General features: G+C 67.0%; 141 protein-coding genes and 3 tRNA genes (2 of these 144 cut by a window edge). 61 read left to right on the top strand and 83 right to left on the bottom strand.

All coding sequences use genetic code 11. The annotated features are described in order from the left end of the window. The 4 genes from hemA to HJG44_RS22270 form a co-directional block, all read left to right on the top strand. Positions 1-805 carry the 3' portion of a 5-aminolevulinate synthase gene (gene hemA / locus HJG44_RS22285; protein ID WP_171220747.1) on the top strand. It extends 425 nt beyond the left edge of the window, so 805 of the gene's 1,230 nt are visible here — the last part of the coding sequence; its start codon lies beyond the left edge, outside the window; its stop codon occupies positions 803-805. Between the two features lie 69 nt (positions 806-874). Next, positions 875-1,930 (top strand): hypothetical protein, encoded by a 1,056-nt coding sequence (locus tag HJG44_RS22280; RefSeq protein ID WP_171220598.1) that lies wholly within the window; start codon positions 875-877, stop codon positions 1,928-1,930. A 96-nt stretch (positions 1,931-2,026) separates the two neighbouring features. Beyond that, a tRNA-Thr gene (locus HJG44_RS22275) sits at positions 2,027-2,101 on the top strand. 160 nt (positions 2,102-2,261) lie between these two features. Further along, positions 2,262-2,876 (top strand): hypothetical protein, encoded by a 615-nt coding sequence (locus tag HJG44_RS22270; RefSeq protein WP_171220597.1) that lies wholly within the window; start codon positions 2,262-2,264, stop codon positions 2,874-2,876. A gap of 266 nt (positions 2,877-3,142) precedes the next feature. On the opposite strand, the gene HJG44_RS22265 is transcribed toward HJG44_RS22270, so the two are convergent. Further along, the gene (locus tag HJG44_RS22265; RefSeq protein ID WP_171220596.1) at positions 3,143-3,298 is read right to left on the bottom strand and encodes a hypothetical protein; all 156 of its coding nucleotides are present in this window, start codon (positions 3,296-3,298) and stop codon (positions 3,143-3,145) included. A gap of 124 nt (positions 3,299-3,422) precedes the next feature. On the opposite strand from HJG44_RS22265, the gene HJG44_RS22260 reads away from it, so the two are divergent. From HJG44_RS22260 to HJG44_RS22245, 4 genes are all read left to right on the top strand, one after another. Beyond that, on the top strand, positions 3,423-3,620 hold the full coding sequence (locus HJG44_RS22260; RefSeq protein ID WP_171220595.1) for a hypothetical protein: 198 nt from the start codon (positions 3,423-3,425) through the stop codon (positions 3,618-3,620). An 8-nt stretch (positions 3,621-3,628) separates the two neighbouring features. Continuing rightward, the gene (locus HJG44_RS22255; RefSeq protein ID WP_210261284.1) at positions 3,629-3,904 is read left to right on the top strand and encodes a hypothetical protein; all 276 of its coding nucleotides are present in this window, start codon (positions 3,629-3,631) and stop codon (positions 3,902-3,904) included. A gap of 295 nt (positions 3,905-4,199) precedes the next feature. Then, positions 4,200-5,399 carry an ATP-binding protein gene (locus HJG44_RS22250; protein ID WP_171220593.1) on the top strand — a complete coding sequence of 400 codons (1,200 nt, stop codon included), beginning with the start codon at positions 4,200-4,202 and terminating at the stop codon, positions 5,397-5,399. An 11-nt stretch (positions 5,400-5,410) separates the two neighbouring features. Next, positions 5,411-5,641, top strand: coding sequence for a hypothetical protein (locus tag HJG44_RS22245; RefSeq protein ID WP_171220592.1), 231 nt, complete (start codon positions 5,411-5,413; stop codon positions 5,639-5,641). Positions 5,642-5,706: 65 nt separating this feature from the next. Here the strand turns inward: HJG44_RS22245 and HJG44_RS22240 are convergent, their stop codons facing one another. Further along, positions 5,707-5,925 carry a hypothetical protein gene (locus tag HJG44_RS22240; RefSeq protein ID WP_171220591.1) on the bottom strand — a complete coding sequence of 73 codons (219 nt, stop codon included), beginning with the start codon at positions 5,923-5,925 and terminating at the stop codon, positions 5,707-5,709. A gap of 70 nt (positions 5,926-5,995) precedes the next feature. On the opposite strand from HJG44_RS22240, the gene HJG44_RS22235 reads away from it, so the two are divergent. Continuing rightward, positions 5,996-6,436 (top strand): hypothetical protein, encoded by a 441-nt coding sequence (locus HJG44_RS22235; protein WP_171220590.1) that lies wholly within the window; start codon positions 5,996-5,998, stop codon positions 6,434-6,436. Here HJG44_RS22235 and HJG44_RS22230 read toward each other — a convergent pair. Next, positions 6,433-7,095 carry an SOS response-associated peptidase gene (locus tag HJG44_RS22230; protein WP_171220589.1) on the bottom strand — a complete coding sequence of 221 codons (663 nt, stop codon included), beginning with the start codon at positions 7,093-7,095 and terminating at the stop codon, positions 6,433-6,435. The genes HJG44_RS22235 and HJG44_RS22230 overlap by 4 nt on opposite strands. Before the next feature lie 158 nt (positions 7,096-7,253). On the opposite strand from HJG44_RS22230, the gene HJG44_RS22225 reads away from it, so the two are divergent. The 6 genes from HJG44_RS22225 to HJG44_RS22200 all read left to right on the top strand — a co-directional run bounded on the left by HJG44_RS22225 (position 7,254) and on the right by HJG44_RS22200 (position 9,587). After that, positions 7,254-7,577: a hypothetical protein gene (locus tag HJG44_RS22225; RefSeq protein WP_171220588.1), complete on the top strand. Its 324-nt coding sequence runs from the start codon at positions 7,254-7,256 to the stop codon at positions 7,575-7,577. 5 nt (positions 7,578-7,582) lie between these two features. Beyond that, on the top strand, positions 7,583-7,936 hold the full coding sequence (locus HJG44_RS22220; protein ID WP_171220587.1) for a hypothetical protein: 354 nt from the start codon (positions 7,583-7,585) through the stop codon (positions 7,934-7,936). Beyond that, positions 7,933-8,598, top strand: a complete 666-nt coding sequence (locus HJG44_RS22215) for a hypothetical protein (protein WP_171220586.1) — start codon at positions 7,933-7,935, stop codon at positions 8,596-8,598. The genes HJG44_RS22220 and HJG44_RS22215 overlap by 4 nt, the downstream gene beginning before the upstream one ends. Continuing rightward, complete coding sequence (locus HJG44_RS22210; protein WP_171220585.1) at positions 8,598-9,041, top strand: hypothetical protein; 444 nt, start codon at positions 8,598-8,600, stop codon at positions 9,039-9,041. The genes HJG44_RS22215 and HJG44_RS22210 overlap by 1 nt, the downstream gene beginning before the upstream one ends. After that, positions 9,041-9,268, top strand: a complete 228-nt coding sequence (locus HJG44_RS22205) for a hypothetical protein (RefSeq protein WP_171220584.1) — start codon at positions 9,041-9,043, stop codon at positions 9,266-9,268. The genes HJG44_RS22210 and HJG44_RS22205 overlap by 1 nt, the downstream gene beginning before the upstream one ends. 103 nt (positions 9,269-9,371) lie before the next feature. After that, positions 9,372-9,587, top strand: a complete 216-nt coding sequence (locus HJG44_RS22200; protein ID WP_171220583.1) for a hypothetical protein — start codon at positions 9,372-9,374, stop codon at positions 9,585-9,587. A gap of 1 nt (position 9,588) precedes the next feature. On the opposite strand, the gene HJG44_RS22195 is transcribed toward HJG44_RS22200, so the two are convergent. From HJG44_RS22195 to HJG44_RS22110, 17 genes are all read right to left on the bottom strand, one after another. Continuing rightward, positions 9,589-11,055, bottom strand: a complete 1,467-nt coding sequence (locus HJG44_RS22195) for a hypothetical protein (RefSeq protein WP_171220582.1) — start codon at positions 11,053-11,055, stop codon at positions 9,589-9,591. Between the two features lies 1 nt (position 11,056). Continuing rightward, positions 11,057-11,419 carry a hypothetical protein gene (locus HJG44_RS22190; RefSeq protein ID WP_171220581.1) on the bottom strand — a complete coding sequence of 121 codons (363 nt, stop codon included), beginning with the start codon at positions 11,417-11,419 and terminating at the stop codon, positions 11,057-11,059. 45 nt (positions 11,420-11,464) lie between these two features. Further along, the gene (locus HJG44_RS22185; protein ID WP_171220580.1) at positions 11,465-11,767 is read right to left on the bottom strand and encodes a hypothetical protein; all 303 of its coding nucleotides are present in this window, start codon (positions 11,765-11,767) and stop codon (positions 11,465-11,467) included. Between the two features lie 3 nt (positions 11,768-11,770). Further along, a complete protein-coding gene (locus HJG44_RS22180) occupies positions 11,771-12,199 on the bottom strand; it encodes a hypothetical protein (protein ID WP_246736426.1) in 429 nt (142 codons plus the stop codon). A gap of 59 nt (positions 12,200-12,258) precedes the next feature. After that, a complete protein-coding gene (locus HJG44_RS22175; protein WP_171220579.1) occupies positions 12,259-12,627 on the bottom strand; it encodes a hypothetical protein in 369 nt (122 codons plus the stop codon). A gap of 12 nt (positions 12,628-12,639) precedes the next feature. Beyond that, the gene (locus HJG44_RS22170; RefSeq protein ID WP_171220578.1) at positions 12,640-12,990 is read right to left on the bottom strand and encodes a hypothetical protein; all 351 of its coding nucleotides are present in this window, start codon (positions 12,988-12,990) and stop codon (positions 12,640-12,642) included. 175 nt (positions 12,991-13,165) lie between these two features. After that, positions 13,166-13,510: a DUF3307 domain-containing protein gene (locus tag HJG44_RS22165; protein ID WP_171220577.1), complete on the bottom strand. Its 345-nt coding sequence runs from the start codon at positions 13,508-13,510 to the stop codon at positions 13,166-13,168. Further along, entirely contained in the window at positions 13,510-14,208 is a 699-nt protein-coding gene (locus tag HJG44_RS22160) for a peptidoglycan recognition protein family protein (RefSeq protein WP_246736425.1), read from the bottom strand. The genes HJG44_RS22165 and HJG44_RS22160 overlap by 1 nt, the downstream gene beginning before the upstream one ends. Positions 14,209-14,407: 199 nt before the next feature. Then, positions 14,408-15,184 (bottom strand): class I SAM-dependent methyltransferase, encoded by a 777-nt coding sequence (locus HJG44_RS22150; RefSeq protein ID WP_171220576.1) that lies wholly within the window; start codon positions 15,182-15,184, stop codon positions 14,408-14,410. A 79-nt stretch (positions 15,185-15,263) separates the two neighbouring features. Beyond that, on the bottom strand, positions 15,264-15,560 hold the full coding sequence (locus HJG44_RS22145; protein WP_171220575.1) for a hypothetical protein: 297 nt from the start codon (positions 15,558-15,560) through the stop codon (positions 15,264-15,266). Between the two features lie 13 nt (positions 15,561-15,573). Further along, on the bottom strand, positions 15,574-17,682 hold the full coding sequence (locus tag HJG44_RS22140) for a hypothetical protein (RefSeq protein ID WP_171220574.1): 2,109 nt from the start codon (positions 17,680-17,682) through the stop codon (positions 15,574-15,576). Between the two features lie 9 nt (positions 17,683-17,691). Then, complete coding sequence (locus HJG44_RS22135; RefSeq protein ID WP_171220573.1) at positions 17,692-18,387, bottom strand: hypothetical protein; 696 nt, start codon at positions 18,385-18,387, stop codon at positions 17,692-17,694. Further along, a complete protein-coding gene (locus HJG44_RS22130) occupies positions 18,387-20,498 on the bottom strand; it encodes a phage tail protein (protein ID WP_171220572.1) in 2,112 nt (703 codons plus the stop codon). Before HJG44_RS22130 ends, HJG44_RS22135 begins: the two co-directional genes overlap by 1 nt. Beyond that, positions 20,498-20,911 carry a DUF6950 family protein gene (locus tag HJG44_RS22125; protein ID WP_171220571.1) on the bottom strand — a complete coding sequence of 138 codons (414 nt, stop codon included), beginning with the start codon at positions 20,909-20,911 and terminating at the stop codon, positions 20,498-20,500. The genes HJG44_RS22130 and HJG44_RS22125 overlap by 1 nt, the downstream gene beginning before the upstream one ends. Continuing rightward, complete coding sequence (locus HJG44_RS22120) at positions 20,893-21,483, bottom strand: hypothetical protein (protein ID WP_171220570.1); 591 nt, start codon at positions 21,481-21,483, stop codon at positions 20,893-20,895. Before HJG44_RS22120 ends, HJG44_RS22125 begins: the two co-directional genes overlap by 19 nt. A 3-nt stretch (positions 21,484-21,486) precedes the next feature. Beyond that, positions 21,487-21,756 carry a hypothetical protein gene (locus HJG44_RS22115; protein WP_171220569.1) on the bottom strand — a complete coding sequence of 90 codons (270 nt, stop codon included), beginning with the start codon at positions 21,754-21,756 and terminating at the stop codon, positions 21,487-21,489. A gap of 10 nt (positions 21,757-21,766) precedes the next feature. After that, a complete protein-coding gene (locus HJG44_RS22110; protein WP_171220568.1) occupies positions 21,767-24,949 on the bottom strand; it encodes a phage tail length tape measure family protein in 3,183 nt (1,060 codons plus the stop codon). A gap of 12 nt (positions 24,950-24,961) precedes the next feature. On the opposite strand from HJG44_RS22110, the gene HJG44_RS22105 reads away from it, so the two are divergent. Both HJG44_RS22105 and HJG44_RS22100 read left to right on the top strand, forming a co-directional pair. Next, on the top strand, positions 24,962-25,192 hold the full coding sequence (locus HJG44_RS22105) for a hypothetical protein (RefSeq protein ID WP_171220567.1): 231 nt from the start codon (positions 24,962-24,964) through the stop codon (positions 25,190-25,192). A 186-nt stretch (positions 25,193-25,378) separates the two neighbouring features. Beyond that, positions 25,379-25,636 (top strand): HIRAN domain-containing protein, encoded by a 258-nt coding sequence (locus HJG44_RS22100; RefSeq protein ID WP_210261283.1) that lies wholly within the window; start codon positions 25,379-25,381, stop codon positions 25,634-25,636. Between the two features lie 36 nt (positions 25,637-25,672). Here HJG44_RS22100 and HJG44_RS22095 read toward each other — a convergent pair whose 3' ends face one another. From HJG44_RS22095 to HJG44_RS22045, 12 genes are all read right to left on the bottom strand, one after another. Further along, positions 25,673-25,876 carry a hypothetical protein gene (locus tag HJG44_RS22095; protein WP_171220565.1) on the bottom strand — a complete coding sequence of 68 codons (204 nt, stop codon included), beginning with the start codon at positions 25,874-25,876 and terminating at the stop codon, positions 25,673-25,675. Then, positions 25,873-26,070: a hypothetical protein gene (locus tag HJG44_RS22090; RefSeq protein WP_171220564.1), complete on the bottom strand. Its 198-nt coding sequence runs from the start codon at positions 26,068-26,070 to the stop codon at positions 25,873-25,875. Before HJG44_RS22090 ends, HJG44_RS22095 begins: the two co-directional genes overlap by 4 nt. A 247-nt stretch (positions 26,071-26,317) precedes the next feature. Then, complete coding sequence (locus HJG44_RS24500) at positions 26,318-26,521, bottom strand: DUF6883 domain-containing protein (RefSeq protein ID WP_430395089.1); 204 nt, start codon at positions 26,519-26,521, stop codon at positions 26,318-26,320. Positions 26,522-26,545: 24 nt separating this feature from the next. After that, a complete protein-coding gene (locus tag HJG44_RS22085) occupies positions 26,546-26,806 on the bottom strand; it encodes a hypothetical protein (protein ID WP_346767240.1) in 261 nt (86 codons plus the stop codon). A 183-nt stretch (positions 26,807-26,989) separates the two neighbouring features. Continuing rightward, a complete protein-coding gene (locus tag HJG44_RS22080; RefSeq protein WP_171220563.1) occupies positions 26,990-27,139 on the bottom strand; it encodes a hypothetical protein in 150 nt (49 codons plus the stop codon). Further along, on the bottom strand, positions 27,139-27,546 hold the full coding sequence (locus HJG44_RS22075; protein WP_171220562.1) for a gene transfer agent family protein: 408 nt from the start codon (positions 27,544-27,546) through the stop codon (positions 27,139-27,141). Before HJG44_RS22075 ends, HJG44_RS22080 begins: the two co-directional genes overlap by 1 nt. 1 nt (position 27,547) lies before the next feature. Continuing rightward, entirely contained in the window at positions 27,548-27,997 is a 450-nt protein-coding gene (locus HJG44_RS22070; protein ID WP_171220561.1) for a phage tail tube protein, read from the bottom strand. Between the two features lie 31 nt (positions 27,998-28,028). Next, a complete protein-coding gene (locus HJG44_RS22065; RefSeq protein WP_171220560.1) occupies positions 28,029-28,430 on the bottom strand; it encodes a DUF3168 domain-containing protein in 402 nt (133 codons plus the stop codon). Continuing rightward, positions 28,427-28,885: an HK97-gp10 family putative phage morphogenesis protein gene (locus HJG44_RS22060; RefSeq protein WP_171220559.1), complete on the bottom strand. Its 459-nt coding sequence runs from the start codon at positions 28,883-28,885 to the stop codon at positions 28,427-28,429. Before HJG44_RS22060 ends, HJG44_RS22065 begins: the two co-directional genes overlap by 4 nt. Before the next feature lie 3 nt (positions 28,886-28,888). Then, positions 28,889-29,116, bottom strand: coding sequence for a hypothetical protein (locus HJG44_RS22055; RefSeq protein ID WP_171220558.1), 228 nt, complete (start codon positions 29,114-29,116; stop codon positions 28,889-28,891). Positions 29,117-29,119: 3 nt separating this feature from the next. Next, on the bottom strand, positions 29,120-29,395 hold the full coding sequence (locus HJG44_RS22050) for a hypothetical protein (protein WP_171220557.1): 276 nt from the start codon (positions 29,393-29,395) through the stop codon (positions 29,120-29,122). A gap of 177 nt (positions 29,396-29,572) precedes the next feature. Then, on the bottom strand, positions 29,573-29,917 hold the full coding sequence (locus HJG44_RS22045) for a phage head closure protein (RefSeq protein WP_171220556.1): 345 nt from the start codon (positions 29,915-29,917) through the stop codon (positions 29,573-29,575). Between the two features lie 112 nt (positions 29,918-30,029). On the opposite strand from HJG44_RS22045, the gene HJG44_RS22040 reads away from it, so the two are divergent. Both HJG44_RS22040 and HJG44_RS22035 read left to right on the top strand, forming a co-directional pair. Beyond that, a complete protein-coding gene (locus HJG44_RS22040) occupies positions 30,030-30,218 on the top strand; it encodes a type II toxin-antitoxin system HicA family toxin (protein WP_171220555.1) in 189 nt (62 codons plus the stop codon). Next, positions 30,218-30,643, top strand: a complete 426-nt coding sequence (locus HJG44_RS22035; RefSeq protein ID WP_171220554.1) for a type II toxin-antitoxin system HicB family antitoxin — start codon at positions 30,218-30,220, stop codon at positions 30,641-30,643. Before HJG44_RS22040 ends, HJG44_RS22035 begins: the two co-directional genes overlap by 1 nt. A gap of 44 nt (positions 30,644-30,687) precedes the next feature. Here the strand turns inward: HJG44_RS22035 and HJG44_RS22030 are convergent, their stop codons facing one another. The 30 genes from HJG44_RS22030 to HJG44_RS24495 form a co-directional block, all read right to left on the bottom strand. After that, the gene (locus HJG44_RS22030; RefSeq protein WP_210261282.1) at positions 30,688-31,305 is read right to left on the bottom strand and encodes a hypothetical protein; all 618 of its coding nucleotides are present in this window, start codon (positions 31,303-31,305) and stop codon (positions 30,688-30,690) included. Beyond that, positions 31,302-31,589 (bottom strand): head-tail connector protein, encoded by a 288-nt coding sequence (locus tag HJG44_RS22025; RefSeq protein ID WP_171220553.1) that lies wholly within the window; start codon positions 31,587-31,589, stop codon positions 31,302-31,304. The genes HJG44_RS22030 and HJG44_RS22025 overlap by 4 nt, the downstream gene beginning before the upstream one ends. Next, on the bottom strand, positions 31,583-32,737 hold the full coding sequence (locus HJG44_RS22020) for a collagen-like domain-containing protein (RefSeq protein WP_246736424.1): 1,155 nt from the start codon (positions 32,735-32,737) through the stop codon (positions 31,583-31,585). Before HJG44_RS22020 ends, HJG44_RS22025 begins: the two co-directional genes overlap by 7 nt. Positions 32,738-32,769: 32 nt before the next feature. Further along, entirely contained in the window at positions 32,770-34,134 is a 1,365-nt protein-coding gene (locus HJG44_RS22015; protein ID WP_171220551.1) for a phage portal protein, read from the bottom strand. A gap of 3 nt (positions 34,135-34,137) precedes the next feature. Continuing rightward, positions 34,138-34,326 carry a hypothetical protein gene (locus HJG44_RS22010; protein ID WP_171220550.1) on the bottom strand — a complete coding sequence of 63 codons (189 nt, stop codon included), beginning with the start codon at positions 34,324-34,326 and terminating at the stop codon, positions 34,138-34,140. A gap of 3 nt (positions 34,327-34,329) precedes the next feature. Next, on the bottom strand, positions 34,330-34,710 hold the full coding sequence (locus HJG44_RS22005) for a hypothetical protein (RefSeq protein ID WP_174873205.1): 381 nt from the start codon (positions 34,708-34,710) through the stop codon (positions 34,330-34,332). Between the two features lie 57 nt (positions 34,711-34,767). Further along, the gene (locus tag HJG44_RS22000; protein ID WP_171220549.1) at positions 34,768-36,732 is read right to left on the bottom strand and encodes a phage major capsid protein; all 1,965 of its coding nucleotides are present in this window, start codon (positions 36,730-36,732) and stop codon (positions 34,768-34,770) included. A 23-nt stretch (positions 36,733-36,755) separates the two neighbouring features. After that, on the bottom strand, positions 36,756-38,549 hold the full coding sequence (locus tag HJG44_RS21995; RefSeq protein ID WP_210261281.1) for a terminase large subunit: 1,794 nt from the start codon (positions 38,547-38,549) through the stop codon (positions 36,756-36,758). Between the two features lie 43 nt (positions 38,550-38,592). Then, a complete protein-coding gene (locus HJG44_RS21990; protein WP_171220547.1) occupies positions 38,593-38,985 on the bottom strand; it encodes a hypothetical protein in 393 nt (130 codons plus the stop codon). A 109-nt stretch (positions 38,986-39,094) separates the two neighbouring features. Beyond that, a complete protein-coding gene (locus HJG44_RS23900; protein WP_430395093.1) occupies positions 39,095-39,289 on the bottom strand; it encodes an HNH endonuclease signature motif containing protein in 195 nt (64 codons plus the stop codon). Between the two features lie 135 nt (positions 39,290-39,424). After that, complete coding sequence (locus HJG44_RS24110) at positions 39,425-39,550, bottom strand: hypothetical protein (RefSeq protein WP_281411564.1); 126 nt, start codon at positions 39,548-39,550, stop codon at positions 39,425-39,427. 58 nt (positions 39,551-39,608) lie between these two features. Further along, positions 39,609-39,737 (bottom strand): hypothetical protein, encoded by a 129-nt coding sequence (locus tag HJG44_RS24105; protein WP_281411563.1) that lies wholly within the window; start codon positions 39,735-39,737, stop codon positions 39,609-39,611. A gap of 729 nt (positions 39,738-40,466) precedes the next feature. Continuing rightward, positions 40,467-40,541: transfer RNA gene (locus HJG44_RS21980), tRNA-Thr, on the bottom strand. A 201-nt stretch (positions 40,542-40,742) separates the two neighbouring features. Continuing rightward, entirely contained in the window at positions 40,743-41,477 is a 735-nt protein-coding gene (gene nusG, locus HJG44_RS21975; protein WP_171220545.1) for a transcription termination/antitermination protein NusG, read from the bottom strand. A 16-nt stretch (positions 41,478-41,493) separates the two neighbouring features. Beyond that, positions 41,494-43,047: an AAA family ATPase gene (locus HJG44_RS21970; protein WP_171220544.1), complete on the bottom strand. Its 1,554-nt coding sequence runs from the start codon at positions 43,045-43,047 to the stop codon at positions 41,494-41,496. 208 nt (positions 43,048-43,255) lie between these two features. After that, positions 43,256-44,059, bottom strand: a complete 804-nt coding sequence (locus tag HJG44_RS21965) for a hypothetical protein (RefSeq protein ID WP_171220543.1) — start codon at positions 44,057-44,059, stop codon at positions 43,256-43,258. A 223-nt stretch (positions 44,060-44,282) separates the two neighbouring features. Continuing rightward, positions 44,283-44,786, bottom strand: a complete 504-nt coding sequence (locus HJG44_RS21960) for a RuvC family protein (protein ID WP_171220542.1) — start codon at positions 44,784-44,786, stop codon at positions 44,283-44,285. Continuing rightward, positions 44,783-45,028 carry a hypothetical protein gene (locus tag HJG44_RS21955; protein WP_171220541.1) on the bottom strand — a complete coding sequence of 82 codons (246 nt, stop codon included), beginning with the start codon at positions 45,026-45,028 and terminating at the stop codon, positions 44,783-44,785. Before HJG44_RS21955 ends, HJG44_RS21960 begins: the two co-directional genes overlap by 4 nt. After that, positions 45,025-45,336 (bottom strand): TSCPD domain-containing protein, encoded by a 312-nt coding sequence (locus HJG44_RS21950; RefSeq protein WP_171220540.1) that lies wholly within the window; start codon positions 45,334-45,336, stop codon positions 45,025-45,027. The genes HJG44_RS21955 and HJG44_RS21950 overlap by 4 nt, the downstream gene beginning before the upstream one ends. Further along, positions 45,333-46,301, bottom strand: a complete 969-nt coding sequence (locus HJG44_RS21945) for a DNA-methyltransferase (protein WP_171220539.1) — start codon at positions 46,299-46,301, stop codon at positions 45,333-45,335. Before HJG44_RS21945 ends, HJG44_RS21950 begins: the two co-directional genes overlap by 4 nt. Continuing rightward, positions 46,286-47,686 (bottom strand): DEAD/DEAH box helicase, encoded by a 1,401-nt coding sequence (locus HJG44_RS21940; protein WP_171220538.1) that lies wholly within the window; start codon positions 47,684-47,686, stop codon positions 46,286-46,288. The genes HJG44_RS21945 and HJG44_RS21940 overlap by 16 nt, the downstream gene beginning before the upstream one ends. Next, positions 47,683-48,219 (bottom strand): GcrA family cell cycle regulator, encoded by a 537-nt coding sequence (locus HJG44_RS21935; RefSeq protein WP_171220537.1) that lies wholly within the window; start codon positions 48,217-48,219, stop codon positions 47,683-47,685. The genes HJG44_RS21940 and HJG44_RS21935 overlap by 4 nt, the downstream gene beginning before the upstream one ends. Then, positions 48,216-48,728: a helix-turn-helix domain-containing protein gene (locus HJG44_RS21930; RefSeq protein ID WP_171220536.1), complete on the bottom strand. Its 513-nt coding sequence runs from the start codon at positions 48,726-48,728 to the stop codon at positions 48,216-48,218. The genes HJG44_RS21935 and HJG44_RS21930 overlap by 4 nt, the downstream gene beginning before the upstream one ends. A 44-nt stretch (positions 48,729-48,772) precedes the next feature. Next, positions 48,773-49,177: a helix-turn-helix domain-containing protein gene (locus HJG44_RS21925; RefSeq protein WP_171220535.1), complete on the bottom strand. Its 405-nt coding sequence runs from the start codon at positions 49,175-49,177 to the stop codon at positions 48,773-48,775. Between the two features lie 81 nt (positions 49,178-49,258). Continuing rightward, a complete protein-coding gene (gene dnaN / locus HJG44_RS21920) occupies positions 49,259-50,428 on the bottom strand; it encodes a DNA polymerase III subunit beta (RefSeq protein ID WP_171220534.1) in 1,170 nt (389 codons plus the stop codon). Beyond that, entirely contained in the window at positions 50,425-51,090 is a 666-nt protein-coding gene (locus HJG44_RS21915; RefSeq protein ID WP_171220533.1) for a GIY-YIG nuclease family protein, read from the bottom strand. The genes dnaN and HJG44_RS21915 overlap by 4 nt, the downstream gene beginning before the upstream one ends. Beyond that, positions 51,087-51,506 (bottom strand): hypothetical protein, encoded by a 420-nt coding sequence (locus tag HJG44_RS21910; RefSeq protein ID WP_210261279.1) that lies wholly within the window; start codon positions 51,504-51,506, stop codon positions 51,087-51,089. Before HJG44_RS21910 ends, HJG44_RS21915 begins: the two co-directional genes overlap by 4 nt. Before the next feature lie 345 nt (positions 51,507-51,851). Further along, a complete protein-coding gene (locus HJG44_RS21905) occupies positions 51,852-52,025 on the bottom strand; it encodes a hypothetical protein (RefSeq protein ID WP_171220531.1) in 174 nt (57 codons plus the stop codon). Continuing rightward, the gene (locus tag HJG44_RS21900; protein ID WP_171220530.1) at positions 52,022-52,834 is read right to left on the bottom strand and encodes a hypothetical protein; all 813 of its coding nucleotides are present in this window, start codon (positions 52,832-52,834) and stop codon (positions 52,022-52,024) included. Before HJG44_RS21900 ends, HJG44_RS21905 begins: the two co-directional genes overlap by 4 nt. Further along, positions 52,831-53,052, bottom strand: coding sequence for a helix-turn-helix domain-containing protein (locus HJG44_RS24495; protein ID WP_430395088.1), 222 nt, complete (start codon positions 53,050-53,052; stop codon positions 52,831-52,833). The genes HJG44_RS21900 and HJG44_RS24495 overlap by 4 nt, the downstream gene beginning before the upstream one ends. Positions 53,053-53,123: 71 nt before the next feature. On the opposite strand from HJG44_RS24495, the gene HJG44_RS21890 reads away from it, so the two are divergent. From HJG44_RS21890 to HJG44_RS21875, 4 genes are read left to right on the top strand one after another with little or no spacing between them, the layout of a single operon-like run. Beyond that, positions 53,124-53,852, top strand: coding sequence for a LexA family transcriptional regulator (locus HJG44_RS21890; RefSeq protein ID WP_171220528.1), 729 nt, complete (start codon positions 53,124-53,126; stop codon positions 53,850-53,852). Continuing rightward, on the top strand, positions 53,849-54,013 hold the full coding sequence (locus HJG44_RS21885; protein ID WP_171220527.1) for a hypothetical protein: 165 nt from the start codon (positions 53,849-53,851) through the stop codon (positions 54,011-54,013). The genes HJG44_RS21890 and HJG44_RS21885 overlap by 4 nt, the downstream gene beginning before the upstream one ends. Further along, entirely contained in the window at positions 54,006-54,467 is a 462-nt protein-coding gene (locus HJG44_RS21880) for a hypothetical protein (protein ID WP_171220526.1), read from the top strand. Before HJG44_RS21885 ends, HJG44_RS21880 begins: the two co-directional genes overlap by 8 nt. Before the next feature lie 3 nt (positions 54,468-54,470). Further along, positions 54,471-55,499 (top strand): serine/threonine-protein kinase, encoded by a 1,029-nt coding sequence (locus tag HJG44_RS21875; RefSeq protein ID WP_171220525.1) that lies wholly within the window; start codon positions 54,471-54,473, stop codon positions 55,497-55,499. Positions 55,500-55,869: 370 nt separating this feature from the next. On the opposite strand, the gene HJG44_RS21870 is transcribed toward HJG44_RS21875, so the two are convergent. Continuing rightward, positions 55,870-56,121, bottom strand: a complete 252-nt coding sequence (locus tag HJG44_RS21870) for a hypothetical protein (protein ID WP_171220524.1) — start codon at positions 56,119-56,121, stop codon at positions 55,870-55,872. A 437-nt stretch (positions 56,122-56,558) separates the two neighbouring features. Between HJG44_RS21870 and HJG44_RS23895 the strand changes: the two genes are divergently transcribed. From HJG44_RS23895 to HJG44_RS21755, 23 genes are all read left to right on the top strand, one after another. Further along, the gene (locus HJG44_RS23895; RefSeq protein WP_246736422.1) at positions 56,559-57,356 is read left to right on the top strand and encodes a bactofilin family protein; all 798 of its coding nucleotides are present in this window, start codon (positions 56,559-56,561) and stop codon (positions 57,354-57,356) included. Beyond that, on the top strand, positions 57,356-57,673 hold the full coding sequence (locus tag HJG44_RS21860) for a hypothetical protein (RefSeq protein ID WP_171220523.1): 318 nt from the start codon (positions 57,356-57,358) through the stop codon (positions 57,671-57,673). Before HJG44_RS23895 ends, HJG44_RS21860 begins: the two co-directional genes overlap by 1 nt. Further along, positions 57,670-58,029, top strand: a complete 360-nt coding sequence (locus tag HJG44_RS21855; RefSeq protein WP_171220522.1) for a hypothetical protein — start codon at positions 57,670-57,672, stop codon at positions 58,027-58,029. The genes HJG44_RS21860 and HJG44_RS21855 overlap by 4 nt, the downstream gene beginning before the upstream one ends. A gap of 129 nt (positions 58,030-58,158) precedes the next feature. Beyond that, positions 58,159-58,602, top strand: coding sequence for a hypothetical protein (locus HJG44_RS21850; protein WP_171220521.1), 444 nt, complete (start codon positions 58,159-58,161; stop codon positions 58,600-58,602). After that, positions 58,599-58,742 (top strand): hypothetical protein, encoded by a 144-nt coding sequence (locus HJG44_RS21845; RefSeq protein ID WP_171220520.1) that lies wholly within the window; start codon positions 58,599-58,601, stop codon positions 58,740-58,742. Before HJG44_RS21850 ends, HJG44_RS21845 begins: the two co-directional genes overlap by 4 nt. Then, the gene (locus HJG44_RS21840; RefSeq protein ID WP_171220519.1) at positions 58,714-59,616 is read left to right on the top strand and encodes an AAA family ATPase; all 903 of its coding nucleotides are present in this window, start codon (positions 58,714-58,716) and stop codon (positions 59,614-59,616) included. The genes HJG44_RS21845 and HJG44_RS21840 overlap by 29 nt, the downstream gene beginning before the upstream one ends. 2 nt (positions 59,617-59,618) lie before the next feature. Next, a complete protein-coding gene (locus HJG44_RS21835; protein WP_171220518.1) occupies positions 59,619-60,221 on the top strand; it encodes a hypothetical protein in 603 nt (200 codons plus the stop codon). After that, on the top strand, positions 60,218-60,691 hold the full coding sequence (locus HJG44_RS21830) for a hypothetical protein (protein ID WP_171220517.1): 474 nt from the start codon (positions 60,218-60,220) through the stop codon (positions 60,689-60,691). The genes HJG44_RS21835 and HJG44_RS21830 overlap by 4 nt, the downstream gene beginning before the upstream one ends. Next, positions 60,688-61,107 (top strand): HNH endonuclease, encoded by a 420-nt coding sequence (locus HJG44_RS21825; protein WP_171220516.1) that lies wholly within the window; start codon positions 60,688-60,690, stop codon positions 61,105-61,107. Before HJG44_RS21830 ends, HJG44_RS21825 begins: the two co-directional genes overlap by 4 nt. Further along, positions 61,100-61,414: a hypothetical protein gene (locus tag HJG44_RS21820; protein WP_171220515.1), complete on the top strand. Its 315-nt coding sequence runs from the start codon at positions 61,100-61,102 to the stop codon at positions 61,412-61,414. The genes HJG44_RS21825 and HJG44_RS21820 overlap by 8 nt, the downstream gene beginning before the upstream one ends. Next, positions 61,414-61,995, top strand: coding sequence for a hypothetical protein (locus HJG44_RS21815; protein WP_171220514.1), 582 nt, complete (start codon positions 61,414-61,416; stop codon positions 61,993-61,995). The genes HJG44_RS21820 and HJG44_RS21815 overlap by 1 nt, the downstream gene beginning before the upstream one ends. Before the next feature lie 188 nt (positions 61,996-62,183). Further along, positions 62,184-62,729, top strand: a complete 546-nt coding sequence (locus HJG44_RS21810) for a hypothetical protein (protein WP_171220513.1) — start codon at positions 62,184-62,186, stop codon at positions 62,727-62,729. Between the two features lie 290 nt (positions 62,730-63,019). Further along, the gene (locus HJG44_RS21805; protein ID WP_171220512.1) at positions 63,020-63,250 is read left to right on the top strand and encodes a hypothetical protein; all 231 of its coding nucleotides are present in this window, start codon (positions 63,020-63,022) and stop codon (positions 63,248-63,250) included. Then, positions 63,243-63,629, top strand: a complete 387-nt coding sequence (locus HJG44_RS21800; protein WP_246736421.1) for a DUF4326 domain-containing protein — start codon at positions 63,243-63,245, stop codon at positions 63,627-63,629. The genes HJG44_RS21805 and HJG44_RS21800 overlap by 8 nt, the downstream gene beginning before the upstream one ends. A 518-nt stretch (positions 63,630-64,147) precedes the next feature. Further along, entirely contained in the window at positions 64,148-65,095 is a 948-nt protein-coding gene (locus HJG44_RS21795) for a tyrosine-type recombinase/integrase (RefSeq protein ID WP_171220511.1), read from the top strand. Positions 65,096-65,101: 6 nt separating this feature from the next. Continuing rightward, positions 65,102-65,173, top strand: a tRNA-Thr gene (locus tag HJG44_RS21790). A 447-nt stretch (positions 65,174-65,620) separates the two neighbouring features. Next, on the top strand, positions 65,621-66,586 hold the full coding sequence (locus HJG44_RS21785; RefSeq protein WP_171220510.1) for a Bug family tripartite tricarboxylate transporter substrate binding protein: 966 nt from the start codon (positions 65,621-65,623) through the stop codon (positions 66,584-66,586). Between the two features lie 33 nt (positions 66,587-66,619). Continuing rightward, a complete protein-coding gene (locus HJG44_RS21780) occupies positions 66,620-67,069 on the top strand; it encodes a tripartite tricarboxylate transporter TctB family protein (protein WP_171220509.1) in 450 nt (149 codons plus the stop codon). Positions 67,070-67,077: 8 nt separating this feature from the next. Next, a complete protein-coding gene (locus tag HJG44_RS21775; protein WP_171220508.1) occupies positions 67,078-68,574 on the top strand; it encodes a tripartite tricarboxylate transporter permease in 1,497 nt (498 codons plus the stop codon). 379 nt (positions 68,575-68,953) lie between these two features. Then, a complete protein-coding gene (locus HJG44_RS21770) occupies positions 68,954-69,862 on the top strand; it encodes an ABC transporter substrate-binding protein (protein WP_171220741.1) in 909 nt (302 codons plus the stop codon). A gap of 104 nt (positions 69,863-69,966) precedes the next feature. Continuing rightward, positions 69,967-70,743 (top strand): ABC transporter permease, encoded by a 777-nt coding sequence (locus HJG44_RS21765; RefSeq protein WP_210261278.1) that lies wholly within the window; start codon positions 69,967-69,969, stop codon positions 70,741-70,743. 175 nt (positions 70,744-70,918) lie between these two features. Continuing rightward, complete coding sequence (locus tag HJG44_RS21760) at positions 70,919-71,716, top strand: ABC transporter ATP-binding protein (protein ID WP_346767239.1); 798 nt, start codon at positions 70,919-70,921, stop codon at positions 71,714-71,716. A 68-nt stretch (positions 71,717-71,784) separates the two neighbouring features. Beyond that, positions 71,785-72,084, top strand: a complete 300-nt coding sequence (locus HJG44_RS21755; protein ID WP_171220507.1) for a hypothetical protein — start codon at positions 71,785-71,787, stop codon at positions 72,082-72,084. Positions 72,085-72,226: 142 nt separating this feature from the next. Here the strand turns inward: HJG44_RS21755 and HJG44_RS21750 are convergent, their stop codons facing one another. Next, entirely contained in the window at positions 72,227-72,778 is a 552-nt protein-coding gene (locus HJG44_RS21750; RefSeq protein ID WP_171220506.1) for a DUF4142 domain-containing protein, read from the bottom strand. Positions 72,779-72,913: 135 nt separating this feature from the next. Here HJG44_RS21750 and uvrB point away from each other — a divergent pair, with 135 nt between their 5' ends. Beyond that, positions 72,914-75,787, top strand: coding sequence for an excinuclease ABC subunit UvrB (gene uvrB, locus HJG44_RS21745; RefSeq protein ID WP_171220505.1), 2,874 nt, complete (start codon positions 72,914-72,916; stop codon positions 75,785-75,787). Between the two features lie 15 nt (positions 75,788-75,802). On the opposite strand, the gene HJG44_RS21740 is transcribed toward uvrB, so the two are convergent. The 9 genes from HJG44_RS21740 to HJG44_RS21700 form a co-directional block, all read right to left on the bottom strand. Next, positions 75,803-76,435: a pyridoxamine 5'-phosphate oxidase family protein gene (locus tag HJG44_RS21740; protein WP_171220504.1), complete on the bottom strand. Its 633-nt coding sequence runs from the start codon at positions 76,433-76,435 to the stop codon at positions 75,803-75,805. 26 nt (positions 76,436-76,461) lie between these two features. Continuing rightward, positions 76,462-78,024: an ABC transporter substrate-binding protein gene (locus tag HJG44_RS21735; RefSeq protein WP_171220503.1), complete on the bottom strand. Its 1,563-nt coding sequence runs from the start codon at positions 78,022-78,024 to the stop codon at positions 76,462-76,464. 97 nt (positions 78,025-78,121) lie between these two features. Next, positions 78,122-79,396, bottom strand: a complete 1,275-nt coding sequence (locus HJG44_RS21730) for a serine hydrolase domain-containing protein (protein ID WP_246736420.1) — start codon at positions 79,394-79,396, stop codon at positions 78,122-78,124. Between the two features lie 58 nt (positions 79,397-79,454). Continuing rightward, positions 79,455-80,279: a phosphodiesterase gene (locus tag HJG44_RS21725; RefSeq protein WP_171220502.1), complete on the bottom strand. Its 825-nt coding sequence runs from the start codon at positions 80,277-80,279 to the stop codon at positions 79,455-79,457. A gap of 155 nt (positions 80,280-80,434) precedes the next feature. After that, entirely contained in the window at positions 80,435-81,769 is a 1,335-nt protein-coding gene (locus tag HJG44_RS21720; protein ID WP_171220501.1) for an ABC transporter substrate-binding protein, read from the bottom strand. A 14-nt stretch (positions 81,770-81,783) separates the two neighbouring features. Then, positions 81,784-82,614 (bottom strand): carbohydrate ABC transporter permease, encoded by an 831-nt coding sequence (locus HJG44_RS21715; protein ID WP_171220500.1) that lies wholly within the window; start codon positions 82,612-82,614, stop codon positions 81,784-81,786. Beyond that, positions 82,611-83,591, bottom strand: coding sequence for a carbohydrate ABC transporter permease (locus HJG44_RS21710; protein ID WP_246736440.1), 981 nt, complete (start codon positions 83,589-83,591; stop codon positions 82,611-82,613). Before HJG44_RS21710 ends, HJG44_RS21715 begins: the two co-directional genes overlap by 4 nt. Before the next feature lie 275 nt (positions 83,592-83,866). Continuing rightward, positions 83,867-84,082, bottom strand: coding sequence for a hypothetical protein (locus tag HJG44_RS21705; RefSeq protein ID WP_171220498.1), 216 nt, complete (start codon positions 84,080-84,082; stop codon positions 83,867-83,869). A gap of 94 nt (positions 84,083-84,176) precedes the next feature. Next, complete coding sequence (locus HJG44_RS21700; protein WP_171220497.1) at positions 84,177-85,955, bottom strand: thiamine pyrophosphate-requiring protein; 1,779 nt, start codon at positions 85,953-85,955, stop codon at positions 84,177-84,179. A 142-nt stretch (positions 85,956-86,097) separates the two neighbouring features. Between HJG44_RS21700 and HJG44_RS21695 the strand changes: the two genes are divergently transcribed. Beyond that, positions 86,098-86,880, top strand: coding sequence for a YidB family protein (locus HJG44_RS21695; protein ID WP_171220496.1), 783 nt, complete (start codon positions 86,098-86,100; stop codon positions 86,878-86,880). 6 nt (positions 86,881-86,886) lie between these two features. Here HJG44_RS21695 and HJG44_RS21690 read toward each other — a convergent pair whose 3' ends face one another. Continuing rightward, positions 86,887-87,339, bottom strand: a complete 453-nt coding sequence (locus tag HJG44_RS21690; protein WP_171220495.1) for a cupin domain-containing protein — start codon at positions 87,337-87,339, stop codon at positions 86,887-86,889. Between the two features lie 251 nt (positions 87,340-87,590). Here HJG44_RS21690 and HJG44_RS21685 point away from each other — a divergent pair, with 251 nt between their 5' ends. Both HJG44_RS21685 and HJG44_RS21680 read left to right on the top strand, forming a co-directional pair. Further along, on the top strand, positions 87,591-88,241 hold the full coding sequence (locus tag HJG44_RS21685; RefSeq protein ID WP_171220494.1) for an HdeD family acid-resistance protein: 651 nt from the start codon (positions 87,591-87,593) through the stop codon (positions 88,239-88,241). A gap of 28 nt (positions 88,242-88,269) precedes the next feature. Further along, a complete protein-coding gene (locus HJG44_RS21680; protein WP_171220493.1) occupies positions 88,270-88,551 on the top strand; it encodes a hypothetical protein in 282 nt (93 codons plus the stop codon). Between the two features lie 19 nt (positions 88,552-88,570). Here HJG44_RS21680 and HJG44_RS21675 read toward each other — a convergent pair whose 3' ends face one another. From HJG44_RS21675 to HJG44_RS21655, 5 genes are all read right to left on the bottom strand, one after another. Further along, positions 88,571-89,269 carry an ABC transporter ATP-binding protein gene (locus tag HJG44_RS21675; RefSeq protein ID WP_171220492.1) on the bottom strand — a complete coding sequence of 233 codons (699 nt, stop codon included), beginning with the start codon at positions 89,267-89,269 and terminating at the stop codon, positions 88,571-88,573. Positions 89,270-89,276: 7 nt separating this feature from the next. Next, a complete protein-coding gene (locus HJG44_RS21670; protein ID WP_171220491.1) occupies positions 89,277-90,035 on the bottom strand; it encodes an ABC transporter ATP-binding protein in 759 nt (252 codons plus the stop codon). After that, a complete protein-coding gene (locus HJG44_RS21665; protein WP_171220737.1) occupies positions 90,032-90,967 on the bottom strand; it encodes a branched-chain amino acid ABC transporter permease in 936 nt (311 codons plus the stop codon). Before HJG44_RS21665 ends, HJG44_RS21670 begins: the two co-directional genes overlap by 4 nt. Before the next feature lie 172 nt (positions 90,968-91,139). Beyond that, positions 91,140-92,060: a branched-chain amino acid ABC transporter permease gene (locus tag HJG44_RS21660; RefSeq protein ID WP_171220490.1), complete on the bottom strand. Its 921-nt coding sequence runs from the start codon at positions 92,058-92,060 to the stop codon at positions 91,140-91,142. A gap of 98 nt (positions 92,061-92,158) precedes the next feature. Beyond that, a complete protein-coding gene (locus HJG44_RS21655; RefSeq protein WP_430395092.1) occupies positions 92,159-93,292 on the bottom strand; it encodes an ABC transporter substrate-binding protein in 1,134 nt (377 codons plus the stop codon). Between the two features lie 221 nt (positions 93,293-93,513). Here HJG44_RS21655 and HJG44_RS21650 point away from each other — a divergent pair, with 221 nt between their 5' ends. From HJG44_RS21650 to ccrA, 11 genes are all read left to right on the top strand, one after another. Further along, positions 93,514-94,269: an SDR family NAD(P)-dependent oxidoreductase gene (locus tag HJG44_RS21650; protein WP_171220488.1), complete on the top strand. Its 756-nt coding sequence runs from the start codon at positions 93,514-93,516 to the stop codon at positions 94,267-94,269. Then, positions 94,269-94,784: a MarR family winged helix-turn-helix transcriptional regulator gene (locus HJG44_RS21645; protein WP_171220487.1), complete on the top strand. Its 516-nt coding sequence runs from the start codon at positions 94,269-94,271 to the stop codon at positions 94,782-94,784. The genes HJG44_RS21650 and HJG44_RS21645 overlap by 1 nt, the downstream gene beginning before the upstream one ends. Further along, positions 94,777-95,958 (top strand): acyl-CoA dehydrogenase family protein, encoded by a 1,182-nt coding sequence (locus HJG44_RS21640; RefSeq protein ID WP_171220486.1) that lies wholly within the window; start codon positions 94,777-94,779, stop codon positions 95,956-95,958. Before HJG44_RS21645 ends, HJG44_RS21640 begins: the two co-directional genes overlap by 8 nt. Positions 95,959-96,005: 47 nt before the next feature. Beyond that, the gene (locus HJG44_RS21635; protein WP_171220485.1) at positions 96,006-97,649 is read left to right on the top strand and encodes an AMP-binding protein; all 1,644 of its coding nucleotides are present in this window, start codon (positions 96,006-96,008) and stop codon (positions 97,647-97,649) included. Further along, the gene (locus HJG44_RS21630; protein ID WP_171220484.1) at positions 97,646-98,119 is read left to right on the top strand and encodes an acyl-CoA thioesterase; all 474 of its coding nucleotides are present in this window, start codon (positions 97,646-97,648) and stop codon (positions 98,117-98,119) included. Before HJG44_RS21635 ends, HJG44_RS21630 begins: the two co-directional genes overlap by 4 nt. After that, entirely contained in the window at positions 98,116-98,586 is a 471-nt protein-coding gene (locus HJG44_RS21625) for a RidA family protein (RefSeq protein WP_171220483.1), read from the top strand. The genes HJG44_RS21630 and HJG44_RS21625 overlap by 4 nt, the downstream gene beginning before the upstream one ends. 76 nt (positions 98,587-98,662) lie before the next feature. Then, positions 98,663-99,436 carry an ABC transporter ATP-binding protein gene (locus HJG44_RS21620; RefSeq protein WP_171220482.1) on the top strand — a complete coding sequence of 258 codons (774 nt, stop codon included), beginning with the start codon at positions 98,663-98,665 and terminating at the stop codon, positions 99,434-99,436. Further along, a complete protein-coding gene (locus HJG44_RS21615) occupies positions 99,433-100,239 on the top strand; it encodes an ABC transporter permease (protein ID WP_346767237.1) in 807 nt (268 codons plus the stop codon). Before HJG44_RS21620 ends, HJG44_RS21615 begins: the two co-directional genes overlap by 4 nt. Continuing rightward, positions 100,236-101,003 (top strand): ABC transporter permease subunit, encoded by a 768-nt coding sequence (locus HJG44_RS21610; protein WP_171220481.1) that lies wholly within the window; start codon positions 100,236-100,238, stop codon positions 101,001-101,003. The genes HJG44_RS21615 and HJG44_RS21610 overlap by 4 nt, the downstream gene beginning before the upstream one ends. A 130-nt stretch (positions 101,004-101,133) precedes the next feature. Next, a complete protein-coding gene (locus tag HJG44_RS21605) occupies positions 101,134-101,313 on the top strand; it encodes a hypothetical protein (protein WP_171220480.1) in 180 nt (59 codons plus the stop codon). 99 nt (positions 101,314-101,412) lie between these two features. Continuing rightward, entirely contained in the window at positions 101,413-102,687 is a 1,275-nt protein-coding gene (gene ccrA, locus HJG44_RS21600) for a crotonyl-CoA carboxylase/reductase (protein ID WP_171220479.1), read from the top strand. A gap of 20 nt (positions 102,688-102,707) precedes the next feature. Here ccrA and HJG44_RS21595 read toward each other — a convergent pair whose 3' ends face one another. The 4 genes from HJG44_RS21595 to HJG44_RS21580 form a co-directional block, all read right to left on the bottom strand. Beyond that, positions 102,708-103,181: a GNAT family N-acetyltransferase gene (locus HJG44_RS21595; protein WP_171220478.1), complete on the bottom strand. Its 474-nt coding sequence runs from the start codon at positions 103,179-103,181 to the stop codon at positions 102,708-102,710. Between the two features lie 11 nt (positions 103,182-103,192). Then, positions 103,193-104,368, bottom strand: a complete 1,176-nt coding sequence (locus tag HJG44_RS21590; RefSeq protein ID WP_171220477.1) for a pyridoxal-phosphate-dependent aminotransferase family protein — start codon at positions 104,366-104,368, stop codon at positions 103,193-103,195. A 163-nt stretch (positions 104,369-104,531) separates the two neighbouring features. Continuing rightward, positions 104,532-105,353, bottom strand: a complete 822-nt coding sequence (locus HJG44_RS21585) for an SGNH/GDSL hydrolase family protein (RefSeq protein WP_171220476.1) — start codon at positions 105,351-105,353, stop codon at positions 104,532-104,534. 155 nt (positions 105,354-105,508) lie between these two features. Then, positions 105,509-105,522, bottom strand: the final stretch of a protein-coding gene (locus HJG44_RS21580) for a hypothetical protein (protein WP_171220475.1). The gene runs 358 nt beyond the window's last position; only the last 14 of its 372 coding nucleotides appear in the window; its start codon lies off the right edge, out of view; it ends in the stop codon at positions 105,509-105,511.

The following is a 105,522-nucleotide window of genomic DNA, read 5'->3' as shown; positions in this document are numbered from 1 at the left end:
TTCCATGATCGAGGGCGTGCGGCGGTCGGGCGCCGAGAAGCTCATCTTCCGTCACAACGATCTCGCGCATCTCGAAGAGCTGCTTCGTGGAATCGCGCCCGAGCGTCCGAAGCTGATCGTCTTCGAGAGCGTCTATTCCATGGACGGGGACATCGCGCCGATCGGGGCGATCTGCGACCTCGCCGAGCGCTACGGCGCCATGACCTACCTGGACGAGGTCCATGCGGTCGGGATGTACGGCCCGCGTGGCGGCGGCATCGCCGAGCGGGACGGCGTGATGGGCCGGGTGGACGTGATCGAGGGCACGCTGGCCAAGGCGTTTGGCGTGCTCGGCGGCTATGTGGCGGCCTCGGCCGAGATCGTCGACGCGATCCGGGGCTATGCGCCGGGCTTCATCTTCACGACGGCGCTGCCGCCCCCGGTCGCGGCCGCGGCGACCGCCTCCGTGCGGCACCTCAAGCGCTCCGCGGCCGAGCGGCTCGCCCAGGCGCGCCAGGTCGCCTCCACCAAGACCGCGCTCGCCGCCGCGGGCATCCCGGTCCTGCCGGGCGACACGCATATCGTGCCGGTGACGGTCGGCGACGCGGCGCTCTGCAAGACCGCCTCCGACCGCCTCCTGGAACGGCACGGCATCTATATCCAGCCGATCAACTTCCCGACCGTGCCGCGCGGCACGGAGCGGCTGCGGATCACGCCGACGCCGTGCCACGACGACCGGCTCGTCGGCGAGCTGACGCGGGCGCTCGTCGAGGTCTGGACTGCGCTCGGGCTCCCGCTCCGGCACCGGGCCCAGGCGGCGGAGTAGACCCTCGCCTCCTTGCCGGCCGCCCCCGCCGGTGGCAACCTTTCGTTAAGAAATGCGTGGGGGCGTGGCATGGCGGGGCGGCATCTCCTCTGGTTCGCGGGGCTCGTTCTCATCGGCGGCGAGGCGCTGGCCGCCCCCGATGATGCGGCGGCCCGGGTGTCCCGCCTGTCCTGCTCGGCCATCGGCACGAGCCCGCTCGCGGCCGGCATCCGGTCGGGCGAGGCGCCGTTCGGGATCGCGGCGGCCGAGTGGCGGGAGCCGGTTCTGGAGGCCCTGAAGCGCCGCATGAGCGCCTGCGCGGCCGAGCTGCGGCGCGAGACCGCGCGGGAGATGCAGGCCGACGCGGCCGAGGCGAAGGCGCGGGAGGAGCGGGTCAGGTCGGCGGAGGAGATGGCGCGCGCCGCGCAGCTCGCGGCCGACCGCGCCGCGAATCTCCTGGCCGATGTCCGCACCGCCGCGCAGCGCGCCGCGATCGCAGCCGAGGAGCGTTTCCGGGTGCGCGAGGCGCGGCTCAAGGCGGATACCGAGACCCGCACCCGCATCGAGGCCGGGCTGCGCGACCTCGTTGCGGCCGAGCGGCGCGCGGCCGAGGAGCGGGTCGCGGCGGCCGCGGAGGCCCGCTCCCGTGCCGAGGCCGAGCGCCAGGCGAAGGCAGAGGCCGAGCGCAAGGCGCGCGCGGAGGCTGCGGAGGCCGCGCGCCTCGCCCGGCTGGAAGCGGAGGAGCGGGCGAAGACGCTCGCGGCCGAGGCGGCGGAATCCCGCACGCGGCTCGAGGCCGAGCTCAAGGCGCGCATCGAGGCGGAGGAGAAGGCCCGGCGCGATACGGAGGAGAAGGTCCGCGCGGCGGCGCTTGCGGCGGCCGAGGCCCGCGCCCGCGCCGAGGCGGAGCGCAAGGCCGCCGCCGAGGCGGAGGGCGCGCGCATCGGCGCTGCCGCGAGCCGCGCGACGGCGGCCGGCCCTGCCGCTCAGGCGAGCGCTCCGCCTCCGGTCCCCGCGCAGCAGGCGAGCCTCTCGCCGGGCGAGCGCGAGGCGGCGGCGGCCCGGGCCCGGCTGGAGGCCGAACTCGCCGCCATGGAGCGCCAGTTACGCGAGGCCGCCCGGCGGGCCCCCGCCGCAGCGCGGTGACGCACTCGGTTGCGCGCGGGGCTGCCATCATCTATTCACGGCCGCATCCGACGCGCCCCGGTTGCGTGCAGGCCCGTCCGCGGGCCGTCCGGGTCTGCTGCCGTAGCTCAGTGGTAGAGCACTCCCTTGGTAAGGGAGAGGTCGAGAGTTCGATCCTCTCTGGCAGCACCACCCGATCTCCTTACAAAACAACAGCTTGGGCCAAGCAGCGCACCCTTGGTGTGATGCGGCTCCGTGCAGAACGCAGCAAGAACCTGCGCCTATTCCGGCACGTTTCTGACACGCCGAATCTCGCTCCGTTCCTCCCGTCCCGTTCTCGGGGAGGCCGGGCATGAGCGGGCCTATCTGGATCCCGCCCGGGACACACATCGACCACGCCGCAACGCTACTGGTCGAGGCCGCAAGGGCTTCGGCAGATGGCGAAGCGTGGGCGACCTTCAACGGTATCGATATCCGAGCGTGCGGCAGCTCTGACTCTGCCGAGATCGTTCGGCAATGGCGGGCTGAAAGCGACCGACAGGACGAAGCCTACCGACAGTCGCCAGAGGGCCGTGCTGCGGCAGCCCGGAGTGCGGCGGAGGTCGAGGAGCTTCAGGAACGTCACGATGCGCTCGTCCACGAACTCGCGTCCATCCACCCCGCCGACCACGTCGCGCTTCTGGACTGGCTCTGCCGGCTCCAGCCGTGCTCCGACCGAGTCGGCGTCCGCGTGGACAGCGACACTATCGTCAAAGTGTTGGAACAGGCCGGCTACCGGGCGAACGCGAACGTGGGCCCGGCCTATCGTCCTGACGATCGCGAGAATGTCTTCCGGTACTTGGTCGGGCAGGCCTTGGACGGACTGAAGAACGGCCCGGCCATCCATCCCATCTTGCTCAAGTTTGCAGCGGAATGGCGGGAGCGTTTCGAAGCACCCCTCCCCCGCTCTCTCGGGAGGTGGGGATGAGCGTCAGCACGACCCAACGAAACGCAATCGACCTGGACATGCTGGTGCTGCGGACCTTGGCGGCCACGAACGGCGCGTCCGCGATCTGGCTTGCCCGGCAACTCGGATGGGAGCGAGGCGCGGTCAGTTACCGGCTCGGCCGGCTGCGGAAGCTTCGCGCCGTTGAGCACGATGGAGCATGGGGAGCGACCGCCGCAGGTCGTGCGCTTCTTGATCTCGCCTCCCCTCCCCCGCAGCCAAGTGGAGATCGGACGTGAGGGCGAGGGTCAGGCTTTCGGCTTGGCTTTCTCGCGGCGGGCGAGTTCGGCTTCGACGGCTTCGCGGATGAAGGCGGTCTTGTCCTCATCCGGGCGCAAGACGGCCACCATCCGCGCGAACGTGCCCTTCGGCAGCGCGGCGACCATCTTCTCGGGCCAGAGCATCTTACGTCCCACACGAGGCCGGCTATCCGGTGAGGCGATCTCCGTCAACAATTTCGCATATGCCCTATTGACCACGATAACGCATATGCCTTACATAACGCATATGGGTTACGGAGACAAGCAGATGGCCGCCAAGAAGATGAGCAAGACCCGCTACGTCAGTCTCCGCGTCGTGTTCGACAAACCCGTCTCCGACCGGGACGCGCTTGCGCTGGTGCGTAATGCGCTGAACGGGCAGCGCTTCGATCTGTCGATCATGGAAGAGGAGGGGGCCAGCGCCGGCACGTTCAAGGTGGCCAAGGTCATAGGCGGGGCGCTCTGATGACGACCTTGGCGCGCATCCGCGTCTACCACGTAGACAATCTGAACGGCCGCGACGAGGCGCTTGTCGCGGCCTGCAATCTGAAGGCGGCTGCGGCGGCGCTAGGTACGACCGAATACCAGGTCCGTCTTTTCGGCTGGCGCGCGGTCGATGCGGATGAGCCGGAACACGCGCTGGCGGTTCGCGCGGGTGCGCCCCTCTATCGGAAGATCCGCATCGGCGAAGGGGGCCTAGATGAATGGGCGCCGCAACCCGCCCGCGTCCCGCCCCGTGCAGGAGGATAGAGATGGAGTGGCAGGACATCAGCACGGCGCCGAAGGATGGGACGCCGTTTCTCGCGTGGTGCGACTTTCAGGACGGCAAGCCGGGGGAGCCGCACGTCCTCGCATGGACAGGTCGCCCCAGGTTCCCATGGGAGACCCCGTTCGATACCGGCTTCGGTCACGGCGGGTTCCGTGAGGACATCCCTCGCTTTTGGATGGCGTTCGACCCGCCTCACATCTCTAAAGCGAAGAGCCGGTGGTGGAACCCGCGCGTCGTGACCGCCCGCGCGTCTCAAGGACGAGAGAAGGAGGGGGTATGAGCCGGCCCGCAAAGATCGAGCATCCCATTCCGGACGAGGCCATCGAGAAGCACATCGCGATCCTCGGCAAGACCGGATCCGGCAAAACCACCACGTCCAAGGGAATCGTGGAGCGGCTGCTGATGCGTGGCGAGCGGGCCTGCATCATCGATCCAACCGGTGTGTGGTGGGGGCTGCGACTCAAGGCTGACGGCAAGAGCTCGTCCGGACTCGATATCGTCATCTTCGGCGGCCGGCATGCGTATTTGCCACTCGCGGCGGACCAGGGCGCCCGCATCGCCGAGATCGTCGGGCGATCCAGCACGCCGGTCGTGCTCGACACGTCACAGATGCAGGTTGGCGAGCGGACGCGCTTCTTCACCGAGTTCGGGAACGCACTCGTTCGGGAGAACCGAGGCACGCTACACGTCGTCGTGGACGAGGCGCACCTGTTCGCGCCACAGGGCCGCGTGGCGGACCCGCAATCCGCGAACATGGTCCATGCCGCGAACAACCTCGTCTCGCTCGGCCGATCCCGCGGGCTGCGGATCACGCTCATCTCTCAACGGCCGGCGAAGCTCCACAAGGACAGCCTCACCCAGGTCGAGACGATGATCGCGCTCCGGCTCGTTGCTCCGCAGGACCGGAAGGCGGTCGAGGAATGGATCGCGGATCAGGCGGACAAGAAGACCGGAGCCGAGATCGTCGCATCTCTGCCGACGCTCGGGACCGGCGAGGGCTGGGTCTGGTCGCCCGAGATCGACCTCCTAAAGCGCATAGGTTTTCCGCCGCTTCGCACGTTCGATTCCAGCCGACCCGGCGCCGATGACGAGATCGGCGCGGCAGGGCTCCCGGCGATCGATGTGGAGGCGCTGAAAGCGGCGCTCGCTACAAGCCCGGACCCCGCTCCGGAGGTGAAGGCCACCCTGGGCAAACCGGCCCGAGTTGCGGAGGCTCGGCAGCGCGAATACGATCACGGTTTCGCCGATGGTCAGCGCGCCGGCATCGTCATCGGATTCGAACAGGCACGCCGCGCACTCGCCGAATTCCAGCGCACGATGGCCGCTGCCCTGGGTGACAGCGCACGTGACGCGTCACGTGACGCCCCGCTCTCAGAGGCTGAGCGCGCTAGGCGGTATCGAGAAAGACGCCGTCACGCATCACGTGACGCAGCCGTGACCCGTGACGCGAAGCCACGGGCGGCTAAGACCCGGTAAGGAGTACGGAAATGACGAAAAGCGAGATGCACACGGCGACACTGGCGATCGGTCAGTGGCTGGAGCGGCACAACCTCAAGGGCTGCAAGCTCGTCCTCGAGTTTGAAGACGACGCAAGGGCGCACCATGCCCAGTTGGCATTCGACATGGAGCTGACAAAGGCTGTTCTGCCCTCCGATCTCTCGACAGATCAGAAGCTGAACGGAATCCCACTGCAGTTCCGCGGCGCGCCTAGGCGGTAGCTCTGGTGGCGGTGGGTGTCTGCCGGGAATTGAGGGGTCGCGCCGCATGCGGCGAGCGGCCTGACCTACCCCGGCCGCCAGATCTCGTCCGGGCCGGCCCTGCGCTCCTCCTCCGCTATGCGGGCCCGCTTGGAGACCGCCTCCGCCTCGATCTGAGCACAGAGGAGCAGATAGGCGAGCGTCCCCTGCCCGTCCGCCTCGGCCCGTTCCCGCAAGGCCTCGATCGCCAGCACCATGTCGTCCGGCGTGTGGGGCGGGATGATGGGGACGGATGAGCGCGGCATGCCGCAGGATAGGCCGGAGAGCGGCGTGGCGTCACCATGACTCCTGCCGCGTTCCCACTATGTTCACGGAATGGACGAACCGATTCTAACTTGGCGCGCAGCGCGGCACCCGCACACGGGCAAGCCCATTCCGGACGAAGGCGAGCTCTTCGACGATCATCTGCAGGTCGGGACGGTCGGTCTTGGCAGGGTCGGGACCATGAATGGCGTCTGGGGCTGGTCGATGCCGGCCTACGGCCGCGGAATGGTGCAAGACCTCTCGTATCCCCGGAGCGGACTCGCCGGGACAAGGGAGGAGGCGAAGGCGGCTTGCGAGGCAGCTTATCGCGCGCTCCTGGCCCTCGCTCCTGACAATCGTGCGACTATCTTCGCCGGGAACGCCGCATGTGAGGAACGCACGCGCCTCTGGGAAACCGGCGAGGGCATGAAGCTCTCGATGGAGGCGACGGAGCGGCGGATCAAGCTCGACCGCCAGATGGTACTCGATGAGATCGCGAGACGGGAGCGCTAAACCGCGGCGGCCCGCTCATCCTTCTTGGCGCCTCGCGCGACGATATGGAGCGAGCCATCCGGGAGAGGCCGCTGCAGCGCCTTGGCCTCAGGCCACGGCGCCCGGAGCCAGACGTCCCACTCCTCGGGCGTGGTCAGGATCACCGGCATCGCCTTGGGGTGGATCGAGGCGACCTCCGCGTTCGGCGAGGTTGTGAGGAAGCCGTAGAGATCGCAGGTGACCTCGCCCTCCTTGAGCTTCCGGACAGAGCGCCATTGCGGCGTCCAGATGCCCGCGAAAGCCGTCAGGGGCCGCTCCTCGCTCAAGGCGAACCAGATATCGCCGCCCTCGCTCCTGTTGAACTCAGAGAAGCTCGTCATGGGCACCAGGCAGCGGCAGCCCTCGCCGAGCCAGCGCCGCCAGTGCGGCGACGTGGTGTTGCGGATGTTGGTGACGCCGGGATCGGTCTTCCGCCCCTTGAGGGCAAAGACAGGCGACGGCATGCCCCAGCGCGCCATGACGAGCTCGCGGTCGCCGTCCTGGCCGCTGCGCACGATCGGCGCCGCGTAGTCCGGAAAGACCGCCGGGAGCCACGGCAGATTGCCGGTCAGGTCGCGGCCGACTCGGAATAGGCCGCGGATCGCCTCCTGATTGGTCGTGACGCTGTAGAGGTTGCACATCCAGGCGAGCTTAGCGGCTCGCGATCCTCTGTCGAGCCGCCCAGAACAGCCCGTCGCGGAGCGGAAAGCGCTTGACGCACGTTTCGTGACGTGTCATAAAACAAGGGTCAGCCGATGCTGACGCCGCGCCCCAGGCTCACGAGGGCGGGATGAGAGCGATGACCCAGACCCTTCCGCCGCTCGCCGGCACGCCCAAGCAGATCGCATGGGCCGAGGAGATACGGGCCGCCGCCCTGGCCGAAGCCGAGCGCGTGTATCCCCAGAAGAAGGTCGAAGCGATGCGGACGGTCGCCCGCCTGCTCAAGGGCGAGAATGGGGACAAGGAGCGGGCGCGGCTCGCGCGGTATGATGCGGCCATGGCCAAGCTCACGACCGAGACGAGCGCCAACTGGTGGATCGACAACCGCGATGCGTCCCGGACCTACGTCTACGATGCCGTCATCGCCGACCGCATCGTCACTCGCGTCATCGTGGCGGGATGACGGCCATGACCACCCTTACGCTCAACGACGATCAGCTCGTCCTCGTGTGCCAAGGGCTGGCCCGGATCATGTCCGAGGAGGCCGAGGCGGCGGGACGTTACATCTTCGATTATGCCGACCGCCCCGACGGACCGGGATCACTGATAGATAAAGAAAGGAATCGGTATCTCGCCGCCGCGGCCATCCTCGACGCGATCCACGGTACAGATTATCCCGAACGTCACATCTTCCGCCTGAGCCAGTTCAAAACCGACGCGCGTAACGCGGCCCGCCGCCACGCGGATCGACGACTGGAGCGAGGCGACCACCTCAGCCCTGCGCAACGCGCCCTTGCAGCCGAGCTGGATGGCATCCCATGATGACCGCCCCCACTATCCACGCGGCCCAGCGCGAGGCGGATGCCGCGTACTTTGAGGACTGGTCCGAGTGGATCAGCCTCGACGGTCGCCCGGTGCGGCCTATCGAGGCGGCGCATTGGGATTCCTCGCGCCGCCCCAGCGCGCCCGCCGGGGGCTGGGCACGCTACTGGTGCCTCCCGCCGGACAGGGGGAGCGAGAAATTCTGGCTCCACGTCGGCCCGGGCGAAGACCTGATCCGACGCCTCCCCGGAGCCAAGCCGATCCGCCGGCACAGATACGACCAGACACCAGGCTACTGGTCTGTCCCGGCCGCGAGTTGGCGCAGCCTGCGTGCGATCCTGCCCCGGATCAAGCAGATGACCATTGCCAAGGAGCAGGAGTCCGCCCGCCGCGAGGCCAGCCACAGGGCTGAGGCGGTGGCGGTGGCGGCCCGGAGGATCGCCGAGGCCGCCTCGGGCGACCGCGATCTCGCCGGCATCATCGATGCAGTCGGCAACGCGGTGGCCCTCCGCGCGCCGGAATTGACCGCATGGGAGCGGCGCTTTGCGGCGGACATCTGCGATCGCTGGCTGGCAGCCGGAGGCTCGATGCGCCTCAGCGACAAGCAGCGGGCCGTGCTTGATCGCATCCACGACAAGATCAGGCACCGGGTCCTGGTCTGATGACCGACCGCTATCTCTGGCACCTCACCCTCGACACCGGCCATGGTCGTCGCTCCTATCGCGACGAGGTGAGCGATGCGGTCGTGACCACGCTCAGACAGCAGATATCCGAGATGCTGGCGGGACTGCCTGTCGAGGTCCTGCCCGGGTACCGGCTGACCGGCACGGCCGCGGGTGGAGCCCTCCTCGCGACGGTCGAAAGCGAGACCGCCGGGCCGCTTGCGACGGTCGCCGTCGCGCCGAGCGGGAGATCGTCAACCCGATTGTGGCAGGAGCTGAGCAAGCCGGCTCCAGCTGGGGGCGTCGCCGTCGGCGAGGCGCCAGAGCCACCATGGTGCGCGGTGCGGCTCTATCCGGGGCTCGGTCGTGACCCCGACGCCGCGCACTGGCTTGGGGATTTCGAGCGATGCCTGGCGTGGGCCTGGATCGAGGGAAAAGGGTGATGCCCGGCGGACGACCCCGCAAATACCCGCCAGAGCTCGGCTCCGCGGCCGCGCAGCAGGCCCGGCGCAGGCGGCTCGCGGCCGAAGGCTACGCGACCGTGCGCCTCGACATCCCGCCTGACCTCGCCGCGGCCCTGGACGCCGCTCGGAAGGACGGCGAGAGCCGGGTCGCTCTGATCCTGCGCTCGATCGAGAAGGAGGTCGCGCGGCGCAAGGCCGGGCCCTAAAACGCGAAAACCCCGCCCGGCCGAAGCCGAGCGGGGCGCGTAATCTATCGGACCGGGCCGACCTCGCCGAGGTGCGACATCAGGTCGGGTGCATTGTCACGACATGCTGCGATCGACGCGCTGGCGACGCTGGTTGCAGGGGGATGATGGGTGGGAGCCCTGCCCGCTCTGGCCCTGGCAGCGGGTCACCTATGCAGACGGGACCCGATCGCCTCGCGGCGGCATCGTCATGCGGCGCAGGACGCCGCAGGGGACGTGGGAGTACCGGGCGATGACCAAGCCCGAGATCGTGAAATCGTGGGAGGATTGCCAGTGGTGAGCTAAGGCCGCATCAGGGCCAGCAGCTCGCCGCCGCGGCGGGCGCGTACCAGCTCAGAGATCGCTGAGGTCTGGTGGAGACCGTCGTTGGTGGCGAAGCCGCCCGTGCGAATGGTCGTGCTCGCCACTGTCTTGGCCTTGTTCACCGTCACAGTCCCAGTCGTGCCGTTATAGGTTCCAAGGGCGGTGATGACCGTTCCGGGTTCAAATCCCGTGCCGACGATCGTATCGCCCTTCTTCAGGCTGCCGAACCCACCGGCCGTGATGGTGACGGTGTTGCCCGAGCTGGAGCCCGTCAATCCGGTGACGATGTTACGGTAGCTGGCTGCGGCAGGATCGCGGTCGACCGGCCAGCGCCCGAGACGCAGCGGATCGATCGCGTCGGCGACATCCCAGCAACCGATCTCGCCGGCGATGCCCGCCCGAACCAAATCGTTGAAGTCGAGCACCTTCGGATTGTTCGTCCCGTCCGCCTGACCCGCCGTTGATGTCCATAAGTCCGACGATTGGTTGTAACAGGGCAGCGTGCAGCCGATCATCGGGAGGTCGGGATAGCGGGCCGCGAGTGCTGCTCTTCGGCCTGCCAGAGTCGCCGCGCTGTCACCCCCGCCCCCGATATCGTTCGTGCCATGCATGTTGATGCCGCGGGAGTGATACGGAACGCCGGTCGCAACCCCGGGCACGAGGCCTCGCGCGACCTGATCGCTGAACGTGCGGGTCGCGGAGAGGTATTGCGCGAGAAGAGAGCCGGATGTCGCCAGCGAGGAGTAGCCGTGGTGCGAGCCGAGCGTGCGAGCGATAAAGCCGACATCGTAGCTCCCGTCCGTGATGCCCTCCGTCCCGCCTTCCTCGAGGCTCGTCCCGAAGAGTAGCGCCGAGGGCTCGGTCGTGTCCGTCAGAATGAGGAAGGGCGTGTAGGTGATGACGTTGGCGTTGTAGGCCGTACCGGCATCGATCTTATCGACGATCGTGCCCGTGCCGCTTTCCCAGCCGTCGTAGGGCGAGGCGACGTAGTTCGATTGGTGCTGCCGGAAGCAGACCGCGCTGTCGCTCCTCTGGAGCACGTTGGCCAGAAGCAGATCGCCCTTTCGGATATCGGTGATCGTCGGGAAGCTGAGGACCGCCGCGCCGCCTGCCGCTGCGGTCACGAAGCCCCCTTCGGCGTTCGACACGACCGCACCGTCCCGCAGCCGGCGGAAGGACATCTTGAAGTCAGTCGGTCCGAATGACTGCTCGTTCTGGCCAGAGCCGACGCGGAGGTTCGGGAGGACCACCTTCAGCCCGCTCCGCACGGCAGAGCGGAAGTAGTGCGGCGAGGTCGTCCCTTGCCAGCGACCGGCGCCGGTCAGGTGGTTGTTCGGCAGCATGCACCGCGTCGCGACCTGGCCGAGATAGGGTGCGGGTCCGGAGGACGAGCCGGAGCCGGAGCCGCCACCACCCGCACGGCCCGAGAAGACGTTCCGCAGCATCTCAGCCCCCGTAAAACTCGATGGATCCCTTGCAGGCCGCAGGCGCGCGCAGGCAGAGATGCGTCGGAACGGTCGTGCCATCCCCGAGCGTCTCAGGGATGCGCCGGGCCGCGGGATTCAGGATGCTGCCGGTCCCATTCGTCGAAGTGGCCGAGGGCAGCGCGAAGGTCGTGTTCGACACGCCGAGCCTCAGCCTGAAATCGCCGTCGAAGGAGAACAGCGCAAAGCGCGCCCCGGCCGGGATCGGGACGCGCACGAGCGTGTCCGCGGCGAGCACCACGTCCTCGACATAGTCGGCGACGGCCGGTGCGAAGGATCCACGGTTGCCTGAGTATGGATATTGCGCTTCGAAGAAGCCGCGCATGTCAGATCTCCAGGTGATCGAAGCCCGCCGGAGCAGGCGGGGGTGTCAGCGCGGGTCGCGACGCGGACTGTCCAGGAGCTGCTGGCGCTCGATCCGCTGCAGCGTCTCAGCTGTCTCGGCCGTGTTGTGCCTGATCTCGCGCAGGTGCTCGATCACGGCGGCGGGACCGGCGAAGGCAGCCAGGTTGGTATCGGCGATCGTCCCCGGTGCCGGCGGAGGACCGGATCGGCCGTCCTTGCCCGCCCGGACCACGAGATAGATCCCGGCAAAAAGGATCACGGCGCCAACCGCAGCCTGGACGATCGGGAAATTGTCGAACGCCTTCAGCACCCCGATAAGCTCCCCCACCAGTCAACTCCGGTTCGCAAGGGCGTCGAGATGGCGGCCGAGATGGGACCGGCGCTGCACGGCATCGTGGCGGGCCCTGTAGGCCGACAGGAGCTCGAACATGGTCAGGGTCCCGAAGAGCGGGATCCCGAGCGAGGGCGCGTTGGCATAAAAGGCGTCCCGGAACAGCGCGAGCGTCATCTGTCCCCAGATCACGGCGCCGACGACGCAGCACCAGGCGCGGATCATGGCGCCCTGGGGCGTGATCCGGCCGTGGTTGATGTTGCCGTTGGCCCAGAGCGCAAAGCCGCGCAGTGCCCCTATGGCCCCGAAGATCGCCGCCATGTTGCTCTCGGTGAAGCCTACATCGGATAGGCCCCGGAGAGCTGCCCGCTCCAGCGTATCCCCCGGCAACGCCAAGGTGATGCTGATCAGCACCATCATGACCGCCATCGCCCACTCGAATTGGCGATGGACGCTGTAGGGGCCAGGGGCCGCGTAGTACACGCGCGTCAGGCCCCGAGCGGCTTGGTGGCGACGAAGCGCCCATAGAGGGCGATCGCGGCGCCGATCATCGCCGTGATCAGCGGCGCATAGAGCTCGCCGTTCGTCACGCCGGATGCCCAGAGCGCATAGAGACCGAAGCCGCTCGACACGATGGTGCCGATCGAGCCCAGCGCGACCCGGCTCTGGTGCCAGGGCTCGTTGTTGGTCGCGTGCGCCACGACCGCCTTGACCTCGGGCGTGACGGCCTCTGCGATCCGGGCCGCCGCGACGCTCGGCAGCTCGGATGCCACCGGGACCGTTGGGTCCTGGATCGCGTCCTTGACCGCGCCCTTGACGGCATCGGAGACGGCGGCGGCGATGGTGTTGCTGGACATGGATGTCTCTCCTCAGTCCGCCGCCTGCGCGGTCACCACGGCCGAATAGGCGCGGCCGATCGTGTCGAGGGCGGAGCGGACGTCGCCGGGCGGCTGGTCGCAGACCGTGTTGACGACGGCACCGGCATAGGCCGCAGCGTCCTGCACCTTCGGCGAGGCGAAGATCCCGACCGCGGTGAGGGCCATGCGGGTGAGGCCGCAATAGCGCACCAGTTCGCCCGAGGCCTTGGCCACAGCCGCATCGGCGCGGCTGGGCGGAACCGGAGCCGCGATGTCGGGGCCGGTCGGCGCCGTGGCGGTCACGCAGCCGCCTAGGGCGAGCGCGCAGGACAGCGCGCCCGCAGCGAGGATCGCTCGGATCATGTGAGGTGCCTTTCGGGATGTGCCCGGAGCCGCCGGGCGGCGGTGGACGTGTTCTCGCGAGCCGGCCGCTACCAGCTTTCACCGGCCTTCTCGGGCCTACGGGTCTTTCGGGGGCACTGGATCGGCCGGGCTACTGGAGCCCCTTATTCGCGCCACATGGCCTCGCGAGAGCAAATCAGGGCAATGGTCCGTCTAGGATCAGGACCGACACCCAGACGAGCTTGCATGCGATGTGTAGGGACTGATCGAGATTGTATGAGATGCGCCCGGCACACTTCGCGTAATCGATTCCAGCGTGCATGATGGCTTCGGCGGCCCCCAGCACGACCGAGCCTGTCGCAAGCCCGACTGCACCTCCATGGATAGCGGCATGACACGCGAGAGCGCCGGGCCAGATCGCTTCTCCCGGTACCAGGGAGAGGGTGTGGTTCTTCGCCTTGCTTAGCCAGTCACCCTGCAAGGGGTAGTCGGCTAGCGCGTGCCCCACGAGGAGCAAGGCCAGCGTAGCAACGAGATCCATCACGCAGCCCTCTTGCGGAGGAGATGCGTGTGCTCCGGCCCGGCATCGTAGCAGGGGCAGACCTTGATCCACTCGCGGGGCTCGATCAGGCCGTCCCCGTCCTTGTCTGGCGAGAAGTCCCGGTGCCCGAGGATACGCGTGATCGGGTAGCGCGAGACGAGATCGGCAAGCAGGCGCTCGATCGCGGCCTTCTGCGCCGGGGTGCGCGTGTCCTTGGGCTTCAGGGTCTTCCGCTCGAGCCCGCCGACATAGGAGATGCCGATCGAGCCGGTGTTGTGCCCGGCCACATGCGCGCCGACGACGCTCTCCGGCCGGCCCGGCTCGACCGTCCCGTCGAGCCGGATGACGTAGTGGTAGCCGATCTGCGCCCAGCCCTGGGCGCGGTGCATCGCGTCGATCTGCTTGACCGTGAGGTCGGTTCCATCCGGCGAGGCCGTGCAGTGGACGACGAGCGTGTCCACGCGCCGCGTGGCGGCCTTTTTCGGGGCGGGAGCGGCCTTGCCCGCGAGCGCGAGCCGCAGCGCCTCCTGCGTCACCGGACCGGGCTTGCCGTCGACGGCGAGGCCGTAGTCCTTCTGGAATCGCTTGACAGCCTTCCGGGTGGCGCTTTTCGGCCCACCGAGGTCCCCATCTGCCCCGCGCGGGCCGACATCATAGCCGAGCGCGTTCAGCGCGGACTGGATCTCCGCATTCGTCATCGTCGTCTCCATGGATCGGGCACACGCACGCGCCCTCACGCGCCGCGGGTGCGCCGCAGCGGGTCAGGACGGCGTCGTGGGTGGGCGGTAAGAGGTGGTCAGCCCGCGTCAGGACGGGCGGCTAGCGAGGCGGGCGAGAGTCCGTGGGCTTCAGGCCTCGCGGACCATGAGCACGCTGCCGGCGCGTGCAGTCCTGAGGCTACTTCCGCAGGATTACTTCGCTACCCGCGATCATCAGGTCGGACAAGCTGTACCCATCTGGAGCATGACTAAGATCGTGCGCGTAGCTTATCAGCTTCCATACGGCACTCGAAAACCCGCAAGCCCTAACATCGTCATAGAACATGTTTGCTGAATACTTGTTCAGCGTGAGGAACTCGGGCCAGACATGGTTCAGAATTAGGTTGCGATCATGCTCCGGATGCTCGTCAAGGTAGCTCGTCACCATACGGAGTAAGGTTGGGTGATCGTATTTTAGATGCGCGAATGGCTCCTGGATGAAGTCGGCCAAATGACTCCCGTAGAAGGAATGGAACCACGGGAAGACCTTGATGAAACACACCCCATCCGGCTTCATCACGCGCCGCATCTCGGTCAAGAGTTGTCGAACCCCGACTACATGCTCAAACACGCCCCAAGAGAAGACGACATCGAAGCTGCTATCATCGAACGGGATATGCCTACCGTCGAAGGTCAAAGGCGTCAGCCTAGGCCTGTCGAACCTCGCATCTTCATAACCACTCGCGGCAAGGCGCTTGACGGTATCATCGACCAGGATTTCCGGAAGGTCTTTGATATCTAGGCCAACTACTTCCGCCGCGCCGTGATTTAAAAGACCAAAGGCGGTCAACAAATCACCGCATCCAACGTCTAGGATGCGCTTACCTTCGATGCTCCCGATGGCCTCTATTGTCTCGGTAGGCACGCCGACGTAATGTGACGTTACCCACGTATCTAGCGGAGGAATAAAAGCCATTCCGGGCAGCTCCTGACCCTCAGATGCCTAACCCGGGCCCCGGCTCCACGCAACTTTGCTATGGCAATAATCGGCGGGCCTAAGCAGCCTTGCACTGTTCGACATGAGCGGCATTCGCGACCTTGTCAACGAACGACACGATGAGCGGGGAGGCTTTCACCCATGTCGTCTCCAGCACGCGCTCGTTCACGAAGCGCCACTCTTCCTCTTCCAAGGTGACGCTCGAGCTGGCGAGCTTGTCGAGCACTCGGATGGCGAGCCTGATCTTGCCGATATTATATGGCTTAGCCGGGTCAGCGTTCTCGACGAGACTTCTGAGGACGGTCAACTCGTCGAACTCCTTACTCTGCTCAAAATTAATGATGCGCATCGACATGTCCTTTCCGTTTCTATCCAGCCCACGCGGGTACCCAAACCTGCGTCCCGTTGATTTCCCCCTCCAGCCACACGGCCGGGGCGGCTTGGTTGGATCCCGGCTTGTTTGCGGCCAGCAGAGCCGATGCCGCGCCGACATTCGTCGTGCCGCTGAGACGTATCTGACCGCTATCGCCGAAGATGACGGCGCGGCCAGCGAAAAGGTCGCCGAAATCATTGACCCTCAGCGCAGGTGCTCCGTCATCCTGAACCCGATAGACAAGGCCGACCCCGGCCTCGTAGGAGAGCTGCCGCTGCCCGGTACTTTCGAACTTCACCGCGGCGACATAGGCAGCCCCGTTGTTGTCGATGCGGACGATGAGATCGTCCGTGATGTGGTACAGCAGACCGGCGTCAGGATCGTAGCTTAGATGACGGACGCCAGTTTCTTCGACAGCGATCCTCTGGTTGGCCGCCAAGGAAATCGCATACTCAGTGATGTCCGCACCTGATAAGTCCAGGCCGCGCTCAATATTTCCGACCGCTGTATAGGCGTAGCGAAATACGGCGCTGGTATCGGTGCTGCTGTCTACCTTGATGCCATGCCCGGCGACACACGCGGGGCCAGTCGACCCGGCGGGCCGGCGGGCCACAATATGCAGCCCCATCCGATTAAAATGTGCATCGGTCCCGTTGGCGACGACATCGACCTCAAACGCGACCATGGCGCGGGCAGGGTCGGCTTGAGCGGTGAGGTCCATGGCCTCCGCCACGAGGGCCCAGGTCGCGCCATGGCCACGTTTGCGAGCCTGGAAGTATCCGGCGGTGTTCTCGGTCGTCCCGCCAGCGTGGTTGTCGAGTTCGGATAGAAACGACCAAATAAAGTCGCTCGTGTTCGCGCCAGCCGTTGCATAGGAGTGCAGAGCCTTGCGCGTCTGCCCGAAATTCCCGCCCGTGTACTGGGCGTTGAGCTGGAATCGTCCGACTGACTCCACGCCGTTACGACCGGCAAGCGCAGGGGTCGTGGCCTCGCGGTACACGAAGAAGCTCTGCCCATCGATCCCGAGGAGCTCGGTCCCCTGGACGTCAGAGGAGAACCGGAAGGCGGGGTCTATCGTCTGGTCGGTCTCCGCCCAGATTTGCCCGTCCTGGTCCGTGAAGGTGAGGCCGACGTCGGGCTCCTCTTCCACACGCTTGAACCAGTGGGCCCGCCCATCTCCAGCGGACACATTCCCGAGCACATGGACGGTCTGAATAGCGGGATCGATATGCTCGGCCGCAGCATCGCTGATCGAGGCGAAAGTCCTTGAGAGCGGGTTGCTGACCGCGCTCTCGAGGCTCGCCACGCGGCCGGGCAGCGAATGGCTTTCGAGGGCACCGATGCGGGCAATGGCATCGGTCGAGATGGCCGGGAGCAAGGTCGCGTCTGTGACGTCCTCGATGTCGATGATCTCGACGCTGACCAGGCCCGTCGAGCCGTAGCTCTGGACATAGGCGCGGGCGTAGACGCCGCCGGGCGGCGGCGCATGATCGACACCCTCCCCGCCGCCCCGCGCCAGTGTCTTGAGCACGAGGCGGCGGCCATCGCTGACATTGGTCGCCGTGAAGTCCTGGACGACCGTCGTGCCGATGACGAGGTGCGCTTGGCTGAGCCAGACGATCCCGACCCTCACGGTATCATTCGAGGGGTCGGCGGAGTTTGCCCGGCGCCGGAATGCCGCCCGCAGCCGATATACGCGGTCCGGCTCGATCGGGACCGCCCGCCGCATGCCGACGATGGCCGGGGACGAGAGCTGCACGGCGCGCCCGTCATCCCCGAAGGTCAGTACCGGGGCGGTCAGATCAGGCAGCGATGCCGCGTCCCCTGCGAGGTCTGCAGGCGAGGAGACGAGCGTAAAGGCAAGCGGCCCGTCTCCTGGGCGGGTCAGTGACCGCGTTGCATCCACGCGCCGGCTCGCCACAACCGAGGCCACAAGATCCAGCCCGGATTTGTCGGCCTTCGTGTCGACGCGACTCGCGAGCAGGTTGAGCCCAGCCTGATCGGCCTTCTGCGAGACCTTCGCAGCTTCGGCGATCGCGGCGTTCAGCCGGGCGAAGTTTGCCGCAGGATCGAGCTGCGGAGAGACGTTCTGCAGATTTGCCATTCGGGGCCTTCAGAAGGCTTCGACGAAATCGAGGGTGACCTGCCCGAACCGGAGCAGGTCGAGGTCTTGTCGCCCGGTATCGTCTGAGGCGAAGCGTGCGAGCGAGACCGGGCGGCCGAACTCCAGGGCCGCGCCGGCGCTGCGGGCGGCCCGGAGCCACGGCCTGATCGTTGCGATCCGAGACGAGCTGGCGCCGGAGTCCGGGACGTTCAGGGCGGTGATGACCTTCAGCTCGGATCCGACCGAGAAAAACATCCCCGGCCGGATCAGGCCGCCGCGGTAGCGCGCGATCGTCACCCGCGTTGCGTTCAGCCCGGCCGGGGCGCCGAGCCTGAAATCGAGCAAGCCCGTTGTGATAGGGTTCGTGGCGAACGCTGGATCATCCGCGATCGAGGCCGCATGCTTGGCCGGGGTGATCGCCCCGCCCGTGAGCGGGTCGATGTTCCAGGGGCTCCGCTTCCCGTCGTAGATGGGCACCATGGCCGTGCCGGCCTGTCCATCCATGCCCTCGACAAAGGCGCCGAGGTCGAGGACGTCGTCGCGCGTCCGAACGGCAACGGTTAGCGACCACGTCCAGACGCCGCCGCCGGGGGCAAACACGAACTGCTGCGAGCCGGTCTGATCCGCCCCGCCGGAGCGAGCTGGGTTCCTCCGGTTCGGCCGCGTCGCCTTGATGATGGTGAGGGTATCGGGCCAGATCGGCATCAGGCCACCGTCACGGTCGCAGGGCCGAGCGGTGCCGCGGCTGTGCCCGAGGCGTTCCGGGCCACGAGCCAATAGCGGTACGTGCCGGCGGCGAGGCTCTCCGAGAACACCATGGACTGGTTCGGCGCTCCGGCCAGCGTCCCGACGATCGTCGAACTGCTATAGGCCGCGCCCGAGCCGGTCGCCCGCCTGACCTGGACATCGGCGATATTGGCCGATCCGGAGTTGATCCAGACGACAGTGACCAGGCTGCCTATCGCCTCGACGCCGAAGGCAGTGGGCTGATCCGGTGGCGTCCCGTCCGCCACGGCTACGATTGTTGCAGGATCCGGCTCGGTCCAGTCACTCTGCAATGCCGCACCATAGGTCGCGAGCGCTCCCTCCGCCTCGTAAACCTCCCCATCGGCGAGCACGGACGAGATCAGCGACGCCCGGTTCTCGCCCTCCTGCGCCATGTTGAGCCAAGCGGTGTCCCCGACGCGGCGATATCGCCCGATGAGCGACAGGTCCTCGCGCGCCGGTTCCGCCGCGATCAGGCGGAGGAACACGGCGCTCGTGCCGCCTGCGACCACGCGGCGCTCGACGAGCATCACGAGGCTCTCCGGCGGGTCGGGCGGCGTGGCGGCCAAAACAGAGTTCGGGCTCGCCGGGACCGCCGGTGTCGTGCCTTCCTCTGTCTCCGCGTTGAAATCGTAGGTATCGGACCGGAGTGAGGCGAAGTCGAAGGTGCATGTGCCGGCCTCGATGTTCGCGACCGCACGCTCCACGATGAATACCTCGTCGAAGCCGTAGCGGTCTGACTTGATCCGGACAGCCTCTTCGAACAGGCACGGCGCCCAGCTCAGGTCCGTGACCATCCCGAGCAGGCGCCATGCCGGGTTCTTCTTGGCCGTATAGATCTTCGCCAGTCGGCGAAGCTGGTTGTGGTTCTGCACCCACGGGCGGTCGAAGGTGGTTTCGAGCAGCTCGGCCGCGTCGTCGGCCCATGGGTAGTCCGGATCCACCCACGGATCGCCCTCGATCTGCTGATAGCCGTGGGGTGGCGAAAGGTAGGAGATCTTCAGCCGGTTGAAGGCAGCAAGCTTGGACGAGCCCTTGATGATCTTGCGGGAGATGACCCCCGCATCACCGAACGTGAGCGTGACGGCCGGGAACTTGCCGCCCGTGACACCGATCGTGCCGTCCGGCTCCAGAGTCAGGCGCCCATCGCAGGCATCCAGCATCTGCTGGAGCGTGTCGGCCGGCTCATCCTCCGCTGCCCGGTGACAGCCGGCGAGGTAATAGCGCGGGAATGCCACTCCGTTCTTGTCGTGGATGGTCTCGTCGCAGAGCGCGTTGAACGCCTGCCACGATGCGGTGTTCAGGAGCGAGAACGGGACACGCGTGCCAAAGCCGTGATTGAGGAAGGTGTAGATGCACGGCCCGGCGCGGTCACTCCACACCCATGTGGCCGGGTCCTCGGTCTGGCCCGGGTCGCGGACGTCACGGACCTTCAGGTCCCGGGTACGGAACAGCGCTTCCGGCGGCCGGCCACCCGGGAAGACCTGGTTGAACTTCTCCTTCTTCGGTGCCGTCGACGTGACGAGGGCGGTCGCACAACCGTCCAGCCGGTGGGCATCCGTCCAGTAGCTGAGGCCGCTGACCAACGTGTCGAAGGTCGGCTCCGGCACATTGCCGACGCGCAGTTCGACCGCAACGGCGTTCCCCCACGGGGCGATCGTCGCGATCCCGCCCGGAAACGTGATCGGCGTGATCTTGCCGTCGAGCTGGACCTCCTCGAAGGCGTCGATCGGTCCCTCGCCGAGGTAGTAGCCGTCGAAGAATTTGCCGCCCGCGGCATCCCACATGAATTTCGGGCCGGCGCGCAGATTGCGGCCGAACCAGATCGTGCGTGAAGGTAGCGCCTGCCGGAGCGAGAGTTGCTGTGCGGCGATTTTCTGCTTCGGCTGCTGGCTGCCGACGAGCAGTTGCAAGCCGAGTAGCCCGCCCGCGATCGTGACGCCGCCTACGATCGAGGCTGCCGATACGCCTGCGATCCCGACAGCCGTCGAGACGCTGGCGGACACCCCGAACGCGCTGGAGATGATGGCCGCTCCAATAGCCTCAGCCATCAGATGCTCCAGGCTGCGAGCATGGGCAGATCCTCGATCAAGACGCCCTCATCTGCCTTCGCGGCCCATTCCTGCCCGTCGCGGATCGCCATGATGATCTGCCCGGCCCGGTCCATGACGACGCCGACATCGCCGGGGACGGGCTCAACCGCCTCCGGGAGGCCCGTCTCGGCCATCAGGCGCCGCGCCAGGGGCAGGAGCCCGCCTGCCCTGCGGAGATGGCGCTCTGCCCCGAGGGCTGTCCTGTAGCGGCCCCTGAGTTGCGCCGCGGGGTCAAGCCCGCGCCAGGCCACGATCCAGTCGCAGGGCCAGAGGCAGCAATCGGAGCCACCCCGGGTGAGGGGGAGACCGAAGCCGCGGGTGATGAAGGCGCGCAGCTCGGCCGCGCGATCCCTTACGAGTAGCCCGGCCATGTCGGGTTGGCGTTGACGTAAGACGGGATCTGAACCGCGCCCATGTTGCCGGGATGAACGAGTTGCTGGTCGATGTGAGAGAGATACGCGCCGGCCGGGCGGCGGCGGCGGAAGAGGAGGTTGACGAGCGTCACCGTGATCGTGGCCGTCGTTGGCCCGGTCTCCTCGATCGACATCTCGTCCATGTAGCCGGCGTAGACCGCGACGGGCTGGTCGATCAGCTCAAAGGTCTGCGGGTCGAAGTATTGCTCGAAGATCCGGGCGGGGCGCCCTTTGGTCTCATGCTCGGCCGCAAGAGCCTTGGCGACGAGATCCGGCGCCACACCTGAGAGCGACAGGCTAGGCGATCCTGACTTCGGAACGAGCGAACGCTCGATATCCGAGATCTTGCCGAGCTTTCCGAGTCCCTCCCAGACGACGAACCCCTCCGCGCCGGGGGTGCGGGTCCGGAGCGGGCCGTAGCCGTTGTGGAGCCACTTCGTCTCCGAAGCGAAGTCGAGCCGGACGCAATGCGCGGTGACGACCGTGCGTCGGTCCTGGATGGCCCGGACGAGATCGGGGTAGTTGCCCATCGGTCAGGCGTTGCGGGCGTTCCAGGCGGCGAAGCGTTCACCCAAGGTGCGCCGGAGGTCTCGGTCGTGAGCATCGAGCGCGGCCTGCAGGCGTTCCTCGAAACCCCGGACGGCTTCCTCGATCTCGTGGGTGAAGGTGCCCGCGTCGACCTCGATTGTGACCTTCTCGGCCGACGTGGCGTCAGCCGGCCTCGTTGCAGCCAGTGCGGCGACAGGCGCGAGCGGCGCAAGCGCTAGCGCCCGCAGGAACCTCCTACGGCTCTCGACCATCATGCTCTCCTGATCAGTTGTGCTGGCGCCAGTATTCGAAGCGCTCGCCGAAGGTACGCTGGAGCTCGGCGTCTCGTGCGTCGAGGGCGGCCTGGACGTGGCCCATGCTGAGGCTCGAGCCCCGCATGTCGAGATTGGTGACGGGCGAGAAGGCGAAGGTCGTCGCGAGTGCCCCAGCAGCGGCAGCCCGCGCGGTAGGCACCCGTGTAACCGGCGAGACAAACCCGCCTACCGCGTAGCCCTTCAACCCGCGCCGGATCGCTTCAAGCCGCCCTACCCCGATCCGGGACGTCGCCGCCTTGTCGAAGACGTACTCGCCGGCATGGACGATGCCCGCCGGCTGATCCTTTGATCCTGGGCCGGTGTAGCCGCCCGAAGAGAAGCCGAAGAGGCGGCCGATGGCGCTGAAGATGCCAGCACCTGCCCCGGCACCGCCTGCGCCCCCACCGCCGCCGAGCCCGCCGAAAAGGCCCGAGACCAGGCTATCGATCGCCCGGTTCGTGAGCGTCGACAGGAGCCGCTTCGCCGCGTTCGTGAAGGCGTCGGTCAGCTTGGCGCCATTGGCGAGGTCGGCGTTGATCCCCTTCAGGAACCCGCTCACCTCGCTCTTGGCGAAGTTCATCTCCTGGAGTTCGCGAAGCTGGCCGTAGGCGTTCTGGAACTCGGACGAGCCCGGGGCGCCGACCTGGCGCGCTTGGCTGTAGGCCCGGTTCTCCTCGTCCGTCCTGCCGAGAGCCGCCCGGCTGTCTGCGATATCCTGGTTGAACCGCGCCTGGACGCCCGTAGCGGCAGCCTTGGCCCGCGCATCGGCGAGCTCGAGGAGCTTCGCCCGCTGCGCCTCAAGTTCTGGCGTCAGCTTCTCGGACGAACCCTTGATGAGATCCTGAGCGTTCGCGAAGACCTGGGCGAGTGGCCCACCCTTCTCGCGTTCCGCCGTGAGCAGTTCCTCGACTGCGCGTAGGCGCTCGACTTCAGCTGCCGCCTTGCCGAGCGTGGCGGCTTCCGCCTCCATGGACCGAATGCGATCCTGCGAAGCCCGACCGGCCGAGCTGGAGCCTGTCGCCCTGCCCTGCGCGTAGTTGAGGATATCCTGCACGCTCGCCGAGCCACGCCGAAACACCTCCGGGTTCGACCGCGCCGCTGCAGGCAGGATCGACGCGGCATTCGCGCTCGGATCGGCCCGCAACATGCTGATCGCGCCGCCCGCACCGAGGAAGTGCGCGAGATGCAAGTTGCGATCCGAGGCGTTGAAGCCCGCCGCCTGAAGAAGGCGACCGTTCTCCTGCGCATAGGCTCGGATAAGCGCTTCCTGGTACTGGCGCTGGGAACGCATCGCGAGGATCGCTGCATCGTTCATCCCGGCCGCCATCTCGGGATAGGTGTCCTTGAACAGCCGGAGCCAGGTGCTCTCGATGAACTGGCCGGCGCCTGTCGCCGTCGAACGGGGGTTGCGGGCCCGGTCGTTGCCGCCCGATTCTGCGCCGATCACCTGCGAGACGAAGTCGCCGCTCACAGCGACCTGGCCCAGGGCGCGCCGGTTTGCTTCGGTGTTGTAGGCGTCGATCGCTGCGCCGCGTTGCGCCTCGATCGTGGGCAGGGCCCGGACGTTCCCGGCCTCGCGTGCTGCCCTCGCCATCTCGTCGAAGCGGAACTTGATCTCGGCTAGGCCGCGCGCGTAGCTGTTCAGCCCCGCTGTCTGGGCCTGAAAATTCGCCTGCCGGAGAGCGGCGGAGGCGGCCGTGCCACCCTCCTTGTAGGACTGCTTCAGGAGGTCGACCCTGTCCTGCAGCGCCTTGTAGGTCTCCAGCGCCTTCTCGGCCCCGCCCTCGATGTTCACGTCGGGATTGGCGATGGCGTCCGCTAGAGAGCGACCGAGTTGGGCGATCTGGGCGTCGAGCTTTCGGATCTCCTCGCCGGCCGCATCGAACTGAGCGACGATGTCGTTCGCCGCCCTCGACCGCTCGATAGCGCGCATCCGCTCGGCTTCTGCCGCCTGTGCCGCGCGCGTCACGCGGATCCGCTCCTCAAGAGCCCCGATCTCGCGGTCAATCTCGGTTGTCGCCGGCCGATAGCTCGGCACCTGCGCGGCAATCTCGCTCTCGCCGAGCCCCATCTGCCTGAGAGCTTCCACGAGCTCCGGCTCCGTGGTGCGTGCCGGGCGGCCCGCGAAGCCGGCATCACGCTGCCGGATCAGGCGCTCGAGCCGCTGCTCATCCGTCTCGGCCGGGGCGGCTGTAAGAGCGCGCGTCGTCGCCTGCCCTGCCCTGTCCGCCGCGTTCGCAACCGCATTCCAGGCTCGAGCCCAGACGCTCGTCTTCTCGGCTGCCTTGTCCAACTCGGGCTGGATCGCCTTCACGAGCGCGTTGATGGCGGCCTGACGGTCGCCCTGATTGGCGAGCGTCCGGATGTGCGCCAGAGTGGCTCCATCGATCACGCCTAGCTTTGCGGCGAGTTCGTCCGCGGCCTTGGCCGGGTCGGAGAAGAGCTTCGCAATCTCGGCCGAGGCATCGGCCGCGCTCAGGCCCATGCGCTTCGCGTAACCGGGCACCAGCCCGACGACGCTCTCGATCTGGTCGCGATCCACATTCCCGGTCTGAGCAACCAGGGACGCCGCCTCGCGCGCCTCGCCGACTGACATGCGCCCGCTCGCGGCGATGGCCTCCCCGATCCGGTTGATATCGTTGACGGTCGCGCCGGAGCGCCGTCCAATGCCCGAAAGACCCCTCTCGATCTTGTCCTGCGCATCGCTCCAGCGGATGCCGAGCAAAAGAGCGGAAGCCCCAATGCCGGCGATGCCGCCAGCTACAAGCCGGGCCGGTGTCAGTATCGCGAGCGCCCGCTTCGCGATCTCCCCCATGGCGCCACCGATGCCGCCGGGGTGATCGCCGAGCACCTGATATACCTGCCCGCCCTGTTGGGCGAGGACGCGCATCACATCGCTGCCGGACCCGAGCGAGGTAACGACGTCGTTGACCTGGAATCCCAGGTTCTTCCACTGGTCGCCGCGGAAGCCGGAGCGATTGTCGTTAGTGGCGTCGGCCATCGCGTCCGAGACGCGCTTTGCGGCGCGCCGGGCGGTCGCTTCAGACTTCCTGCCCCAGGTGTCGACGTCGCCGGTCGCCTTTGCCAGTTGGCGGGAGAGTCTTGTGATATCCGCATCGAGGCTGATAACCAGCCTCTCGATATCTGTGGCCAAGGACTTCTCCCAATGCTGAAATGGCTTCTGATCTCAGGCGCCGGACTAGTGGCCGCGTTCCTCTTGATCGGCGCTCTATCCGACCCTCCGAATATTAAGGAGCGTATCGACAAGGAGTGTGAGCAAGCATACCGCAATCAGGGGCAGCTTCGAGTCGATGAATGCAGACTTGAGATGACGGTGCGTTACGTCAATGACGCAGAGCGCAGCAAATCGCAGGGGGTTTACGACCGCATCCGCTGAGCGCGATGGGAACTGCTTTAACAGTTTCTATCGTTGTCAGCGATGCTCGCCGATCCTCCCCTAACGTGATCGCTTCTTAACCCAGCTCCACTCCTGATCATGCGATCCTACCCCTCCTTCGTCGCCGGACTGAACTACCCTTGTCCAGAAACGGGAAGATCGCGCTTAAAATACGCAGGTAGCCACGTGAAGGTTGGCGACCGTCTGACGCTCGTTCCAGAGCCCGACAATGAGCATGACGAGGACGCCGTCGCCTATCGCCACGGGGGTTTTCATCTAGGCTTTGTCCCGAGCCGCCACGATTGGGTCGCAAGATCGCTGGCGGAAGGAGACACTATCGTGGCCGAGGTGACCAACGTGGAGATCGAACGCACCGGATGGCTGGGCCTCGGCCGCGAAGTTCGCAGCATTCACGTCCGCCTTACAATCACCTCTGATGGATGATCAGATGGTCAGGCAACCGCGTCCGCGCTGCACTACTCACCCCGCAACCGCTCGTCCGGACGCGACCTCCGCATAGAGATCGTCGAAGACAGCCCGCGCGCGGGGCGGAGCATCGAAATATTCCCGCATCAGCCGCCGCGCGATCGTGTTGGCCTGCATCTCCTCGCTATCCAGCGACACGACGTTCTCGCCCTTCGACGGAGCAACCTGCTTACGGGCGGAGACCTGCTCGCCCTTCACACGATCTCTTCCCTTTCCTGAGGCGGCAGTGCGGCGAGGGCATCGATCTCGACGCCCTTGTCCAAGCTGGTCCCGGCGATGCGCTGGAGCGTGTCGCCAAGCTTCTCGCCGCGTTCCGCATCACGCTGAATGGATCGCTCCGAGCGGCCGGTGCTCTTGGCCGTGGAGGCAGTGAAGCGTTCCGGTTCGTTCAAGTCGCCAATTTGGCGACTTGATTTTGCCCTGCCGGATTTCCGATCGCCTCCGTGTGCCGCCTCCGTTGCCGCACTTGCCGGAGGCGGAGCCGTCGGAGCGGGGGTTTTTCGTTACCGGCTATCCTGCACGATAGGTCGGATCACCCGTTCCCGATGTGGTGACCCTTGCGCACCGGGAAGTCGGCCCGAGCGTAGATCGCTCGCATATCGGCGATCTGGCCACCCTGCAACCAGAGACCGCGCCGCATCATCTCGGCGTAGGTCTCGACCTGGGACTGATCGATCCTCCTCTGACCGTCGTAGTTGGTCTCGCAAGTTCACTAGGCTTGCTGGGAGAGAAGCCGCGACTGATCAGAAACTTCGCCTTCGACCCGCCCTGCGGATGGTTGATGTCCAGGAGGTAGTGGGTAATCTTTGCAGATGCGATAGCGAGAAAAGTCAGCTCCGCCATCGACGCAGAAGCTCAGTCCAGAGATTACGCCAGAGTCCGAAGGAACTTGGCCTCTATCACAGCAGGGCCGAGCGCCTCGGAGAACTCGACATCATAGGCCTCGCCGTTGTTCCAAATGCCGACGATCGTACCCTCAGTCCCGGCGATCACGTCATCCCCTTCCATGGTCCGAGCCGCCCTCGTCACGAGGACGCGCGTCAGCTCCGGCAGGGGTGCCGGCCCAACTGCGGCGTGACGGTGGACGTAGAAGGTCCGATCATCATCAGACCTGAGAGCGGCAGACACCTTCCCCTCCTTGGGATGGTCGCGTGGCGACGGGTGGGTGCCCCTCCGCCACTCCACAGAATGTGGTCTAGACCGTGTACCAGTCAACCATGGGTAGGTTAAGGGGTTCCTGTCTTGCCCTGCCCGGTTGAGGTGGGTGCCGGCCCTTGCCCTCCTAGCCTAAGCCCTGCCGCAACCGTCACCTCAGATCCCCAGCATGGCCGCGAGCGCATCCTCTTCCTGAGGCGTCATCGGCTCTGGCTCGTCAGGGTTTTGCGTCCGGTTCCAGGCTCGGACGATCTCGCCGAACTCCTGAAGTCCCATCCCCTCCAGATCGCGGAGGGACATGCCCATCACGAGGGCGCTCGCTTGGATCGCCGCGAAGTCGATGAGGGTTTCGCCCTCGCCTTCTTCGGCCTCGCGGCTGCCCCGTTTCCCTGTGCGGCCTCTGGGTCATGCCCCATGAGAGCTGCGCCAAGGACTAGCGTGGCCACGCCGATCGACTCCACCAGCGGGCGGGCATCGACGTAGAGCGAGCAGAGTCGAACCGCTTCCGGCGGCGCGGTGCCGCCACCGACCAGCCCGAGGCGGACCGTCTCCTGCGCATCCTCGACGCGGGCGCGGCCGGTCACGAGGCGCTGGAGCACCTCAGCCGGCCCGCTCGCGCACTTCTCCTGCAATTCCTTGAGCTGCGGGATGGCGAGGTGGAACCGATAGGTCCCGTCGCCCCACGCAAGCGTGATGTCGGTCTGGACACCCATGTTACGAGGAGGCCGGCGTCCAGACGACGGCGCCCGTGCTCACCATTTCGATGCTCTTCGTGACGCGGTTGCCCTTGACCGCGCCCTCTTCCATTGAGGTCAGGTGGAACTTGCCGAGCCAGTAGCCGCCGCCTGCGGCGAGGTTGCCTGACTTCTCGATGCGGACGTTGAACGGGAGATCGCTCTGCCAGACGGCGAGCCAGCGAGGCTCCGCTTCCAACGACATCACGCCGTTCCCGGAGACAGTAACCGACTTCGACACAATGTCCCGCTCGACCCACGAAGCGGCATCCTCATCGTCGCACGAGGGGACGTTGACGTCGTTCACTTCTTTCGTGAAGCGAACGGAGCGTTCCGTGAATCCACACGGAGCCACGTAGGTCGCTGGGGACGTCGCGTCCTCAAGCAGGATCTTGTAGCCCGCAAACGAGCGGGTCGTGGCCTGTGCCATGCGGGTCTCCTCAGTCCGTCGATGTGAAGGGTCAGACGCGCTCGACGAGGGCGCGGAAGGTCATTCGGGCGCGGACGAGCAGGCCGTCTTCGTCGCCGATGTTCGTGTCCCTGTGCTCGATTTCGAGCAGGCCCCACGGCTCTGCGAGCGTGAGCGCCTGATGATGCAGGGCGCGCCGGACAGCCTCTGCCGCTCGCGCCGCCTCCGGCTTGCCGACCGCTGTCGACCAGACATCCAGGTCGACATAGACCTCAAGGGCGTCGATCTGGTCAGAGCCGTCGTCGACCGCTTGCACTGACCGGAAATGGACGTAGGGCATCGGCGCTGCGGCCGGGACGCGGTCATAGACGCGCTGGCCAACGACCGCGGTGACCGTCGACGCAGCCTTCAGCGCCGTGACGACGGCACCCTGAAGCGCGAGTTCGGCGCTCATTTGCCGGCCGCGATCTGCTTGGCGGCCTTGGCGCCAGCCCGAGTGATCCGCCCCCGGCTCCGCTTCTTCAGGGCGCGGTACGGAGGATAGAAAAAGGGCTTCGCTCTCGATCCTGGATGCTGCGCGCCCTCGAACAACCCGCCGACCTCATGCGGCTTGGTCCCGAATTCTACCAGATGGGCGTAGCGCACCGCCGAGTTGCCGGCGGAGATGCGAACAGAGAGATCCGGATCCCCGAGTCCGCCCCCGACGCCCTGCGAGTACTTGACCCGCTCGCCACCCTGCGTCGCAACGATGCTGTTCGCGAGCGCGCCCGTCTTCTTCGGGACCAGCCGCTTCTGCATGCCGACGATCTCGGCCGCGCTCTGGTCGAGAGCCTTGCTCAGTTCTGCGCGGACGCCGGCCGGGATCTTGGCCAGGCGCGCTTTGAGGCGGTCGAGATTGCGGACGGCCATGGGTCAGCCTGCCCAGATCTCGCTCTCCGCGCCGACCACATAGGATCCGCGGGGACCATGGACGAAGTCGCCATCGCGGAGCCATTGCTGGTCGAGCGGGCCATAGCAACCGCCCGTCCAGTGCGCGGATCTGCGTCCCGTGATGGAGTTCTCGCAATAGACCCAGACGCCGTCCTGCCGGACAGCGCGCCAGGACCAAAGTGACTGGATGCGACGAAGCAGGCCGCGCATGGCCTACTTGCCCTTGCCCGCCTTCTCGACCGCAGCCTCGCGCACTTTCGGCGCGACGTAGACCGGCCGCGGCTCCTGCCGGATCACCGGGGCCGGGCCGGGCGTGTCGTCCACGATCATCTCTTCGGTCGCGGACTCGTCGATCTGGCCAGCGCCCGCCGCGAGTGCCGCCTCGACCTGAGCCTCCGGCAGCTTCCGGACGGACCCTGCTGCGTAGTGCATGGTCACGCCCGGCGACGGCTTGAAATCAAAGGCCTGGGTGAAGCGGAACATCTTCATGCCGTCTCTCCTGCGACCGGGACCAAATAGGCCGGTACTTGATTTTCCAGCCGGTGACCCGGCGCACGATCCACTTATCTTCACCGATCGTTGACCCGATCTGCTTCACGGGAACCGGCCGATACCAGAAGCCGCGCCAAGCTGAGCAGAGCGCCATTCGCAGGCGACGGAAGAAAGTCATGCCGTCTCTCCAGCCATGCAGACCAGCGAGATCCACTGGCGCTTGCGGTCCATGTCTTCGGCGGCGCGGATCGCGTAGACGGTGCCCGAGCGGACATCCGTGACCCGCCAGTCGCTCGTCACCGACCGAGTCTGACTGTCGAACCGGACCACGATCGTCACCGGCTGCTGACCCTGGAGCCGGGCGGCTAACACCGCCTCGCTCCCCGGCCGCATGATGAACATCGCGGCGCGCTGGAATTGCTCCTCGAACGGGCCGGAGACCTCGTTCCCCGCGCCGTCGTCGACGGCGGAGCGGCGGGCGAAGCTGACACGCTCGACGAGGTCGCCGGCGGAGGGCATCAACCCCACACCCGGTACAGGCACATCAAGCGGTCCAGTGCGGCTTGCATTCGCTCACTCGCGCTTCAACACTTATGTTGACTTCCACATTTGTGTGGAGTATCTTACATGCATGAACGCGCAGGAACTCAAGAAGTGGCTCGCAGCTCAGGGCTGCACCTTCGAAACCAAGAAGGGCGGCTCGGGCCACCTCGTGGTCCGGCGCGGCGACCGGAAGTCAGAGCTTCCGATGCATGGCGGCCGGAAGGAACTCGGTACCGGCCTGGTCAATGCGATCAAGAAGCAGCTGGGGTTGAAGTGATGCTCGCCTACCCGATCGAACTCACGCCCGACGACAACGGCACGCTGCTCGTGACCTGTCCGCTCCTCCCGATGGTCGCCACCTTCGGAGAGACCGAGGAGGAGGCGCGTCTTCGCGCAGCCGACGCGATCGAAACCGCGCTCGCCAGCATGATCGATGACGGCGAGGATATCCCGGTTCCCGAGACCACAGATCCGAAGGCGGTGCACCTCCCGACCCTGACGGCCGTGAAGGTCGAGCTCTACAGAGCGCTTCGCGAGGCCGGCATAACCAGGGCCGAGCTCGCGCGACGGCTGGGGTGGAACAGAGAGTCCGTGGACCGCCTGTTCCGGCTGGATCATCGCTCCCGGTTCGAACAGCTCGAGGCGGCGTTTCATGTCCTGGGCAAGCGCGTCGGCGTCTATGTCGAGGCTGTCGCGGCTTAAGTTGCTGAGCTTCGGCTAGGCCGAGGAGGAAGCGACCGCACCGATCACCCGCCCAGCCATTCGGACAGGTCCATCTTCCGGAAGCCCTGCAGAGCGGAGCACGCCGAGCAATTCACAACCTCGATGCCCCGCTCAGCCAGGACGGGCGCAGCGCGATCCATCGCGACACGCCAGAGTTCGGCCGTTCCTTCGTGCGGGTTCGATAGGCCGCCCTCGTGCGGCCCGTGCCAGTGGACGCCGCGGTCAACCCTGGCATCCAGACCCACGAGCGCAATCCGGGTCGCCCCGAACTGCACCGCGAGGTTCAGCGCCTGGAACCCACTTCCGCCGCCCGACCCGATGACGCCCGGCTCGTCGAAGACGATCCCGTCCACGAAGAGGCCGCGGCAATCGAGGGCGAGCTCGACTTGATGAACTCCAGGGTGCTCGGATCGGCTGATCTTCAGCCCCTGGAACTCGTTCCCTGCCCCGGTTCGCCACCAATGATCGTCGCTGGCGTAGAGCGCATCCGCGAAGGGGACGAGCCGCCAACTGTTGTTCGTCGCGATGATGCGCGCCCGCCCCTCGATCTCAGCGAGAGGAGCCTCGGCCGCGCTCGGCCCGGAGGCCACGATCACGCATCTCTGCCCGGTCCAGTCCGGGAACCAGTCGGGGCGGGTCAAGCGAGCGCCGGGTCCCGATCGCGCCAAAGGAGCGCCTTTACGGCATCCGTCAGCGGGTTCGTTTGCCCCTCACGGTCACGGTATAGCACGCCGAGGACGAGCAGGATTGCCGACCTGACCCGCGGCGGCGCCGTCTCCTCCGTCCAGCCGTGATTTGGTTTTTTGAGGTAGCCAATGACGATGTCGGTCGCCTCCTCGGCTTTGGCGGCGAGGAAAGCGTCCTGCTCGTCATGCTCGATGAGCAGTTGCTGCTTCGCGTCGGAAACAGAGATGAGGGCTACCATTTGGCGCCGTCAGGCCCGAGCTGCGTGAGGTCTCTGCCCGCGGGACCAGCCTTCCCCTCCGGCCCTCGCTCGCCGTCCTTCCCATCCTTGCCGTCGCGCCCGCGCTTCACCGCGAGGCGCCAGCCGTCTCCGCTGTCCGGCTTCGCATCGGTCTCCTTCTGGGCGATCCAGAACGAGCCCGCCCACGTCACGCCGTCGCCGGCTTGGTAGGTCTCGCCTGCCTTGTAGACGCCCCGATCGAGCACGACCGCGATGGAGTGGCGGAATTCCTTAACGTCGTCGCCGCGTTGGTAGCGTCGCACGATGGTCCGGCCGTCATCTTCCAGGGACTCGGTCATATCCTCGAACCCGAGGCCATCCGCGCCTCGCTCGCCATCTTTGCCATCGCGGCCAGGGGCGCCGTCGGCTCCGTCTTTGCCATTGCGGCCGATCACAGGGCCAAGGCTCCTGGTCTCGCCGTTCGACAGCGTCACGACAAGCTCGCCCTCTCGATCGATCAGAGCGCCGGCCAGACCTGTACCGTCCCGTCCATCGCGGCCGTCCTTGCCATCGCGGCCGTCCTTCGGCGGAGGGAGGGTCGAGATCGCCTTCTCCACACGATCGGCTATCAGACGCTCCACCTCGACCGGATCGACGTCCCTTCCATCACGACCATCTGCCCCATCCTTTCCATCGATCCCGTCCTTCGGAACGGGGATGGCCGCGATGGCCTTCTGGACTTCGGTGGAGACGAGTTGCTCAACCTGGGCAGGATCGATGTCCTTGCCATCGCGGCCTGGAGCTCCGTCCTTGCCGTCGCGGCCGTCCTTGCCATCGCGGCCTGGAGCTCCGTCGACACCATCCTTGCCGTCGACGCCGTCTCGGCCCCGCTCGCCGTCCTTGCCCGGCTGCCCGTCGATCCCATCGCGGCCACGGGCTCCGTCCTTGCCGTCGCGGCCGTCGCGGCCGACGACGCGGCCGACCTGCTGCTCGGTCCCGTCCGTGAGACGCAGAATCAGGACTCCGCCATCGTTCAGCGTAGCCGCAGCGATCCCAAGGCCAGCCGGCCCGGGGACGGGGACTGGAAGTTCCCGGCGCTCGAGCTCGTCGATGCGTGCAAGGAGCGGCGCCGTGGCCGCCGTGACGTGCTCTCGCACGACCAGCGCCAACTCGTCCGCCAACGCCTCGATATGCGCTGCGTTCATGGCTTCGCCAGGCTTTTCCGCAAACGGGAGCCGAAATAGGCTGCACTGACCGCAGGCGGGTTGTCGTTTGCGGGCGGAGGGCCGTCAGAGGCGGGTGCCGGCTTGGCTGCCGTGCCAAACGGGTCGTCCTGCGCATCGCGCTTGGCGAGTGCCTCGATGCTGTAATCCTGCTGCTGCCGGTAAACGGCATCACCGCCGGTCTTCGGGGCCAGGTCCAGCTTCTGACGGGCCTCGTTCGGCGTGAATGTGTTCTTGCCCTTATCGAGCACCTCCATCTGCGTCACGCTGTCCATGCGGAGCAGGTTGTCGGTGTCGAACTCGGTCCCGATCGAGACACCGTCCATGCCAAGACCTTCGTCAAGACATGCCTCGATCGCCTCGATATGCGCTTGCAAGCACTGCGAGTAGTACTCGACGTTGAGCGCCTGGATGTTGTTGTAGCTGGGCATCGCGCCGACGCCGATCTTGTACGGCGGGACGTGGTAGGTCGAGCAGATGACCTCCGCCGTCCATTTGAGCTGCTCGATGAGCTGCGAGTCGACGGCCTTTGCCGTCATGGCCTCGTATTTCAGCCCGTCGCCCAGGACCGCGATCCGGCCGCGGTTCTTGCCGCTGTAGTTCGCCTCCCAATGCTCCTTGAGGCGCTTGGCCGTATCGTCGCCGATCGCGCCAGGCGCCGTCAGGATGCCGCCCGGCGTCGCTCCGTTGCGGAAGAAGCCCGCCGACATGTTCTGGATCGCCAGGCCCTGCGTGGCGGCGAGCCCGTTGGCGAAGATCGGGGACAGTCCAACTAACGGGTGAAAGAAGCAATTGAATCGGTCGTGGATGATCTCGCTTGCCGGAACGAGGATGTAATCCTCGCTGAGCCCCGAGAGGCTGTCCCGCATCAGCCCGTAGTAGATCGAGCCGTCATCCGCGACGAGCACCTTCACGCGGTCGGGGTCGAGCACATAGAGACGCACCACGACATTGCGCGCGTCCCGCTCCTTCAGGACGTAGGTGTTGCCCCGCTGGAGCTTCGACAGGACCCAGCACTCGATGAACTGCTGGCGGGTCTGGTAGCGGTTCGGTTTGCGCAGCACCGGGGAATAGGCCGGGTTCGTCGTCTCCTGCCAGATCCTGTCCTGCTTCTGGACGAGCTTGATCCGCAGCTTGCCGATGTCCGCCGCGATGAGCGTCCGGACGGCGAAATCGGCGTGATTGGCGAGAACGGAGTCGTACTTGACTTCGACGTTCTGCTGCCATGCGCCCGTAAAGCCCTCGCGGATGAGCGGAAACCACCCACCCCGGTTGTCCACCGGGGCAAGAGAGGCCGCCGCCTTCCCGCGAGTGAAGGGGATCCTCAGACCGAGGACGCGCAACTGCTAGTCCCCAGGGAGCGTCGGAGGTCGTGTCAGCAAGGTCGCAGACCCGCCCTGGTCGAGGACGAGAACGCGGACAGTCGAGCCCGCGGCTTCCTTGACGGCCTCAGCGATCTTCTTCATCTGGCTGTCGGCCATGGCGCCCGGATAGCTGATGACCAGGAGGTCACGCGGAGCTTCTGTTTGGGGCATGCGTTAGTCCTCGGCGCGTACGTCGCGACGATTGTACCGGCCCTGCTCGGCCGTGCGGGAGCCGCCGGCCTTGCCGTTGCCGTCGTGGTCGAGCGGCTTGCCGCGGCGCTTCTTCTTCGCGGCCTCGATCTCTTCCTCGAGCCGCGGGGCGCCCCAGCGGAGATCAGGCGCCTCGCCCGCCACCGCTTCGTATTCGGACCGCAGTTCATCCAGGCGTGTGGCCTTCGCCGCCTCCTCCGGATCCACGTCGGGCGCGAGTTCGGCCTTGCGGATAGCCGTCAGGATGCGCGCATCCCGCGGCGTGGCCGCCCTGAAGGCGTCGCCAGCCTCTAAGGAACGCCCGCCGTAGCGCATGGCTTTGGTGGCGATGAGGTCGGTCTTCATGGCCGTCTCCGCGTGTCAGGGTGAGGCCGGCACGCGGCCGGCCTCGGGATCGACAGATCAGGCGTAGCGGGCCGCGTCGATATACTGGACGGCGCCAGCGCGGCGCTTGCGCCAGTTGATAAACCGCTCGGCCCGGATGCCGACCATGTTCATCTGCCAGAGGCTCATCAGGACGGTGTTCGCGACCGGCGGGTTCGTCGGGGCGCTGTCCATCTGGAGCGACGCCTCGCGGCTGGCGTCGAGCATCACTTCGCCATCGTCCGCGAGCATGATCTCGGACGCCTTGGCCAAGATGATGCGGGCACCGTTGCCGGTCACCGGCGAGCCCGTGCCCGGGTTCGGGATGACGTTCTCGGACAGCACGACCGGCAGGCCGAAGAACGTGCCGCCGCTGTTCCCGTTGACGGCGAGTCCGGGGAATTCTGGCTGGCCGAGAGGGTTCAGCATCATGGCGAGACCGAGGGCCTGGACCTCGCTCATGATCCACACAGCGCCCGCGAGCGACATGTTGGCCGTGATGAACTTCGCCATCAAGGACTTCACGTCGGCACGGACGTGATCCGCGGTCGTGCCCGACGCCACGACCGGCGTGACACCGTTCGTGATCGACGCCGGCTTGACATCGGTCGTGCCGGCGTTCGTCGGGTCGACGAAGTCGCGGTCCATCGTGAGGACGATGGTGTCGACCAGATCCTGCCGAACGATCGCTTCCGCAGACGGGTTCGACTGCCGCACGAGCTCGTCGGTCAACACGACGATGCCCGCCAGCTTCGTGCTGCCGAGGGCAATCTGGTCGAACGCGAGCGCGCTGACCGGCTTCGGGGCGCCCTCTCCGACCCACGACGCGGACGAGCCGGCCGTCTGGCGGGGGACCTTGATGTTGAAGGGCACGCGACGGAGACCCGGGATACGGCCAATGATCGTCTGAGGCCGCAGAAGCTCTGCGAACTCGGACGCCATGTTCTGGTATTCGACCAGCGGCTTCGCCCAGGCCGTGTCCGTGGTGGTGCCGGCGGCGACGGCCGCCTTCAGGACGGTCTCGACCTCGGGCGTGCTGTCGTGCCAGCCCTTCGCGATCTGTTCCGCCTGAAGCAGGTTGCCCTTGGAGCGGGCGAGCGCGATGGCATAGCGGGTAAAGGCCGTGCCCTTCGGCAGGTTCGTGCCCTTCACCTCAACGCGCACACCGCCGCGGGCCTGCGAGCCCGTCTCGCTGTCTCTGACGCCCTCGACCGGCTTGGCCGTGGCGAGGTTCGCCTTTTCGAGGTCGCCCAGGCGCTTGAGGTGATCGTCGATCGACTTCACCTCGGCGGCGAGGCCGTCGTATTCCTCGGTGCCGGCCGCATCGAGGGTCGAGCCCTCCTCGGCCGCCTTGTTCATCAGCTCGACCATGCGAGCCGCCTTCGCCTGGCGCGTGGCCTCGAAGGCAGCAATCTGCTCTGCGATCGTCTTCATGTTACGTGCCCCTTTCGTCGGGCTGGGATGCTGGTGGGAGCCCGTAGCGCCGGGGGTGACAGGTCGGTCGGATGCCTTCGGCTCCATGCCTGTCGCGGCGAGCACCGGGCGGTCGATCGACTTGATGGTGGAGATCATGGCGTCGACGTTGGCCGGCACCGTCACGAGCGAAAGCTCCAGGACCTCGCTCTCGATGAAGCGGAAACCGCCTCCCTCGAGCCGCGAGTATTCAAGCGGCGTGAAGCCGATCGAGACACCACGGACGAGGCCGGACTTGACCTCGCCCCAGGCGGTATCGACGCGGTCCTTGAGCGGGCCTGCCTCCTCGATCTTCGGGAGCGTGGCCTTGAAGGTGATCCCATCCTTGGTCGGCTTGTCGAAGACGACGTTCCCGACCGGGTTCCGATGGTCGTGCTGATGCAGCAGCGGCATCGGGTTCCTGAACTTGACCCCGAGCGGCTCGACGATGTCCCCCATCCTGTCCGGGCTAGGAGTGGTCGCAACGCCAGTGATGACGCGCTCGTCGTCGCTGACGGCCTTCACCGTCAGCAGCGAGTACATGCGGTTCATAGATTCGGCCTCCCGGCCGGAGCTCAGACGAAGAGCATCTGGTATGACTTGGCCGGCTTGCCTTCGAAGGCGCAGGCCGCGCCGAGCGCCATGCAGAGCGCCACGGCTGCGTCGATCTTGTTCACGGCCCGCTCCTTCGCGAGCCAGTAGTTTCCCCAGCGGTCACTGTCGGTCACGGCCGACATCATCGCCGATATCAGGACCGGGTTCTTCCGGAGGCGGATGCGGCGCTCTAGGATCGCGTCCTCAAGCTCCCGCAGGGAGCCCGGCATCCAGAGCCCTTCCGCTTTGGCACCTGAGCGCGCCGCCGCGGCCGCCATGGCTTCGGTCGGCTGGCCCTTCTTCGTCCCGCCCTGCGGGTGCTCGACGAACTCGATCGAGAGACCGAGCTTCTCGCACTCCGGCTCAAACCCGCGACGGAACGCATACCGATCGTAGGCGAGGCACACGACCTTGTAGCCGTGAGCGTATTCGGCAACCGCCTGCGCGACGTGATCGAACCGGATGCTCTGCCCTTTCGGGGCGTTGAGGTGGCCTTGCTGTGCCCAGAGCCGGTAGGGCTGCTTGTCCTGCAGTTCGCGCGCCGCGATCGTGTCGCCGGGCGTCCAGGCCTCGATCCAGGCATCGAAGGTCGGCTTGCGGACGATCTGGACCCTGCCGTCCCGCTCCGCCTCGACCTCGACTTCCCCGGTCTTCACGACCGCCGCGAGCGCGGTGATGTCCTTGTTCTGCGAGAGGTCGCAGCCGATCCAGATTTCCGCGTCCCGGTGCTCAGCCGGGTCGAACTCGTGAAGCACGGGCTCGAGCGCCGCCCGCGTCATCCAGGCCGTCTCGGCATCCGTCCATTGGCAGAAGTGAAGCCGGAGGATGCCGTTCAGCTTGCTCGGCATCTGCTTCGCCTGCGAGACGACGCCGGCTAGGTATTCCTCTGTGATCGTGACGCCCAGGAGCGGGTTCGCCTTGATCCAGCAAGCCGGGTCCTTGAGCGGGTCATCCCCGTCATCGAGAGCGCAGACATACGAGAACGTCGTGTCGTCGATGATCTCGCCCAGGTAGAAGGCGTCGCCGTCCTTTGCGTCTGGATTCCCGGCCGCGACCCGGACCGCGTGCTCGTGCTCGACCCAGCAGACCGAGTTCCGATCCGACCCGCTGTTGGTGATCATCAGCAGCAAAGGCTGCCGGCGGAACTTGAAGCCGCGCTCCAGAATCTCGATGATCCCGGCGTCGGCGTGCTCGTGGAGCTCGTCAACCAGCGCGAAATGCGGCCGCGGCCCGGAGCCGGTCTTCTTCGTCTCTCGCGACACCGGCCGGAAGAACGAGCTCTTGGCCAGGTACGCGATGTTGAACTCGCGGCCCGGGCCCCCGCTGCGCCTCAGCCGCTTGTCGAGGTCGGGCGACTTGTCGACCATCTTCACGGCATCCCGGAAGAGGATGCCTGCCTGCTCTTTTGTGGCGCCGGCCGAGTAGATCTCGGCACCCGCCTCGCCATCAGCCATCAGGCCGTAGAGACCGATCCCGCCTGCGAGGGGGGACTTACCGTTGCCCTTCCCCTGCTCGACATAGGCGCGACGGAAGCGCCTTGTCCCATCGAGCCGCTTCCAACCGAAGACGGCCCCGATGATGAAGTCCTGAGCGGGCACAGACCGGAACGGCAGGTTCTCGAACTGCCCCTCGCTGAGCTTCAGCTTCTCCTCGAAGAAGCGCAGCGCGTGGCTACCCGAGCCCTTCTCGCCGTCTCCCCAGTGCCAGACGATGTCCTTGCGCTTCAGGTCCTCGATGTGGCGCCGGCAGGCGTTCCTGACATGTGGCCCTGCCACGATGTCCCCCGACAGCACCGACTCGGCGTATGCCGTCGCACGGTCACTCGTCGAAGAAGTCGTCCCTCTTCTCGGCATCCTTCGCGATCCGATTGCGCTCGTCGGTCAGGCCGAGCTCCGACATGTAGGCGCGCATCTGTCCGTGCTTGGACGCCGGGAAGCTCGTCGGAGCGAACCGGAATTCCTGCCAGAGCTCGCAGAACGCGATCGCCGCGGCCTCGCGGGCTCCGTCCAGCCACCCGGCCGGCTCGATGTATCGTTTCCAGGCCGCAGCAGCCTCGCCCTTGAAGTGCTTCGGGCGCTGAGGCTTGCCGAAGCCGTCGGCCGTCGCCGCAACCTGCTTCAGGTCAGCTTCCGAGCCGTGCCGGGTCGCGTTGCGCGTCCCATCAATCAGGCGGAGGTGCGCGGGCTTCGGCTTAGCGCCGCGGCTCGCCATGGCGAATTGGCCCTTTCAGGACTTTAATCTGCAAATGCGCGAAATTTGGGGGGCGGCCGGTCCGGAGCTGAAGGCCCGCTGAACCTTGAACGCCCCCCCCGGGGGTGGCTCAGGCTGGCCACCCGTCGGCGCCGACGGCCTGGACTGGCCTTCCTCGCTCCTGCCTCTGCTTGTCTCGGTCGTGGTGCTCGCGACAGAGCGGCTGCCAATTGCTCGGGTCCCAGAAGAGCGCTTGGTCCCCTCGGTGCGGGACGACGTGATCGACGACGGTAGCCTCGCGGACCATGCCGCCTTGCTCGCACATGCGACAGAGCGGGTAGTCCCGGAGAAAGCTAGCGCGGGCGCACTCCCACCTGGAGGTGTAACCGCGGGCGCGGGCGGATCCGCGCCTTGCGTCGTACTCTCTGTTCCTGGCTCTGCGTTCGAGGGGCTTTGGCATTCAGGCCGTGAGCTCATCCCAGACGATCATGAAGCCGAGACCGAAGAGCAACGCCGAGGAGGTCCAGAGAAGTGCCGCGAGGGCAGTAAGCCCGAGGGATCCGAGGAGGGGGATGAGGATCCACATGCTACACCACCTCACTCAGCGTGATCACCGGCGGACGATTTCCGACATGGTCGGACCTTCAGAAGAACAGGCGCCCCGAGCTGCGGCGTGATGCACGCGGTCCGTCGATCAGCCGCGAGATGATCATCACGACGGCCAGGGCGAGTCCCACGCAGCCGGCGATGGTGTCGTAGTCGCTCAGGGGCATGCGCTCGTCCGTTTCGTCCCAGGATCGTACCAATGCAGGAAACCGCGCCAGAACGGATCGTGTTGGTTCCGAGCCGCGTGAGCCTGAACGTGGATGAGTGCTACCAGATACAAGACAGCGAACTGCTCAAGCCACGTCATCGTCTCTAGCCTCTGGTGGGTGGGCTCGAGTAGGTGCTCACGGAACCGGCCTACATTGCGATCGGCCTGACTTTCGACGGCCACAACGTGGCGCCGCCGTGAGATGCCGGGAGTGGAAGCGCTACGGCCAAGAGCACAGTCGCCGTTTGCTCCGTCCCGGTATTGAGGCTCAGCCCCGAAGGGCGAGCGAAGATGGGTGCCTCACGGCGCCCGTAGGCACCAAGGGGGCGTTGTTCCTGCACCATGCCTATGAGGTGGAAAACAGGCGCCGCTTTCGCCGCCGTGAGACTTCCGCGCTATCCCGAGGGATGCGCGAGGGGATCGGGACGCCGCTTCCGCACCTCTCGGCTGGCCCCAGGGCTTCGGGGCCATTGAACGGATTGCCAGAGGCCGAGGCGAGGTCTGGCCCCCCGCGTCTCGGAACCCTCATCCCGAACTGTATCGGTGCGGAGCTAAGCCAGCCTTCCGACGGGCTCGATCCCTCCTAGAAGGGATTTTTGCAGGCCCCCGCACCGAAATGGATCGGTGGTGGAGGTCATCCTTGCGGGCAGACCCGACCGCACGCGGCCGTAACAAACACCACCGAATTTGGAGCCCAGCGCAGGATTTGAACCCGCGACCCGCTGTTTACAAAACAGCCGCTCTACCCCTGAGCTAGCCGGGCGATCTCGTGCCGCCCCAGGCTGTAGCTCAGGGCGCAGAAATCCTTGCGCTGACTTTGTAGGTCAGCCGGAGGTCGGGAAGCGCCGGCTATATGCCGGTCCTCGCTGCTGCTCCGCATTCGGAGCGCCTCTGCGGTCGGGCGAACCCAAGCCGCCGAGTCCGATTTGTCCTGACCTGACAGATGACGCATCACGCGCGTAGGTCAAGCGGCTTCTAGAGCTTCTTCGGGGATTTCCACATCCTCCTTGCGCCCGAAGATGTTGACCGCAACAGAGTAGCTCTCCGCCTTCGGGTTATATCCTTCCACCGTCCCGGCGAAGCTGGCGAACTTCCCCGCCTTCACCCGGACGTTGATGCCGGTGGCAAACAACGGCGCCAGGAGATCATCGGCGGACTTCTCGTCATCCTTCAGGTGGCCGGTGACGTGATCCGCGAAGCGCTGCATATCGGCGCGAGAGATGGCCGGGACGGGGCGCCGGTCGAAGATGGCGGCGTGCCATGCGTGACGGAAAGCCCGAGGATCGATCCAGCCGAAACCTCGCTCGTCGAGGGGCGAGAGGACGGAAGCGAGCCAGGCGCACCGTTCCAGTGCGAGGTAGTCGGCGAGCGATCCCATGCCGACGAAGAGCGTCTGCCGAAGGATGGCCACGTCGGCCGTCCGCTGCTGGCCGCGGGCGGTCACGAAGGTCGTGGCGGCTCGCGCCTCGAAGAATGGGAGGTTGAGCGCCCGGAGCTCGGACGCAGCCTTCAGCGCCTTCGCCGGCATGGCCCGCACCATGATCCAGTACCGGCCCTGAGGCGCGAAGAACCGGCGCGGCCTCACCCGCGCCCGCCGTGCCGCCCGCCGTGCGGCAGCGGCAGCCGCAGCTTCCATCGCCCTGGCTTCCGCCTGCCGCCTGCGTTTTTCCTTGCGGCGCTCAAGCTGTTTCCGCGTCACTCTCTGCCTCCTCGGATCAGTCGACGAAAGCCTCAATGTCTTCGGCGTAGTTCAGGTAGACTTCACCGACGCGGCCCGTCCCTCTGAACTTGACCTTCTTGATGCCGATCTCCGTGATCAGATCGGCCGGGCTCTTGCGGTGGACGATCACGCCCAGCTCGGCCTTGTTCGCCCAAGTTGCTCCATCTGAGATGTCGTAAAGCGAGACCGGATCGCCGTTCTTTGCCGAGAGAGCTGCGGCCTTGGTCGGGTGCGCCACGACCATCGTGCAAACATCGTAGGATCTGGCGAACCGCTTGAACTTGCGGATCGCGCTGTTCGTGTAATCGGCAACGTTCTCGCCCGGCCGGCGTTTGTGCTCGACCTCGTTCCAAGGGTCGACGATCAGCATATCGGACCCGTTCCTGATGACTGAATCCGACGCGCGATCGAGCACCCAATCGACATCGGCCTCTGTCTCATCGTCCCGCGGGTCGAGCGCGATGAAGGCGAAATGCGCCTCGATGAATTCTCGCGCGACCCGCACCTCCGTCGAGGTCCATTCCCGCCGGGGCTTCCAGATGAAGAACGCTTGCAGCATGTCCCGCAGCGTCGGCGCCACGTGCATTTCGAACGACGCGACGACGATCCTCCAGCCGTGCAGCCGAGCCATGTTGAAGGCGAGCTGCATCGTCCAGGCCGTCTTGCCGCTACCCGGCAAGCCCGACACGACGACGAAGGCACCGCGGTAAAGCGTCAGGTGCGGTTCCTTCCGATCCGGGCTCGGATTGAGGCGCGGGAAGCCCGTCGTGAGGGTCGCGATCGGCGGAAGATCGGGGAACTCCGATAGCCGATATAGGCCACGGACAGGGAACGGTTTCGCCCGCGTGATGCAGTCCAGGACTGCGGCCTGCCCGAAATGGATCAGGACCTCGTCAAGGTCTTTGCACGGCCGGACCTCGCCCGTCTTCGGATCAGCAACTTTCGGCTCGGGCGGATAGGTGATGAACGAGCACCGGGACCGTCCGAGCCGGCGGGCGAGCTCCAGCGAAAGGCGCTGGCCGGCCTCGTCGCCATCAGTCGCCAACACGAAGCGCTTGATCCGGGAGAGCCGGTTCCAGTTGTTCGCGACGTAGCGGTACTTGTCATCCTGCTCCGGCACGATGTCGTTCGCATCGTCCGGCACGGCGATGAGGTTGCCCTGATCGTCTCGAGCCGGAGGCGCGCCGTCCGGCACGGAGACCGCAAATGGATAGCCGGCCTGGATTACGGCGAGGGTGTCCATCTCGCCTTCCGTGATGACCGCGGCGTACTGGCCAGCTTCAAGTGCTGGGTCGTCAAGAACATCCGCGTTGAAGAACGTCTTGCGCGCGCCGGCACGCTGCCAGAAGCGCTTCCCGGCAGCCCGGTACTTGGCGTTAACCTCCTGCCCGCCCTCAAAGTAGGGGAAGACGAGGATGTCACCGCGCGCATCCTGGACGGGCTCGCCAGCCTCCACGCGCCGAGCGCTGTAGATCCCCATACGAAGGGCGGTTTCGAGATCGATCGCCCGGGTTTCGAGCCATGCCGCGGCCTTTGGATTGATCGTCAAAGAACCGGCCTCCTCGCCAGTCGCAGTTGTTGCAGCCGAAACGCACACCACCATCGTCGATCGTCACCCCCAGACACTTCTTCCGCCGGTTCCCGGGATGCTTCCGGCTCGCCGAGCATTTCGGGCAGAGCGCGTAGAACCGGCCTGGGCTGGTCGACCTCGCCTCGATCCCGAGCTCGCGAAGGATTTCGGCCGCATCGCGCATCGCTCAGATCCAGAGCTGTGATCGTCGTGGTGACGCGGCCTTGAACTCGGCCTCCGCCCTCGCTCGCTCCAGAGCTGCGGCTTGCTCGCGGTTCCGCTTCGCCAGAGCGCCCTGAACGGCATGGAACCAGCGCTTTTTCTGAGCCGGCTCTCCGGCCCATTGCGAGAGGCCCAGAAGCTCGGCCTCAAGGCTCAGGTTCGGATAGGCGTCTCGCCAGCGGTCAAGGTCGCGACGGCTCAACCTGATCGGCCCAGCCTCGAATGCATATCGATCCGGATCAGGAGGAGGATCGGCCGCGCCATCGGCGCGCGCCGCGTCATCAAGCTCAGATTCGGAAGGATTCAGCTCAACGGTAGAGCTAGGTGACTCTACCTCCTTCCTCTTACCTCCTTCCTCCTTCCTCTGCGGAGACTTTCGGCTACCATTCGGCGACCTATCGTCGAGAGGTTGCCGAACGATCTCCGAGAGACCTACGTAAGTTTGAAGCTCGTCGGGGAGCGGATGGCGATATTTCGGGCTTTCCGGCCGCTGCCACTTCCGGAAATTTCGGATGGCTCCGTACCGCTTGCCGTCAACCTCGAACTCGCGGATCTGGTCGGATGAGACGAGCTCTGAAAGCAGTGCGGGCAAATCGACCGTGTCGGCGGGGAAGATCTGCATCTTGAGGCCGAGCGGCTTCCACTCGAACACGCCGTGGTCATCGGCCAGATTGCGAAGCGCGAGACTGAGAAGTCGCGCCATGGCAGAACAGGACACGAAGCTCTCGTCGGTCCATTGGCCGGGGTGGAGGCTGCGAATACGGGCCATCAGTTTGGTCCTCCGGACCGGTGCGACGCGGGTGGGCTATGGCGAACTGGGAAGTTCACGACCTCAGCCGGCAGCGGCCGACGCGTGAATAGTGACAGGAACGCCGCCCATGCCTTGCCAGCAGCGACTCCATCGTCGACGCTCAGGCTGGTCTGGGCACGGCGTGCAGCACTGCGGTATGCGGCGAATGCCGCTTCGATCTCCTCGTCTGAGGGTGTCACGCTCATGCAGCCCTCACGACGTTGCCGACCTGATGCGAACCGAGTGTCTCGGCTGCGTAGCGGGCCAGGAGAGCGGCTTCCGCCCTTCCCGCATCCTTCTTCCGCTCGAATGCTGCCGATGCCGGCCAGAGCTTGATTGCGAGCGCTCGCGCAGCCTCTTTGGCGTCAGGCCCGCTGCCCGCGATGCGGTGATACTTCTTCCAAGCCTGAGGCGTGACGAGCACCACGGGGATCTGGAGCGCAGCGACGACGCCCTGAACCATCCCGTACCCGCAGCCGAACTTGAACATGGACGCCACGCCCTGGCCCGGTCGCGAGGCGACTCGCTCGACCACGGCGATGCTCGGCCCGGCCTCCTTCAGGCGCCGCGCAATTGCGGCGGGGTCCACCTGCTTGTCGACAACAGGCATGTCGTGGACCGTGACCCGGTCGGGCGCATCCGGATTGTAGAAGGCGAACGCGCCAGTCAGACCCGGATCGAATGCGACTAGGATGATCGGCTTCATGGCGTGTTCACCTCCGCGCGCTCGTCGTCTCGCGGGCGGTAGTGCGGCGTCGGCCTCGGGTGCCCCTTCTCGGCCGCGAGCCTATCCCGGTGTCTGGCAAGACGATTTGCGACCTCCGCCTGCGTGAGGTTCAGGCGGATCGCGATCTCATCCGTATCGAGAGGCTTGCAGTGTGCAGAGCCTCGGAACAACTCGTCGATCCTCAGATCCAGGCGGAGATCGGATTCGAGATAGTGCCTCATGCCGCAATACCCCGCTCGATGATCTGATCGATGACGGCGCCGGCGAGGCCTGCGGCCGTACCGTCCGACTCGCGCGTGAGAGCCGCCTGCATGACGTGGAGCGGGCAGCCGTACTGGAGCGCGAGCGATGCGAGGATCGCGGCGTCACGGGCCAGGGCGGTCATCTCGCCCGTGTTGCGGTGCGTGGACACGAAGATCTCACGCGGGCTCGATCCGTCGAACCCGACCGTGACCGCGTAGCCGATGTTGCCCCGGGTCATGTCGAACCGCTCGCAGATACGGCGTTGGGGAAGGCGGGAGCGGGTCATTCGGCGGCCTGCATGAATAGGTCGCCGGCCCGCTCGACGGCGACGGCGCGCAGGTTGCGGACCGCCTGGGCGAAATAGGATGGCTTCAGCTCGACGCCGAGACCGCGGCGGCCCATTTCGACGGCGACGTAGAGCTCCGATCCGATGCCGGCGAACGGACTGAAGACCGTATCGCCCGGGTTCGACCAGAGATCGACGCAGCGACGGATGACGGTGAGCTGCAGCGGCGAGATATGCCGCTCGTCGTCTTCCTCCCGGGCCATCTTGTGCGAGAGGACATCGGACTGGGCGATGTCCATCCATACCGGCTCGGCGTAGCGCTGCCAGACCTGGACGCTGTAGCTGCTCGCGACGTGGCCCTTGTGTTCGTCGATCGGGGCCCGCGGCTCGACGGCGTCTGTGCCGTAGTACGCATCGAAGGCGCCCGAGACCGGCTCCGGGTTGTCGCCCGGCTTGCGCATCGAGACGACGTAGTCCGCGACCGCCATGCGGGAGAGCGTCGAGTCCTTAACGATCTGCTTGTGCAGGAGACCAATGGCCTTCGTGCGCTGCATGGCGGAGACAGGGTCTTTCCGGATGCAGACCTCGGAATGGTAGATGAAGCCCGCCGCCTGGAATGCGCGGATGATCTCTCCGCGGAAGTCCCGGAGACCGATAAATCCGTCCCGGAGCTTGCTGGTCGGGAGTTGCATGCAGTGGATCGAGACGAGCCGGCCCGGCATCGTGGCCCGGTGCAGCTCGGCGATCAGGAAGCGGAAGTGTTCCCAGAATGTCTCGCTGTCCCGGCAATTCGACAGGTCGCGAGGATCGTCCGAGAACGTGTAGAGGCTCTCGAACGGGGGTGAGAAGATCGTGTAGTGGAGCGAGTTGTCCGGCAGCCCGGCCGCAACCTCGACGCAGTCACCGCAGTACAGGTGCCAGCGCTCGCCGCTCGCTTGGTCCGCGACGTTCAGGCTGCCAGCCATGCGGGGATCTCCATCGGCTTCGTGAATCGGGTCGGTTCGGGACGGGCAAAGGTGGGATTGAGAGCGCGCTTGTTCAGGTCGCGCATCTCGAGTGCCATCGCGGCGCTCATCTGCTCGAAGGCTCGCTCCTTCGCGTCGAGGTTCGCGACGACGGCGCCCTCGATCTCGGATGCGATCATGTAGACGTTGACGGGCTGAGCCTGGCCGAAGCGCCAGCAGCGGCGGATGGCCTGGAATACCTGCTCGAAACTGTCCGTCAGGCCGACGAAGACCATGTCGGCGCAGTGCTGCCAGTTCATCCCCCATCCGGCGACAGACGGCTTGGTGATCAGGATGCGGTACTTGCCCGCGGCGAAGCCGAGAAGGCGTTCGGCCTTGACCTCTGGTGCGTCAGGTCCGCGAACCTCGACCGCGTCAGGAATGAGCTCTGCGAGCGCGTCGGCTTCAGCGTTCAGGTTGCACCAGACGAGCCAGGGGCGGTCAGGTTGGGCGTTGACGATCCTGGCGGCGGCCTCAGCCCTTGCCCGCACGGTGTCGCGGCGCGCGGCGATGCGTTCCTGCATCGTGTGGGCCTCGATCGGGAAAAGAGACGTGCTGGTCGGGACGTAGTCGGCTGGGACCGTGACCTGATGCTTCCGGAGCGGTGGGAGCTCGTATCTCGACTCGTCGTAGCCGAGATCGGCCGGCGAGCGGATCATCACCGCCCAGGACGCGACCCATTCCCAGAATGCCTTGGTGGCGTGGCTCTTCAGCCTCCATTCCGAGTCGCCATGCGCCCGAACCGACCCATCATGGACGAAATAGGTCGCGAGCATTTCCTTCTCGGAACACACGCCCAGAAACTCGGCGTGGTTTCCGAGCTCGACCCAGTCGTTCGGGGCCGGCGTTGCTGTGCATGCGAGCTTGAACGGGATGGTCCGACACGCTTCGATCAGCGTCGCGCGCGTCTTGCTGGCGTGCGCCTTGATTATGCTCGACTCGTCCAGGACGATCGCACCGAAGGCTTCGATGTCGAACAGGTCGAACCGATCGTAGTTCGTAACGACGATGCGGCTGGCGGCATCGTCCTGCGATCGAGCGTAGGCCACGCCGTGGATCCCGAACCGCGCGGCCTCTTGCACGGTCTGCTGTGCGACCGCGAGCGGGGTCAGGATGAGGACGGGCCGGCCGGTATGACGCTCGACGGCATCAGCCCAGGACAGCTGCATCAGCGTCTTGCCGAGGCCGGTTCCCGCGAAGAGAGCCGCCCTGCCCCGACGAAGCGCCCAGGCCACGATATCCCACTGAAACGGAAAGAGCGCGACCGACAATTCGGGGATGGTCGCCAGCCCTGTCGGCAGATCGACGACGCGTTTGCGCTGCAGGAATTCGAGATAGCCGCTCACGCCGCCGCTCCCGACACCTGATGAGCGAACCGCTCCGAAGGCGCGCCGCGACCGAACGCGAGGGCGCGGTGGTAGCAGCAGAAACTGTACGTCAAGCCGGCGACATCATTCCCGCAGTACCGGGTGGATCCGTCATCGGCCGTGAGGGGCCAGCGGCAGCGCTTGTCTCCGGAGCGGAGGTCGTCCCAGGAGATGGAGCCGGGGCGGTCGACGAAGGCGGTCTTGCGCTGCTCGGCGGAGATGACTGGCGCGCTCGGGACCGCCGGGACCGCCGCGAGCCTCGCTGCCACTGGCCCCAAGAGCCCCACGGATGCCGCAACCGGACCGGCCTTTACCGGCAGCTTGCGCGCATGCCGGGTCGGTCGACCGCCACCGACAAGCCCGAGCCTGTCCAACTTCCCAAGCACGCTGCCGCGTGTGTAGTCTCTATCCGAGAAAGCCCGGTTGAGCGCTGCGGCGATCTCGCTCGCCGACTTGCCCTCGCGCCACATGGCGGCCGCGCTATCGGCGGCGGTATCCGTCCAGCCGATCATGCCGCATTCTCCTCGCGGCTTCGGTTGTGCTCGCGGATCGCGGAGGCGAGCGCGGCAACCGACTCGCTCGGCAGCGAGTAGCCACGGCCCCAGAGGGTCTCGATCCGGATCTGGTAGGGCTTGAGCTTCGCCCTGATCTTGCAGACGAGGACGTCGAGGGTCTTCGGCTCGACGTCGCTCTCCGCGCCGTACAGCGCAGCATAGAGCGCGGTACGGGTGATCTCCTTCCGAGCGAACAGGACTGCAAGTAGTCGGCCCTCGGCTGGGGTCAGGCGGAACAGCACCATGAGCGGGGAGACGAGTTGATCGGCCTCCGAGACGCGGATCGGCGCCGATGTCGGGAGGCGCTCCTCGCGCCGGGCGCCGGGTGGCCAGTCCGCGGCCGGGAGGTCGAGAAGCAGCCCGTTCTGCTTCGCCTCACGGAGCACGGGCCAGACATCGCCGGAGGGCTTCTTCAGTGCTCGGGCGATAGCGCCGACGGGGATACCCTCGTCGGCCAGGCGGATCATGATGTGATGCGCGGCGGGGCCGCGTTCTGTCGAGCTCGACAGCATCATTTGAGCCCCATCTTCCGAAGCGCCGAAAGGATCGTGGTATGGTCGCGGCCACCGAAGGCGCGGCCGATCTGCGGGAGGCTCAGGTCCGGCCTGATCCGGCGGACTTCCGCGACCGCGGCGAACCGTGCACGGATCATGGGCGCCGTCTGCGACCTGCCCGTGATGTCGGCTGCGGTCAGGCCATGCTCTCGGGCGACCCGAGCGATGATCTTGGCCGGTCGCTCCGGCAGGCCAGCGAACGCAGCGCGGAGCTGCTCGATCTGCCTCAGGAAGGCTTCTTGCTGCCGCTGCCCTTGGGTTGCTCGCTCCTCGGCGCCGAAGGCGCGCGCGCCAAGCTCTCCGGGCATTCGCTCGATCGGCTGGGGCTTGCCGGGCCTGGGATTGCGGGCGGCCTCTTCCATGCGTCGCCGTGCGGCCGAGGCCCGGGCGTGCATTTCCTCGAGCGTGCGGGGCTCAACGGTGTAGAGAGGGGCGGACATCGCTCAGATCCGCATCGGCATGATGACGTTTAGGACGCCAGGGATCGCGGCATCGGGAACGATCCGAATCGGCGAAGCAGGGTCGGTCACGTGGATCCGAACCGTCTTCGACCCGACGCGCTCCAGTTCGGCCGCCGCGTTATCGAGATAGCGACCGTTGATGCCGACGATCGGGATCGGCCCGCCGGCCTCGCACGCGACGCGGACACGAGCCTCGCCAAGGCCCGGACACTGGCTGGAAAGAGTAGCCGAGTCCGCAGCGACCTCGATCTTGGTTGCACGCACGCGACGTCCCTCGCTGCTGGTCGCGGTTGCCCGAAGAGCGCGTCTCAGCGCCTTCGTATCGATCTCGATGACGGTGTTGCTCGGCACGGGGACGACGTGGCGCCAATCGGGATAAGTCCCATCGATGAGCTTCGTCCGCACGCGCACCCCGTTTGCCGTGATCTCGGCATAACCCGTGCGTTTGTCGTCGGCCGTCTTGTGGATCGCGAAGCTGGCTTCGCCCTTCCCGGCATAGCCAAGCGAGAGGGCGACAGCCTTTCTCGGCACGATGACGCTCGGTTGATCAGTTGCTCCGCTACCGAGATTGGTCTCGCGCTTTGCGAGACGATGGCCGTCTGTCGCTACGGCGATCAGCGTTCCGTCCTTCACCTCAAGGCAGACGCCGTTCAGGTAGTAGCGCGTCTCTTCCCGCGAGATGGCGTGTGTCACGCCACCGAAAAGGAACTGGACCACTCCCTCCGCCAGGTTCGCGTCCCACGCCTTCGACCCGATCTGCAGACGCGGAAAGTCAGCGGCCGGAAGCGGGAACATAGTCGCCGAGAAGTCGCCGGCCGTGACTTCGACGACGCCCGTCTCGTTGATGGTGAGCGAGACCCGCTCAACGTGAGAAGCCGCTTGCAGGAAATCGCGCAGCCGGAAGGCCGGAAGGCACAGAGCCCCCTCGCCTGAGCCTTCAATTTCGACCCTCACCTCCATGTCGAGGTCAGTGCCGCTAACCGCGATAGTGCTGAAATCGACGGCGATCTCGACGAAGTTCAGGATCGGAATAGTGTTGCGGGGCTCGACGACGGCCGCGACCTTCGACACGGCGCGCAGAAGATCTGCAGTCGCAGCCTCCGCCGTGAACACTGCCGGAGGTGTCGCCTTCTCCTTACGCTTTGCGCTCATCGCTGTGCCTTCCCGTCTGGTGTGAAGAGTTCTTCGGCCCTGTCCTCGTGCGCCTTGGCGCCGCGGAGGCGCTCAACCGCGGCCAAGGCTCCGGCCAGTTCGGCATGGGCGACACGGCTCTCTTCGAGCGCGACCGCGTCCAAGACCCACTTCTTCTCGATCCCGAAGACGTCGCGGACGAACGGCGGCCCGTAGACAAGCATCAGGTGAAGCGCGACCTCTCCGCTCGGGAGGCTCCCCCGGCTGAACCATTGCGCGATGCTGTCCCGGCTAACCCCGGTCCACTCTGCTACCGCCGCAACGGTGCGCTCGGGGTGGCGCTCACGCAGGAACGCGAGCAGCCGGTCAGAGAACGACTGCTTCTCAGGGTCCCGAGCGCGAACCTGTTTGCCGAGAAGCGGGATCTCGGGCGCGGCGAGCAATGCGCGGACATGGGACAAGAGATCGTCGCTTGCGCGGAACCACTCACCTGTGAGCTTCAGGTCCGCGAACCGCTTCTGTAGGTCCCGTTCGGCAGAGATCGTGCCGGGGACACTGCCGAGCAGACTCAGCTCCGCTCCGTGAGCCGTCTGGAGCGCCCTGAGGCGCCCGGCCGGATCCTGCGAATACCCAATCTTCAATCGGCCGTGGCTGTCCTGAATGAAGTAGACGCGGCCACTCACCGGAGGACCTCGCTGGACTGCGATGCCCCGATCAGTCGTTGCGCTTCCTCGACCGCCGCAACCAGGCGCGCCATCTGCGGAGCCTGAGCAGCGTCGCCGCCAGCACGGCGATACGCTTCCAGTTCATTGGTGAGCCTTTTGATTTCGGCCTCGATCTCCCGCACCAGAAGCGCCTCAAGCTTCCGGTGCAGCCACCCTTCGATGCGCTTCAGACGCCCCTTGCGAAGGTTCTCAAGCGTGCCGGGGGCGCAGCCCGCGCGCCTCGCGACAATGTCTCGCGCGAGCGGCAGCTTCCCGACGCGCTCGGTCTCCCGATCTTCCAATAGGCGGGCGAGCCGGCGCGTGTCCGTTGTGAAAGACAACGCGGTCACTTCACTGACCTCCGATGGACGATTTGTCCGTTCTGAAGGGATCATCTGCCCTGAGCTCCGATGCTTCACTGCAAGCGTCGGAGGTGCAGGACTGATGGAGGCGAACGACACCTGGACGAGCCTCGGCAGCCTCGCCGCGATGATCGCAGCGAGAGCCGAGAGAGGCGCGACGGGGCTGGCTTTGGCGAGCGAGGGCCACGTTGCGAGGGAAGAAAGGCGCGGCGAGCAGAAGCTCAGCCGCGAGGTGACCGGCTGCCGGGAGGCAAGAGCGGCCGGGTTCGGGAAGGGGAGACAGGACAGCCGCTCGCGGGAACGGGCCGCCGTCCTGCCCTCCGCGCTCCCGCGGGGGATAGGAGCGCGAAGAGGAATGCGATGCTGACAGAGATGCGATCACAGCCACTCTCCGTCGTCGTCGAGGAGAGGAGCGGCTTCGATCTCGTCGATGACGAAGAGGATGAAGCAGAGCGCGAAGAGGCCGACCCAGATCATCTGGTCGACACCGGCCGCGAAGGCGACCGCCAGACCGAGCAGCGAGAGGAAGGATGCGGCGAGAGAGAGCGTCATGGATGAGCCCTCACCGCGTAAATCGCGTCCGGAGCCGACTTGCCGGCGATCATCTCCGCTCGGAAGGCGTCGAACTCATCGTCGTCCAGACCGAGGCGCAGGCAGATGCTGCTCCGCATGAACGAGCTGACGGTATGATGCGGATCGAGGAACAGATCGCCCGGCTTTGGGGTGAATGCGGTTCCGTCCGGCGCCGGAGCTGGATCGATGCGCGTGGCAGCGCCCTCCCCCGGCTCCGGCGACGTGACAGATTGCTCCGCTTCGACGGGCACTATGCCGCCCGTGATCCCGACCGTCGTTGCAGCGGAGCCGTCCTGGCCTTGCACCATCGCCCCTCTGTCCTGGGCTGCGGGTGGAGTCTCGGGGCGGGCGTTCGTGAATTCGGTTGCGGTCTCTCCCGCCGTCACGCTTTCAGGGGCGTCCGCCGGAGCGAAGACGTTACCCTCGGCCGCGTTCGCCTCATCGCCGGCCTGCTCGCCGGGACCTTCGTCGTCGCTCTCGCGTGTGCGCGTGGCGCGTGGCGCGCGAGCCGCCCGGTCGTAGAGGGCGAGATACGCTTCCGCGATCTCGCCGCGGTTCTCGGCTTGCGCCAGCTTCTCGGGAGCGGAGCGGCGCCTCCGGAGCGTGGCAACACAGGCCTTCAGGCCCGCGATCTCATCGCCGATCTCGCCCTTGGTGTGCGCGGCAAGCTCCGCGCGGACCTCCTGCAGGAGGTCGCGTTTGGACGCGTTCGCGTCCTCGATCATCTGATCGTAGCTGTCGAGCAGGTCGATGACCTCTCGGGCGCGTTCATCCGGGAGCCGGGTCATGCCGCAGCCCCGTGTTCAGAGGGGGCTGACCCTGGTTTTGGCTTGATGCGGCCGGCCGTGACCTCCGCGAGGAGGACCTCAAGCATTCGCCCCACGGGCCCGGATGGCTCCTGGCCCCTCTCGATCCTAGAGACGGTCGCTTGGTCACAGCCGACGAACTCGGCCATGTCCTTTTGCGACCAGCGGAGGCGGGCTCGTAACTTGCGCGCGTCGACCATGCGTAATCTCTATGCGATACGCATGCTATTGTCAATGCCCGCTGCATAGATGCGTGATGCATAATCCGCGCATGGAAGTGCACCAGCGGTTGATGTGGGCGAGATTGAACGTCGGGCGCTACAAAACCGCGTCCGACGCTGCCCGCGCGATGGGTGTTCCGATCCCGACCTATGCGGGTCATGAGAACGGAAGTCGGGGGCTCACCCGTGCGACCGCGGAGCGCTACGCCGCATTCTTCAAGGTCGCACCCGAATGGATGGTGTTCGGGCGCGGCGCACCGAGGCCAGGTGTTGCGCCGCCGTCAGAAGATCGGGAACCGAAGACGATCCCCGATATCCCGTTTGCAGATGAACCTGCTACCAACGTAAGCGGGCCAGTGGCCTTGCCGAGGGCTGGCGTGGGAAGGCTTCCTATCAGGGGGCGGGCTGCCGGCGGGCCGAATGGCAAGCTCGTAATGACAGCCGATGCCGTTGGCTGGGCACGCATGCCGGCAAGCCTGCAGGATGTCCCAGAGGCTTACGGCGTCTTCGTGCATGGAGATTCCATGCTGGACCGCTACGAATCCGGCGAATTTCTTCATGTGAACCCTGTCCGCCCTGTCCGGAGAGGGGATTACGTTGTCGCGCAGATCCGCGAGCAGGATGGCTTCGCGGGCTACGTCAAGCGCTTCGTCAGTCGATCCGCGACAGAACTCGTGCTGGAGCAGCTGAATCCGCCAGAGGGCGAAGACCGCCTGATGCGCTTTCCCGCTGACCGAGTTGTGGCCGTACATAAGGTCGTAGGGACCGGCGAGCCGTGACCCCTCCCGACCCTCCCCGCGATCTCCTCCCCGACGACGATTTCCTCGAGGCATTCAAGGCCGCCCTGCAAGCCGACGAGGTCGACGAGGCGGTCTATGGGTGGATGGTGGAGGAGAGGGGAAGCCTTGTCCTGCGCGTTGAGGGGAAAGAGAATGCCTGAGAGATGGGTCGGAGCCGTTGTCGTCGGCGACGCAATCACGCTGGTTGAGGCCGAGGTGCCTGCGGACGGGGCTATCACGATTCTCGCCGACGAAAGTTGGCCCTTGCAGAAGGGAGACCGACCTGTGGCTTATGCTGCGGCATACCAGCGAATTTCAGATTATGTAACAGACAATAAGATATCAAAGGCAATCGTCAAGGAGAGCGCAGTCAGTTTGGGCGGAACAAAGAAAGCGCATCTACTCTCGGCTGAATTTAGGGGAGTGGTGCTGGCAGCCCTTGCGTCGAAGATCCCTACTGAGACGCACGCGAAGGCGAGTCTCAGCAAAACCTTCGGCGAGCGGAAGGTTGACGACTACCTGTCTGATAGCAAATTCTGGGAGCAGGAATGCAAGGGTAAGCTTCGCGCCGGGAGCCGCGAGGCAGCTCTTATGATCTTGGCATCTAGGGACTAGAACTTGTCACAATTCGTATCGCATCTCACTCTAGGACCGGAGATCGGCAGTGGGCACTTCGGCCGTGTGCTGATGGGTCAAGACCCTGTTCACGACGTAGTGGCGGTGAAGCTTTTGGAGCAGAAGCCGGGAGAACCCGATGCCGACTGGGCTCTCAGGAAGGCGGGTCTGCTGGCAGAAGGCCAGCATCTCAGGCAGGCCACGCACGCGAACGTGGTGCAAGTTCATCATGCGGTGGAGCGAGTTCCAGATGCATACATGATCGTCATGGAGTACTGCGAAGGTGGATCGCTTCAGGCTGCCTTCGAAAGTGGTCCAAGTAGTCTATCGTTTGTCCGCAAGGTAGGTACTGAGATTACGGCGGGACTCCAAGCGCTCCATAATCGTCAGATGCTACATCGGGACATAAAGCCAGCGAATATCTTGCTCAAGCAAGGCACTGCCAAAATCGGCGACTTTGGATTGGTGACGGACAACATAGTTCTCGGCTATGCTTCACAGGCCGGGTATAACGATCATCTCCCGCCTGAGGTCCATCAGGGCGGAGGCACGAGCGTCAAGTCCGACATATGGGCGCTCGGAATGACGCTTTACCGTCTGCTTCATGGCCGAGAGTGGTACCAGCGCTCCCCTGCTCCCCGATTCCTGATAGGCGCAGGCGGCTTCGCTGACAGCCTGCCGTGGCTTCCGCATATCCCGAGTCGCTGGAAGCGGATGATTAGGCGAATGCTCAACGACGATCCGGCGGCTCGCTGTCAGAGCGCCGGCGAAGCTCTTACTTTATTGGCCGGGGTACCAATCGATCCGGACTGGGAGTGCTTTGTGGAGCCGAACCGGGTGGTCTGGCGTCGCTCCCGGGGCGATCGGGTCCATGAGGTGCGATGGTTGCACGATAGGAGCCGGTACGAGTGGAGCGCTCAAAGCATGCCGCAGGGATCAGGCAACCGGAGGCGGCTCGGTGCCTCTTCACACCCGCTGACGCGAAGCCAAAGCGAACGCGAGCTTCGCGCCTTCTTTGAGAGCCAGAGCTAGCTGGCGCGCCTCATTGCTCTTGGGAGCAGAAACTTACCCGCGAGATCGGATGGACCGAGAGGCCTTAGATCAAGCGCTCGGGCTGCAATCTTCCTCCGCTCGTCCGCGCAATCTGTGCAGTACGCCCGCTCCGAGTGCACAGCTTCAGGCGGCCGCCACGCCCGGCCACAGTGACGGCATTTTGGAAGCTTCATCATCGCAGCCTCCATGTTCCGTCGTCATCGTAAACACTCCGTTAAGACTTTAAGAACGTATCAGGAACACGAAGATGGTCAAGCGGGCGCCGTGGGCTACACAAGAGCGCACCTAGGCTTAAACCTCCCTCCCCTCCGCATCGAGCCAGGCCTCCGGGCCGCCGAAGCCGCCGCAGTCAGAATTCTGCCGTCTCCCCTAGAAACTCGGGCGGGACGTTGAACGAGGCGATGATCTCGGGATCCTCGCACTCGCCCGTCTCGGGATCGATGACGCGAGAGAAGGCGAGCGCCGGTTGGTTCAGCGACCGGAGACGCGCGACGGCGCGCTCAGCCACGCCGCGATCCTGAACCTGACGCGGCAGCTTGGGCCGCCAGCGCCTTTTTGCGAACTCGAATTCCTGCAGGACGTAGTAGGTGGTGAGCGCCATGCTGCCTTCCTCCTAGGCGACGCTGATTTCGGTTCGCCAAGTCGGCCATATCGATACGCTGTCACCAGGCCCGTCCCTCTCAGTGCAGTATCGACACCGAAGCCGGCTCGCGAGTTGCTCAATCGAGTAGACACCGAAGCGACGGGACACTTGGCTGAGTTCTGGAGACCGCCAACGGCGACGACGTCCGCAGTCGTCACATACGATCGACAGCGCGACCGCCTGGACTAGGTCGCCTTGATACACATCCGGCAAGGGCCTCTCCTGTTCTCTCTTTGTTCTGTGACGTGATGGATTCCAGAACCCGCGCCGATTGTCGAATCGATTCTGATTGAGCTGCCTGACCACGCATAGTTGCCGCTCATCAACCTATGCGTTTCGCATTGACAGGGCCGTTCGGATGCATTACGCATTATGCATCGAAAGCCGAGGCCCACATGCCCCAAGCCGCCACGAAGACCCGGAAGACCAAGAAGGCTGCTGAGGCCGTCGACCTCCCGCCCGCGACGGGACCGAAGTACGAATTCACCGGAGAGGTGAAGGTCGAGTTCGGGATCACGCTCCGCCGGATCAGGGCGCTGCGTCAGATCGGCCTGATCGCGGCCGGCACACTCGGCGGCTGGATCGCAAGCGAGACGAACCTTTCGCAGGTCTCCGGGGACGCGTGGGTCTCCGGGGACGCGCGGGTCTACGGGAACGCGCGGGTCTCCGGGGACGCGCGGGTCTACGGGAACGCGTGGGTCTACGGGGACGCGCGGGTCTCCGGGGACGCGTGGGTCTCCGGGGACGCGCGGGTCTACGGGAACGCGTGGGTCTACGGGGACGCGCGGGTCTCCGGGGACGCGTGGGTCTCCGGGGACGCGTGGGTCTCCGGGGACGCGCGGGTCTACGGGAACGCGCGGGTCTACGGGGACGCGTGGGTCTACGGGGACGCGTGGGTCTACGGGGACGCGCGGGTCTACGGGGACGCGCGGGTCGCGCGCCGCCTCACGACCGCGACCTGCAGCGACGGCTACACGTTCGTCCTGGCCACGGATAGGGCCGGCCATCCCGTTGTAATCGCCGACTGCAGGTACTTCGACTTCGCGGCCGCTCGGCAGCACTGGCAGGCGACGCGCGGCGGGACGCCGCTCGGCGATGAGACTTTCGCGATCCTCGACATGCTGGAGCGCATCGCCTCGATCCGGGGGCCGGATGCCGCCCCCGTTGAGGACGCTGATCGGGATGCCGCGTGATGTCGGCTCATCTCTCCGCCTTCGACGCCGCTCTCGACGCGATCTCCCGCATCCCGGAGCCGCGTGAGCCGGCCCGCGTCCCCGGTGCGCACTACAGCATGCACGTCGCCGCCTGGCTCTGCCGGGAGAGCAAGCGCCTGGAACGGATCATCGCGATCACGCCGTCCGGGCCGGAATGCTCCCGCCTAATCGATCAGAAGATCGCGGTCGACATGCGGGAGAGCGCAGAACTGCGCCGTGCGCAGGGCCGGATGTCGCCGCGTGATGCGGCTCTCGCCGATCTCGGCCGCGCGATGGCTGACAGGAGGGCGGCATGAGCGTCTCCGATACGCAGGCGGGTGGATGGGTACTCGTGCCGAGGGAGCCTACCGAAGCGATGATCGAAGCATTCCGGGACGGCGAGTTTCGGCATTTCGATCAAGGCTACCAGGCCATGCTCGATGCCGCGCCGACCGCGCCTGGCCTGGCCGACGAGCTCGCCCGTCTGCGCGCCCAGAAGGAAAAGCTGGTCAAAGCGCTGAAGCCTTTCGCCGACGCGCTCGACGCGCTGACCGATGATTTGCGGCTGTGTCCAGATGAGTACTGCGTCGAGGAGGCGCTTTGGCAGGACGAGCAGCCCACCATAGGCGATCTGCGCCGAGCTCGCGCCGCTCTCCGCGAGGCAGGCGAATGACCCGCTTTGCCGTCCTGACCCGGACCCGCTTTCTCCCTGGCCTGTCTCTCTCGTCCGCGAACCGTCTCGTCCTGCGCTGCAAACGCCACGGCGTCAGCGCTCGTCTCTGGCCGATCTGAGGAGAACAACGTGATCGTCTCACTCACCCTCCGCGGCGCCACACATCGCATCCTAATCTCGGACGACGGCGTGACCTTCACGGACCCGTCTGTCTCGCCTCCTCTCACCGCATCCGAGCGCGAGAGCGTCCTGGCCTATGTCGCGGCGCAGAGAAGAGCGCGAGAGCCGGCCGAGAGAATCCTTGCCCGCACGAGGCGGGACACGCGTCGCGTCGCGGCCGTCGCGCTCTCCGCCGCCGGGTGCGTCCTGGTTCAGGACCTCGCTCGGGCTGCAGATCAGGCGCCGCTCGATCCCGGAACGGGAGCGGTCCTCATTCTAATCGCGATCCTCGTCGCATCTGTCTTCGGCATGTTCTGGCCGTGGCCGGTGCGGGAGGAGCGTTCCGAATCCTCCGACCCCTACGCGGATGCGTTCGGCGACGTGCCGTCCGAACCTCAGAGGGGGCGCGAATGAGCGATCTGTCCGAACGCGCCTGCCGCAAGCAGTTCGAACGCATGCGCGACCGCCTGAAGCGCGAAGTCGCCGCCGGCATCAAGCGTCCCCTGCCCCCGAAGGAGAAGACCAGTGCCTCTCAAGATCACGCGCGCCGCTGACCCCATCACCGTCGATCGCCTGAACATGGTGATCTACGGCCCGCCAGGCATCAGTAAGACCTCCGTCGCATTCACGGCCGAAGATCCGCTGTTGCTCGACTTCGACAACGGCAGCCACCGCGCCCCGAACCGCAAGGATGCTGTGCGCGTATCGGCCTGGTCGGACGTGGCGGACATCAAGGCCGAAGACCTTGCTCCGTTTAGGACGGTCATCGTGGACACCGCCGGACGGGCGCTCGACGCTCTGACCGTGGACATAATCCGCGCGAACCCGAAGCACGGTCGAGGCGGCGCCCTGACGCTCCAGGGCTACGGCGAGCTGAAATCCCGCTTCGGCGCCTTCCTGAAGCTCCTGAACAGCTTCGGCAAAGATGTCGTCCTGATCGCGCACATGGACGAGCAGCGCAGCGGCGATGATGTCGTCGAGCGCCTGGACGTGCAGGGCGGATCCAAGGGCGAGGTCTACAAGACGGCCGACGCCATGGGCCGGATCGTCATCATCAACGGTCAGCGCAAGTTGCTCTTCTCCCCTACCGATGCCGCATTCGGGAAGAACCCGGGCGGGCTCGATCCGCTCGACATCCCGCCGCTCGGCTCGCCTGCTTTCGACGGCTTCCTCGCCGGCGTGATCCAGATGACTAAGGATCGCCTGAACGAGCAGACGGAAGCCCAGCGCGAGGCCGCAGCCGAACAGGAGTGGTTCCGCGAGACACTGGCCGGGATCACCACCGCGCAAGAGCTGAACGGCATCCTTGGGCGAGCTCGCAATGCCAGTCAGGCGTGCAAGACCATGGTCCGGGACAAGGCCAATGCGCTCGGGCTCGAGTTCAACAAGGAGAGCGGCACCTACGCCCTCCCGAAGATGGCGGCCTGACCATGGCAGCCATCCGCGTCAGCGCCTCTGATATTGACTCGTTCCGCTACTTCCTTGCGGACGAGGACGGGGACCTCGCCGGGCTCCTGGCAAGGCTCCGACGCGAGGAACCTCCGTCAGAGGCAATGCTGGCTGGATCGGCTCTGCACGCCGCCCTTGAAACGTGCCGCGATGGCAGCCTCGACGAGATCGTGTCTGATGGCTTTCGGTTCACCTTCGCTTTCGATGAGGAACTGGACATCCCGCCGACGCGGGAAATGAAGGCGACTCGCGAATACGAGATCGGCGAGCACACCGTCACGCTCGTCGGCAAGGTGGACGCCGTTCTCGGGCGCCGGATCGACGATCACAAGTTCACGTCCCGATACGACGCTGAGCGTTTTCTCGGCAGTTATCAGTGGCGCGCCTATCTCGACATCTTCGGGGCCGATCTCTTCCGCTGGAATGTGTTCGAGGGTCGCGAGGTCGGCGAGCGCCACTACACCATCACCAGCCTCCACAAGCTCACCATGCACCGCTACCCGGGCATGGGCGACGACATCCGGAGGGAGCTTTCGGCCTTTGTCGATTTTCTGGCCGTGCATATGCCGGAGAAGTTGTCGTGAGCGCTCCGGCAGCCATCAGCGGCACCTTTGCCGATTTCCGCACCGTCAAGGGTCGGAAGGTCGCTCAGCTCGTGATCGAGATACCGATCGAGCAAGCTGATGCTGCCCTGCACGCGCTCGGGGGCGTCCCCCGGCCGGATGATCCGAAGTGGGTGGCGGTCGCTCGTCTCAATTCCGGATTGTCTAAGGCGACGGACTCCGATCCGGAAGTAGCGCCCAAGCGGTCCTTCGCCTCCCTCCCACCAGCGCAACAGGCTGCGCTTCAATGCAGGCGGGAGGCATTCTGGCGCTTCCTTCGTGAGGAATACAATCAGCCATCGGTACAGGACGAGGAAAGCGCTGCAGCTGTCGTCCGCTCAATCTGCAAGGTCACGAGCCGAAGCGAGATCGCGACGGGATCGACGGCTGCCGCCGCTTGGTTCCGAGTGAACGAGCACTTTGGCTTCTGGATGAAGGAGCCGGTGCTGTGAGCCGCTCCGTCGAACTCTGGTTCGGGAAGACCGACGACGCCAAGGTCCCGGCGCGGGTTCGCCTTCGCATTTTCGAGCGCGAGGGCGGCCGATGCTGGTTGTCCGGCCGGAAGATCATGCCCGGCGACGCATGGGACCTGGACCACAAGGTCGCGCTCGCTAATGGCGGCCGGCACGCTGAAGACAATCTCGCGCCGGCGCTCCGGGACAAGCACCGCGAGAAGACCGCCCGCGATGTGGCCGAGAAGTCTCGCGTTGCGTCGGTCCGAAAGAAGCACCTCGGCATCAAGATGCGGAAGGCGAAGATCAACTTTCCGCCGCGGCGCACCCCGAAGAACTACGCCAGTGCCCCTCTCCGCAAATGGGCAGCCTGGAATCCCCACGACCTGACCGCAATAGGACGCGCCGATGACTGAGATCGCGACGAAGCACACGCCGAAGCCTTGGGCAATCAACCCGATGGTCGTGCAGATCGATGCAATGAACGGGGACGGATACATCGTTCCGGTGTGCCAGATGCTCTGGCCGACCGATGAGCGATCCGAGGCCGAAACGTATGCCAACGCCCGCCTGATCGCCGCCGCGCCTGACCTGCTCGATGCGCTGAAGGACATCGTAGCGTCCTACGAGAGCTACCGAGCGGCCGAAGGGGACGACGACACATCGGACAGCATCGAATTGGCCGAAGCCGCCATCCGCCTTGCCGAGACGGGAGCCCGCTGATGTCTGCCCCGCATACCCCCCCCGCCCGGCCGAACCCCGAACCTGCACCGTGGCCAGAGGCGCTTTTCGACGTAGAGCCTGATCTTGGGGCGGCGACGCTGGAGCCGAGCCTTCGGCAGATCATCTACAAATACTACGAGCCGCATTTTGGGCCGAGCGAAGCCGAAACGCTCATGCACCGCTATGTCGACGCTCTCCGCTTCCTCTCCTCACAAGATGCCGGGGACGGGTCGCGGCCGGAGCCGGCGGAGGGAGAGCTTCAGGCAGCGAAGCGCGAAATCTTGCAGTGGATGTCGAAGGCGCATGTAGCGTGGGCCGAAGTCGAGCGGCTGCGGGAGGCGCTGAATAATCAGCGTGACTGGCATGGTTCCGAGTACGACAGCCTCGGGAAAATTGCCCCGACGAATGATAGCCGATGGCGCCGTACTCAGCACAAAGAACAGATCGACGCGATCGACGCAGCACTATCATCCGCACCGGCTACGGGCGGGTGGATGACGATAGATAGTGCGCCGAAGGATGGAACGACCCACTGGCAGCCTCTTCCCCCTCCCCCGCGCCCCGCAACAGGGGAGGCGTGAGCCATGCCGAGAATGGCGCGAACCCTCGTCGGCCTGCTCTCCCGGCTCCAGTCGGCTACTGCGAACCAGCCTTTCCATATCACGCGCCGCCAAATGGCTGTCATGAAGGACAGCAGCCGACCTGTGGAAGAGCGCATCGCTGCAATTGAGCAAATCGCTCGCGAACATCGCAAACCAGGAGCCCGCCCATGAACACACCAAACGAACTTGGGCGTGGCGACCTGGCGGCGGAGATCGAGCGGGCGCAGTGCGCAGCTATCGAAGCTGGACGTCCCGACGAAGCAATGGGTTTCGGGAACGGCTTTCGTGCCGGATACGCCGCCGCCCTCCGCCCGCAGCCAGGACCGGGTGCGGAGGAAGTGGCGAAGGCGATCCGGTCGGCCGTGTTTAGGAGATGGGCGCCGCCCGCCGCGGTGGAGCGGACGATCGATGCGTTTGCCATTCCCTCCGCGACGGCAGCCATCCAGGCCCTCTACGCCCCGCACCTCTCCTCACTCTCCGGGGACCGGGAAAGAGCGCTGGCCGGCGACATCATTCCGCCGGGCTACGAGCTCGTTCCGGTCGCCGCCCTGAAATGGCTGCATGGGCTCGGCCCCGACGACAACGGACACCACTTTGGCGAGGGGCCAGAAGCCGAGAACGCCAGGGGCCGCTTCTGGTGGCGATCCGTCTTCCGCCGGATGTGCTCCCGCTCTCTCACGACCGAGACACGGGGAGGCGACGATGCCGCGTGAGCTGACGGAGGGGTTCGCCCCAGACGAGATCGAGCGTTGCCGTGCGGCTATGTCGAAGCCGGCCCCGATGGATGCGCTTCGCCTCATCGCCTCCGGACGCGTGCTCATCGAGCTATCGCATGATCGGCGCGACGTGTTTCTCGACAGTTGCAACGGCTGCAAGATCAGAGACGGGGAGGGACGCAAAGCCCTACTCGCGGGAGGATGGCCTCTCTATCGGGCCGGAATGATCGACGAATACGGCCTCGTCACCGAAGCCGGCCGCCGCGCCCTACTCGGAGGATCGGACCGTGGGTGAGCGAACAGTCACCGTCTACAGTGTTGGCGAGGCGCTGTCGCTGCGTCTCGCGGATATCCGGCCGGAGCATCTGAAGGCTATGGCTGAAGGTATCCGAAAACGCGCTCGGCACTGCCCGTGGAATCCGTTCCCTGCCGACAGTCCGTGGGGTCGCAAGATCGAGGAGGCCTACGCTCGACAACAAGCCGGCCGCCTCGCCCTCCAGGAGGATCGGAATGGCTGAGATGACGGTGTCCCCGGTTCGCGTGCAGCTCCAGCGCACGAAGGGCTGGCGCATGCCGCCGAACACCGTGAAGGTCGACCGGAGCACCAGATGGGGCAACCCCTTCGTGGTCGGCGAACAATACCCCTTGGTCGAGGGGTACGTCGGCGGGCCGGTGTGCGGCTCGTCCGTCATTGCCGATGCGAAGGACGCCGTCGTCGCCTTCCGCGATTGGGCGACCGACGAGTTCTCACCCTTGCCGGATCTCGCGCCGTTGCGAGGCAAGAACCTCGCCTGTTGGTGCCGCCTCGACCAGCCCTGCCATGCCGACGTGCTGCTCGAGCTGGCGAACCGGCCAGAATGCCGTGCTTCCCCTCCCGAAGGAGAGCGAGATGGGTAGGCGCGCCGCATGGATCGAAGCGGGGTGCTCGCTATGAGCGACTTGACCGCAACGGACGTTGCCAAGAGGCTTGGTGTCTCACTCCGTACGCTTGAGGGCTGGCTGGCGACGGACGCCCCTCGATCCCCGCACGATCAACGCTTCCGGTATCATGTCCGCCGCGGGCGCAAACGGTTCTGGACTGAGGAGGGCTTCCGGTGCCTCAAGCAAGCGGTCGAACGGGAAAGCGAGCCGGGCGGCGTTCTCGCGGGCTCCAGCTCACGGAGCGGGACGGCTACTATCACGTACACGGGACCGTGCGGGTTGGCGGACGCTCAATCCGCGTGCGCAGAAGTCTTGGCCTTCCCGCTGACGCCGAACATGAGGAATCGGCCGAACACGAGATCCAGCGAGTCCGCGAAGATGTCGTCGCCGAAGCGCAAGGCCAGCCAACCCGCGGAGATCCGATCTCTGTAGCGGCTAGGGGATACCTGACGACACTACGGGAACGGCCCCTCGCCCCATCGGCGATCCGGATTGTGCAGGCGATCGTCAAGCGCTTCGGCGCCAGGCGGCTCAACGATGTGCAGGAGCGCGAGTGGAAGGCCTGGGTGGACGAACGCCAGAAGGGGAACAAGGCCGCCACCCGGGAACGCTTCCTAAATGGGGTTGTGGCGTTCCAGAAGTACGCAGCGAAGCACCACGGGCTCAAGAAGCTGGTCGAGTTTGCGCGAGACAAGAAGGCGCGCAACCCTACTCAACGGGCTCGACGCGCTGTCCAGGAGCTTCGACCCGAACTGATCGGCATCCTCTTTGAAGCCTGTCATATCACCATCAGGGCGCAGCTCGCAGCCGAGTGGAGCACTGGCGCCCGCGTGTCCTCGATCGTGTACGGCGCGCGCCTCTGTGACCTGATCATGGCGCCCGGCCGGGAGCAGATCATTTTCCGAGACACGAAAAACGGAAAGGACGTTGCGGCGGCGCTCCACCCAGCGGCGGCACGCGTAATGCGCGACTACCTGACTTGGCGGGGTGGGCTGCACGACCGCGAGGCGCCGCTCTTTCTGACCTATAAGCACCGGCCCTACGAGGACAACGGGAAGGCCTGGGGCGGGCAGAATAAGACCGGGTTCAAGGCGGCAAAGCGCCGGGCTCGGCTTCGTCTCCTGAAGGAGGCGTTCGCATCAGCGCGGCAGCACCGGAAGTACGGTCAGCGGCAGAAGGCGCTTGATGCGCTCTTACAAGCCCGCGCCGACGCGCGACTTCTCAGGAAGGTCACCCAGCATTGGTTCCGCCACATGCTGGCAACGCGCATGGCTCACCGTGATCTTCGGGGGACAATGGAGCAGGGCGGCTGGACCGACCATAGATCCGTCATGGGATACGTCCATGACGTGTCTGAGCGCCGCCGGGGGATCGTCTCCGGATTTGAGGATTTCGACACGAACAATACACGCGGTACTGACACGGAGGCGGCAAGTTCATGACTTTACTGGATAATTTGGCGCTAATCCGCGCCCTTGGTAAGGGAGAGGTCGACAGTTCAATCCTGTCCGGCAGCACCACGTAGACCCTGCCAAACAGCGACGAACCGAACGAGCACACCGCCACGTGATGCGTGAAAATAGGTGGGATCGGTTCGCGACCTGTTCACGTCCTCGCGCCGTTCCCCGGAGACCGGCCGTGAGTGCGGCGAAGCGAATCGAACAGGCCACGCTCGTCACATGTGAGTCGCTTCTGACAGCATTCGAGAGGGCCGAAGGCTTCGCTAGTGAATACGCCCCGACATCTCGATCGCACTCCGCACAGCGCTCCTGCGTGGCGGGAAGCCGATTAGCGATTTTGATGCGTTGATTAGCGAATTTGGCTTGTCTGCCGGCTTGTCCCCTCTAGTCTGCCCGGCAACCTGTCGCCTTGGGCGTGGCACGATGCCCAGGCGATGGAGCTATGCTTCGGACCAAGCAGGATAGCTGCGGGACGGGCACCTAAAAACGCTAATGAGGGGACACCCTATGAGAAGCTTGGCCGCGCTCGCATGCGCCGCGTTGATGACGGTCACGCTGCCGGCTGCCGGGCAGGACTATCCGTCCAAGCCGATCCGCGTCCTGGTGCCATTCGCGCCTGGCGGGGTCGTGGACGTGACGGCGCGTCTTCTGACGCAGAAGATGTCGGAGCGTCTCGGCTGGTCCTTCGTCGTGGAGAATCGGCCTGGCGGAAACGGATTCATCGCCGTCACGGCAGCCGCGAAGGCTGCACCCGACGGCCACACGCTGCTGATGGCCCATACGGGTGAGTTCGCCGGGAACCCGGCGCTGTTTCCCGACGTGCCGTACGAGCTTGAGCGCGACTTCAAGCCGATCACGATGGTGAGCGACACGCCGATGCTCCTCGTCGCGAGCAAGGACGCTCCGTTCAACACCTTCGCCGAGGTCGTCGCTGCCGCGAAGGAGAAGCCCGGGACCGTCGGCTTCTCCTCGCCCGGAAACGGCAGCATCAATCATCTGGCCGGCGAGTGGCTGGCTCTCCAAGCGAACGTCAAGCTGCTGCACGTGCCCTACAAGGGAGGTGCTCCGGCGGCCGCCGCCGTCGCGGCCGGCGAGGTTCCGCTCGGCGTCGTGGCCGTGCCGGCCGTGCAGACGCATCTCCGCACCGGGCGCGTGAAGGTCATCGGCCTGACCACCGCCCAGCGCACGCCTTATGACAAGAGCTGGGTCACGGCGGCCGAGGGCGGCATCCCTGGTGTCGACTCATCGAACTGGGTAGGGCTCTTCGCCCCTAAGGGCGTGCCGGACGCGATCGTCCAGAAGCTCTATGACGAGGTGAAGGCGACGCTGGACAATCCCGAGGTGAGGGAGCGGTTCGCGCAGGCCGGAGCCGTGACGGGCGGCATGCCGCCTGCCGAGTTCCTGGCGCGCATCAAGACCGATGCCGAGCGCTACAAGGAGGTGGTGAAGAAGGCGAACGTGAAGCCCGAATAGGGCGAGTTCACCTTCTCGAAGGATCGTGCCTTGGTGAAGCCTCTATCGCGCGACGTCCTCGCCGGCCTCCTCTTCGCGGGAGCCGGCATCGGCTTCGTCATCATGTCGCGCAACTACAATTTCGGCGCAGGCACCCGCATGGGGCCGGGCATGTTCCCGACGCTCGTGGGCTCGCTTCTCGCGCTGCTCGGTGCCGTCATCGCGCTGCGGGGATTGCGGAGCGATGCGGGCACGCCGGACCGCTTCCACCTGCGGCCCTTCGTTCTCGTCCTCCTCGCAATCGCGGTATTCACGATCCTGGTCGAGCCGCTGGGGCTCTTCATCACGACCCTGCTCACCGTAGCCGTGGCGGCCCTCGCCGACCGTGAGCTTTCGAAACGCGCGGCGGCCGTCACGGCGGTCGTTCTCGCAATCGGATCGTGCGTCGTGTTCGTGACGCTGCTCGGACTCCAGCTGGCAATCTGGCCGTCGTTCTTCGGGTAAGCGCCAACATGGAGTTGCTCTCGGATTTCGGGCTCGGGCTGGCGACGGCGCTGAGCTGGCAGAATCTCCTCTACTGCTTCCTCGGCGTCTTCCTGGGGACCCTGGTCGGCGTGCTGCCCGGGCTCGGGCCGGTCGCCACCATCGCCATGCTCCTGCCGGTCACGTTCACCCTGGGGCCGGCGCCCGCGATGATCATGCTCGCCGGGATCTATTACGGCGCGCAATATGGCGGCTCGACCACGGCCATCCTGGTGAACCTGCCGGGCGAGTCCTCCTCCGTGGTGACGGCCCTCGACGGGTACCAGATGGCCCGGAACGGCCGCGCCGGGCCTGCGCTCGGGATGGCCGCGATCGGTTCCTTCATCGCGGGCTGCATCGCGACGCTGGTCCTGGCGCTCTTCGCGCCGCCCCTGGCGGAGATCGCGCTGAAATTCGGCCCGGCCGAATATTTCTCGATGATGACCCTCGGCCTCGTGGCTGCGGTCGTGCTCGCCAGCGGTTCGGTCCTGAAGGCCGTCGCCATGGTGCTCCTCGGGATCCTGCTCGGCCTCGTCGGCACGGACGTCAATTCCGGCCAGCAGCGGTTCACGTTCGGCGTCGCCGGCCTCGCCGACGGGATCAGCTTCGTCGCGCTGGCGATGGGATTGTTCGGCCTCGCCGATGTCATCCTCAACCTCGAACATAACGAGAAGCGCGGCGTGTTCGGCCGGATCGGGAGCCTCCTGCCGAGCCTCTCCGACCTCCGGAAATGCGCCGGCTCGATCCTGCGCGGCACCGCGTTGGGCTCCGTCCTCGGGATACTGCCCGGAGGGGGCGCGCTCCTCGCCTCCTTCGCGGCCTACACGCTCGAGAAGCGCGTGGCCAAGCCGCCGCGCGAGTTCGGGCAGGGGGACATCCGCGGCGTCGCGGCGCCGGAATCGGCGAACAATGCCGGCGCGCAGACCTCGTTCATCCCGCTGCTCACGCTCGGAATCCCGTCGAACCCCACCATGGCCCTCCTGATCGGCGCGCTCATGATCCAGGGCATCCAGCCTGGTCCGCAGGTCATGACGGAGCGCCCCGAGCTCTTCTGGGGCCTCATCGCCAGCATGCTGCTGGGCAACCTCATGCTGCTGGTCCTGAACCTGCCGCTCATCGGCCTGTGGGTCCGCCTCCTGACCATCCCGTACAAGTTCCTCTTCAACGCCATCCTGATCTTCTGCGCCATCGGCACCTATTCGGTGAACAACAGCGCGACCGATATCTGGCTCCTGCTCGTCTTCACGGCGGTCGGCTATGTCTTCATCAAGCTCCATTGCGAGCCGGCGCCGCTGGTCCTGGGATTCATCCTGGGCCCGATGATGGAAGAGAACCTCCGGCGTGCCCTGCGGATCTCGCTCGGGGATCCGACCGTCCTGGTGACGCGGCCGCTCAGCGCCGCCTTCCTGGTCCTCTCGGTCTTGCTGCTGATCACGATGATCGCCCCGTCGATCAGGGCGAAGCGCGAGGCCGCGCTGCAGGAGTAAGGGGCAGGAACAGCGGCGGGGGGACCCAGCCTCCGCACCCAGGGGCCGCGGCTCCCTTGCTTTCGCCTCGGCAGGGGCTCGCCGGGGCGGGAGCCGGGCTCCGGGCAGGCACGTCGCGAGCGGCCGGATGCGATTGCGGAGGTCTTGCCGTGGGACCAGGAGGACTGTTCGATGTCGAAAAAGCGCCACAAGCCCGAGGAGAGACCGCCCTCCAGGGCCTTCGTCATGGGCTCGGGACGCCTCAGGCGGCCGACATCGTCGAGGGCGCAGCCCCGGACGGTTTGACTCCACCCTGGCCCGCATGATGCATGATGTTCCCTGGACAGGGGAGCAGAACATGACGTCGCGTTGGCTTGCTGGTTGGGCGCTCGGCTGCGCCATGGCCGTGTCCGGGGTCGCCTCGGCTCAGGAGACGAAGGTCGCCATCGGCATCTCGGGCTGGACGGGCTTCGCGCCGCTGACGCTCGCCAAGGAGGCCGGGATCTTCAAGAAGAACGGCCTCGACGTCACCATCAAGAAAATCCCGCAGGCCTCGCGCCACCTCGCCATCGCGTCCGGCGACATCCAGTGCGCGGCGACCACGGTCGAGACCTGGGTGGTCTGGAATGCCGCCGGCATCGCCACCAAGCAGATCTTCCAGCTGGACAAGAGCTACGGCGCCGACGGCATGGTCGTGCGGGCGAATATCGGCTCGATCAAGGAGCTGAAGGGCAAGACGGTGGCGGCCTCGGCGCCCGGCACCTCGCCCTATTTCGTGCTCGCCTGGATGCTGAAGCAGAACGGGCTGACGACCAAGGACGTGACGATCGTGAACATGGAGCCCGGCCCTGCCGCCCAGGCCTTCATCGCCGGCCAGAACGACGCGGCCATGACCTACGAGCCCTATCTCTCCTCGGTCCGGGCGAAGCCGGAGGCCGGCAAGATCATCGCCACGACGCTCGACTACCCGGTCGTGATGGACACCTTCGGCTGCACCCCGGCCTTCCTGGACGGCAACCCGAAGGCCGCCAAGGCGCTCGCCGAAAGCTATTTCGAGGCGCTCGACATGATCGCCAAGGACCAGGCCAAGGCCTACGAGATCATGGGCGCGGACGTGAAGCAGACGGGCGAGCAGTTCGGCAATTCCGCCAAGTATCTGCGCTGGCAGGATAGGGCGGCGAACAAGACCTTCTTCGCCGGCGAGCATGCCAAGTTCTCGAAGGAGGCAGCCGACCTGCTGCTCGAGACGGGCGTGATCAAGCAGATCCCGGACCTGTCGAAGCTCGCGGACACGCAGTTCATCCAGTAGCTCGCGCGCGTCATACCGGGCTTGTCCCGGCCACCCCGATCCGACAAGCACGCTTCCCTACATCGGGATGGCCGGGACAAGCCCGGCCATGACAACGTGAGACCATGATCCGTCCCCTCGAACCCGTCGGCCAGACCGCCCGCGTCGGGCTCGGTCTCGCCTTCTTCGCGCTGTTCGTGGGCGCCTGGGCCTTCGCGACGCTCGGCGGCTTCGTATCCCGCACCTTCCTGGCCGACCCGGTCACGATGCTGCAGGACGGCTGGCTGCTGCTGACCCGGTTCGGCTTCCTCCACGATATCGGCATGACCGTCTGGCGCGTGGTCGGAGGCTTCGCGCTCGCCGCGATCGTGGCCGTTCCGCTCGGCATCCTGATGGGCGCCTACAAGCCGATCGAGGCGCTGCTCGAGCCCTTCGTCTCCTTCGCCCGCTACCTGCCGGCCTCCGCCTTCATCCCGCTCCTGATCCTGTGGGCCGGGATCGGCGAGTTCCAGAAGCTGCTCGTGATCTTCATCGGCTCGGTGTTCCAGCTGATCCTCATGGTCGCGGTGGCGGTCGGCTCGACCCGTCGCGACCTCGTGGAAGCCGCCTACACGCTCGGCTCGACCGAGCGCAGCGTGGTCCGCCGCGTGCTGCTGCCGGCCAATGCGCCGGACATCGCCGAGATCCTCCGGCTCGTGCTCGGCTGGGCCTGGACCTACGTGATCGTCGCCGAGCTGATCGGCTCGTCCTCCGGCATCGGCCACATGATCATCGACTCGCAGTCGCTGCTCGCCACCGGGCAGATGATCTTCGGCATCATCGTGATCGGCCTGATCGGCCTCGTCTCGGACTTCGCGTTCAAGGCGGCGAACCGCGCGCTCTTCCCCTGGCGGCTCGCATGACGTGGAGAAGCCGCCCGTGTGCCCTCCCCCTGGCGGGGAGGGTGGCCCGATCCCCGGGCGAAGCCCCGGGGAGGAGGGCCGGGTGGGGGGCGGGAGGAGATCGCCCGACGCGGACGGCCCCCCACCCCGTCTGCTTCGCAGTCGACCCTCCCCGCGATGGGGAGGGTAACGGGCGGTGGCGCTCGTGAGACCCAAGCTCCTCGTCGAGAACGTGTCGCGCGTCTTCCCGGGCGTGCATGGCGGCGCGCCCGTGACCGCACTGCAGCCGACCAATCTGTCGGTGCCGGAGAACGACTTCATCACGCTGCTCGGACCCTCCGGTTGCGGAAAGTCGACGCTGCTGCGCATCGTCGCCGGCCTCGATCGGCCGACGACGGGGCGCGTGCTCCTCGACGGCCGCGAGGTGACGAAGCCCGGCCCGGAGCGGGGCATGGTGTTCCAGTCCTACACGCTCTTTCCCTGGCTCAACGTCGCCCAGAACATCGCCTACGGGCTCGCCGAGCGCGGGGTGCCGGAGGCGCGGCGCCGCGAGATCGTCGATCATTACCTCGCCCGGATGGGACTGACGGGCTTCGCCAGCCATTGGCCGAAGCAGCTTTCGGGCGGGATGCAGCAGCGGGTCGCGATCGCGCGCGCGCTCGCCAACGATCCGGCGATCCTGCTGCTCGACGAGCCCTTCGGCGCGCTCGACAACCAGACCCGCGCCCTGATGCAGGAATTGCTGCTCGGGATCTGGGAGCGCGACCGCAAGACGGTGCTGTTCGTCACGCATGACATCGAGGAGGCGATCTTCCTCGCCTCGCGCGTGCTGGTCATGACGGCCCGCCCCGGCCGCATCAAGGCGGAGGTCCCGGTCGACCTCCCCCATCCGCGCGATTATCGCATGAAGACGACGCCGGAGTTCAACGCGCTGAAAGCCCGGCTCACGGAGGAGATCCGGGCCGAGGCGGTGCTGGCGGCCGAGGAGCATTAGCCCGTCGCTTGCGCGGGATCGATCGGAGGCCCATGGTGATGCCATGACATCCTTCGGACGGCGCGAAGATGAGACAGCTCAGCCCGGCTGCAGCACGAAGCGATCCGGAGCGTGCGGCTCCTGACGAATTCGGCGAAGACGTCCTCGTCGAGATGGCAAACCTGGACGAGGAGGATACTCACGTCCCAGGGACGATCTTCATCTCGACACGGCTCGGGTCGCACGGTCCGCGCGTGAAGTGGTATCCCGGCACACCTGGCAGGGCGGAGCCATGCCTAGTCATGTCGATCGGTCCTGACCCGAAAGTGCGCGACGATTTCCTGCCGAGCCACATCTCTCGTCCTGCGATCCCGCTCGTCAGCGCCTAGGTAAGGGCCAACCAGGAGGCGCTGCTCCAGTTCTGGAACGAGGGTGAGACCTGGAACCGCCGCCGGGTCGCCGCCTTCCTGGACGGCCTCAAGCCGCTCCCGAGATGAGGGCGGCCCCCAACAGGCGGCCGCCCCGGGGAGGTCAGGACTTCCTGGCGTCGTTCTGCTTGTCGAGATCCTGCGCCATCTGGTGATGGTGCTGCAGCGCCGGCAGCGTGCTGCTGGCCCAGGTCTTGAGCTGCTCGTTGTCGCCGCCCTTGCCGTAGCGCTCGAACAGCGAGACCGCCTCCTTGTGCGCCGTGACCTGGTCGTCGAGATATTGCCGCGTGAAGTCGGCGCCGTTCAGGCCCTTGAGCTTGTCCAGCATCTTCTGATGCGAGGGCAGCATCTCCGCCGGGATCTCGGCCTTGACCGTCCCGGCCTGGACCATGCCCTTCATCTCGGTCGAGGTCTTGGTGTGGTCCGTGATCATCTGCTGGGCGAAGGTCTTGACGCGCTCGTCGGCCGCCCGCTCCACGGCAAGCTGGCTCGACTGGATCTCGAACATGTCGCTCGAGGCGGCCTCCTTCACGAAATCCTCGGTCTTGGGCGCGATGCCGAGCATCGAGTTCACGCCAGTCCGCTCCCCGAGGGACTGTGCGTGGACCGGGCCGGCGAGAGCCAGGCAAAGCGCCGCGGCGGCAAATCGGTTCATTTGAGCGTTCTCCATGATGGTTGGAGAACAGCCCCCAGCTTGGCCGGTTCCTGTCCGCCTTTGACATGCGCGTGATTGGCCCGCCGCGACCGAGCAACTCCTTCCCGCGCCCCTCGACTCGTCCCATATTCGGGTATGGCCAGGACTCCCAAGAGCGCCGCCGGCGAGGACGGGCGCAGGGCGCGTGCCCGCGCGCAGCCGAAGGCGACCAAGCCCGAGCTGAAGCCGCTCGATTCCCATCTCGCCAAACTGCTCAATCCGGGCATCGCACGCGGCAATGCCAGCCCCGCCGCGGCTCAGGCGGCGCCGGGCCGCCGGCGCTCCGCCAAGGCCGAGGTGGCGCCGGCCGGCTTCGCCGAGGCGCCGCAGACAGCCTTCGATCCCGGCCCTGCCGGGGGGCTCGATCCGGAGCTCGCCGAGGCCTTGGGGCTTGGCGCGCTCACCTCGGGCGAGGGAAGAGAGGCCGGCGAGAGCGCGGCATCCCGCCGGGCGAGGACGCCGAAATCGGGGGTGCCCTCCCGCCCGTCCGGATCGCCTGTGCCGTCCGACCTCTCTCCGCCGGCGCCGGACGACGGCCGCGAGGACGACGATACCGCCCTGCCCTCCTCCGCGGGCCTCTCCGCGACCGTGAAGGCGCTGTCCGACCTGCTCGAGAGCGGCAATCCGCTGTTCAAGAACGGGCAGAGATGGATCCCGCACCGGCCGCCGCGGCCCGAGAAGTCGGAAGGCGGCATCCGCTTCAAGCTCGTCTCGGACTACAGGCCGTCGGGCGACCAGCCGACCGCCATCGCCGAGCTCGTGCAGGGCATCCGGGCCCAGGAGCGCGACCAGGTGCTCCTCGGCGTCACCGGCTCCGGCAAGACCTTCACCATGGCGCAGGTCATCGCCGAGACGCAGCGGCCGGCCCTGATCCTCGCGCCCAACAAGACCCTTGCGGCCCAGCTCTACGGCGAGTTCAAGTCCTTCTTCCCCGAGAACGCGGTCGAGTACTTCGTCTCGTACTACGACTACTATCAGCCTGAGGCCTATGTGCCGCGGACGGACCTCTATATCGAGAAGGATTCGTCCATCAACGAGCAGATCGACCGCATGCGCCACGCCGCGACGCGCGCGCTGCTGGAGCGCGACGACGTCATCATCGTGGCCTCCGTCTCCTGCATCTACGGCATCGGCTCGGTCGAGACCTACACGGCGATGACCTTCGCGGTGACGGTGGGGGAGCGCATCGAGCAGCGCCAGCTCATCGCCGACCTCGTCGCGCTCCAGTACAAGCGCACGAGCATGGACTTTTCGCGCGGCACCTTCCGGGTCCGGGGCGATACGATCGAGCTTTTTCCGGCGCACTTGGAGGACCGGGCCTGGCGCATCTCGCTCTTCGGCGACGAGGTCGAATCCATCGTCGAGTTCGACCCCCTCACCGGGCAGAAGAGCAGCGAGCTCAAGTTCGTGAAGATCTACGCGAACTCGCATTACGTCACGCCGAAGCCCACCCTCCAGCAGGCGACGCGGGCGATCAAGGAGGAGCTGCGCCAGCGGCTCGAGGAGCTCAACCGCATGGGCCGCTTCCTGGAGGCGCAGCGGCTGGAGCAGCGCACGCAGTTCGACCTGGAGATGATCGAGGCGACCGGCTCGTGCCCCGGCATCGAGAATTATTCGCGCTACCTGACCGGCCGCCGGCCGGGCGAGCCGCCGCCGACGCTCTTCGAGTACCTGCCCGACAACGCCCTCGTCTTCACGGACGAAAGCCACGTCACGGTGCCGCAGATCGGCGCCATGTACCGGGGCGACTTCCGCCGCAAGGCGACGCTGGCCGAATACGGCTTCCGCCTGCCCTCCTGCATGGACAACCGCCCGCTCCGCTTCGAGGAATGGGACGCGATGCGGCCGCAATCGATCCACGTCTCGGCGACGCCGGGACCGTGGGAGATGCAGCAGGCCGCCGGCGTCTTCGTCGAGCAGGTGATCCGCCCGACCGGCCTCGTCGATCCGCCGGTCGAGGTGCGCCCGGCGCGGTCGCAGGTGGACGACGTTCTGGGCGAGATCCGCCAGGTGGCGGCGAAAGGCTACCGCACGCTCGTGACGGTGCTGACGAAGCGCATGGCCGAGGACCTCACCGAGTACCTGCACGAGAACAAGGTGCGGGTGCGCTACATGCATTCCGACATCGACACGATCGAGCGCATCGAGATCATCCGCGACCTCCGGCTCGGCGCCTTCGACGTGCTGGTGGGCATCAACCTGCTGCGCGAGGGGCTCGACATCCCCGAATGCGCGCTCGTCGCGATCCTGGATGCCGACAAGGAGGGCTTCCTGCGGTCGGAGACCTCGCTCATCCAGACGATCGGGCGCGCCGCCCGCAACGTCGACGGCAAGGTGATCCTCTATGCCGACAAGGTGACGGGCTCGATGGAGCGCGCCATGGCGGAGACCGAGCGCCGGCGCGAGAAGCAGCTCGCCTACAACGCCGCTCACGGCATCACGCCGCAATCGATCAAGCGCGACATCGCCAACATCCTGGAATCGGTCGCCGAGCGCGACCACGTCCGGGTCGATACCGGCATGGCCGGCCAGGCGGTCACGATCGGGCACAACCTCAAGGCCGTCATCGCGGATCTGGAGAAGCGCATGCGGGCGGCCGCGGCCGATCTCGATTTCGAGGAGGCCGCGCGTCTCCGGGACGAGCTCAAGCGGCTCCAGATGACCGAGCTGACGCTCGGGGTCGACCCCAAGGCCTCGCAGGGCGATGTCGAGGCGGCGGCCGGCCGCTATGCCGGCCCGCGTGCCGGGGCTGCGCCCCGGGCAGCCGGCCGCGCCGAGCCGGTCGGCAAGGGCTTCCCGAAGCCCGGCCGCGATTCGGGACCGCGCAAGCCCACCCTTGACGAGATGGGGCCGCATGCGCGCGAGCTGCCGCTCCATTCCGGCCCGCTGCCGAGTCGACCTGTGCCGCGGTCAACCGAAGGACTCGGCGGCGGGAAGCCGACATGGAAGGGGCGGCGGAGAAAGGGTTAGGCCACGTCCGGCGCCTCAGTAGAGACGCGTACGGTAGCCTTCCTCCATCACCTTCTCGGCCTCGCTCACCTCGATGGCCTTCGTCTGCTCGGCGATGATCCTTCCCAGCGTCGGAAAGCGCGACCGCTCCACCTGGACGGAGGGATCCCACAGCCTGGAGCGCATCAGCGCCTTGCCGCAATGGAAGAAGGCTTCCCGCACGTCGACCAGGAGACCGATCGTGGGAGCCTTGCCCTGGACGGCCAGCGGCTCCAGCAGCGAGGCGTCGCGCGTGATCCGGGCGTTGCCGTTGACGCGCAGCGTTTCGTTGATGCCGGGCACAAGGAAGATGAGCCCGATGCCGGGTGACGCCAGGATGTTGCCGAAGCTGTCCACCCGGTTGTTGCCGCGCCGGTCCGGGATGAGCAGCGTCCGGTCATCCAGGACCTTCACGAAGCCCGGCGCGTCGCCGCGCGGGCTCGCATCGGCGCCCCCCTGCCCGTCCGAACTCGCCAACACGAGGAATGGCGAGAGCGCGATGAAGTCGCGGCAGAAATGATCGAGCCGGGTCAAAACCTTGTTCTCGGCCAGCGGGTTCACCGGGCCGAAATGGCCGCGCAACTCCTCGTGATCCCGGATCGGCGCGTGATCCGTTTCGCCCAGGTCCATCCTCGTTCTCCGTCGCGCCGTGAGCGCTACTCCTTGCGCGCGTCGCGCAAGGCGTCGTTCATGCCGATCGCGGTCGTCGCCAAGTCCTTGACGTTGCAGCGATGAACCATCGGGAACTCCATGTCGGTGAGCCACAGGATCGGGACGTCCTCCACCAGGATCTGCTGCACCTTCTTGTAGAGTTCCGGCCGCTTCTCGGCCGGCGCATTGGCCGCCTCGGCGAAGAGACGATCGACCTCGGGATTGGAATAGCCGCCGTTGTTCACGAAGGGCGATCCCTTGACGATGTTGGAGGAGATATACTGGCGCGCGACGCCGAGCGCCGGATCGCCGTACTGGTAGGGATAGTTGAAGGCGAGGTCGAAGTCCCACTCGCCCATGCGCTTGTTCCAGCCCGCGACATCGGTGGTCTCGGCCTGGATCTTGACCCCGGCTTCCTCCAGGTTCTGCTTGATCTGCTCGCCCCAGCGCGTCCACGTCTCGCCGTATGGCAGCGGCAGGAGCCTCAGCGGCTCGCCCTTGTAGCCCGACTTGGCGATCAGTTCCTTCGCCTTCTTCAGGTCGTACGGGTATTTCCGCACGTCGTCGGTGTAGAACTTCGTGCTCGCGTTCAGGGGCCCGGTCGCGACCCGGGCATAGCCGGACCATACGACGTCCCTGGAGAACTCGCGGTCGATCGCGTGCATCAAGCCCTGACGGAACTCCTTGTTGGCGAGGGGGCCGTTGCGGAGGTTCATGATCACCATGCCGACGGGGGCGAACATCTCCCAACCCTTCCGCTCGACGCAGGTATTCGGCAGCTTCGCCAGGCGCGGGATGTCGAAGACCTCGACCGACCCGCCCGTCAACACGTCCACCTCGCCCTTCTCGTAGGCGACCGCGCGGGCCGCGGCGTCCGGTACGATGCGGAAATAGGTCTCGGCCAGCGCCGGCTTGCCGGGCAGGTAGTAATCCTCGTTCCGGACCAGGTGGATGAACGAGCCCTTCCGCCACTCCTTCAGCTTCATCGGGCCCGTGCCGATCGGCGTGTTGTTCATCGGATTGGCGCGGTAGTCGGTGCCCTCGTAGATGTGCTTGGGCACCATCGTCGCCGAGCCCGGCTCGAAGATGGTCAGGAGCGGCGCGAAGGGCTGCTTGAGCACGATGCGGACCTGATGGTCGTCGACCTTCTCGATCTTCTCCACCTGCGCGTTGAGGATCGGCCGGACGCGCGGGTGAGTGCTCCGGTGGAACACCTCGAGCGAGAAGACGACGTCGTCCGCGGAGAATGGCTTCCCGTCATGCCACTTGGCGTTCCGGCGGAGGTGGAACGTGTAGGTCTTCTGGTCCGACGATACCTCCCAGCGCTCGGCGAGCGATGGCTGCGGTTCGAGCTTGGCGTCGTAGCGCAGGAGCGATTCATAGATGTTGCCCGCCACGGTCTGGGTCGGGCCGTTCTGGAACAGCCCGACCATCAGGCTGGGTGGCTCGGGTGCGACGATCGCATGGAGCGTGCCGCCCTTCGGGGACGGCGTACCCTGCGCGAGCACCGGCCCGGCAGACAGAAGTAGGCCTGCGGCGGCGAGAACTCGGGACAACGAACGTGACATTGATGGGCTCCAGCGGTCGATCTCCACGGAAGCAAGGGCCTTGCCGCAGAGCAAGGGCGCTCTCGCTCCGCGGCTCGCCGCGTCCTGCTCGCCACAGTCACTCCACCAGCGCGCCGTAGATCAGGTTCTTGAACAGGAACCGGGTGTGCAGGCGCGTGTTCGGCGCCGCCGTCAGGATGATGCCGACGATCTTCTCCTTCGGGTCGACCGTGAAGCTGGTCCCGCCGGCGCCGGCCCACATCGCATCCCCCTTCGAGCCCGGCGCATAGGCGCCGCCCTCGTCGAGCCGCACGCCCCAGCCGAGGCCAAAGCCGTAGCCCGGACCCGTGGTCGGGAAGGGTGAGCCTTCAAGCCCCTGGATGTGGTTGGACAGCATGAATTCGACGCTCTCGCGCGAGATGATGCGCACCCCGTCGAGCTGCCCCCCGTTGAGCACCATCTGGGCGAAGCGGAGATAATCCTCGGCCGTGATCACGGCGCCGGCGCCGCCGCGGAGGTAGCGCTTGCCGGGATCCTCCTCGATACGCGCCGCCTTCCAGAGCCCCGCCTTCTGGGGATCGGCATCGAGCGCGTCGGCCAGACGCGAAAGCTGCTCCGGCTTCGCCTGGAAGCTCGTGTCCTTCATCCCGAGCGGCCTGAAGATCGTCTCGTCCAGGTGGATGTCGAGACGCTTGCCCGCGACCTTCTCCACGAGCAACCCGAGCACGTCCGTCGAGAGCCCGTATTCCCAGCGCGTGCCCGGCTCGTAGGCCAGCGGGATCGCGGCGAGCCGCTTGATGAACTCCTCGTTGGAGAGGTCGGCATTCACCGATTCCACGTCCGCCTTCTCGTAGGCCTCCTTGAGCTCCGGGAAGGGCGCGGACCCGGAATAGGTCAGGCCGGAGGTGTGGCGGAACAGGTCCCAGACGAGGATGGGCCGCCTGGCCGGGACCGCGACGCGGCTCGTGCGCCCGCGCTCGTCCCGCACCTCGGTGAAGACCTTCATCTCCTTGAATTCGGGCCACCAGTTCGAGATCGGGTCGCGCAGGCTCATCCTGCCCTGCTCGATCAGCGCCAGCGCGGCGACCGCGACGACCGGCTTCGTCATGGAGAAGCCCCGGAAGACGGCGTCCTTCGGCATCGGCTTGGTCTTCGCGGCATCGAGGAAGCCGTGCGCCTCGAAATGGACGACCTTGCCGTTGCGGGCGATCAGGGTCACGGCGCCGGGCATGGTGCCCTTGGCGATCTCCTCCTTCATGACGGGGGCGATCCGCGCGAGGCGCTCGGGCGAGAAGCCCTGCGCCTCGGGCGGCGCCTCGCCCGCCAGGGCCGGCCCGGCCAGCAGCGCCAGCAGGACCGGCACGGCTCGCGCCAAATCCGCGATCCGCATCATCGTCTTCCTCCCCGTCTTCGTTCTGACGGGGAAGCCTATGTCGCCCGACTGCCGCAGGCTAGATGTCCCCGCCCGGATAATCCGCGTCGAGCACGAAGGGGAACGGGCCGGGGAAGCGCTCCACATAGCCCGTATGCGAGACGAGGCCCATCGCGGGCGCGAAGAGGTGGAGCTGGTAGGCCGGCGGCTCGAGGACCAGCGCACCCTCGTGCTCGTCCGTGATGTCGAGCGCGACCTGGTGGGCCACGCCGGGCGCGATGGAGGCGATCGTGCCGGCGAAGCGGGTCTGGATCGGCCGGTGATGGTGGCCGCAGAGGATGCGCTCCACGTGCGGGTGGCGCGACACGATTTCGGCCAAACGCTCCGCACCGTCCAGCAGGCGGATGCGGTCCATGTGCCGGATGCCGCAGGCGAAGGGCGGGTGGTGCATGAACACGATCGCCGGCCGGTCGCGGTCGCGCCCGAGTGCCTCGTCCAGGAAGGCGAGGCGGCGTTCGCACAGCGCGCCGTGGCTCTGGCCGGGGACCAGCGTGTCGAGGCCGATCAGCCGGACCGGCCCCTCCTCGATCGTGAACTGGACGAAGCCTTCCGGCATGGCCGGATGCCCGGGGAAAGCCTCGCGGAAGGTCTCGCGCCGGTCGTGGTTGCCCGGCACCATGAAGGTCGGGATCGTGAGCCGCGCCAGGATGGAGCGAAGCAGCTCGTATTCCTCCGGCAGCCCGCAATCGGTCATGTCCCCCGTGACGATCACGAGATCGGGGCGCGGCCGGAGGGCCATGAGGGCGTCCACGGCCCGCTCGACCATCATGTTGGTCTCGGAGACTCGGTAGGCGGGCTTTCCGCGCGGGCGGACGTGCAGGTCGGTGATCTGGGCGATGAGCATGGGGATTGTCGCTGATGATCCCTCCCCTGCCGGGGAGGGCGAACTCGCGCGGAACGCGCGAGCCGGGTGGGATCTCGATGCGTTCCCCCTCCGTCAGGCCTTTCGGCCTGACGCCTCCCCCTGCAGGGGGAGGATCGGGGTCGCGCTTCCGAGCCTCAGTTCGTCGCCGGCAGCTTCAGCGCGGTCTGCTCGACATAGGGCCTCATGAGCTCGTCCGCGCCCTTCTGGGCGGCGGCGAGCGCCTCCTTCGGGGTCTTCTTGCCCGAGAGCACGGCCTGCAGCTCGTCCTCGATCGTCTTCCTGACCGCGACCGTCTTGTAGGTCGCGAACCACGGGCCGGCGAAGCGGAGCTGGTCGACCGCGATCTTGGCGTCCGGGTTCTTGCCCAGGAACTCCCTCATCTCGGGCGTCTCGTAGGCCGCCATGTTGGGCGCGAAATAGCCCGTCGCGCGGCTCCACCAGCCGGATTTCTCGGGCCCGGTCATCCACTTGATGAGCGTCCAGCCGGCCTTGCGCTTCGCCTCGTCGAGCCCGACCGGCTGGACGAGCGAGGCCCCGCCGATCGGCACCGCGTTGCGCAGGTTCCGCGGCACGAAGGCCACCCGGTAGGGGAACTTCGCGTTGTCGCGCACATGCGTCAGCGAGCCCGTGGACAGGAGCATCATCGAGGCCTGGCCGGACAGGAAGGCCGTCGAGACGCCCGGCCCCTTCTGCTCGCCCGCGGGATGCACCTTCGCCTTGTGCACGAGGTCGGACCAGAAGGTCAGCGCGCCGAGCATCGAGGGCGTGTCGTAGAAGACCTCGCCGCCGTATTCGGAATTGAACCAGAGGCCGCCGTTCGACATCGTCAGCGCCTGCAGGATCCAGCCACCGTAATCGTAGTTCGACGGCGCCATGATGCCCCAGCGGGTGGTGCGCTCGCCCTCGCGCTTCGTCAGCTTCTTCGCCGCGGCGAGCAGTTCGTCCCAGGTCTGCGGCGGCTTCTCGGGGTCGAGCCCGGCCTCCTTGAAGTGGTCGACGTTGTAGTAGAGGAGCGGCGTCGAATTGTGGAACGGCACGCCGTAGACCTTGCCGCCCACGATCGCGTTGCCGTGCAGGGCCGGGAAGAACTGGCCCATGAAGGCATCGGGCGTCTTGCCGTCCGCCTCGATCAGCGGGTCGAGCGGCTGGATCTCCTCCTCGATGGCGAGGTCGGTCAGGAAGTTGGCCGACATGATGACGGCGGCCGGGGGCTTGCCGGCCTTGATGGCGGCGCGGGTCTTGATCAGCGTCTCGTCGTAGGAGCCCGTATAGACCGGGACCGCCCTGATCTCGGGGTGCTTCTCGTTGAACTCCTTCAGCATCGCAGCCATGTCGCGCGCGAGCTTGCCGTCGACCGGCACGGGGAAGAACAGCTCGATCTCGGTCGCGGCCTGCGCCGATCCGATCCCTGCGAGAAGCGCGGCGCCGAGCGCCGCCCCCTTCGCCTGCCTCAACCAATGGAACGTCATGATGCCCCTCTCCTTCATTTGAGCCCGGAGGCCAGGAAGCTGTTGACGAAGCGGCGCTGGAACAGCGCGAAGGCGAGCACGAGCGGCGCGATGACGAGGATCGTCCCGGCCGCGATGACGCCCCAGGCCTGCGCGCCCTCGGCGCCGCGCGTGAAGGTCGCGAGCCCGAGCGTCAGGGGCCGCTTGTCGGGATCGTTGATGACCATCAGCGGCCACAGGAACTCGTTCCAGTGGGAGGTGACCGAGACGATCGAGAAGGCGATGAGCGAGGGCTTGGCGAGCGGCAGGTAGACGTGCCGGACGAGCTCGTGCCAGCGCGCTCCGTCCATGAGCGCGGCGTCCTCCAGCTCCTGCGGGATGGTCCGGAACGCCTGCCGCATGAGGAACGTGCCGAAGGCGGAGGCGAAATACGGCGCCATCACGCCGGGCAGCGTGTCGTAGAGGCCGAGTTGCGCGACCGTCCTGAGGTTCGGGACGAGCAGCACGACGGGCACCAGCATGAGCTGGATCAGGAAGGCGTAGAAGAGGAAGGTCCGGCCCGGAAAGCGCAGCCGCGCGAAGGCGTAGCCGGCGAGCGAGATCGTGACGATCTGGACCGCGAGGATGCCGCCGCAGATCAGGATCGTGTTCAGGTAGTAGCGGGCGAAATCCGCCGAATCCCAGGCTTCGGCGAAGTTCGCCGCCGTCGGCACGAAGTCGGGCACCAGCGAGGCCATCCCGCCCGCCCCGAAGGCGCCCGGGCGCACGGAGGCGACCAGCATCCAGGCGAAGGGGGTCGCCCAGATGGCGACCAGGACGAGCACCGCGGCGAAGCCGAGCCGCGGCGTGATCTCGCCGGGGATCATCGGGCCTCCTCCGCGTCCGTCCGGCGCTCCATTCGGCGGAGCGAGGTTGCCGAGAGCGCGAGCAGCAGCGCCAGCGAGACCACGGTCGCGGCCGCCGCCTTGCCGAGGTCGTAGCGCTCGACCGCCTGCTGGTAGACGTAGAACAGGAGAAGGTTCGTCGAATCCGACGGGCCGCCCTTCGTCAGGATGAAGATGTGGTCGACCTGCGTGACGACGTTGAGGAGCGCGATCACGGCCACGAAGGACAGCGTCGGACGCAGATAGGGCAGCGTGACGTAGCGCAGCCGCTGCCAGGAATTGGCGCCGTCGAGCCGGGCCGCCTCGTAGGATTCCTCCGGGATGCCCTGCAGGCCCGCCAGGAAGAACAGCATATAGTAGCCGGCGTTCTTCCAGATCGTGAGGCCCATCAGCGACCAGAGCGCCACGTCCGGATCGCCGAGCCAGTTCGCGCCCTGGACGCCGAGCTTCGCGAGATAGTGGTCGAGCAGCCCAACCTGCGGCAGGAAGATGAAGAGGAAGAGCGACGAGGCCGCGACGAGCGGGATCAGGACGGGCAGGAAGAGGATCGCCCGCAGCGCCGCGTTCAGCCGCGTCGAGCTGCTGAGCGCGAGCGCGAAGCCGAGCGCGAGGACGAGGCTCGGCACGACAGTGCCGAGCGCGTAGACGAGGTTGTTGACCAGCGCCGCCGCGAAGGCCGGATCGGCGAAGAGCGCCCGATAGTTTCCCAGTCCGACGAAGACGGTCTGGCGCCGCGCCTCGGCATGCAGCGACTGCCAGAGCACCTGCAGCACCGGCCAGTAGGTGAAGAGGCCCAGGAAAACGAGCGAGGGCGCCAGCAGCGCGAGCCCGAGCAGACCCTTCGGGCGCCAGGCCGGAAGTGCCAGCCGGCGCCGGACGGCCATCTCATTCGGAAGAGCGAGTTCCACCTTGCGGGCCCCGGACGCAACGCGGAGCCTGATCGGAGATGCCCGTGACAGACGAATGACAGGTGCAGCCGAAATCGGCGGCAGCTCTGCCGGCCCGGGACGAGCGGGCCTCTGGCACGCGGCCCGGTCGCCTCCCCCTTCCGCCGGCTAGCCTTCCGGCGATGCAGGGGAGAGGATCGAATTGGGCGCGCTTGTGGGACCGGACCGGCGAGGCATGTTCTGGCCTTCGGCCTCGCTCCTGGAGGTCGTCATCCGGGGCAGGGCAACCTGTGTCGATTCTCGATCAGCGTCATGGGGCGGGAGCGCGGCCGAGCGCCGCCCGTCGGTCAGTGCGTGGGCGCGGCCAGTATCGCGCTGATCGCCCGCGCGACCTCCGCCGTGACGGTCTTCCTGTATTTGCGGTGGACCATCTGCCCGTTGTGGTAGACGTCCTGCTCGACATAGAGCCGCTGCCCGTCCCAGCGCACGATGTTGTCCGAGTCGATCGTCTCGATCACGCCGAGATCGGAGCGGATCTGCTGGTTCGGATTGGTGCTGCCCATGGACGGTTCCTTCCTTGCCCGCCGATCATGGGCCGAGGCCGGGCCGGCGTCCATGCGCCTTCGGCCGGGACGGGCGTGAGCACCGCGCGACCGCCTAATCCCCCCTGCCCGGCAGCATCTCGTTGATGATCTGCCGGGCCGTGGTGCCGATGACATGGCCCGCGCGGCTGTCCTTCGTCATCGCGGTGAGGAAGGCCTTGGCCTGCTGCAGCGTGACATGCGGCGGAAGCGGCGCGACCTCCGGGTCCGTCTTGACCTCGAGGATCACCGGGCGCTCGGCCGAGAGCGCCTGGTCCCAGGCGTCGCCGAGCTTCTCCGGATCGTCGACATAGATGCCCCGGAGCCCGATCAGCTCGGCGAAGCGGGCATAGGGGACGTTCGGTATGTCCTGGCTCGCGTCGTAGCGCGGGTTGCCGTCCATCACCCGCTGCTCCCAGGTGACCTCGTTGAGGTCCTCGTTGTTGAACACGCAGACGACGAGGCGCGGGTCGCGCCACCGCTTCCAGTACTTCTGGACGGTGATCATCTCGGCGAGGTTGTTCATCTGCATGGCGCCGTCGCCGACGAGCGCCACGACGGGCCGGCCCGGATGGGCGAACTTCGCGGCGATCGCATAGGGGACCGCGACGCCCATCGAGGCGAGCCCGCCGGAGAGCGAGGCCATCTGCCCCTCCTTCGCCCGGTAGTCCCGCGCGTACCAGTTGGCGCAGGAGCCGGAATCGCTCGTGACGATCGCGTTCGAGGGCAGCCGCGGCGACATCTCCCAGACGACCCGCTGCGGGTTGACGGGATCGGCCGAGGTCATGGCGCGGGCCTCGAGCACGCCCCACCAGTCGCGGATATTGGCCTCGATCTCCTCGCGCCAGGTGCGGTCCTCCTTGCGCTTCAGCATCGGCAGAAGCGCCCGCAGCGTCTCGGCCGCATCGCCATGCAGGTTCACCTCGCACGGATAGCGGAGCGACAGCATCGAGGGCTCGATATCGATCTGGACCGCCCTCACCTGCCCGTCGGGCGGCAGGAACTCCGCCCAGGGAAAGCCGGTCCCGACCATGAGCAGGGTATCGGCCCCGTTCATCATGTCCGAGGACGGGCGCGTCCCGAGGAGCCCGATCGCCCCGGTCACGAAGGGCAGGTCGTCCGGCAGCGCGGTCTTTCCCAGAAGCGCCTTGGCGACGCCCGCGCCCAGGATCTCGGCCGTCCGGATCACCTCGTCGGCCGCGCCGGCCGCGCCGGCCCCGATCAGGATCGCGACCTTCGATCCCGCATTCAGGACCTCCGCGGCGCGGGCGAGGTCGCTCTCGCGCGGGACCACCCGCGGCCGGGAATAGCCCACCCCCGTGCGCGTGAAGCCGTGCGCGACGGGCGGATCCTCGTAGGTCTCCTTCTGGATGTCCTTGGGCAGGATGATCGTCGCGACGCCATTGCGGGCGATGGCGGTCCGGATGCCCCGGTCGACGAGGAGGCGCACCTGTGCGGCCGCTCCCGCCTCCTGCACGAATTCGGAGACGTCCGCGAAGACGCGGTCGAGGTTGAGCTCCTGCTGGTAGCTGCCGCCGCGCACGGTGGCCTCGGCCTGGCCGCAGATCGCCAGGACCGGCGCGTGGTCGAGCTTGGCGTCGTAGAGGCCGGTCAGAAGATGCGTCGCGCCCGGGCCGCCCGTCGACAGGCACACGCCGATCTCCCCGGTGAACTTCGCATGGGCGACCGCCATGAAGGCCGCCATCTCCTCGTGACGGACCTGGACGAACTCGATCCCGCCGTCCCGCTGCAGGGCGCCGATCACGCCGTTGATGCCGTCGCCGGAATAGCCGTAGATCCGCGTGATCCCCCACTCCTTCAACCGCTGGACGAAGAAGTCGCTGACCATCGCCATGCGCGTGCTCCCTGCCGGCCCGAGCGGCGGCATGCGGGCAACGCGCTTCGGCGCGGAGCGTTGCCCGGCGGGCGGCCGCCGGATGTGCCGCAACCATTGCCCTCGCGGGCCGTTTCCACGGTTTCGACGGGGCGAGGCTGCGATGGGTCTTCTGGATCAGGTGCTCGGGCAGGTGATCGGCGGGCTCGCCGGCGGGCAGGGTTCGGCACGGCCGGAGCCGGGCGGGACGCCGGCTCCGCCTCAAGGCGGCGGCAGCGCGAACCCGCTGATCCTCGCGATCCTCGCCCTCGTCGCCTCGCGCGTGGTGCATCAGGGCGCCGGCGGGCTCGGCTCCAAGCTGCGCGACCTCCTGGCGGGCGCGAACTCGCTCGGCACCGGCCGGCCCACGGGGGGCGGGCTGGAGACCTCCGGCCTGCCGGGCGGCGGAGGCGTTCTCGGCGGCGACCGGCCCCAGGAGCGCTCCTCGGGGGACGGCTTCCTGGACAGCATCGGATCCATGCTCGACAACCCCCATCCCGGCCGGAACCCGCGCGAGACCGGCGGCGAGCGGCGCGCGCCGGCCGGCGTGCCGCCGTCCGGGCCGGGCGGGGGGATGTTCGGCGACGGAATGGGCGGCGGCCTTGCCGCGGCCGGCTTCAGCGGGCTGGTCGGCAGCGGGCTCGGCGGCCTTCTCGAGCGCTTCCGGCAGAACGGCCGCGGCGACGTCTTCGAGTCCTGGGTCGGGACCGGCCCCAACGAGCCGATCTCGCCCGACGACCTCGGCGGCGCGCTCGGCGACGACACGATCGACGCGCTCGCACGCGAGACCGGCCTCGGCCGGGCGGATCTGCTGGCGCAGCTCAGCCAGGCGCTGCCGCAGGTCGTGGACGGGCTGACCCCGGCGGGGCGGCTCCCCGATCCGGACGAGGAGAGCCGCCGGGCGTGAGCGGGCCTACGCGGCCGGGGGCGGCAGGAAGTTCACCTCGTGCTGCGCCGAGAGCGCGACGACGGCGTCGGGCGTCTGCTCCTTCAGGTCGTGGATGCCCTGGAACAGGTCCGGCAGCCGCCGCGTCGGCGAGACCCAGAACAGGCACTTCGCCGTCTCGCCCGACTTGTTGAAGATGCCGTGCGGCTTGCCCATCGGCAGGCGCACCGTGTCGCCGGGCGTCGCGCTCGTCTCTTCCCCGTCCAGCCAGAAATCGAGCCGGCCCTCCAGGATGTAGAGATACTCGTCCTGCGTCGGATGGGCGTGCGGCGGCACGAAGGTGCCGGGCGGGAAGGTGGCGTGCCAGGAGAAGGAGTGCTCCGTCAGCGTCTTGGGGACGTAGATCTGGCCGAGGATGTTCCAGGTGATCCCGTCCAGCCCCTCGTTCGCGCGGGTGATCCCCGCCGTCTCGGTCCTCATCACATGGTCCTCTTTCGTCTTCGGTCGCCGGCGACGTGAGCCTGCCGGCGCGCAACAGTCAAGCTTGGCCCGGGACATCGAGGAATGCGCCGGGGGCTGCGACGCCTCGACGGCATGGAGCACTTCGCGGAGCGTGCCGCCGCCGCGCCGAGAGCCGCCGCAGGATGGCGGCGTGATAACCATTGCGGCAGACGGTCCGGAACCCCATGGTGCTCCCCGCGTCGGGAGCAAGGATCAGAGAGGTTCGCCGTATGAGCACATCGCCGCTGGCAAGCGAGCCCGGCTATGCCGGGCCGCCCGAGATCCGGAATGCCGCCATGTGCCGGATCCTGGCGCGGAACTGGTGGGCGATCGCCCTGCGCGGCGCTTTCGCGGTCCTGTTCGGGCTCCTCACCTTCCTGCTCCCCGGCGTCACGATCGCGACGCTGGTGATCCTCTTCGCCGCCTACATGCTGGTGGACGGCGTCTTTGCGATCGTCGCCGGCGTAAAGGCCGCCCAGCGCAACGAGCGCTGGGGCCTGCTCGTCCTGGAAGGCGTCGCGAACATCCTGGCGGGCGTCGTCGCCTTCCTCTGGCCGGCGATCACGGTGCTCGTCTTCGTCTATCTCGTCGCGTTCTGGTCGATCGTGAGCGGCATCCTGATGGCTATGGCGGCCTTCAAGCTGACCGGCGAGCATGGCCGCTGGTGGATGGGCATCGCGGGCGCGCTCTCGGTGATCTTCGGCATCCTGATCGCCGTGATGCCGATCGCCGGCGCCGTCGCCCTGACGCTCTGGCTCGGCGCCTATGCGCTCGTATTCGGAATCATGCTGCTCGTCGCCGCCTTCCGGCTGCGCAGGATGCGGGACGTCTCCCCGTCCGGCACGGCACCGCCCGCCGGGGCCGCGGGCGCGGCGACCTGAGATCACCCGCCCTGGAGGGACATTCCCGATGATGCTTCCGATCGGCCGCGCCGTCCTCGCCGCCGCCATCCTGGGGGTCGCCGGCCCTGCGCTCGCGCAGGCGGTCGCGCCGCCGGGCCCCGTTCCGGGGCCGCGCACCGGCCCCTACATCGCCTATGGTCCGGTCTGCGACCGCGCCGCCTTGCGCGACTGCCAGGCGAAGGCCCGGCTGGTGATGAGCCTCTGCGATCCCTTCCCGGGTCGCTTCGCCTGCGCCGACCGGGTTCTGGCCGAGCAATCCGCCTGCTGGGCTGCGACGGGCTGCGACTGACCGGGGCGGCGTTGCCGCCTCAGACGTGCAGGTAGCGATCCTTCACGGTCGGGTCGGAGCGGAGCTCGGCGCTCGTTCCCGTCCAGGCCACCCTGCCCTTCTCGATGACGACGTGCCGGTCGGCGAAGGCGGCGAGCGCGTCGACGTTCTTGTCGACGACGAGGATCGATTCGCCCGCGGCTTTCAGCCGCTTGAGCACGTCCCAGATCTCCAGCCGGATCAGGGGCGCCAGGCCCTCCGTCGCCTCGTCCAGGATCAGGAGCTTCGGATTGGTCATCAGCGCGCGGCCGATGGCCAGCATCTGCTGCTCGCCGCCCGAGAGCTGCGAGCCGAGATTGCCCCGCCGCTCCCTGAGGCGCGGGAAGAGGCCGTAGACCTCCGCCAGGTCCCACCGCGAGCGTCCCTGGCGCGAGGCGGAGGTCGCGACCAGGTTCTCCTCGACCGTCAGGGTCGGGAAGACCTGCCGGCCCTCCGGCACGAGGCCGATGCCGGCCTGCGCGATGCGATAGGGCGGGCGGCAGAAGATGCTGCGGCCGTCGAAGGAGACCGCGCCCCCGGTCGGGCGGAGCAGCCCCATGATCGACTTGATCGTCGTGGTCTTGCCCATGCCGTTGCGGCCGAGCAGGGTCACGACCTCGCCCGCCCCGACCTGGAGCGAGACGTCGAACAGGACCTTGGCGGGGCCGTAGCCCGCCTGGAGGCGCTCGACGGTCAGCATGGCGGCCTCACGCGACGACCTCCTCCTCGCCCAGATAGGCGGCGCGAACCTGGGCATCGGAGCGGATCGCGGCCGGCGTGCCGGTCGCGATGAGCCGCCCGTAGACGAGCACGGAAACCCGGTCGGCGAGCGAGAACACCGCCTCCATGTCGTGCTCGATGAGCAGGATCGAGATGCGGCCCTTCAGGCCGCGCAGGATCTCGACCACGGCGCGCGATTCGTCGTGGCTCGTGCCGGCGAGCGGCTCGTCCAGGATGAGGAGCTTCGGATCCGTCGCGAGCGCGATCGCGAGCTCGAGCTGCCGCTTCTCGCCGTAGGACAGGAGGCTCGCCGGCACGTCCGCCCGCGCGCCGAGGCCGAAGCGGTCGAGCAGCTCGCGGGCGGGGCGGTTGAGGGCCGGGTCGCGGCTGGCCGGCGTGAAGAACCGGAAGCTCGAACCGGACCGCGCCTGGACGGCGAGCGCGACGTTCTCCAGCGCCGTGAAGCCCGGCAGGACGGAGGTGATCTGGAAGGAGCGCGCGAGCCCGAGCCGGACCCGCTCCGGCATCCGCGTCCTGGTGACGTCCTGGCCCTCGAACAGGATGCGGCCCGAATCGGTGCGCGCCAGGCCGGAGATCTGGTGCACCAGGGTCGTCTTGCCGGCTCCGTTCGGGCCGATGATGGCGTGGAGCTCGCCCGGCTCGATGGCGAGCGAGACGTCGTCCGTGACCCGCAGCGCGCCGTAGTTCTTGCCCAGCCGCTCGAGCTGGAGGATCGGGCCGCTCATAGGCCGCGCCCCAGGCGGCCGACCAGCCCGCCGCGGATGAAGAGCACCGCGAGGATGAGGAGCGGGCCGAAGATGATTCGCCAATGCTCGGTGAAATGCGACAGCACCTCCTCGATGAGGAGAAAGGCCGCAGACCCGATGATGGCGCCGTGCAGCGTCCCGAGCCCGCCCAGCACGACCATGAAGATCAGGTCGCCCGAGCGCTGCCAGCTCATCACGGCGGGGCTGACGAACTCGCTCTGGTTGGCGAGCAGCACGCCCGCGATCCCGGCGAGCGCGCCCGCGACCGCATAGGCGACGAGGCGGTAGGGGAAGGGCTCGAAGCCGATCGCCTCCATGCGGATCTCGTTCTCGCGCGCGCCCCGGAGCACGCGGCCGAAGCGGGAGGCGACCAGGCGGCGGCAGAGGAGATAGGCGAGGAGGAGGACGGCGAGGGACAGGTAGTAGAGCGTCACGTCGCCCTTGAGCAGCGGCCTACCGGCGAGCGTGCTGCGCCCGGAGAGCGTGAGGCCGTCGTCGCCGCCATAGGCCGCAAGCGAGGTGGCGAGGAAGAACAGCATCTGCCCGAAGGCGAGCGTGATCATGATGAAGTAGACGCCGTGCGTCCTGAGCGCGATCGCGCCGCTCGCCAGCGCGAAGGCCACCGATACCGCCGCCGCGACGGCGAGCTGGACCAGAAGGTCCTCCTGGCCGTGGCTCGACAGGATGCCGACCGAGTAGGCACCGATGCCGATGAAGGCGGCATGGCCGAAGCTGACGAGACCGCCGAAGCCGATCAGCAGGTCGAGCGCCATGGCGGCGAGGCCCAGGATCACGACCCGGGTCAGGAGCGAGATGATGAAGCCCTCCGCCCCAAGCTTCGCCAGGAGCGGGACCAGCGCGAGCAGGCCGAAGAGCAGGATGGGGAGCCATGCACGGAAGAGCAGCCCCATCCCGGTTCGGGGCTGCGCCGCGACTCGGCCCTCCCCTGCAGCGGCGGGATCGTCCCGGAGAGCCTGGCTCACGCGTCGATCCTTCCCCTGCAGGGGGAGAGCCTGCCCCCGGGCCGCGGCCCGAGGATGTCGGGCCCCCGGGGCCTGACGGAGGGGGACAGCAGCGCCGCCATCACCGCTTTGCCGGGAAGAGGCCGGCCGGCCGCACGAAGAGCACCGCGGCCATGAGGATGTAGATCAGCATGGGGGCGATCGCCCGGCCGGTCTGGCTCGCGGCCGCGGGGTCGAGCAGCATCCGCAGCAGGGTCGGCGCGAGGAGGCGGCCGAGCGTGTCCACGAGCCCGATCAGCAGCGCCGCCAGGAACGCGCCCCGCACGGAGCCGATCCCGCCGATCACGATCACCACGAAGGCGAGGATGAGCACGTTGTCGCCCATGCCGGGCTCCACGGAGAGGATGGGCGACACCATCGCGCCGGCGAACCCCGCCAGCATGGCCCCGAAGCCGAAGACGATCGTGAAGAGGAGCCGGATGTTCACGCCGAGCGCGGAGACCATCGGGGCATTGGTGGCGCCGGCGCGGATGAGCATGCCGATCCGGGTATGGTTGACGAGAAGATACAGCAGCGCCGCCACCCCGATCCCGGCTCCGATGATGACGAGGCGGAAGACCGGGTAGCTGATTCCTCCGGGCAGCGCGATCGAGCCGGACAGCGCTTCGGGCATCGGCACGCTGAGCGGCGCGGCGCCCCAGATCAGGCGCACCGCCTCGTTCAGGAAGATGATCACCCCGAAGGTCGCGAGCACCTGGTCGAGGTGATCGCGGTCGTAGAGATGGCGGAAGATCAGGACCTCGAGGACGAGGCCGAAGGCCAGCGCCGTCGGGAGCGCGAGCACGAGGCCGTACAGGAAGGAGCCGGTCCAGGCCGCGAAGGCGGCGGTCAGATAGGCGCCCACCATGTACTGGACGCCATGCGCCAGGTTGATGAAGTCCATCACGCCGAAGACGAGCGTCAGCCCGGCCGCGATCAGGAACAGGATGAGCCCGAACTGCAATCCGTTCAGGGCCTGGATCATCAGGAGCGTGGCGGACATGCGCGGGCCTTCGACTTCCGGGCGTCTTGGCCGGGCTTGTCCCGGCCATCTCCTTCCGAGATCCCCGGGCCGAGCCCGGGGATGACGCTCGAACCAGGTCAGTTCGTCAGCGCGCAGTCCTTCACGTAGGGATCGGCATAGTTCGAGAAGACCTTCTCGACGATCTGCGTCTCGTACTTGCCGTCCGCACGCTTTCCGACCTTCGTCAGGTAGAAGTCCTGGACGGGGAAGCCGTTGGCGCTGAACTTGAAGGAGCCGCGCAGGGAGGTGAAGTCCGCCTTGCGGAGCGCCGCCCGGACCGCGTCCTTGTTCGACAGGTCGCCCTTCACGCCCCGCACGGCGGAGTCGATCAGGAGCCCGGCATCATAGGCCTGGAAGGCATAGGTCGCGGGCACCGCATTATGGGCGGCCACGTAGGCGTCCACGAACTTCTTGTTCTGCGGCGTGTCGAGGTTCGGGGCCCAGTTCGAGCCGGCGAACATGCCGAGCGCGGCCTCGCCCTGCGCCGGCAGCGTCGCCTCGTCCACCGTGAAGGCCGAGAAGACCGGGATGGTGAGCCCCGCCTGCCTGTACTGCTTCACCAGGTTCACGCCCATGCCACCGGGCATGAAGGTGTAGATCGCGTCCGGCTTCATGGAGGCGATCTTCGCGAGCTCCGACTGGAAATCGAGCGTGTTCAGCGGGACGTAGGATTCCTCGAGCACCTCGCCCTTGAAGTCGCGCTTGAACCCGGCCATCGCGTCCTTGCCGGCCTGGTAGTTCGGCGCGAGCAGATAGACCTTCTTGTAGCCGCGGTCCTGGGCGACCTTGCCCGAGATCTGATGCACCTGGTCGTTCTGATAGGAGGTCGCGAAGAAGAACGGGTTGCAGGACTTGCCGGCGAGCGCCGAGGAGCCGGCATTCGGGCTGATGAGGAAGGTCTGGGAATCCGTCACCGGCTTGGCGATGGCGCCGAGCACGTTCGAGAAGATCGGACCCACGACGAAATCGACCTTGTCGCGCTCCAGGAGCCCCTTCACCTTGGTGACGGCCACGTCGGGCTTCAGCTCGTCGTCCACGACGATCAGCTCGACCTCCTTGCCGCCGACCTTCCCGCCGAGATCCTTGAAGGCCATCTCCAGACCGTTCCTGGCCTGCTGCCCGAGCACGGCGGAGGGGCCGGAGAGGGTGACGATGAGACCGACCTTCACCTTGTCCTGAGCGATCGCGCCGGTCGAGGCGAGCGCTCCCATGGCTACCGCGAAACCGAAACCTGCTAGCCGTTTCATCGCTGCTCCCCGTGTTCTCTGCGCCCGTTCCTGTCCGTCGGGCCTCCCCGGGTCGGTTGTCGGTCAGGCCACGTTCCTCCGCAAGTGCAGGAGCCGTGCCGGACGTCTTGCCAGCCGATATTTGAAGCTTAAAGTAAAGTCGCTTCCGCCCGCAAGAGACCTGCGGCCGGGGCTCGGGGGTCGATGTGGCGGGACCGCTTACAGGACGGCAGGCGCTCGTGACCGGCGGCAGCCGGGGCATCGGGCGCGCGGTCGCGGCGGCGCTGACGGCGGCGGGAGCGACGGTCACGGTGCTCGGCCGGGACCGGAGCGCGCTCGAAGGCGTCGTCGCCGCCGGGGAGGCGCATGGCTTCGCGACCGCCGACGTCTCGGACCGCGCCGCCTTGCGGGCCGCGGTCGCCGGGATGGAGCGTCCCGTCGATCTGCTCGTGGCGAATGCGGGCGGCGCCGTCTCCAAGCCCTTCGGCCGGACGGAGGAGCAGGACTTCTCCGCCATGCTGGGCGTGAACCTGATGGGCGTCGTGAACGCGGTCCAGGCCGTCCTGCCGGGCATGACCGAGCGGGGCTTCGGCCGGATCGTAGCGGTGGCGTCCACGGCCGGGCTGAAGGGCTATCCCTATGTGACCGCCTATTGCGCGGCCAAGCACGCCGTCCTGGGCCTCGTCCGGTCGTTGGCGCTGGAGCTCGCGAGAACCGGCGTCACGGTGAACGCGGTCTGCCCCGGCTTCACCGACACGGATCTGGTCGCGACCTCGCTCGACCGCATCGTCGAGAAGACCGGGCGGACGCGGGACGAGGCCTTGGCGGAGCTCACCAGGTCCAATCCGCAAGGCCGGCTCGTGCGGCCCGCCGAGGTCGCCGACGCGGTGACCTGGCTGTGCGGCGCCGGGGCCGGGGCGGTGACCGGGCAGGCGATCGCGGTGGCGGGAGGCGAGGTCTGATGGATCACGCCCTGGTATCCCCCGAGCATCCGATCGATGCCGAGACGATTGCGGCCGAGCGCCCGGGCGATCACCGCGCGGAGCTCCGGCTGTGGCTGCGCCTCCTCACCTGCACGACCATGATCGAGGGCGAGATCCGGCGCCGGCTCAGGCGCGATTTCGACGTGACGCTGCCCCGCTTCGACCTGATGGCCCAGCTCGACAAGGCCGCCGACGGGATGACGCTCTCCGACCTTTCCAAGCGCATGATGGTGTCGAACGGCAATCTCACGGGCCTCGTCGACCGGCTCGTGGCTTCGGGCCACGTCGCGCGGCGCGCGAGCGAGACGGACCGCCGCGCGCAGGTCATCAGCCTGACCGATCTCGGCCGGGCCGAGTTCCGGGCCATGGCGGAGGCGCATGAAGGCTGGATCGCCGAGATGTTCGCCGGGCTGAGCCGCGACCGCGTGGAACGCCTGATGGAGCTTCTCGCCCGCACCAAGAACTCCGTCCGCGAGGCGAGCCGCGATGCCTGACCGGAGCTTCCTCGCCTGGCCCTTCTTCGAGGAGCGGCACCGCATATTCGCGGAGGCGCTGAGGGAATGGGCGCGCGAGACGGTGCCCCCCCTCGTCGATCATCATGACGTGGACGGCTCCTGCCGGCGCCTGGTCGCCGCTCTCGGCGAGGGCGGCTGGCTCGAAGCCGCCGTGCCCGGCTCGGATGGCGGCGAAGGCCGTCACGACGTGCGCACGCTCTGCCTGGCGCGCGAGATCCTGGCCTACGAGAGCGGGCTCGCCGATTTCGCCTTCGCCATGCAGGGGCTTGGGACGGGGCCGATCGTGCTCTTCGGCTCGCCGGAGCTGAAGCGGCGCTACCTGCCGGCGGTCGGGGAAGGGACGCGGATCGCCGCCTTCGCGCTCTCCGAACCCGATGCCGGGTCGGACGTCGCCGCCCTGTCCACGACGGGCATGCCGGACGGCAACACGCATGTCCGGCTCGACGGCGTGAAGACCTGGATCTCGAACGGGGGCATCGCGGACCAGTACGTGGTCTTCGTCCGCACGGGCGAGGCGCCGGGCGCGCGCGGGCTTTCGGCCTTCGTGGTCGATGCGGACACGCCCGGCCTGACCATCGAGGAGCGGATCGAGGTGGTGGCTCCCCACCCGTTGGCGACGCTCCGCTTCGAGAATTGCCGCGTCCCGGTGGAGCGCCGCATCGGCGGCCCCGGCGATGGCTTCAGGATCGCGATGGCGACCCTCGACGTGTTCCGCTCGACGGTCGGGGCGGCTGCGCTGGGGCTTGCGCGGCGCGCGCTCGACGAGGGGCTGCGCCACGCTTCGACGCGCAAACTTTTCGGCGCACCGCTCGGCGATCTTCAGCTCACCCAGGCGGGGCTCGCCGACATGGCGACGGCCGTCGATGCCTCCGCGCTCCTCGTCTATCGAGCCGCCTGGACCAAGGACGGTGGCGCGGAACGCGTCACGCGCGAGGCGGCGATGGCCAAGATGCACGCCACCGAGAGCGCCCAGGGCGTGATCGATCGCGCCGTGCAGATCTTCGGCGGGCTCGGCGTGACCAAGGGAGTCAAGGTCGAGGAGCTCTACCGCGAGATCCGGGCGCTCCGGATCTACGAGGGAGCGACGGAGGTGCAGAAAGTGGTGATCGCACGCGACCTCCTCAAAGGCGCAGGCGGACAGGCCGCCCGATAAGGACGCCGGGGAGCGGAGCGCTGGGACAGAGATAAGGGGACCGGACGATGACGCGCTCAGCCCATGTCGACACCTTCGCGGCGGACAACCTGCCGCCGCGCGAGCAATGGCCGGTGATCCTCACCGACCACCCTGCCTACCAGTACCCGGAGCGGCTCAACTGCGTCGTCCCGCTGCTCGACCGCTGGGTGGAGGAGGGCCAAGGCGACCGGCCCTGCCTGTTCAGCCCCGACGAGAACCTCACCTATGCGCAGCTGCACGAGAGGGTGAACCGGATCTGCAACGTGCTCGTCCACGACCTCGGGATGGTGCCGGGCTCGCGGCTGTTCCTCCGCTCGGCGAACAATCCCTGGATGGTCGCGACCTATCTCGCTGGGCTGAAGGCCGGGATGGTCGTCGTCGCGACCATGCCGCTGCTGCGCGCGAAGGAGATCGCCTTCCCGATCAACAAGGCGAGGATCGCCGTCGCGCTCTGCGACCACAAGCTCGCCGACGAGATGGAAAGGGCCCGGCCGATGACCCCGGGGCTCGAACACGTCGTCTATTGGGGCGGCGGAGGACCGGATTCGCTGGAAGCGCTCGCCGCGAAAGCATCACCCGAGTTCAGGGCGGTCGACACGGCGGCCGACGACGTCTGCCTGATCGCCTTCACGTCGGGCACGACCGGCGAGCCGAAGGGCTGCATGCATTTCCATCGCGACATGCTCGCGATCTGCGACGGCTTCTCGCAGATGATCCTGCGGCCCGACCCGTCGGACCGTTTCATCGGATCGGCACCCTTCGCCTTCACGTTCGGGCTTGGGATCGTACTCTTTCCCATGCGGATCGGCGCATCCTTCGTCGTGGTCGAGAAGGCCGGGCCGGACGACCTGCCGCCCGCCATCGAGCGCTTCAAGGCCACCATCTGCTTCACGGCGCCGACCGCGTACCGGGCGATGATCCCGAAGCTCACCGAATACGACATGTCCTCGCTCCGCAAATGCGTCTCCGCGGGGGAGTCGCTGCCGCGCGGCACCTTCGAGGCTTGGCTGAAGGCGACCGGGATCAAGCTCATCGACGGGATCGGCGGGACGGAGGTCCTGCACATCTACATTTCCTCCCCCGAGGACGAGATCAGGCCGGGCTCCACGGGCCGCGTCATCCCGGGCTACCAGGCGAAGATCGTCGACGACGAGGGCCGCGACCTGCCGCCCGGCACGGTCGGCAAGCTCGCGCTGCGCGGCCCGATCGGCTGCCGCTATCTCGATGACCCGCGCCAGACCCGCTACGTCCAGAATGGCTGGAACCTGCCGGGTGACAGCTTCATCATGGATGAGGACGGCTACTTCTGGTACCAGGCGCGGTCCGACGACATGATCATCTCCGCTGGCTACAACATCGCCGGCCCGGAGGTAGAGGCGGCCCTGATCACCCACCCGGCCGTCGTCGAATGCGGCGTCGTCGGTGCGCCCGACGCCGATCGCGGCCATATCGTCAAGGCCTACGTCGTGCTGGCGCCGGGCTACACGGGCGATGCCGCGCTCGTCAGGGAGCTGCAGGACCACGTCAAGGCCGAGATCGCGCCCTACAAGTATCCGCGCGCGGTCGAGTTCGTCTCCGAGCTTCCGAAGACGCCCTCGGGCAAGCTGCAGCGTGTAGCTTTGCGCCAACGCGCCCAGGCGGAAGGCAAGCAGGCCCCGGCAGCCGCATGAGCGCCCCCGCCGCTGCCCGGCGTGGGCCGCCCCCGCCGGACAGCCTTCCGGCCGGCGTCTGGCGGACCGAGACCCGGATCCGCTTCTCGCATTGCGACCCGGCCGGAATCGTCTATTTCGCGCGCTACTTCGACCTCATGAACGGGGTCGTGGAGGACTGGTTCTCCGGTGCGCTCGGGCTCGACTATGCGGAATTCATCGGGCCGCGACGGATCGGGCTCGGCTACGCCTCCTGCGAGGCGGATTTCGCCGCGCCCGGCTTCATGGGTGACCGGATCACCTTCGCGGTGCTGGTCGAGCGGATCGGCGGCGCCTCGCTGACGCTCCGCATCCACGCCTACCGGAAACGGGACCCCGTCCTGTCCGCCCGGCTCACCATCGTCACGACGTCGCTTGTCGAGCATCGCGCGATCCCGATCCCCGGCGATCTGCGTTCTGCCCTCGAGCGATACCAGGGAGAAACGCAATGACCGCTGCACCGCAGCGCGCCGCCGCCGAGGCGGAGGATGACGGGCCGACGATCCTGCAGCCGCCAGGCTGGCCGAAGCCGCGCGGCTATTCCAACGGCATGATGGCCGAGGGCCGTGTGCTGGTGACCGGCGGCATCGTCGGGTGGGATACGGCGGGCCGCTTCCCCGAGACCTTCGCCGAGCAGGCGCGGCAGACCCTCGCCAATATCCGGTCGATCCTCGCCGAGGGCGGCGCCGAGCCGCGCCACATCGTCCGGCTCACCTGGTACGTGACGGATATCGAGGAATATCTCGCCTCCGGAAAGGATCTCGGCCGCGCCTATCGGGAGGTGGTCGGCGCGCATTACCCCGCCATGGCGGTCGTCCAGGTGGTGCGTCTGGTGGAGCGTGACGCGAAGGTCGAGATCGAAGCGACGGCGGTCGTGCCCACTGCCAATGCGGCTGGATCGGCCGCGCATGTTGCATGAGATCGCGGCAGAGGGAGTTGTTTGAAGCCTAAACTATCTCCTTCAAGGGCCGCGACGACGTGCTAGGTTCGATCCCATGATCGCCATTTCGGGCGTCACCAAGACGTTCCAGCGCCGCGGCGGGGGCACGCATCTCGCCATCGATTCCATCGACCTTCAGGTCGCGGAAGGAGAGTTCGTCTCGATCCTGGGGCCGTCCGGCTGCGGGAAGTCGACCCTCCTCTACATCGTGGGCGGCTTCGTGCCGCCCTCGCGCGGCTCGATCACGGTATCCGGACGGCCGGTCACCGGCCCGGGGCCGGATCGTGGCCCTGTCTTCCAGGAATTCGCGCTCTTCCCCTGGAAGACCGTGCTCGGCAATGTCGCCTACGGCCTGCGCGAAGCCGGGATGCGCAAGCGCGAGGCCGAGAGGCAGGCCGAGGCGCTGATCGCCCGCGTCGGGCTGAAGGGCTACGAGAGCTTCTACCCGAAGGAGCTGTCGGGCGGCATGAAGCAGCGCGTCGCGATCGCCCGCACGCTCGCGTACAACCCCGCCATCCTCCTCATGGACGAGCCTTTCGGGGCGCTCGATGCGCATACCCGCGTGCGGCTGCAGAACGAGCTCCTCGAGCTCTGGGAGCGCGACCGCAAGACGGTGCTCTTCGTCACGCATGCGGTGGACGAGGCCGTCTTCCTGTCCGACCGCGTGGTCGTGATGAGCCGTCAGCCGGGGCGCATCAAAGCGATCGTCGACATCGATCTGCCGCGGCCCCGGCATCGCGACGAGCTCCTCCTGCAATCGCGCTACCAGCATCTCGTGATCGAGCTCGAGCGCATGATCGAGGATCCGCCCGAGGAGATCCGGCCGTGACCGCCGCCGCGCTCGCCACGCGGACCCGGGCGACCCTGCTGCCGGGGCTGCCGCCCCTCCTGGCCTGCCTCGCCCTGCTCCTCGCCTGGCAGCTCTATGCCAGGACCCTGTCAATGGGGGGCATCCCGGACGCGCTGTCGACCATCCGTGAGCTGCCCGCGATCCTGGGCGACCGGGAGTCGCTCGCCGACATTCTCGATTCCATCCGCCGGATGGCGATCGGCTTCGCCATCGCGTTGGCCTTCTCGGTCCCGCTCGGGCTCTTCATGGGACGGAGCCGGACCGTCGCGGCGATGGTCAACCCGCTCCTCATGATCACCTACCCGGTGCCGAAGGCCGCGCTGATGCCGATCATCATGCTGTGGTTCGGCGTGGGCGACGCCTCGAAGCTCCTCGTCATCGTGCTGGGCGTGAGCCTTCCCGTCATCTACCACGCCTACCAGGGCGCCCGGGCCGTGGAGGAGAAGATGCTCTGGTCGGCGCGCGCCATGGGCATGTCCGGACCCGCGCGGCTCGCCCGGATCGTCCTGCCGGCGTCGCTGCCCGAGATTCTCGTCGGCTGCCGTACCGGGATCGTGCTCGCGCTCATCACCATGATCACGAGCGAGATGATCGCCCGCCAGACCGGGGCCGGGAACATCCTCTTCAACGCCCTCGACATGGCGCAATACGAGACGGTCTATGCCATGATCCTGGTCATCTCCGCGCTCGGCATCGTGCTGGACATGCTGTTCGAGTATGTCCGCGGGCTCCTCACCGGCTGGGCCGAGCCGCGGCACGATCTCTTGGCGCCGTCGCTGTGACCGCGCTCGCCCGCAACGAGGCGCTGATCGGCGCCATACCGATCCTCGGCCTCCTCCTCGGCTGGCAGGCGGCGGTCTCGGCCGGCGTCGCGCCGTCCGCGCTCCTCCCCTCGCCGGTCGCCGTCTTCGGCCGCGTGGCCCAAAATCTCGGCGATCCCGATTTCCTGGGCCACACGGCCGTGACGCTCTACCGACTCTTCGTCGGCTTCCTGATCGCGCTGGCGATCGGCGTTCCGCTCGGCCTCGCCGGCGCCACGAACCGGATCGCCGGGGCGGCCCTGAAGCCGCTGGTGCGCGTGCTCGCGCCCGTGCCCAAGATCGCGCTCTACCCGGCCCTGATCCTGTCGCTCGGCTTCGACGACGCCTCCAAGATCGTGCTCGTGACCGCGGATGCGCTCTTCCCGATCCTGCTCGCGACCTTCCAGGGCGCCGCGATGGTGGAGCCAAAGCTCGTCTGGTCGGCGCGCGCGGCCGGCACCTCGCCCGCAGGCACGCTGCTGAAGGTGATCCTGCCCGCCACCCTTCCGTCCATTCTGACGGGCAGCCGGATCGCGCTCGTCGTCGCCTGCATCGTGGTGTTCCTCGCCGAGATGATCACCTCGACGGACGGGCTCGGCTACCTGCTCGTGCGCGCGGCGCGCAACTTTCAAACCGTCGACATGTTCGTGCCACTCATCGCGATCTCGGCGATCGGGCTCCTGCTGAATGGCGCGCTGGCGCTCACGCGGAAGAAGCTGCTGGTCGGATTCCCCGAGGAGGATTGACCCTTCGCGACATGCTAAGGGAATCTTACGGCCGCGGCTCGTAAACGCTCTGTTCAGGTCATTCTCAGGCAACGCTTCCCGGCTCGCGGGCGACGCGGCAAGCTCCTTCCGTCCAACGGAGGAGCCGACCATGACCGCCGCACTCGCACGGCTCACGACGCCCACGAACGACTTCACGATCGCCGAATTCCGCGAGAAGGCGAGAGCCGAGGGCTGGCCTTTCTGGCGCGGCGTCGCGGTCGGGTTCTGCGCGGCATTTCCGCTCGCCTACATGGCCTTCGGTGGAGAGAACATCTTCTTCGCTCTCTGAGGCCCCGCTTCAATCCTTCGTCGGAGCCGGCCGGCGTTGCAGCGCAGCAAGGGCCGCCATATCGTACCTGCCTCAAGCACCAGAACAGGCGGGGAAGCCATGGCGGCGGCTGTGCAACTCAAGGCCGGAAGGCCGAAGGCGCTCTACGAGCTCGGCGAGATACCGCCGCTCGGGCATGTGCCCGAGAAGATGTATGCCTGGGCCATCCGGCGCGAGCGGCACGGCCCGCCCGAGCAATCCATGCAGCTCGAGGTGGTCCCGACCTGGACCATCGCGGACGACGAGGTGCTCGTCCTCGTGATGGCCGCGGGGGTGAACTACAACGGCGTCTGGGCCGGGCTCGGCGAGCCGATCTCGCCTTTCGACGTCCACAAGGCGCCCTTCCACATCGCCGGCTCCGACGCGTCCGGCATCGTCTGGGCTGTCGGCGCCAAGGTGAAGCGCTGGAAGGTGGGGGACGAGGTCGTCGTCCACTGCAACCAGGACGACGGGGACGACGAAGAGTGCAACGGCGGCGACCCGATGCTGTCGCCGTCCCAGCGCATCTGGGGCTACGAGACGCCGGACGGCTCCTTCGCCCAGTTCTGCCGCGTGCAGTCGCGCCAGCTCATGCCGCGCCCCAGGCACCTCACCTGGGAGGAGAGCGCCTGCTACACGCTCACCCTCGCGACGGCCTACCGCATGCTCTTCGGCCACCAGGGCCACCGGCTGCGGCCCGGCCACAACGTCCTCGTGTGGGGCGCCTCCGGCGGACTCGGGGTGTTCGGCATCCAGCTCTGCGCGGCCGCCGGGGCGAACCCCATCGGGGTGATCTCCGATGAGACGAAGCGCGACTACGTCCTCGGGCTCGGCGCGAAGGGCGTCATCAACCGCAAGGACTTCAATTGCTGGGGCCAGCTGCCGAAGGTGAACTCGCCTGAATATGCGGACTGGACCAAGGAAGCGCGGAAATTCGGCAAGGCGATCTGGGACATCACCGGCAAGCGCGACGTCGACATCGTCTTCGAGCATCCGGGCGAGCAGACCTTTCCTGTCTCGACGCTCGTCGTGAAGCGGGGCGGCATGGTCGTGTTCTGCGCCGGCACCACGGGCTTCAACATCACCTTCGACGCCCGCTACGTCTGGATGCGGCAGAAGCGCATCCAGGGCTCCCACTTCGCCCACCTCAAGCAGGCGATGGCCGCGAACGAATTCGTCATCGACCGCAGGGTCGATCCCTGCATGAGCGAGGTTCTGCCCTGGGCCGAGATCCCGAAGGCGCACACCCTGATGTGGAAGAACCAGCACAAGCCCGGCAACATGGCCGTGCTCGTCAACTCGTCGCGGCCCGGCCTGAGGACGTTCGAGGACGTCGTGGAGGCGGAACAGGGCTGAGCGGTAGCCTGCAACCCTCGTCACAGCCCCTTCTCGAACCAGTGGTGGGCGTAGGGATTGTCGTTGAAGCGGGGGACCTCGGAGAAGCCCTCGCGACGATAGAAGGCCTGGGCCTCCTTGAGCGCGCCGTTGGTATCGAGGCGGAGCGCCGAGGCTCCGGCGCGGCGCGCATGCGCTTCGAGTTCGCGCAGCATGCGGCGCGCGAGGCCGAGACCGCGGGCGGCGGGTGCGACCCACATCCGCTTGATCTCGGCGATCCCGTCCCGGTGCAGCTTCAGGCCCGCGCAGCCGACCGGCTCGCCGGAGCGCCGGGCGACGAGAAACAGGCCGGTGGGCGGGGCCATGTCGCGGTCCGCAGCCGCGCCGCCAAGGCCGGGATCGAAGCCGCCCTCGAACCGCGCGGCGAGTTCGGCGAAATAGCGCTCCAGGCAGCGGAGCGCGTCCGGGCTCTCCGGATCCTCCGGCGAGAGCTCGATATCCGGGCCGGACGGCATAACGGTAGAGCCTAGCCCGCTTCCCGGGCCAGGAACTCGATCGCGGCCCTGACCCCGCCCGGCGCATGCGGAACGCCGAGCTGGAGGAAGGCGACCTCGAGCCCCGCGAGACAGCCGAGCACCATCGGCTCGTTCAGATCGCCGAGATGCCCGATCCGGAAGGCATGGCCAGAGAGACGGCCGAGCCCGCCCGCGACCGCGACGCCCAGCGTCTCGCGCGTATGCTTCCGGATCAGGTCGGCGTCGATCCCCTCCCCCGTCCGCACGGCCGTGACCGTGACGGCGCGCTGCTCCGGCAGGGCGGCGTTGAAGGACAGCGCGCCCGCCTCCGACCACACCTCGAGCGCCCGGTGGACGGCGCCGGCGAGCCGGCGATGGCGGGCGAAGATCGCCGGCAGACCCTCCTCGCCGATCATGTCGAGCGCCGCACGCAGCCCGAAGACGAGTTGCTCCGGCATCGTGCCGCAGAAGGCGCGGTAGTTCTCCTCAGCCATCCGGGTCTTCCAGTCCCAATAGCGGTGCTGGCGAGGCACGGAGGCGGCCGTCCGGATCGCCTTGTCGTTCGCGGCCAGGATCGCGAGGCCCGGCGGGCACATCAGCGCCTTCTGCGAGGCCGCGATCGCGACGTCGACGCCCCATGCGTCCATGTCGAAGGGCATGGCGGCGAGCGAGGCGATCGTGTCGGCGACGAGGAGCGCCGGATGTCCCGCCGCGTCGATTGCCTCGCGCACCGCCTTCACGTCGCTCGCCACCCCCGTCCCGGTATCGACCTGGACGGCGAGGACCGCCTTGATGCGCCGTCCGGTGTCACGGCGGAGCGTCCGCTCGATGTCGTTCGGATCGATCGCATGTCGCCAGTCGCCTTCGAGCGAGGCTACATCGAGCCCGAGCGCGCGCGCATGGTCGGCCCAGTTATTGGAGAAATGCCCGACCTCGGGGATGAGCACGGCATCTCCCGGCGCGCAGATATTGGCGAGCGCGGCCTCCCAGCCGCCATGCCCGTTCGCCGCGTAGATGAAGATCCGCCCCTTCGTGCGAAACACGCCGGCGAGATCGGCGAAGCAGGAATGCGCGATCTCCTTCAGCCGCCGGTCGACGAGGTCGAAGGGCTGGCGGTGCATCGCCGCCAGCACCCGGTCGGGAATATGCGTCGGCCCCGGGGAATGGAGAAACTCGTGGCCGCTCATGCCGTCTCCCAAAGCACCGTCCGCGGACGTGGAAACCGGTCCCGCGGCAGGATCATGCGCTCGCTGCGCGAAGGCGCGGGCTCCTCTTTACGGACAGAGCGTGCGCTTGTCCCGGCGGGAGATGCAGGGGCGCGTTGACTGTGCCGGCTACGAACGGAAGGGCTCAGCCGCGGATCTGCGCGACGGTTGTGGCCGATGCCGGGCGGGGCTCGACGACGATGCCGCGGGTCTGGACCGTCCGGGCGACGCTCTCGGCGACGTTGCGGCCGAGAGCATCCGCCATGCAGCGATAGCCGAGATCGCCCATGTGGAAGCCGTCCGCGGACAGCATGCGGTCGAGCAGTGCCGGATCGCGCTCCGCCCAGAGCTTCATGAGGCGGTAGCGCGAGAAGACGGGTATGCCATGCTCGCCCGCCACCGCGTTGACCATCGCCACATAGCGCTCGTAGCGCCCGGGATCGGCGATCCGGGGGAAGAACTGCTGGTCGACGATGACGAGGTCGGATCCGGCCGCGCGGACCAGCGAGATCCCGCGCTCCAGGAGGGAGCGGAAGCGCGCCTCGTCGCCGCCGGCGAGCGCATCGTTCGTGCCGACCTGCCACAGCACGAGGGCGGGCTTGGCGGGTTCGGCCATCAGGCGCTCAAGCCGGGCAAGGGTCTGGTCCGCCGTCTCGCCGCCGATCCCGGCATTCACCACCTCGACGCGGCGGCCGGACCAGGCGGCGCGCAGCTCGCGCTCGAGCTGGGCGGGATAGCTGCGCGCCGGGGCGCTCGCGCCCACCCCCTCCGTGGAGGAGGAGCCGATGGCGAGAAGCCGGACGGGCTTGTCCGAGGCAAGCCCCTCGGTGAGCGAGCGAAAGGAGGCCGGCCTGGACAGCGCCGCCCGCTCGGCCCCGCAGGCTTCGTCCGAGGCCCGCGCCGGCGCCGTCCCGATGGCGGCAACGAGCGCCGGCGCCGCGGCACATGCGGCTGCGAGGAGGCGCAAGCTTCCTCTCCGGACCGATCCGGCCTGTTTCTTCATCCTTGAAGTCGCCCCAAAGGAACGGGCAGTTCTGCCTCTGGGACGGATGGTCGGTTGGAGCGCTTGAACGCAGCCTGAACAGGCGGATCGCCGTTCCGGCGACGCCCGGACGCTCTCCGCTATTCCGGGGCGA

The sequence above is a fragment of the Enterovirga aerilata genome (genome assembly GCF_013044135.1).
Lineage (GTDB): Bacteria > Pseudomonadota > Alphaproteobacteria > Rhizobiales > Beijerinckiaceae > Enterovirga > Enterovirga aerilata.
Note: the sequence above shows the minus strand (reverse complement) of the source record. Positions and strands in the feature narration are given on the sequence as shown.

Coding starts and splice junctions, on each gene's coding strand:
- HJG44_RS21720 (WP_171220501.1), bottom strand. CDS start 81,769: ATGACGTTCCATTGGTTGAGGCAGGCGAAGGGGGCGGCGCTCGGCGCC.
- HJG44_RS22070 (WP_171220561.1), bottom strand. CDS start 27,997: ATGGCACAGGCCACGACCCGCTCGTTTGCGGGCTACAAGATCCTGCTT.
- HJG44_RS22010 (WP_171220550.1), bottom strand. CDS start 34,326: ATGCCCCAAACAGAAGCTCCGCGTGACCTCCTGGTCATCAGCTATCCG.
- HJG44_RS21935 (WP_171220537.1), bottom strand. CDS start 48,219: ATGATCGGCTGGACGGATACCGCCGCCGATAGCGCGGCCGCCATGTGG.
- HJG44_RS21685 (WP_171220494.1), top strand. CDS start 87,591: ATGAGCACATCGCCGCTGGCAAGCGAGCCCGGCTATGCCGGGCCGCCC.
- HJG44_RS21955 (WP_171220541.1), bottom strand. CDS start 45,028: ATGAGGCACTATCTCGAATCCGATCTCCGCCTGGATCTGAGGATCGAC.
- HJG44_RS22040 (WP_171220555.1), top strand. CDS start 30,030: ATGAACGCGCAGGAACTCAAGAAGTGGCTCGCAGCTCAGGGCTGCACC.
- HJG44_RS22180 (WP_246736426.1), bottom strand. CDS start 12,199: ATGGCGGTCATGATGGTGCTGATCAGCATCACCTTGGCGTTGCCGGGG.
- HJG44_RS21925 (WP_171220535.1), bottom strand. CDS start 49,177: ATGGAAGAGGCCGCCCGCAATCCCAGGCCCGGCAAGCCCCAGCCGATC.
- HJG44_RS22170 (WP_171220578.1), bottom strand. CDS start 12,990: ATGATCCGAGCGATCCTCGCTGCGGGCGCGCTGTCCTGCGCGCTCGCC.
- HJG44_RS21810 (WP_171220513.1), top strand. CDS start 62,184: ATGAACACACCAAACGAACTTGGGCGTGGCGACCTGGCGGCGGAGATC.
- HJG44_RS21655 (WP_430395092.1), bottom strand. CDS start 93,292: ATGGGAGCGCTCGCCTCGACCGGCGCGATCGCTCAGGACAAGGTGAAG.
- HJG44_RS21630 (WP_171220484.1), top strand. CDS start 97,646: ATGAGCGCCCCCGCCGCTGCCCGGCGTGGGCCGCCCCCGCCGGACAGC.
- HJG44_RS22035 (WP_171220554.1), top strand. CDS start 30,218: ATGCTCGCCTACCCGATCGAACTCACGCCCGACGACAACGGCACGCTG.
- HJG44_RS21965 (WP_171220543.1), bottom strand. CDS start 44,059: ATGGCCCGTATTCGCAGCCTCCACCCCGGCCAATGGACCGACGAGAGC.
- HJG44_RS22230 (WP_171220589.1), bottom strand. CDS start 7,095: ATGTGCAACCTCTACAGCGTCACGACCAATCAGGAGGCGATCCGCGGC.
- HJG44_RS22120 (WP_171220570.1), bottom strand. CDS start 21,483: ATGGGCAACTACCCCGATCTCGTCCGGGCCATCCAGGACCGACGCACG.
- HJG44_RS21680 (WP_171220493.1), top strand. CDS start 88,270: ATGATGCTTCCGATCGGCCGCGCCGTCCTCGCCGCCGCCATCCTGGGG.
- HJG44_RS22210 (WP_171220585.1), top strand. CDS start 8,598: ATGACCGACCGCTATCTCTGGCACCTCACCCTCGACACCGGCCATGGT.
- HJG44_RS21725 (WP_171220502.1), bottom strand. CDS start 80,279: ATGCTCATCGCCCAGATCACCGACCTGCACGTCCGCCCGCGCGGAAAG.
- HJG44_RS21595 (WP_171220478.1), bottom strand. CDS start 103,181: ATGCCGTCCGGCCCGGATATCGAGCTCTCGCCGGAGGATCCGGAGAGC.
- HJG44_RS22125 (WP_171220571.1), bottom strand. CDS start 20,911: ATGGCCGGGCTACTCGTAAGGGATCGCGCGGCCGAGCTGCGCGCCTTC.
- HJG44_RS22130 (WP_171220572.1), bottom strand. CDS start 20,498: ATGGCTGAGGCTATTGGAGCGGCCATCATCTCCAGCGCGTTCGGGGTG.
- HJG44_RS22175 (WP_171220579.1), bottom strand. CDS start 12,627: ATGTCCAGCAACACCATCGCCGCCGCCGTCTCCGATGCCGTCAAGGGC.
- HJG44_RS22145 (WP_171220575.1), bottom strand. CDS start 15,560: ATGTCGATGCGCATCATTAATTTTGAGCAGAGTAAGGAGTTCGACGAG.
- HJG44_RS22265 (WP_171220596.1), bottom strand. CDS start 3,298: ATGCTCTGGCCCGAGAAGATGGTCGCCGCGCTGCCGAAGGGCACGTTC.
- HJG44_RS22280 (WP_171220598.1), top strand. CDS start 875: ATGGCGGGGCGGCATCTCCTCTGGTTCGCGGGGCTCGTTCTCATCGGC.
- HJG44_RS22150 (WP_171220576.1), bottom strand. CDS start 15,184: ATGGCTTTTATTCCTCCGCTAGATACGTGGGTAACGTCACATTACGTC.
- HJG44_RS21860 (WP_171220523.1), top strand. CDS start 57,356: ATGTCGGCTCATCTCTCCGCCTTCGACGCCGCTCTCGACGCGATCTCC.
- HJG44_RS21670 (WP_171220491.1), bottom strand. CDS start 90,035: ATGAGCGGCCCGATCCTCCAGCTCGAGCGGCTGGGCAAGAACTACGGC.
- HJG44_RS21775 (WP_171220508.1), top strand. CDS start 67,078: ATGGAGTTGCTCTCGGATTTCGGGCTCGGGCTGGCGACGGCGCTGAGC.
- HJG44_RS22045 (WP_171220556.1), bottom strand. CDS start 29,917: ATGCCCTCCGCCGGCGACCTCGTCGAGCGTGTCAGCTTCGCCCGCCGC.
- HJG44_RS21990 (WP_171220547.1), bottom strand. CDS start 38,985: ATGGCGAGCCGCGGCGCTAAGCCGAAGCCCGCGCACCTCCGCCTGATT.
- HJG44_RS22025 (WP_171220553.1), bottom strand. CDS start 31,589: ATGGTAGCCCTCATCTCTGTTTCCGACGCGAAGCAGCAACTGCTCATC.
- HJG44_RS24110 (WP_281411564.1), bottom strand. CDS start 39,550: ATGTGGATCCTCATCCCCCTCCTCGGATCCCTCGGGCTTACTGCCCTC.
- HJG44_RS21890 (WP_171220528.1), top strand. CDS start 53,124: ATGGAAGTGCACCAGCGGTTGATGTGGGCGAGATTGAACGTCGGGCGC.
- HJG44_RS22075 (WP_171220562.1), bottom strand. CDS start 27,546: ATGGGTGTCCAGACCGACATCACGCTTGCGTGGGGCGACGGGACCTAT.
- HJG44_RS21620 (WP_171220482.1), top strand. CDS start 98,663: ATGATCGCCATTTCGGGCGTCACCAAGACGTTCCAGCGCCGCGGCGGG.
- HJG44_RS21665 (WP_171220737.1), bottom strand. CDS start 90,967: ATGGGGCTGCTCTTCCGTGCATGGCTCCCCATCCTGCTCTTCGGCCTG.
- HJG44_RS21800 (WP_246736421.1), top strand. CDS start 63,243: ATGGCTGAGATGACGGTGTCCCCGGTTCGCGTGCAGCTCCAGCGCACG.
- uvrB (WP_171220505.1), top strand. CDS start 72,914: ATGGCCAGGACTCCCAAGAGCGCCGCCGGCGAGGACGGGCGCAGGGCG.
- HJG44_RS21730 (WP_246736420.1), bottom strand. CDS start 79,396: ATGATGCGGATCGCGGATTTGGCGCGAGCCGTGCCGGTCCTGCTGGCG.
- HJG44_RS22135 (WP_171220573.1), bottom strand. CDS start 18,387: ATGCCGATCTGGCCCGATACCCTCACCATCATCAAGGCGACGCGGCCG.
- HJG44_RS21820 (WP_171220515.1), top strand. CDS start 61,100: ATGACTGAGATCGCGACGAAGCACACGCCGAAGCCTTGGGCAATCAAC.
- HJG44_RS21695 (WP_171220496.1), top strand. CDS start 86,098: ATGGGTCTTCTGGATCAGGTGCTCGGGCAGGTGATCGGCGGGCTCGCC.
- HJG44_RS21900 (WP_171220530.1), bottom strand. CDS start 52,834: ATGACCCGGCTCCCGGATGAACGCGCCCGAGAGGTCATCGACCTGCTC.
- HJG44_RS21765 (WP_210261278.1), top strand. CDS start 69,967: ATGATCCGTCCCCTCGAACCCGTCGGCCAGACCGCCCGCGTCGGGCTC.
- HJG44_RS24495 (WP_430395088.1), bottom strand. CDS start 53,052: ATGGTCGACGCGCGCAAGTTACGAGCCCGCCTCCGCTGGTCGCAAAAG.
- HJG44_RS21930 (WP_171220536.1), bottom strand. CDS start 48,728: ATGATCCGCCTGGCCGACGAGGGTATCCCCGTCGGCGCTATCGCCCGA.
- HJG44_RS22165 (WP_171220577.1), bottom strand. CDS start 13,510: ATGGATCTCGTTGCTACGCTGGCCTTGCTCCTCGTGGGGCACGCGCTA.
- HJG44_RS22245 (WP_171220592.1), top strand. CDS start 5,411: ATGACGAAAAGCGAGATGCACACGGCGACACTGGCGATCGGTCAGTGG.
- HJG44_RS24105 (WP_281411563.1), bottom strand. CDS start 39,737: ATGCCCCTGAGCGACTACGACACCATCGCCGGCTGCGTGGGACTCGCC.
- HJG44_RS21700 (WP_171220497.1), bottom strand. CDS start 85,955: ATGGCGATGGTCAGCGACTTCTTCGTCCAGCGGTTGAAGGAGTGGGGG.
- dnaN (WP_171220534.1), bottom strand. CDS start 50,428: ATGAGCGCAAAGCGTAAGGAGAAGGCGACACCTCCGGCAGTGTTCACG.
- HJG44_RS21945 (WP_171220539.1), bottom strand. CDS start 46,301: ATGGCTGGCAGCCTGAACGTCGCGGACCAAGCGAGCGGCGAGCGCTGG.
- HJG44_RS23900 (WP_430395093.1), bottom strand. CDS start 39,289: ATGTGCGAGCAAGGCGGCATGGTCCGCGAGGCTACCGTCGTCGATCAC.
- HJG44_RS21640 (WP_171220486.1), top strand. CDS start 94,777: ATGCCTGACCGGAGCTTCCTCGCCTGGCCCTTCTTCGAGGAGCGGCAC.
- HJG44_RS22105 (WP_171220567.1), top strand. CDS start 24,962: ATGCTGAAATGGCTTCTGATCTCAGGCGCCGGACTAGTGGCCGCGTTC.
- HJG44_RS21705 (WP_171220498.1), bottom strand. CDS start 84,082: ATGGGCAGCACCAATCCGAACCAGCAGATCCGCTCCGATCTCGGCGTG.
- HJG44_RS21755 (WP_171220507.1), top strand. CDS start 71,785: ATGAGACAGCTCAGCCCGGCTGCAGCACGAAGCGATCCGGAGCGTGCG.
- HJG44_RS21870 (WP_171220524.1), bottom strand. CDS start 56,121: ATGGCGCTCACCACCTACTACGTCCTGCAGGAATTCGAGTTCGCAAAA.
- HJG44_RS21660 (WP_171220490.1), bottom strand. CDS start 92,060: ATGTCCGCCACGCTCCTGATGATCCAGGCCCTGAACGGATTGCAGTTC.
- HJG44_RS22160 (WP_246736425.1), bottom strand. CDS start 14,208: ATGACGAATGCGGAGATCCAGTCCGCGCTGAACGCGCTCGGCTATGAT.
- HJG44_RS22240 (WP_171220591.1), bottom strand. CDS start 5,925: ATGCCGCGCTCATCCGTCCCCATCATCCCGCCCCACACGCCGGACGAC.
- HJG44_RS21880 (WP_171220526.1), top strand. CDS start 54,006: ATGCCTGAGAGATGGGTCGGAGCCGTTGTCGTCGGCGACGCAATCACG.
- HJG44_RS22115 (WP_171220569.1), bottom strand. CDS start 21,756: ATGATGGTCGAGAGCCGTAGGAGGTTCCTGCGGGCGCTAGCGCTTGCG.
- HJG44_RS22060 (WP_171220559.1), bottom strand. CDS start 28,885: ATGGCCGTCCGCAATCTCGACCGCCTCAAAGCGCGCCTGGCCAAGATC.
- HJG44_RS21645 (WP_171220487.1), top strand. CDS start 94,269: ATGGATCACGCCCTGGTATCCCCCGAGCATCCGATCGATGCCGAGACG.
- HJG44_RS22080 (WP_171220563.1), bottom strand. CDS start 27,139: ATGGGCATGTCCCTCCGCGATCTGGAGGGGATGGGACTTCAGGAGTTC.
- HJG44_RS21715 (WP_171220500.1), bottom strand. CDS start 82,614: ATGATCCCCGGCGAGATCACGCCGCGGCTCGGCTTCGCCGCGGTGCTC.
- HJG44_RS22190 (WP_171220581.1), bottom strand. CDS start 11,419: ATGCGCGGCTTCTTCGAAGCGCAATATCCATACTCAGGCAACCGTGGA.
- HJG44_RS24500 (WP_430395089.1), bottom strand. CDS start 26,521: ATGGCGGAGCTGACTTTTCTCGCTATCGCATCTGCAAAGATTACCCAC.
- HJG44_RS22005 (WP_174873205.1), bottom strand. CDS start 34,710: ATGAAGACCGACCTCATCGCCACCAAAGCCATGCGCTACGGCGGGCGT.
- HJG44_RS22055 (WP_171220558.1), bottom strand. CDS start 29,116: ATGCGCGGCCTGCTTCGTCGCATCCAGTCACTTTGGTCCTGGCGCGCT.
- HJG44_RS21835 (WP_171220518.1), top strand. CDS start 59,619: ATGGCAGCCATCCGCGTCAGCGCCTCTGATATTGACTCGTTCCGCTAC.
- HJG44_RS23895 (WP_246736422.1), top strand. CDS start 56,559: ATGCCCCAAGCCGCCACGAAGACCCGGAAGACCAAGAAGGCTGCTGAG.
- ccrA (WP_171220479.1), top strand. CDS start 101,413: ATGGCGGCGGCTGTGCAACTCAAGGCCGGAAGGCCGAAGGCGCTCTAC.
- HJG44_RS22220 (WP_171220587.1), top strand. CDS start 7,583: ATGACCACCCTTACGCTCAACGACGATCAGCTCGTCCTCGTGTGCCAA.
- HJG44_RS21950 (WP_171220540.1), bottom strand. CDS start 45,336: ATGACCCGCTCCCGCCTTCCCCAACGCCGTATCTGCGAGCGGTTCGAC.
- HJG44_RS21905 (WP_171220531.1), bottom strand. CDS start 52,025: ATGACGCTCTCTCTCGCCGCATCCTTCCTCTCGCTGCTCGGTCTGGCG.
- HJG44_RS21605 (WP_171220480.1), top strand. CDS start 101,134: ATGACCGCCGCACTCGCACGGCTCACGACGCCCACGAACGACTTCACG.
- HJG44_RS22065 (WP_171220560.1), bottom strand. CDS start 28,430: ATGAGCGCCGAACTCGCGCTTCAGGGTGCCGTCGTCACGGCGCTGAAG.
- HJG44_RS22140 (WP_171220574.1), bottom strand. CDS start 17,682: ATGGCAAATCTGCAGAACGTCTCTCCGCAGCTCGATCCTGCGGCAAAC.
- HJG44_RS21690 (WP_171220495.1), bottom strand. CDS start 87,339: ATGAGGACCGAGACGGCGGGGATCACCCGCGCGAACGAGGGGCTGGAC.
- HJG44_RS21785 (WP_171220510.1), top strand. CDS start 65,621: ATGAGAAGCTTGGCCGCGCTCGCATGCGCCGCGTTGATGACGGTCACG.
- HJG44_RS22050 (WP_171220557.1), bottom strand. CDS start 29,395: ATGAAGATGTTCCGCTTCACCCAGGCCTTTGATTTCAAGCCGTCGCCG.
- HJG44_RS22215 (WP_171220586.1), top strand. CDS start 7,933: ATGATGACCGCCCCCACTATCCACGCGGCCCAGCGCGAGGCGGATGCC.
- HJG44_RS21855 (WP_171220522.1), top strand. CDS start 57,670: ATGAGCGTCTCCGATACGCAGGCGGGTGGATGGGTACTCGTGCCGAGG.
- HJG44_RS21960 (WP_171220542.1), bottom strand. CDS start 44,786: ATGAAGCCGATCATCCTAGTCGCATTCGATCCGGGTCTGACTGGCGCG.
- HJG44_RS22200 (WP_171220583.1), top strand. CDS start 9,372: ATGCTGCGATCGACGCGCTGGCGACGCTGGTTGCAGGGGGATGATGGG.
- HJG44_RS22235 (WP_171220590.1), top strand. CDS start 5,996: ATGGACGAACCGATTCTAACTTGGCGCGCAGCGCGGCACCCGCACACG.
- HJG44_RS21590 (WP_171220477.1), bottom strand. CDS start 104,368: ATGAGCGGCCACGAGTTTCTCCATTCCCCGGGGCCGACGCATATTCCC.
- HJG44_RS21735 (WP_171220503.1), bottom strand. CDS start 78,024: ATGTCACGTTCGTTGTCCCGAGTTCTCGCCGCCGCAGGCCTACTTCTG.
- HJG44_RS22000 (WP_171220549.1), bottom strand. CDS start 36,732: ATGAACCGCATGTACTCGCTGCTGACGGTGAAGGCCGTCAGCGACGAC.
- HJG44_RS22250 (WP_171220593.1), top strand. CDS start 4,200: ATGAGCCGGCCCGCAAAGATCGAGCATCCCATTCCGGACGAGGCCATC.
- HJG44_RS21815 (WP_171220514.1), top strand. CDS start 61,414: ATGTCTGCCCCGCATACCCCCCCCGCCCGGCCGAACCCCGAACCTGCA.
- HJG44_RS21675 (WP_171220492.1), bottom strand. CDS start 89,269: ATGCTGACCGTCGAGCGCCTCCAGGCGGGCTACGGCCCCGCCAAGGTC.
- HJG44_RS22270 (WP_171220597.1), top strand. CDS start 2,262: ATGAGCGGGCCTATCTGGATCCCGCCCGGGACACACATCGACCACGCC.
- HJG44_RS21910 (WP_210261279.1), bottom strand. CDS start 51,506: ATGATCCCTTCAGAACGGACAAATCGTCCATCGGAGGTCAGTGAAGTG.
- HJG44_RS21625 (WP_171220483.1), top strand. CDS start 98,116: ATGACCGCTGCACCGCAGCGCGCCGCCGCCGAGGCGGAGGATGACGGG.
- HJG44_RS21845 (WP_171220520.1), top strand. CDS start 58,599: ATGAGCGATCTGTCCGAACGCGCCTGCCGCAAGCAGTTCGAACGCATG.
- HJG44_RS21750 (WP_171220506.1), bottom strand. CDS start 72,778: ATGAACCGATTTGCCGCCGCGGCGCTTTGCCTGGCTCTCGCCGGCCCG.
- HJG44_RS21635 (WP_171220485.1), top strand. CDS start 96,006: ATGACGCGCTCAGCCCATGTCGACACCTTCGCGGCGGACAACCTGCCG.
- HJG44_RS22260 (WP_171220595.1), top strand. CDS start 3,423: ATGGCCGCCAAGAAGATGAGCAAGACCCGCTACGTCAGTCTCCGCGTC.
- HJG44_RS21770 (WP_171220741.1), top strand. CDS start 68,954: ATGGCCGTGTCCGGGGTCGCCTCGGCTCAGGAGACGAAGGTCGCCATC.
- HJG44_RS21740 (WP_171220504.1), bottom strand. CDS start 76,435: ATGGACCTGGGCGAAACGGATCACGCGCCGATCCGGGATCACGAGGAG.
- HJG44_RS22195 (WP_171220582.1), bottom strand. CDS start 11,055: ATGCTGCGGAACGTCTTCTCGGGCCGTGCGGGTGGTGGCGGCTCCGGC.
- HJG44_RS22225 (WP_171220588.1), top strand. CDS start 7,254: ATGACCCAGACCCTTCCGCCGCTCGCCGGCACGCCCAAGCAGATCGCA.
- HJG44_RS22205 (WP_171220584.1), top strand. CDS start 9,041: ATGCCCGGCGGACGACCCCGCAAATACCCGCCAGAGCTCGGCTCCGCG.